Origin of the sequence: Halobellus marinus, from assembly GCF_032113415.1 — an archaeon.
Taxonomy (GTDB): domain Archaea; phylum Halobacteriota; class Halobacteria; order Halobacteriales; family Haloferacaceae; genus Haloquadratum; species Haloquadratum marinus.
In genome coordinates this window covers 1,016,278-1,127,044 of sequence record NZ_CP134946.1, presented here as the reverse complement: position 1 = coordinate 1,127,044, position 110,767 = coordinate 1,016,278, and the positions used below count along the sequence as shown (strand labels likewise).

Here is a 110,767-nt window from a genome sequence, read left to right as displayed (position 1 = left end):
GACGACGAGGGCGATGCGATCTTTTGGCTCGACGACCGTCCCCGGTAGCGGGATCGTCATCGACTCGCCACGGCGGCCGTGAGCGTAGATCCGGCCGAAGTCGCCGAGGTCGATCTCGTTGACCTTCTGTCCGACCACCGGAGCACCCTCCGGGATCGCGACCGTCGTGAGTCGGAGCCTTTCGGTCAGTTCGTCGATCGCGCTGAAACTCCCGCCGAGCAGCGCCGTCTTCGCGCCCGCGGCCCCGAGCCGCTCGGGGTAGATCACCTCGTCGACGTCCTCCTCGTACTGCTCGTAGATCTCCTCGCGGTAATCCTCGCTGATCCGCATCGCCACGCGGCAGCCGAACTGCTTGCCGATCATACAGGCGGCGAAGTTCGTGTTCGGATCGCCGGTGAGCCCGCCGACTGCGACCGCGTCCACGACGCCCGCCCGTTTCAGCACCGACTCGTTGCTGCCGTCGCCCTCGACGACCTCGAAACCCGCTTCGCGGGCTCGGTCGGCCTTCTCGGGATCGTTCTCGACGACGACGACCGGATGGCCCTCCTCGTGGAGGATCCGGGCGGTCCGCGCGCCGACCCGCCCGTATCCGACGATGATAAACGACATACGTCAACGTAACACACTCGGGGTACAAAAGCGTGCGCCGGCCCGGTCTCCGGGCGAAACTATTTGCTGCTCGTGCCGGTCTGGGTACATATGGAGCAAGACGGACCCGAATCGGTCCTGCACGAGTGGCACCGGCGGTTCATCGGCCCGGTGACCGACAGCAGCGCCGTCTACGCGGGGTTCGGCCTCTTTTTTGCCGGCGTCGGTCTGGTGGTCGTCTCGATCGCGACGTTCCTGTGGAGCACGACCTACCCGGCGGGCGAACCGTTCAAATACGTGCTGCGGGAGTGGGCGGTGACGACCGGCGCGGGCGGCGTGCCGACGGTCCTGCTCGGCGTCACGGTCCTGTTGCCGGTCTCGCGTCGCGTCGACGCCATCGGCGCGGCCGGGCTGGCCGCCTGCGTCGTCGCGACCGCGCGGTTCAGGCAGGTGTACCCGCAGGCGTGGTACACCTACAGCAGTGAGGTCGTCGGCCTCTACGCGCTCGGCGCGGTAATCGTCGTTGCGACCGCCGGCACAGCGCTGTCGAGCTATCACGCCGAGCGGACCGGACGACAGATCGCACAGCGGAAACTGGACGGGGAAGACGCAGACAGCGAATCGGACGCAGAGGCGGACGTAACCGACGCCCAGGTGCAGGCAGACATCGACGAGGCGATGTCGGGCGCCGAGATCAACTGGGGCGGCGTCGAACGGGACAACAACCGCTCGATCACGCTCACGACGCCCGACGAAGACGACTTCGACCGGCCCGAGGGGGCCGACGTCGGCGCGAAGGAGACCCGCGGGGGAAGCGTCGACGACGCCGTCGAGGGGCTCCGCGGGCTCCAGGGGGGGGATCGGAAGGTCGAAAGCGGCTCCGGCACCGACGAGCAGGCAAACGCCCTCGCCGAACTCCGGGCGGTGCAGGAAGAACGCGACGAGCGCGAGGAGGAGGGACTGGTCGACAGAGTCCGCTCTCTGTTCCGGTGAGGCCGGGGGTGACGGCCGGGCGAGGAAAAACCGGACAGGGTGTATCCGCACTGAAGATTTTTATCTATGCCTTCAGACGTACGGGTATGGCAAAGGGACTAGATGTCGGCACGATGAATATCATCTCCTCCAAGCCGGAGGGGAATGGAACGAAGTTCGTCCAGCAGCGCAACTCGTTCGTCGAGATCGAGTACAGCGATATGGCAGAACAGATGCTGTCCCGGAGTGAGGTCCTCCACATCCGAAAGGACGACAAGGTGTACGTCGTCGGTGACGACGCCCTCAACTTCGCGAACATCTTCAACAAGGAGACCCGGCGGCCGATGGAGCAGGGGATCCTCTCCAGCGACGAGGCCTCTGCGATCCCGATGATCAAACTGATCACCGAGCAGGTGATCGGCGAGCCCGAAGAGTCCGACGAGAAACTGTTCTTCTCCTCGCCGGCAGATCCGATCGACTCGGATCTCTCGACGCTGTATCATCAGAAAACCCTCGAATCGATGCTGGCGGAGACCGGGTTCGATCCGGAGCCGATCAACGAAGGGATGGCCGTGATCTACAGCGAACTGTCGGACAACAACTTCACCGGGCTTGGCGTCTCCTTCGGCGCAGGGATGACGAACGTCTGTCTGGCGTACTACGCCGTGCCGGTGATGAAGTTCTCGATCGCCCGCGGCGGCGACTGGATCGACCGGCAGGCCGCACAGGCGACTGGCACGCCGGTCGACAAGGTGACCTCGATCAAAGAAGACGACTTCACGCTCGATTTCACCACCGACGTCGGCGGCGTCGAGGGCGCTCTCTCGATCTACTACGAGAACCTGCTCGACTACGTGATCGAGCAGATCTCCGCGGAGGTCGACGAGGAGGACATCGAGGAGGACCTCGACGTCCCCGTGGTGGTGACCGGCGGCACCTCAAGCCCCGACGGCTTCGAGGACCTCTTCGCCCAGCACTTCGAGGACATCGACATCCCGTTCACTATCAGCGACGTGCGCAGCGTCGACGATCCGCTCTACAGCGTCGCGCGCGGCGCACTCGTCGCCGCACGCTCCGAAGAGGAGTCCGGCAGTCCGGCCCCAGGCCCCGCCGAGGAGTAACCCAGAGGCGGGACCGGTCGATCAGCCGGAACTTCCAGCCCCGTCGTCGCTGTCGGGGTCGCCAGCACCGCTCTCGGTGGCCGCAGCCGAATATGTCTCGCTTCCGCGGCCGGTTTCCTCCCCCTCGCCGGACTCGTCGGCCGTCGTCTCGTCGCTTTCAGGCTCAGCAGCCACCGCTCCGTCTCCGTCGGCAGATGCCGCTTGTCCGCCCCTATCGTCGGTCTCGCCGGTGTCTCCCCCGTCTTCGGGCTCGTTGGCATCCCCGTCGTCGGTCTCGCCGGCGTCTCCCCCGTCTTCGGTTTCCTCAGCATCCCCGTCTTCGGTCTCGTTGGCATCCCCGTCGTCGCTCCCGTCGCCCTCCCCGTCATCGATTTCCTCGCCCTCCCCGTCGTGGGCTACCGTGGCGTAGAACCGCGCGAGGGCGTCGTCCCACGTCTCCGTGTTCTCCTGCGGTCGTGTGTGGTCCGACTCGACGTTTGCGTACCGGCAGTGCTCACAGTAGACGGTCTCACGGCCCTCGTTCAGGGAGATCCTGGCGAGCGTTCTGCCACACCGAGGACAGTCCATACGTAGACCTTCGCACACAGCCGTATTGTCTTATCGCCGCACGGGTACCGAACCAGAACCCGCGATTGTCGTACGACAGACAGCAATAATCGACGCTGTAGCCCCGTAGAGACCGGAAAAGCGGCCAGTCCGGAATCAACGAAACGTGTCAACACGACACGCGGAACGGTCTTACGCTCGGTGCGCGTATTTGTGCGGTATGATGGCCACCACGCACGCCCTCGCAGGCGTGGCACTCGCGACGCTCCTCGGCGTGCTCTTTCCGGAGAGCGCGGCCGGAACGTCAGTGATCCCCATCGCTGCCGCAGCCCTCGGCGGCCTGTTCCCGGACTTCGACCTCTATGCGGGCCACCGCCGGACGCTGCACTTTCCGGTGTACTTCAGCGTCGCCGCCGCCGCGGCCGTCTTCGTCGCGGTCGCCGCGACCGCGTTCGTCCCCGCTGCTGCGCTGATCGTCATCTCCGTCGCGCTGTTTCTTTCGGCCGCAGCCGTCCACTCGGGGATGGACGCCCTCGGTGGCGGCCTCGAACTGAAGCCGTGGCTCGGCAACTCCGAACGAGCGGTGTACAGCCACTACCACCGGCGCTGGCTCCGCCCGCGACGCTGGGTCCGCTACGACGGCGCGCCCGAGGACCTCCTCGTCGCCGTCGCCTTCGCCCTGCCCGCGATCGCCGTCTACGACGGATCGGTCCAGACGGGAGTGCTCGCGGCGGTCGGGATTTCGGCGGTATACGTCCTGCTGCGGAAGCCGATGGTGATCGTCACCCAGGTGATCGTCGACGCGCTGCCCGCGTCCGTCGTCACTCGGCTGCCGGCCCGGTTCGTCGAGGACTTCCGATAGCACGGCGAGGGCGCGAAGTCACCAGCAGTGCGAAGCCGCAGGCGGACGGGATTTTTCACCCGCGCCCCCGTCGGGATTCGTATGGACACCCGACGCGTGTTGCTCGTCGACGCTTTCACCGCCGATCCGCTCGCCGGTAACGCGGCCGGCGTCGTGCCGACGGCGGACGATCTCTCGACCGACCAGATGCGGGCGATCGCCCGCGAACTCGCCGTCAGCGAGACGGCGTTCGTGCTTCCCTCCGAAACCGCCGACCGGCGGCTCCGGTTCTTTTCGCCGACCCAGGAGGTCGATCTCTGCGGGCACGCGACGATCGCAACGCACGCGCACCTCCACGAGACCGGGACGATCGAGTCCGGCGACCACACAGTCGAGACCGAGGTGGGCGTCCTCGACGTCGAAGTCGAACCGGACGGCGTCGTCTGGATGACGCAGAACAATCCCCGGGTCGAGCGGGTCACGGTCGACTACGACCGTCTCGGCGACGCACTGGGGATCGACCCCGCCGCGCTCGAAGACGTCGGCGCCGACATCCCGACGGCGGTGGCCTCGACGGGGCTGCCGTTCCTGTTCGTCCCGGTGAACTTCTTAGAGCACCTCGGCGGCGCCGATCCCGATCAGGAAGCCATCGCGGCGCTCGCCGAGGAGGTCGACGCGGCGGGGATCTACGCGTTCACCTTCGACGCACTCGACGCCGACTCGACGCTGCACGGCCGTGCGTTCGCGCCCGGCGTCGGGATCCCCGAAGATCCGGTCACAGGGACTGCAAGCGGCGCCTGCGGCGCGTACCTGCGCGAGGTGGGCGCGTTCGACGAGTTCCCCGACGAACTACAGCTGGAGCAGGGATACTTCCTCGATCGACCGGGGACTGTTCGCGTCCAGGTCGGTGCGAACGTTCGGGTCGGCGGCCGCGCGGTGACGTCGCTCGACGGCCGGCTGACGGTCCCGCCGGACGAGGACGACGACATCATCGAGGTGTAGGCTGTCGCCGCCGTTGATCGCGAGAAAACAGCGATCGAGGGGCCCCAGGCGACCCGCTCACCTAACTAGAGGCGGAGGCCCCTCCCTCAAGGAGCGCTGGGCTTCCGGCTCCGGCGGAAGCACAAGCGAGTAGGGTGGGGAGGAAGCCGACTCGCCACTGACCAGCCGCTAAACTATTGCTTGTCACTCCAAATTTTAAGTAACTTTGAATATATATGTGAAAGCACAGTGGGGTACCGTCGAACCGCCGTAATCAAGCTCGATACACCGGAAGGTGCGGATGTACACCTTCAAGAGACTATCGAGCAGTTCAAATACTGTTCCAACACCGCGAGCGAGTGGTGCTGGCACGGAGACGACGGGTACCACGTCACCTCGAAAGCCAAAGCCGAACGTGGTCTCTACGACCAGCTCCGCGAAGAGACAGGATTGACCGCAAACCTCGTCCAGAAGGGGATTCGCCAAGCCGTCGAAGCTGTCAAAAGCGGCGTCGAACGCCTCAAAAACGACCAAGACACGTCTCGTCCGACGTTTACAGCTGATACCGCGATCTACGACAAGCGAAGCGCCACGTTCCACCGTGATCACGTTTCGCTGTCAACCGTGGATGGGCGTATCGAATGCGACTACATCCTGCCCGATGACGCCGAGAAGCCGCCGACGAAGTATATCGCCAACGAGGACTACGAGTTTCGGCGGGCAACACTCCATCGACGTGACGGCGAGTGGTATCTCCACGCATCAATGCTCAAAGAGGACGACGACACCGACACCACGACCGAGCACAGAACAGTCCTCGGTGTCGACCTCGGTGTAAACAACCTCGCGGTCGCTTCGACCGGACGGTTCTGGTCGGCAGACGAGTTCAACCACTGGAAACGCGAGTACGAAAAGCGGCGCGGCGACCTCCAACAGTGCGGGACGCGGGCGGCACACGACGCGATAGCAGGCGTCGAGCGCAAGGAGGACGGCCGCTTCGAGATATTCCTGCATCGTGTCGCTACCGAGATCGTGTCCGAAGCTGTCGAACACGAGTGTTCGCAGATCGTGTTCGAGGACTTGACAGACATTCGTGAGAACATCCCACAGGCGTCGTGGCAGCATCTGTGGGCGTTCCGTCGCCTCTACGAGTACGTCGCGTACAAAGGGCCCGAACAGGGTATCGAAGCCGTCCAAGTAGGCCCACGGAACACGTCGAAACGATGTTCGACGTGTGGATTTACCCACGACGACAACCGTGACGGTGACGAGTTCGAGTGTCAGGACTGCGGCTATCAGAACCACGCGGACTACAACGCGGCGAAAAACATCGGTTTGCAGTATCTCCGTCGTCGGCAAAACGCAGACGACGGAGGCGCACCCGTAGACGTGCGCTTGAATCGCGGGACGCTGAACGTGAGTGGGGAGTACAACCCTCCCGCCTCATCCGAGGCATAGAACGGGAGTCCACGCGAAAGCCCTTCCCTCAACGAGCGAGCGGGTCCGTAGACCCCGAGCGAAGTAGGGGAGGGTAGTTTACCCGATGTACCGCAGGTCGTCGTCGGTCGGCATCCCGCTCTGTTGGTTCTGCATCTCCTGGATCTTCTCGGCGACCTCTTTCATCTCCTCGGCGCGCTCTTCGAGGGTGTCGTAGTCGACGGTGAAGCCGACGACGGTTTCGAGCACCTCCAGCACCGCCTGCGCGCTGGTCGGATCGACGAGGTACCCGCTCGTCTCGCCCATCAGACAGACCGACGAGAAGCCTCGTCGGCCGCCGAGGCCGAGCAACAGACCGCTCACGCCGACGATACCGCCCGCGGGTTCGCCCTCGCGGAACGAGACGCCGGCGTCCGCCAGTGCGTCGATGTCGTCGGCGTCGCTGACGGCGCCGAGCACGTCGGGTTCCTCGACGAGTTCGCCGGTCGGGACGCCGCCGAGCGCGTACACGTCCTCGACGTCGAAGGAGTCGGCGACGTCGAGGAACGCGTCCGTGATGTGGTAGTGTCCCGAGTGGGACTGTGCCTGGTGGTCGCCGGTCAAAACCACGAGGTCGCGGTCGCCCGCGTCGACGGCGTGGAACTCCGCGCACGCCAGCGAGGCGACGCCGTCGTCGTCGACGCCGACCTGCGGGGGGAACTCGTCGGCGTAGACCCGTGCGACGAGGTCGGAGTCGAACTCCTCTAAGAGATGCTCTGCAGCCAACTTGCCGACGTGTCCGACGCCGGGGAGCCCCTCGACGAGCGCCGGATCGCGGAGCGGCGGCTCCGCGAGCGTCTCGATCTCGATATGTTCCATACCCTCACTCGCGGACGCGGCGTTTAAGAGCGCGTCGGTACTCGCCGTAGGCGTCCTCGGGGTCGAACGGCGCGGGCGCGGAGTTTTCGGTGTCCGCGCCACACTCGGGGCACGTCGACCCGAGGGTGTAGACCGGCCGGTCGTGGGAGTCAGACCAATCCGAACAGACGCGGATGTCGGATTTCATCGGAACAGGTCGGGAGAAAGAACTACTCCTCGTCTTCGCGTCGCTCGCGGTGGTACTCGGCGGTGCCGCCGTCGGTTTCGATCCGCGTTTTCGCCCGCCCGGCAGCCGATTCGAGGGCGTCCTCGGCGGTCTTGTAGTCGGGCGCCTGGACGCGGATGCGGTACTCCGGAGCGCCGACGTAGGTGACCTCGAGGTCGATCTCCTCGGGAACCTCGTCGTCGTCGCCTTCGGCCGCCTGCAGCGCCTCCTTGATCCGGTCGACGCCGTCGCCGGTCGGACACCGGAGGTCGACGTAGCCCGTGACGTTCACGTACGGGACGGAGACGTTCTGCCGGGCCGTCTGGACGATGGCGTCGACCTCCTCGTCGTCGAGGTCGACGTCCTCGAGGGCGTCGGTGCCGTGGATCGCGGCCGTCTCGAAGCCGTCATAGAGCGTCTCGAAGTCCGCGAGGATCGCGTTGGCGATGGCGCTGTAGCGCTCGTCGTCGATATCCTCGCCGAAGGCGATCTCCATCCAGTTGTCGGCCTTCTGTTGGTTTTTCCACTCCTGAATCTTCTCTTTGCGCTGGTGCTCGTTGACGTCCTTGATCGAGAGGTCGATCTGCTGGGCGCTTTCGTCGACGTCGAGCACCTTCGCGACGACCGTCTGTCCCTCGCGGACGTGGTCGCGGACGTTCTTGATCCACCCGCTCGCGACCTCGCTGATGTGACAGAGGCCGCGTTTGTTCTCGTACTCGTCGAGATCGACGAAGACCCCGAAGTCGGTGATCTCGTCGACCTCGCCGACGACGAGTTCGCCCGACTCGGGCCATCCGCTGTACTTCATATATTGGAACCTCCGAAAGGGGAGTTACGCCTCGGCCGAGCGGCGTTCGACCGTCTCGAGAACCTCGCCGTGAATGTCGGCGTCGCCGCCGGTCGGCGTCGCGAGCGTCGTGCCACAGACCGCACAGTTGACCGTCGTCGACGCCTTGCCGAACAGCACCTGTTCGTTGTCGCAGTCCGCACACCGCACGCGGTAGAAGTTTCCTGCCATCGTTACTCCTGGAAGCGGAGGCGACCGGCGCGCCATCCCTCGCGCATGTGGGCTTTCCCGCAGTCCGAGCAGATGTACTTCAGGTGCGTCTTCTTCGTCGGCTTGTCGCCACCGGGGACCTTCGAGAACTTCCCGGCGTTCCCGATGACGGCCTTCCCGCGGCGGGTCTGGCGTGCGTTCCACTTCATTCCGGTCGACCGACCCGTTCGGACCTTCTCGACCTCGTGTTCGTGGTGCCCGTCGCAGTTCGGGCAGTACGTGTTGAATCGGCGTGGCATTTCCATAGATATCGACCTTGTGCGCCATTCGATATCGGCGGTTAAAACCCGTTTGGTTCGCACCGACCGCGAAACGGGGGTTCGGCGGGGTCCCGTCGCGACGCGTCTCCGAAGCGATTAAGCCCCGACTGGGCCAACGACGGGGTATGAAGAAGGTCATCATCCGCGGGGACCCGGGCATCGGTCGGGGCGCGACGATCGAAGTCGACGGCGAGGAACTCGTCTGTTTCGGGATCGACAGACAGAGCGACTACCACGGCGCCGACCGGCCGCAACTGTGGTGTACGGTCGGAACCGAGGACGAACGGGAGACCTTCGAGAAACGCGAGTTCGTCCCGCACTTCCTGGACGTCGTCGCCGTCGACGCGGAGGCGATCACGGTCATCTCCAAACGCGGCTCGTAGGTCGTTTCCGAACGCGGTTCAGAGGGTCGTTTCGGAACCCAATTCAGAGGGTCGTTTCCGAACGCGGACTGCAGAATCGGCTCCGGTCGTGGCAACCGAGGCCGGACACGACACCCTTCGGGTAGCCCGCCACTTCGACCCTCATCGCTCTGGGAAACCTACTGCTTCGGCATCCATCGCTCTGGGAAGCCTGCTTCTCCGACCTCATCGCTCAGCGGCCGATAGAAACGAGAATTATCGGGCGACCGTCTATCAGCACCGATATCGTGGGCTGAAGAGCTTGCTATCGGTCGATTTACGGCTGTTTCAGTTATCATTTGTTGTATTCGCGAGGATGGACTTATTTGGCCGGTCGATCGAACGAGTGTATGAAGCTGCTCGAAACGTACGAACGGCTCCTGTGGTGGTCGATGGACCTCCTCGGCGTCACCAAATCCGTCAGCCGAAAGGTCCTCGCCGCGATCGGGATCCAGTTCGGGGTGTCCGTCGCTCAGGTAGCCCTCCCGTGGGTCGTCAGCGGGCAGATCCAGACGGCGCTGTCGGCGTTTTTCCTCGTCGGCGCGTTCGTCGCGTTCCTCAACACGCTCTTGATCTTCCGTCGCGACATCGTCGAACCGATCGAGGACCTTTCGACGTCGGCGGCGGCAGTCGCAGCCGGCGATCTCTCGTCGTCGCCGCCGACGAGCGACAGGGAAGACGAAGTCGCACGGCTCGTCGCCGACTTCAACGAGATGCACGAGCACCTCGAACTCGTCGCCGCACAGGCGACGGCGATGGCCGACCGCGACTTCGACGATTCGGTCCTCGACGAGAGGATGCCGGGGGAGTTCGGGGATTCCCTGGATCGGATGGCGACGGATCTCACGGCGCACACCCGCGCGCTCCAGCGGCTCGTCGACGCCTTCGGCGAGGCCACCGAGCGTGCCCGGAGCGGAGATCTGACGGCACTCGTTCCCGCGGAGGAACTCGCCGCCGAAGACGACCGCTACGGGGAGGTAGCACGGTCGTACAACGAGTTCGTCCGCACTCTCTCTGCGACGATTGCGGACGTCAAGGAGTTCGCCGACGAGGTCGCGGCGATGAGCGAGGAGGCCCAGCGAAACGTCCAGCGGGCGACCGAGTCGAGCGAGGCGGTCGCGGCCGCGGTCGACGAGATCGAGGAGGGCGCCGAAGACCAGACCGAACACCTCCAGACGGTCGCCTCCGAACTGTCGACGCTTTCGGCCACCGTCGAGGAGATTGCCGCCTCCGCCGACGAGGTCGCCGGGACGGCCGAACGAGCCGCCGAGCGGGGGCGGGACGGCCGCGACGTCGCGACGACGGCGATGGACGAACTCGACGCCGTCGAGGAACAGATCGACGAGACGGCGACGGCGGTCGAGGAACTGGCCGCGTTGATCGAGGAGATCGACGAGATCGCGGAGTTCATCGACGAGATCGGCTCCCAGACCGACCTGCTCGCGATCAACGCCTCGATCGAGGCGGCCCACGCGGGCGACGCCGGGGACGGGTTCGGCGTCGTCGCCCGCGAAGTCAAGTCGCTGGCGGAGGACACCCGCGAGTCCGCCGACGAGGTCTCCGAACTGATCGAGGAGGTCACCGCACGCTCCGAGGAGACCCTCGAGACCGTCCGCGAGACCGACGAGCAGGTCGAATCCAGCGTCGACACCGTCGAGCGCGCCATCTCGGAGTTCGAGTCGATCGTCGACGACGTCGAGGACATCGACGCCAGCGTCCGGGAGGTCAGCGATGCGACCGACCAGCAGGCGCAGTCCTCCCAGGACGTCTCCGCGCGCGTCGACGAGGTCGCGAACATCTCCGAGGAGACCGCCGGGCAGACCAGCGCCGCCGCCGACGACGCCGCCGAGCAGTCCGAGTCCCTCCACGAACTCGAATCGCAGGCGGCCTCGCTCGCCGATCGCGCGACCGGCCTCGACGACCTGGTCGGCTCCTTCGAGGTTATCGACGGCGACGGGAGCGCGTCGGGAACGACACGAGAAGCGGCGGGCGGCGACGGCGACGCAGCCGGCGGCGACGACGCAGCCGATCCCGTCGCAGCGGACAGCGAGTTCGAGTTCGGCACCGACGCCGGGGCGGATCCGAAGCCCGCCTCCTCGGACGACTGATACTGATTACTCTCGTCTCCTAGCCCCGGTCAGGGGCGGATCTGCTAGACACGATCCGTACAGAACTCTCTCACCGGGTGACAGATCGCGTGAAACAGGTGTGTCCGACGGTATCAGCCGTCGGCAGTCTATATCCTTATCCGTCCGCCGGTCGAATCTCCGGGTATGCAACTAGTGCCGGACACGAGCGCGGTCATCGACGGCCGCGTGTCCGAGCGGGTGGCGTCGGACGACGAGGAGGTGTCGGTGCTGGTCCCCGAGGCCGTCGTCGGCGAACTCGAATCGCAGGCCAACGACGGGATCGACACGGGCTGGGAGGGGCTCGAAGAGCTCCAGAAGCTCGCCGAACTCGCCGATTCGGGGGCCGTCGACGTCCGGTACGTCGGCCGGCGGACGAAGCCCAGCGAGTCCACCGGCGCCCACGAGGGCGACATCGACGCGCTGATCCGCGAGATCGCCGAGGAGGAGGGCGGAACACTCCTGACTAGCGACGTCGTGCAGGCGGAGGTCGCGAAGGCGAAGGGGATCGACGTCGAGTACGTCGAACCGCGCGTCCGGGGCTCCGGCGAACTCGTCATCGAGGACTTCTTCGACGAGACGACGATGTCGGTCCACCTCAAGACCGGGACGAAGCCGAAGGCCAAACGCGGCGCCATCGGCGAGATGCGCTACGAGACGATCCGCGAGGAGGCGACCGACGAAGCCACGATGAAAGAGTGGGCCGACGACATCGAGAACACCGCTCGCTCCAGTCCCGACGGCTTCCTGGAACTCTCCGAACCGGGGATGAGTATCGTCCAGTTCCGCGACTACCGGATCGCGGTCGCCCGGCCACCCTTCGCCGACGGTATCGAGATCACCGCCGTGCGGCCGATCGTCAAGACCGATCTGGAAGAATACGAGTACGCCGACGAACTCAAAGACCGCCTGACCGAACGGCAGCGCGGCGTCCTTATCTCCGGGGCACCCGGGGCCGGAAAGTCGACGTTCGCGCAGGCGGTCGCGGAGTTCCTCACCGACAGCGACTTCGCGGTCAAGACGATGGAGAAGCCCCGCGACCTGCAGGTCGGCCCGGACATCACCCAGTACACCGCCCTCGGCGGCGAGATGGCGAAGACCGCCGACTCTTTGCTTTTGGTCCGGCCGGACTACACCATCTACGACGAGGTGCGGAAGACCGACGACTTCGGCGTCTTCGCGGATATGCGCTTAGCCGGCGTCGGGATGGTCGGCGTCGTCCACGCCACCCGGGCGATCGACGCGCTCCAGCGGCTCGTCGGCCGCGTCGAACTCGGGATGATCCCGCAGGTCGTCGACACCGTCGTCTACATCGAGGACGGCCGCGTCGACACCGTCTACGACGTCACGACCGAGGTGAAAGTCCCCGAGGGGCTCACCGCCGAGGACCTCGCGCGGCCGGTCATCCAGGTTGCGGACTTCGAGACCGGCCGGCCGGAATTCGAGATCTACACGTTCAACCGCCAGGTCGTCACCGTCCCCCTCGGCGACGGCGAGAGCGAGGAGACCGGCGTCGACCGCCTCGCCCGCCAGGAGATCGAACGCGAGATCCGCTCGATCGCCCGCGGCCACGTCGAGGTCGAACTCAAGAGCCAGAACACCGCGGTCGTCTACGTCGAGGAGGACGACATCTCCTACGTCATCGGCAAGGGCGGCGGGCGCATCTCCGACGTCGAGGACCGCCTCGGCATCGACATCGACGTCCGGACGCACGACGAAAAACCCGATCGTGGCGGGGCGTCGGCCGGCGGATCGACGGGCGGCGGGTCGGGCCCGTCCGGGAACCCCGGCAGCGACGCCGCCGAGGGCATCGCCGTCACGCCGGAGGTGACCTCCCGGCACGTCGTCATCCGGCTGGACGAACACGTCGGCGAGACCGTCGAGATCCGCGCCGGCGGGGAGTATCTGTTCACCGCGACGGTCGGCCGCGGCGGCGACATCCAGGTTTCACGCGGGAGCGCCATCGCCGACGAACTCGAAGCGGCGATCGACCGTAGCCAGCGGATCACGGTCCATCCGGCCTGATCGGCACAGTTGGGGGCGCCCGTACCGCGGAACCGGACGATTCTTTTCCCGACCCACATTGGGGACGGTATGGACACAGACACGCCCCCAGAGGAGGTCTTCGACGAGCTGTTCGCGACGATCGAAGAGCGCAAGGAGACGCTGCCGGCCGACTCGTATACGGCCTCGCTTTTCACCCACGAGAAGGGCAAAAACGCCGTCCTGGAGAAACTCGGCGAGGAGACGACCGAGGCGATCCTCGCGGCGAAAGACGACGACCGAGACGAACTGTTGGCCGAGAGCGCGGATCTCGTCTACCACCTGCTCGTGTTGCTGGCGATGGAAGAAGCCACGCTGGAGGACCTCCAAGTGGAACTGCGAAATCGGTTCTGAGCGCCCTCGATCTACCGGCGGGACAAGGTGAGTGCCTCGGGGCTTGACCCCGAGGGTGAAACAGACACGATTATGACATAAGCTACCGTATCTTATAGCACAGTTGCGACGTGGGTTAAAGACCTTAATCCGAAGCAACTGCGCGCAGTTGCAGAGAAATGCGACACCTCTCAAAACCCACGCCGAAGGCGTGGTGCGACGGGTGTTGTCGGGCGAGGTGGAGTCGCCGACCCTCACGGACGCACCGGGCGTTCGGGTGTTAATTTCAACCGACCCGTTTCGAGGAGGCCGAGGGGAATTAAATTCGCCTGCGTCTGTCCGTCCGTTTCTGGACGACACAGACAAAACGGTGAAGCCTCGGGGTTTGTCCCCGAGGTACTTCACGCAGGTTCACTCCCGGCGGCGGTGGTCAACGGGGACAATCCTTAGGTACTACGGCCCGTAGTACCGAGTATGAGTACCGGGAGCGACACCGAGAGCGAGACGACCCGTATCACGCGGAAAGGGCAGGTGACCATCCCGAAACAACTCCGCGAAGAGTTTGGTCTCGAGGAAGGTGATGAAGTCCGCTGGGAGAAGACTGAGGACGGCATCAGGGTACGGAAGGCGACCCAATCGGCTGGTCGCGGGATGCTCGTCGACGACGACATCTCCGAGGAGAAGCGAGAGGAAATGGCCGAGGAGATGGAAGTCGAGATCCGCGAGAAGCGACGCACGGAGTGGCAACCGTGACCCGGTACACCGTCGACGGCGTGGCGATGGCCCGGTATCTCGTCGATCGGCTCCCTCCAGCCGCAGACGAGATTTTCGAGCAGGCCGAGCAGGGCGTCGACGTGATCGAAGCGCCGACGGTTGCCGTGAGCGAAGCCATCTGGACGGCGGTCAACAAAAGGAAGATCGCCGGGATCGAGGTCGACACGACACCGAACGCGGTGCTTCGAGGACTCGTGAACGACGGTCCCGTACAGATTGCCTCTACGGACGAGCAGGACCTCGCCGTGTTCGGAAGTCTCATCGACCACTACACGCTGCACGACGCACTGCTCATCGCGACCCACCGGGTGCGCGGCACCGAGGCGATCCTCACGAACGACGAGGAATTCACTGGCGAGAAGACAGTGTGGCGGTGAGATAGCTTACGTTCCTTCGACCGCCGCGTACGACTCGCGCACCGACGGCGAAACCGCAAGCACGAGCATAGCCACCGACTGGACGAGATTGACGTACTGCAGTCGCTCGCCGAACCCGAGGACGAACCCCTCCACGATCGCCCACACTCCGAGCAGGAGTGCGACGCCGACGGCTCCGCGTCGGGCCCACGAGCGACCGTCGGACAGTCCGGTGGCGACGGCGAGCGGGAGGATGCCCAGCGCGACAAACAGGAACACGCCCGGGAGCAGGAAGTCGTCGACCGGCGTCGGCGCCAGCACCGCCGTCGACACGCCGATGATCGACCCCGACGGCGCGAGCAGGAACTGGCCGCCGCCGAGGAGCCCCCGCACGCCGAGAACAGTTAAAAGCGCGATCAGGAGCCACAGCGCGAGCGGTCGGTCGTTCGAGTCACTCGCCATCAGCGGGACGTTCGCGGTCCCGTCAGAAGAATGCGCCCGTCGATTCCCGACCTACCGGAACGACACCCCGAGATCCGACAGGCCGTCGTTGTGCTGTGCGACGTTGATCAGAAGCGGCGTCAGCGACTCCACCTCAGCGGCGTTCGCCAGCCCGCCGGCGTCGAGCGCGCGGAGGCCGTCGATGTCCTCGGCGAGGCCCGCGACGCGGTCCTTCGCGGCCGGGTCGTCGCCGACGAGCAGCGTGTCGATACCGAGCTCCCTGTCGAGGTCGGCGAGCCGACCGGCCGCGAGGTTGTGGAACGCGCCCACGACCGGGACGGGTTCGGGCGCCGCGTCGGCGACGAGTTCGGTCACGCTGCCGGCGCCCGGCAGGTGGGCGTGGAAGCCGTCTTCGTCCCGCTGCATCCCCGCGGCGGGCGTGACGAGCACGTCGTCGCCGTCGAGAGAGTCGGCGACCGACTCGACGGTGTCGGCGACGTGGTACGGGGGCACCGCGAGCACGACGATGTCGGCGCGGTCGGCCGCCATCCCGTTCCGGAAGCCGGTGAGCTTCCGCTCGCGACCGTGCGCCGAAAGCGTCGCCGCGTACTCGTCGGCCGCCGCGTGTGCGTCGTCCGGGTCCCGGGAACCGATCACGACGTCGTGGTCAGTGTGATATCCCCACCGGAGGGCCAGGCCCTCGCCGACCTCACCAGTTCCGCCAAGGAGTGCGATTCGCATAGGCGAGCGTGGGGAAGCGACGCGGTAAAGGGTTGCGTGAGCGGGGACGTCTTCCGGTGTCAGAAGTCTCCCGCCCGCGGCGACGACTGCCCTTCGGCGCGAGTGAGTGGGCCGAGACGGTTGCTCCCACCAGCGCCGGCGTCTCTCGCCCGCTACGGTTCGCTACGCCCCGTCGGCCGCAGCCGGAACGTACACTACCAGGAATCCGAGGAGCGGCGCGAGGACGAGCGTCCCCAAGAGGATAGCGGTCCGGATCGACGTTTCCGGCGGCAGCAACTGCCACAACCCCAGCCCGAGCGCGTCAACGACGAGCACGACGGCCACGAAGCGGAGGAAGTTCGACCGGACGTCGCTCCCGGCTGCGTCAACCATTGGATCTCCGTTCCTCACTCCGCTTCGAACACCAGCGACGGGAGGTCGTTCACGGACTCGACCACGGCGGTCGCGCCGACAGACTTGTACGCCTCACGGCCGGACTCGCCCGTCAGGCCGCCAGTCAGGACGCCGACGCCGTGGTACATCCGTCCGGGATCGGCTGCCGCAGCGTTGACCGCGGTCTTCACGTCGTCGAGGGTGTCGCCCGCGAAGACGACCGTCTCGGCGTCGAAGCGGTCGGCGAGCGTCGTCAGCGCCTCGGGGCTGGGCTTGCCTTCCGTCCAGTCGTCCATCGTGAAGCGGTGCTCGTCGGGAACCGAGAGCCCGACGCGATCGAGCGCAATGTCGGCCTCTGCGGCCGGCCGCCCCGTGAGTACCCCCACGGCGGCGTTCGACTGCAACCGGTCGAGCGTCTCGGAGTCGACCAACACTGGTTCGTCGTGGATGTATCCCGGCGCCTCGAACGGTGGCTCGCCGCCTTCCAGTTCCCGGTAGAGGTCGGTGCCGAGATACAGCGCCTGGAAGACCTCGCGGAGTCGCTCGCGGTCCCAGGCTTCGCGCACGGCCGCGAGATCATCGTCGTCGAGATGGTCGGCCGCGACCGACTCGGCGGCGTCGAGGCCACCGTTCGCCTCTGCTGCGATCCCGTCGGTGAACGTCGACAGCGCGATGGGCTCGCGCTCGTCGACGAGGACGTACAGTGCCGCCGCGTACGTGACGTCCCAGTCGTTGTTGAAGCCGCCCGCATCCTTGAAGCGCTGGACGTCGTCGCGGTCGATCGTCCGGTCGTACAGCCGCTCGACGGACTCCACGATCGCGCGCCGGTAGGAGTCGGCGACGTCGAGGAGCACCCCGTCGATGTCGAGCACGACCGCGTCTGCGTGCATACTCGTAGCGGGCCGGCGGCCGGCCTTAGCGTTGTCCTTTCGGCGCGCCGCGGTGCGGCGGGATGTCGACACACCGCGCGTGAGCGGCTGTCGGGCTGGACCGAGTTAGGAGATATTTTACCGTGGGATCGCCAGAGGGTAGATATGGACTACGACCCGCAGGAACTCGAACGCCGGTGGCGCGAGCGGTGGGCCGACGAGGGTCGCTACGAGGCCGATCCCGCCGACGCGGCGGGCGGCGGCGACGCCGAGGAGGACCCGACGTTCATCACCGTCCCCTACCCCTACCCCAGCGGCGGGATGCACATCGGTCACGCCCGGACGTACACCGTCCCCGACGTCTACGCCCGGTACCGCCGCCAGCGCGGCGACAACGTCCTGTTCCCGATCGCCTGGCACGTCACCGGCACGCCGATCATCGGCGCGGTCGAGCGGCTGAAAAAGCGCGAGGAAGGCCAGCTGTCAGTTCTCAGAGACACCTACAACGTCGCCGAGGACACTCTCGAAGACCTGGAGACGCCGATGGGTTACGCCCACCACTTCATCGAGGACCACTACAAAAAGGGGATGCAGGACCTCGGGCTCTCGATCGACTGGCGCCGGGAGTTCACCACGAACGACGACCGGTACTCGCAGTTCATCACCTGGCAGTACGAGACACTCAGAGACCGCGGCCTGCTGGAGAAGGGCCTGCACCCCGTCAAGTACTGCACCAACGAGGAACAGCCGGTCACCACTCACGATCTGCTGGAGGGCGAGGAGGCCGAGTTCCAGGAGTACACGCTGATCCGCTTCGGGCACGGCGACACGATCGTCCCGATGGCGACGCTCCGCCCCGAGACGGTCCGCGGCGTGACGAACGCCTACATCGACCCCGACGCCGACTACGTGATCGCCGACGTCGACGACGAGGAGTGGTTCGTCTCAGCTCCGGCGATCGAGAAACTCCAGCTTCAGGGCCGGGACGTGGTGCCGAAACGCACTGTCTCCGGCGAACACCTGGTCGGCGAGCGGGTCACCAACCCCATCACCGGTGACGACGTGCTCGTCCTGCCCGCCGAGTTCGTCGACGCCGAGAACGCGACCGGGGTCGTGATGTCCGTGCCAGCGCACTCCCCGGACGACTACATCGCGCTGCAGGAGGCGAAAGCCGACGACGAGCGGCTGGCCGAATACGGGATCGATCCCGCTGAGGTCGACGCGATCGAACCGGTGCCGATCCTCTCGGTCGAGGGCTATGGGGAGATTCCGGCGAAGACAGCGGTCGAGGACGCCGGGATCGACTCCAGCGTCGACCCCGAACTCGAGGAAGTCACCCGGGAACTGTACAACAGCGAGTTCCACAGCGGCCGACTCAACGAGGAGTACGGCGAGTTCGCCGGCGAGGTCGTCGAGGACGTCCGCGGAAAGTTCCGCGACGCCCACCGGGAGTCCGGCGCCTTCGGGACGATGCAGGAGTTCTCCGAGGAGGTCGTCTGCCGCTGCGGCGGCGACGTCGTCGTCGCCGAGCAGGACACCTGGTTCCTGCGTTACAACGACGAGGAATGGAAGCAGAAGGCCCACGACGCCGTCGCGCGGATGGAGGCGATCCCGGAGAACACCCGCGGGGAGTACGATCACACCATCGACTGGCTGAACGAGTGGCCCTGTATCCGGAACTACGGGCTGGGCACTCGGCTCCCGTGGGACGACGAGTTCGTCATCGAACCGCTGTCGGACTCGACGATCTATATGGCCTACTACACCATCGCCCACCGTCTGCAGGAGATCCCCGTCGAGGACCTCGATCGGGACTTCTTCGACGCGCTGTTCTACGGCACCGACGCCGTCGACGACCCAGACGAGCGGGCGCTCGAACTCCGCGAGGAGTGGCAGTACTGGTATCCGGTCACCTATCGCTTCTCCGCGAACGACCTCATCTCGAATCACCTCACCTTCTATCTGTTCCACCACGCGGAGCTGTTCGACCCCGACGAGTGGCCCGAGGGGATCGTGATTATGGGGATGGGCCTCCTGGAAGGCCAGAAGATGTCCTCCTCGAAGGGCCACGTCGTCCTCCCCGGCGCGGCGATCGAGGAGTACGGCGCCGACACGGTGCGCTTCTTCCTGCTCAACTCCGCGGAGCCGTGGCAGGACTACGACTGGCGCGCCGAGCAGGTCGGCGCCGTCCGGAACCAGCTCGAGCGCTTCTGGAACCGGGCCTCGGACGTCATCGAAAATCCCGGCCCGGACGAGCAGCCAGAACTCGCAACGGCGGACCGCTGGCTCCTCTCGCGTCTCCAGCACACCGTCGACGAAGTCACCGAGGCGATGGAGGGCTCCGAGACCCGGACGGCGAGTCAGGCCGCCTTCTACGACTTCGAGGAGGACCTGCGGTGGTACCGCCGCCGCACGGACCGCTCACGGCCGGCCGCCCGCTGGACGCTCCGGAAGACCCTCGAAACCCGGCTTCGGCTGCTCGCGCCGTTCGTGCCGTTCCTCACGAACGAACTCCACGAGGAGTTGACTGGGACGCCCGCCGAGGACGCGCCGTGGCCCGAAGTCGACGAGGATCTGCTCGATCCCGGAATCGAGGCCGCCGAAACGCAGGTCGAGCGTCTCGTCGACGACATCCAGGGGATCCAGCAGTCCCTGCGGAACGCCGAGGAGGACGTGCCCGAGGCCGACCCCGACCGGGTCCGGATCACCGTCGCCGCCGACTGGAAACACGAGGTGTTCGGCACGGTCGCCGAGGTCGGCACCGATCAGGGCCAGGTGATGAGCGAGGTGATGCAGGATCCCGACCTCCGCGAGCGCGGGGACGCCGTCAACGACCTCGTCTCCGAACTGATCGAGTTCGCCCGCGGCCGCGACGACGAACTCGCGGCGCTGGCAGATATCGACGAACGAGACGCATACGAGCGAGCTGCGGACTTTCTCAGCAGCGAGTTCGACGCCGAGATCGTCGTCGAACGCGAGGGCGACGACGCCGACGAGCAGGGCGCCGTGCCGTTCCGGCCGTCGATCGAACTCGAAGCGGCGTAGCCAACTCCATTCCCGGTCTGGATCCCGAGTCGATCCAGAAACAGCCGACTCAGAATCCGATGCCGACGGGGCGAATCAGCCCTTTCCGGCCGCAGTTCGAGCGTCGGTTGCCCCCGCCCGCGACCCGACTCACGAAGGTTTATCACCGTTCGACATCTCAAACGTGACAATGGCAGAGGCAAAACAGGAGAGTCTCGGCGACCTCCCACCGAGTGCGAAGTTGGTCTTCAAGGTGCTCGAATACAACGGTCCCCTGACCCAGAAGGGGATCGTCCAGGAGTCGATGCTTTCGGCTCGGACGGTCCGGTACGCGCTCGAACGGCTCGAAGGGATCGACGTCGTCGACGAGGACGTTTACTTCGCGGACGCACGACAGAACCTCTATCAGCTCACCGACGCCGCGCCGGACACCCACCCCGCAGAGAGCGAGGGCGACGAGGCGGAAGCCTGCTGCGCCGAGTGACGGCCTCGGCCGATCGGCCGGTAGGCCGGCGTTCCCGCAGTTTTCGGGCTGTCGAGTCGCGCTTCTAACCACTAGGACGCACTGAGGAGCGGGGTGCAGGGCCGTTCGCGGAATCTCTCATTTCTCACCCAACGGCGGTCGATCCGCACGAGTAATCAGTTGCGACCGTGAACACCGGGATATGACCGCAGAACGCTGGTGGGTCAGGCTGGCTGCCCGGTGGCTAGCCCGGATCGACGGTGTCTCCGGGATGGTCCGACTGGCGATGCTTGGGATGACTGGACTCTCGACGGCGACGCTGACGCTCCGACAGTACGGCCACGGCGAGTATGCGTGGCCGTTGATCGGCGTAACCCTCGCCGGGACGGTGGTCTTCACGTACCTCTACACGGAGGGCGGCGTCTGGAACCAGATGTCCCGCGACCGGCAGGATCTCTCGAACAACTTCGCGAACCCCTCGATGCGGATGAACAACGAACTCCTCGCGCGGGCGGTGTTGGCCGCCCAGGAGAAACGGCAACTCACTGACGCCGAGCGCGAGGCGATCAAATCGGAGTTGAACGCCGGGTTCGACGAGTATCGCGACGGGATTGAGCTGGAACGGTTCGAGTAGGTCCCCCGGAACAGTCCGGATATCGCTTCCGGGAAGGCTGCCGGCGCAGGAGAAGTTATCCCGGTCCGGACTAGAGAACGACTATGTCACTCTCACTCGACTCCACGCAGTTGGACCGTTACTCCAGACACATCATTATGGACGACGTCGGGCCCGAGGGACAGAAACGCCTGTTGGACTCGGCGGTCCTCGTCGTCGGTGCCGGCGGGTTGGGCTCGCCCGTCATCCAGTATCTCGCGGCCGCTGGCGTCGGCAGGCTCGGGATCGTCGACGACGACGTCGTCGAGCGGAGCAACCTCCAGCGGCAGATCATCCACGGCGACGGCGACATCGGGCGGCCGAAGGTCGAAAGCGCCGCGGAGTTCGTCGCAGATCTGAACCCCGACGTGACCGTCGAGACCTACGAGACGCGACTCTCGAAGGAGAACGTCGCAGATGTCGTCCCCGGACACGACGTCGTCGTCGATGCCTCCGACAACTTCCCGACCCGGTATCTGCTGAACGACTTCTGTCGGCTCCAGGGGATCCCGATCGCCCACGGGTCGATCTACAAGTTCGAGGGGCAGCTGACGACGCTCGTCCCCGGTGGCCCGTGTTACCGGTGTCTCTTCCCCGAAGCGCCTGAACCGGGGACGGTCCCGGACTGTGCCACGACGGGCGTTCTCGGCGTCCTCCCGGGGACGGTTGGCTGCATCCAGGCGACGGAGGCCGTGAAACTCGTTTTGGACGCGGGCGAGCGGCTGGAGGGCCGGCTGCTCTTCTACGACGCGATGGATCTGACCTTCGAGACGGTGCCGTATCAGCAGAATCCCGAGTGTCCGGTCTGCGGCGACGACCCGATCGACTCGATCGACGACGTCGAGTACAGCGCGGTGTGTGCGATCGGCGCCGACTGATACTGAGTACTCTCTCTTCTTAGGGCTGAGCGCCGTCGCCGGGGGTGATGCTCGGCGGGAAGAGACGAGCGTAATCAGTATGAAGCGACCTGTTCAGCCCGGACCGCCGGGGATGGCGTCGACGACGCGTCCGAGGACCGCCGCCTCGGCTTTCCGGAGGTGTTCGGCCGCGGTCCCGACCGCACAGCCGAGTTCGTCGGCGACCGCTTCGAGCGTCGCCGCGCGCGGATCGGCGTAGTAGCCTGCGTCGACCGCGATTCGGAGGGCCGCTCGCTGCCGCGAGGTCAGCGTCGCGGTCGGGTCGGTGAGTCGCCCGTCGTACGGCCGGATCCGCTGGACCGTCACGCCGATATCCCCCGGAAGCGAATCCAGGGCGGTTTCCAGTTCGTCGGCAATCCCGACGAGCGAGAGGTCGAGACGCCGGTCCGCACGGTAGACGACCGGGGGCACCACGACGACGTCGGTCCCGAGAAACGCCGACGTCAGCCTCGCGTCCGCGGCCCGCTGGTCCTCGGTGACGGCCAGATGGAATCCGCGTCGGTTCTCCTCGGTCGCGATTTCGTATTCGAGGATCGACGGCTGGTCGTCGAGCGCATCGGTGTATGCCGCCGGATCGTCGCCGTCGACGAAGAACACGAGCGTGTTCCGCTCGCCGACAGCGGGGTTCCAGTGCCGCAGGTGCGTCGCGCGGAATCCGGGCGTGTCGGCGACGAAGGCGTGCATCGGATGGACGTACGGCGCGGGCAGATCGAGCCGGAGTTGAATCGACCGCATCGACGTCACTGCTCGACGGACAAACAAAAAGTCACCTCACAACTGAGGCAAAGGATCCAGTCACCCAGTCGTCGAATGCGAACCTATGCAGCCCTCCCACGATCTGCCGACGGCGCCGGAGCGAGCCGAGAGGCACGAGCACTCGACCGTTGAGGCTGCGATCGGAGCCCTCGACGAGCAGTTCCACACGCGACGGGAAGTCCACCGCCACGCACCGGGCGTCGTCGTCCGCCCCGACGACGTCCAGGACGTGCTGGAGTACCTTCGTGCAGAGGCGGGCTTCGACCACCTCTCGTGTGTCACCGCACAGCAGTATCCCGACCGGTACGAGACGATCTACCACCTGAAGCAGTACGACGATCCGACGGCGGAACTCAGCGTGGTCGTTCCGACACCACTGGATGATCCGGCGAGCCAGTCGGGTGCGCCAGTGTTCCCGACTGCCGGCTGGCACGAACGCGAAGCCTACGATCTGGTCGGCATCGAGTACGAGGACCATCCGGATCTCCGGCGGCTGTTGCTGCCGGAGACGTGGCAGGGACATCCGCTCTCCCTCGGATACGACCAGACGCGACCGCAGATCGTGCCGTACACCGAACACGTCAACCCGATCGAAGACGACGAGCGAGCGGGCGAGACGCTCCTTTTGAATATCGGCCCGCATCATCCGGCCACGCACGGCGTTCTCCACCTGCAGGTCACGCTCGACGGCGAGCAGGTCGTCGACGTCGACCCCGACATCGGTTACATCCACCGCTGTGAGGAACAGATGTGCCAATCGAAGACGTATCGGCACCAGATTATGCCGTATCCCGACCGCTGGGACTGGGGTGGAGCCGGCCTGCTGAACGAGTGGGCGTACGCCCGGACGGCGGAGACGCTCGCGGACATCGACGTCCCGGAGTACGCACAGGTGATCCGGACGATGGCAGCGGAGCTCTCGCGGATGCTGTCGCACTTCCTCGCGGTCGGCGCCTACGCGCTCGACGTGATTGGGGACTTCACGGCGACGTTTATGTACGCGATCGGCGACCGCGAGCGGGTGCAGAACGTCCTCGAAGACCTCACCGGCCAGCGGCTGATGTTCAACTACTTCCGACTCGGTGGGGTCGCCTGGGACCTCCCGGAACCGCGCGAGGAGTTCCTGGATTCGGTGTACGAACTGGTCGAAGGACTCCCCGAGCGGCTGGCGGAGTACCACGACCTACTCACCGGCAACGAGGTCATCCAGCTTCGGACCGTCGACACCGGCGTACTGCCGACCGAGACGGCAAAGGCCTACGGCTGCACCGGGCCGGTCGCCCGCGGGTCCGCCATCGACTACGATCTGCGCCGCGACGACCCCTACGGCTACTACGACAACCTGGAGTGGGACGTCGTCACCGAACCCGACGGTGACAACTTCGCCCGCCTTCTGGTCCGCCTGCGGGAGATCGAACAGTCCGCCCGCATCGTCGAGCAGTGTGCGGACCTCCTCGCCGAGTGGCCGGCCGACGAGCGGACGGTCCAGTCGAACGTCCCGCGGACGATCAAGCCCGACCCGGACGCGGAGCTCTACCGGGCGGTCGAGGCCGCGAAGGGTGAACTCGGCATCTACATCCGGTCGGACGGGACCGACACGCCCGCCCGGTTCAAGATCCGCGGCCCATCCTTCTCGCACCTGCAGGCTCTCCCCGAGATGGTCCAGGGGGAGTACATCCCGGATCTGATCGCAACGCTCGGCAGCCTCGATACGATTATGGGCGAGGTCGACCGGTAAGCCGCTTCGAGGCACATCCTTCCGGCGTGGAATAAAGCGAACAGTCGGCACGACCGCAATGACCCACGCCGACGTGCCGAGCACCCGCTCCCCGGCGTGGGGCGACGCCTACGTCACACGCCGCCTGGCCGCGCGATCGAATATAAACCTCCGTCGGCGGAGTGGCCCACGAGTCCGCGGACCGTAGCGTTTTATCCGCCCGCTGCCGTGGGACGCGTATGGCCTCTCAGGGGATCGTCGAGGAGTTTCTCTCTCTGAAATCCGACACCGACGCGGACGTGCTGACGATGCAGTGCGGCGACTTCTACGAGTTCTTCGCCGACGACGCGGAACTGGTCGCCTCGGAACTCGATCTGAAGGTCTCGCAGAAGTCCTCCCACGGGTCGTCGTACCCGATGGCGGGCGTCCCCGTCGACGACCTCACGCCGTATCTGAAGGCGCTCGTCGAGCGCGGCTACCGCGTCGCCGTCGCCGACCAGTTCGAGGACGGGGGCGGCGACCACTACCGGGAGATAACGCGGGTCGTCACCCCCGGCACACTCTTAGAGACCGACGACGCCGACGCCCGATACATCGCCGCCGTGGTCGGCGACTCCGATGAGGGGAGCGACGGCTCGGGGCGCGGGACCGCGACCGACGGGATCGGGCTGGCATTCGCGGACGCAACGACCGGCCAGTTCCTCGTCACCGTCGCCGACACGGCCGACGACGCGCTGTCGGAACTCTATCGTTTCGATCCCGTCGAAATCCTCCCCGGGCCGGACACCCGCGGCGACGACGAACTAGTCCGTCGGCTCCGGGGGGAGACCGACGGCACGGTGTCGCTGTTCGAGGCCGACGCCTTCGCGCCCGGGCGGGCGAAACACGCCCTTCGGGAGCAGTTCGGCGACGAGACGCTCGACAGCGTCGGCCTCGATACCGAGCCGGCGATCCGGGCCGCCGGCGCCGTCCTCCGGTACGTCGAGGAGACGGGCGCGGGCGTGCTACCATCGATGACCCGGCTGCGGGCCTTCGAGACGAGTGATCACCTCGAACTCGACGCGACGACACAGCGCAACCTCGAACTCACGGAGACGATGCAGGGCGGCCGCGACGGGACGCTCGTCGACACGATCGATCACACGGTGACGAGTCCGGGCGGCCGACTGCTGCGGGAGTGGGTAACACGGCCGCGCCGCGATCGAGGGGAATTGACCCGCCGGCTCGACTGCGTCCAAGCGCTCGCCGCGGGCGCGCTCGCCCGCGAACGCGTCCGGGAGGCGCTCGACGGCGGCTACGATCTCGAACGCCTGGCTGCGCGGGCCGCCTCGGGGAGCGCCGACGCGACGGACCTGCTCGCGATCCGCGAGACACTGGCGATTCTTCCGGACGTCGCCGACGCGATCGAGGGATCGCCGCTCGCGGATTCGCCGCTTTCGGCCGTCGTCGATCGGCCCGACAGAGCGGCGGCAGCGGACCTCCGCGAGGAACTCGAAACCGCGCTGGCCGACGACCCGCCGAAGACGGTCACGCAGGGCGGGCTGTTCCGCCGCGGCTACGACGACGAACTCGACGACCTGCTGGAACGCCACGCGGAAGCCAGCGAGTGGATCGACACGCTCGCCGAGCGGGAGACGCGACAGCACGGCCTCAGCCACGTCACGGTCGATCGGAACAAAACCGACGGCTACTACATCCAGATCGGCAAGTCCGTCGCTGATGAGGTGCCCGCCCACTACCGGGAGATCAAGACGCTGAAGAACTCCAAGCGGTTCGTCACCGACGAACTGGAGGAGCGCGAACGGGAGATCCTCCGGCTCGAAGACGCCCGCGGCGACCTGGAGTACGACCTGTTCTGCGACCTCCGGGACCGGGTTGGGGTCCACGCGGGGCTCCTGCAGGACGTCGGCCGAGCGCTCGCCGAGGTGGACGCGCTGGCGTCGCTTGCGACCCACGCCGCCGGCAACGACTGGACGCGCCCCGAACTGACCGAACCGGGACCGCTCCGGATCGAGGCCGGTCGCCACCCCGTCGTCGAGGGGACCACCGAGTTCGTTCCGAACGACCTGCGGATGGGCGGTGCCGACGGCAGCGCAGGCGACGGGGCCGGAGCGGTTGCCAGTGCCGATCGCGACTTCCTGATCGTCACCGGGCCGAATATGAGCGGGAAATCGACGTATATGCGCCAGGCCGCGCTGATCACGCTGCTCGCACAGATCGGGAGCTTCGTCCCGGCGCGGGCGGCGACGGTCGGCATCGTCGACGGGATCTATACGCGCGTGGGCGCGCTCGACGAACTCGCGCAGGGCCGCTCGACGTTTATGGTCGAGATGCAGGAACTGTCGAATATCCTCCATTCGGCGACCTCGGAGTCTCTCGTCGTCCTCGACGAGGTCGGGCGCGGGACCGCGACGTACGACGGCATCTCCATCGCCTGGGCCGCCACCGAATATCTCTCGTCCGCGCAGGCGGCCACGCCGTCGCCGAAGGTCCTCTTTGCCACGCACTACCACGAACTCACGACGCTCGCCGAGCACATCGACGGCGTCGAGAACGTCCACGTCGCCGTCGACGAGTCCGGCGATGAGGTCACGTTCCTGCGGACGGTCCGGGACGGGCCCGCGGATCGCTCCTACGGCGTCCACGTCGCCGAACTGGCCGGCGTGCCGGATCCGGTGGTCTCCCGGGCGCGTGAGGTCCTCCGGAAACTCCGGGGCGACGAGGCGATCGACATCCGTGGCAGCGGAGACGCAAGCGACGGCGACGATACCCACCAGGTCGTCTTCGACGTCGACTCCGGGGAGTTCCGGACGGAGGCGAGCGCAGACGGGGGAGAAACCAGTCGAGGCGGGGCGACCGAGCAGTCACGAGGACCGGAGGAGTCAGGTGGCGAGCCGCAAACGGATCCGGCCATCGAGTCGGTTCTCGACGAGCTTCGCTCCGTCGACGTCGACGAGACGCCACCCGTAGAGCTGATGGGGAAAGTGCTGGAGTGGCAGGAGGAACTCGGCGAGGACGAGGGCTAGAACTCCGCGAAGTCCGCACCGCAATCGAGATTACCGTCCCCGAGGATCTCAGAGACGAACCGGCGACGATCCGGGTCAGCGTCGAAGCCGACGAGATCGAGACGTCACCCGAGCAGGTGGTGATCGAACGGTACGACGCCGAGGCGGACACCTGGACGGAACTGGAAACAACCCCCGTCGAGACCGGCGGCGACGTCGTGGAGCTCGAAGCCGAGACGCCCGGATTCTCGCTTTTCGCCGTGACCGAAGCGGACGAGGAAACGACGGCGACACAGACGGCCGCTGAGACGACGATGACAGATAGCGCGACGCCCGAAGACGACACCACTCCGACAGCAGATTCGGTCCAGACGTCGATATCGACCACTGAAACCGGAACACCCGGGTTCGGCCTCGGTGTCGCGATTGTCGCCGTTCTTGGCGCAGCACTCGTCGCCGTGCGGCGAAAGTAACGACCGCGCCGCCGTCGTCTTTCGGTCACCGGTCCGGTAGAAACGCTTCAGAGTCAGCGTTTTAATCACCTGACAACAAACCCGGTTGTATGATCCGGGTCAGCGGAACGAACGCCGACCACGATGTCGGCGTGTTGACGGAGGATCTCGTCGTCTCCGGCACGAACGCGGACGTCACGTGCATCGTCCCGGCCGGTCAGTCGGTGTCGATCGACGCCGGAGGGACGAACGTCGACATCGCCATCGACGGGCGCGGCTCGGTCGATCTCTCGCTGTCGGGGACGAACGGAACGGCAACGATTGCTCCCGAAATCGACGTGTCCGTCACGCGGACCGGCACCAACGCGGACGTCGTCCGGGAGCCGATTTCGGAGGCGGAGGCGACGGCCCGCGCAGAGTCGGAGGGAATGGACATCTCGGACGGAACGAACGTCTCGGTCGAGTCGACGGCGAACGTCGAGATCTCCACGGACGACATCGACATCTCCTCGAACGGCGGCGATATCTCCACGGACGACATCAATATCTCCACGGACGACATCGACATCTCCTCGAACGTCACAGCTGCGGGGGCTTCTGAATCCGACGACGACACCGGCTCCGAGACGGACGTGTATCCCGAAGGGGAGATGGCGAACTCGGGGAAGACGGACTCGGAGACGGACGTGTTCACGGACGCGGACGACGCCGGAGAGCCGACAAGAATCTACGAAGCTCCGGACGAAGGAGGGAGACCGACCGAGATATATCCCGAACCGTCGGACTGCCCGAACTGCGGCGCCGACCTCCCGGACGCCGAGACGGTGAACTTCTGTCACGAGTGCGGGACTCAGTTGTGATCGGCGGCAGTCGCCGTGGGGAAGAGCCGATCCGACCGGTAACGATTAAGGCGTGAGAAACGAGGGAGTAGATAGCAAATGAGGAGAGAGGAGCGACCGCGCCGCGTTCTCGCCCGAACGGTCACTCGGGGGCGACAGGTCGGCGTCCCCAACCGGAGGGCCCGAGCGTGACCGAGGAACACCTCGAAGCGACGGTCAGCCTCCGCGGGGTGCTGTTTTCGCCCTCGGCGGACGTGCTCGTTGTCAAGCGGACCAGCGACGGCGGGTGGGAACTGCCGGGCGGGCGTCTCTCCCCCCACGAGGACGCCCAAGAGGGCGTCCATCGGGAGATCCGCGAGGAGACCGGGCTCGAGGTCGACGTGGGGCGGCCGATCCACGCGGTGTCGTGGCGGAACGACGACGGCCGGGGGCGGTTCGCGGTCTACTACTGGTGTGAGACAACCGACGGCGCCGCAACCGAAGCGGACGGCGACGGCTGCCCGGTCAGTCTCAGCCACGAACACACCGACCACGCGTGGCTGTCGCCCGAGGACACCGTCGAGCGTCTGAGCGACGTCCAGGAGCGGGCGGTCTCGATCGCGACGGAGGTGTACGACCCGTGAGTGGAGAGGGCGAGGGCGGATCGGAAGCGACCGGATCGGCGGGCGCGGCCGACGACCCGCCGACAATCCGGGAACTCGACGACCGGACCGTCAGACAGATCGCCGCCGGAGAGGTCGTCGAACGGCCCGCCTCCGTCGTGAAGGAACTCGTCGAGAACAGCCTCGATGCCGGCGCGGACCGGATCTCCGTCGCTGTCGAGGCGGGCGGCACCGAGGGGATCCGGGTCCGCGACGACGGCCGCGGGATGGACCGCGAGTCGGTCGAACGCGCCGTCGAGGAGCACACCACGAGCAAGATCGACGACATCGACGACCTCGAGGCAGGCGTCGGAACGCTCGGCTTCCGCGGGGAGGCGCTGCACACCATCGGCGCGGTCTCGCGGCTGACCGTCCGCACGAAACCGCGCGGCGGCGACGGTGCCGGAACAGAACTCCGGGTCGAGGGCGGCGAAGTCACGGACGTCGGGCCCGCAGGCTGTCCCGAGGGGACCGTCGTCGAAGTGGCGGATCTCTTTTATAACACGCCCGCCCGCCGGAAGTTCCTGAAGACGACCGCCACGGAGTTCGACCACATCAACACGGTCGTCACCCACTACGCGCTCGCGAACCCCGACGTCGCGATCTCCTTAGAGCACGACGACCGGGAAGTGTTCGCAACCGAGGGCCGCGGGAGCCGTCAGTCGGCGGTGCTCGCGGTCTACGGCCGCGAGGTGGCGGAGTCGATGATCCGCGTGGATGCCGAGCCAGAGACGTCGGCGGAGTCGGATTCAGCGGGCGGATCGACGGCCGGCGACTCCGCAGCGAGGGCCGCAACGGCGGACGGCGACGGGCCGGTCGAATCGGTGAGCGGACTCGTCAGTCACCCCGAAACGACCCGGAGCACCCGCGAGTACCTCTCGACGTTCGTCAACGGGCGGTACGTCACGTCGAGCGTCCTCCGGGAGGCGGTTCTCGACGCCTACGGCGGCCAGTTGGCCGGCGATCGGTATCCTTTCGCCGTGCTTTTCGTCGACGTTCCCGCCGACTCCGTCGACGTGAACGTCCACCCCCGGAAGATGGAGGTGAGATACAACGAACCGGAGGCGGTAAAAGACGCAGTCCGTACCGCTATCGAAGACGCGCTCCGGGAGGAAGGCATCCTCCGGTCGTCGGCGCCCCGCGGCCGGAGCGCCCCCGAGGAAACGCAGATCGATCCGGTTACGCCCGATGACACAGTCGAATTAGCGCCCGACGATACGACTGCGTCGAAAACCCAGGATACCACCGATCGAGGGTCTGAAGATGCCCCCGAGTTGTCGGCCGACGAGACCACCGATCAGGCGCCGGAGGAAGTTCCCGAGTTGTCGACCGACGATTCGACGGGAAAAACGGTGACTGATCCGGATACGTGGTCGGTACGGACCTCCGACTCGGTTCGGTCGCCGTCGTCAACTTCCCGCTCTGCGTCGGCGGAACCGGAAACCGACTCCACATCCGCAGATCCAGCGTCGCAGTCGGAGACACGATCCGAACTTGCGTCCGGTGTATCGAACGCCGGAGACCCGAACGCGGACACACAAGATGCGGACGTCGCTGATATCTCGGATACGGACGTCGCTGGTTTCTCCGATACGGATACATCAGATGCGGACGTCGCTGATATCTCCGATACGGACACATCAGATGCGGAAGTCACCGATTTCTCGGATACGGACAGTCCGGATCGGGACGCGAAGGCCAGACCGTCGGGTCAGCACCGGTCGCAGTCGTCGACAGTCTCCGACCCGAACACGCAGACCACGCTCACAGGCGGCGATGCGACGCCGGAGACGCGATACGAGAATCTCCCCAATCTCCGTGTGCTGGGTCAACTGCACGACACCTACATCGTCGCTGAAGCCGACGACGGACTCCTCCTGGTCGATCAGCACGCCGCCGACGAACGGGTGAATTACGAGCGCCTCCGGAAGCGGTTCGACGGCGACACGACCGCCCAGGAGTTAGCGGAACCGGTCGAGGTCGAACTGACGGCCCGAGAAGCGGCGGCGTTCGATGATTTCAGAGAGGCCTTGGCCCGGTTGGGATTCCACGCCGACCGGATCGGTGACCGGACAATAGCGGTGTCGACCGTTCCCGCACTGCTGGCCGAAGCGGCGGGACCGGAAGTAGTCCGCGACGTGCTGGTGGATCTGGTCGCCGACGGGACGGATGCGGATCGAACCGTCGATTCGATCGCCGACGAACTGCTGTCCGATATGGCCTGTCACCCATCTATCACGGGGAACACGTCCCTGACTGAAGGGTCGGTCGTCGACCTGCTCTCGGCGCTCGACGACTGTGAGAATCCGTGGTCGTGTCCGCACGGTCGACCCGTACTGATCCACATCGATTCCGCGGAGATCGACGACCGCTTCGAGCGGGATTATCCCGGGCACTGATACTGTCGGCTGTCACTGTTTCAAGATAGTCGCGACCCCGGGGGCCCGAAAATCGTCACGGACCGACAGCCGACAGTGAGATCATCTGCGATCACGGGCGGTGAGCTGAGCATCTCGAACACGCCGCCCCGATATCGATCCTCGCAGTCTTCGTGGTGCGGATAGCGAGCTGGGTCGATAGCAGCAATACACCCTCCAAAGCCTCGACGGTCGGCACCCGATCCACCACTCTTTCCTGAATCACAACCTATACATACGTACATACTAAACTAATAATTAGACAAGTCTAATCTATTGTTTAGTGGCTAACTATGGAACGCGAGATATTCGACGGCCGAGCGGTGACGCGTCGGGACGCACTACGCGCTGGCGGTGCAGTGGCACTGGGAGGGTTGGCTGGGTGCACTGCACTCCCGAGCGCTCCGGGAGAGGCAGCGAGTGTCAGTGGCGACGGAAGCGACGGACCCGTCGCCGTGGCCTCGTTTTTCAGCTTCTTCGACTTCGGCCGGACGGTCGCCGAGGATACCCCGCTGACGGTGGAGAACCTCGTTCCGACGGGGCTGCACGGCCACGGGTGGGAGCCCAACGCCGAGATCACCCAGCGCATCATCGAAGCGGACGCGTTCGTCCACGTCGGGGAGAATTTCCAGCCCTGGGCCGACCGGGCCATCCAGACGATCAAAGGCGACAATATCGACACGGCGCTCATCAATGTGCGGAAAGACATCGACCTGGTGGACCTCGCCGCGTCCCTCGACCGCGAGGAGGAGGGCGTCGGGAACGAGCGCGGGAAGGACCCGCACTTCTGGTTGGATCCCCGGCGCGCGAAGCAGTCCGTCGACAACATCGCCGAGGGATTCGCCGAGATCGTCCCGGAGTACGCCGATACCGTCCGGGAGAACGCCGAGACGTACAAGGCCGACGTGCTCGACCGCATCGACACAGATTACCAGGCCATCTTCGAGCGGGCTGAGCGCGACATCGTCCAGCTGGCCGCCCACAACGCGTTCCAGTACATCGGGGTTCGCTACGGCGTGCGGATGCGGCCGCTCGTGACGAACCTGGCAGCGAGCAACGACGTCAAGCCCGCCGACATCCGGGAAGCGACGGAAATAATCCGCGAAAACGACATCAGATACATCGCCAACGGGATCTTCGAGTCCCAGCGTCCGGCCCAGCAGCTCGTCCGCGAGACGGCCGTAGAGGCGTACTTTCCCGTGACGCCGTACGCCGGCGTCCGAAAGGAGTGGGTCGAGGAGAACTGGGGGTACGAGGAGATCGCGTACAACATCAATATGCCCACGTTCGAGATCGTCCTCGGTAACGAGACACCCGAGGATGCAGCCCCGCGGGAGGGCTGGGTCGAGCAGTGGCGGAACTTCGAGGCGATATGAGCGGACAGGACGCCGACCCACCGACGGCAGCGAGCACAGACCGGGCGACGACCGAGACCGATCCGGGCGCCCCGGCAAGCGAGTCGGTCATCCATCTGGCGGACATCACCTTCGGTTACACGGCGACACCCGTGATCGAGGACATTTCGCTGGCCGTCCATCCCGGAGAGTACATCGCCATCGTGGGGCCGAACGGCTCCGGGAAGTCGACGCTGATGCAGGTGATGTTGGGCCTGCTTGAGCCCGATAGGGGAACGGCCTCCCTGTTCGGCGAGCGCGCCGACCGCTTCGACGACGGCGAACGGATCGGATACGTCGCTCAGGGAGCCAGTACCGCAAAGGAGATGCCCATCACCGTCCGCGAGGTCGTAAAGATGGGACGATACGCTCACGTCGGGTTCGGCCGACTGTCGAGTGAGGACTGGGCTATCGTCGAGGACGCGCTCGCGACTGTCGGGATGAGTGCGTTCGCCGACCGGCGCATCACCCAACTCTCGGGGGGGCAGCGCCAGCGCGCGTTCATCGCGCGAGCGCTGGCAAGCGAAGCCGACCTGCTCGTCTTGGACGAGCCGACGGTCGGCGTCGACGCCGAGTCGGTCGATGCCTTCTACGATCTGCTGGCGGCGCTCAACGCCGAGGGCATCACCGTCCTCCTCATCGAGCACGACCTCGGGGCGGTTGTCGAGCACGCCGACCGTGTCGTCTGCCTGAACCGCGAGGTCTACTTCGACGGACCGACCGAGGAGTTCGCCCAGAGCGACGCGCTGGCCCGGGCGTTCGGAGCCGAGGCGCAGTTTCTCACGGGGCAGGACAGATGATCGAGGGGATAGCGGCCACACTGGTGACGGCTGTTCTCGCGACCGTGGACCCGTCGGTCGCACTCCCGCTGCAGAGCGGGCTGGGCGCTTTCAGCGACCTCGTCTTCGGCGTCCTCCTGTGGTTCTTAGAGCAGTGGTACTGGCTGATGGACTGGGTGTACCATTTCACGGGCCTGGAGATGCTGAACCCGCGCTACCGGTTTATGCACCGCGCAATACTCGTCGGGCTCTGCGTCGGCGTGATGGCGCCGCTCATCGGCACCTTCCTCGTCCACCGGCAGCTCGCGCTCATCGGAGACGCGCTCGCTCACACCGCGTTCGCGGGGGTGGCCGTCGGCCTGTTCCTGAACGCCGTCATCGACTTGGGGGTGTCGCCGTACCTCACCGCCGTCGTCGTGGCGATGATCGCCGCACTGTTTATCGAGCTCATCTCGGAGGCCACGGACGCCTACAACGACGTCTCGATGGCCATCGTCCTGTCGACGGGGTTCGCCCTGGGAACGACGCTCATCAGCCTCAACGCGGGCGGGCTCGCCGTCGGCGTCAACCAGTTCCTCTTCGGCAATCTCTCGACGGTGTCGCCGCGGAGTGCGGCTATCCTCCTCGTGCTTTTCGCCGTCATCGTCGGGACGGTGGCTGTCACGCGCAACCAGCTCCTGTACGTGACGTTCGACGAGACGGCGGCTGCCGTCTCCGGCATCCCTGTCAACTGGTACAACCGGGTGATGGTGATGCTGACGGCGCTTGTCGTCGTCGGTGCGATGCAGATAATGGGTGTCATCCTCGTTGCGGCGATGCTCGTGGTTCCGGTCGCGGGCGCCACGCAGGTGTCCCGGAGTTTCTCCGAGTCGCTGGTGGTCTCGGTCGTCCTCGCGGAACTCGCGGTGCTGCTGGGCATCGGTGTCGCTTACTACGGGGGCGTTACGGCCGGTGGGGCCATCGTCCTCGTTGCCGTGGCGATCTATGTCTGCGCCGTCGTGTTAGGCAAAGTTCAATCCGTCCGCGGGGAGCAGCAAATGCCGACTATGGGGAGCATCGAGGCCGGAGACGCAGATGCTGGAAGCAGTCCGAAGGGGGACTGATGGTGGCGACTCGCCAGCCGACGGTCGCGTCTGAAGCGACAAGGGCGGTCAGCTGGCTCTGTCGAACGGTCTGTCACGTGCGGTCGTAGAAGAGTACCTCTCGGAAGCTGGCGTCCGCTTGACATCAAACTCGCAGTAACTGATTGCTCATCCGGCCCCACGCAATCGTGCGATCGTACGAGCGAAGACTGACAAACGCACTTTAGCTGTCAGCGACCTAGGGCTTCAGTCGTGGATTTCGGCCTCACATCTCCGTGAGTCGCTCGTCACGTCCGCCTCCCCCCACCCGATTGAGTTTAGAATACAGTCAATTATATATTCTCCATTCCCTTCAAATTGCGTATTTATCCCATATGAGTAGCACAGAGACGCAATACTTCCCGTTGCATCGGAACTATTAATTGAGCATCTATTCAATCTCCGGTCGATGAGTCAATCGACGGAACGACTTCGCCGGTATCTCGACGACGAACTCGGAGAGTGTCGCACCGAGGACGTCGAAAAACGCCTCGACGAACTCGGGACGCTCGAAGCGGCAATCGGGAAACCCCAGGTCGACGCCGAACTCGAGACACTGTCGGCGCTCGCAAACGAGACGCGCTACACGCTCGTCCGCGTACTCGTCGCGGCCGAGGAGGAACTCTGTGTCTGCGAACTGAACGCGGTCGTCGACGTGACCGAGAGCGGGCTCAGCCACGCGCTCTCGAAGCTCGTCGATGCGGGCCTCGTCGAGGGCTGGAAGGACGGCCGCTGGAAGAAGTACCGGGCGACCAACCGCGCGGTCGCACTCGTCACCGTCCTCGAAGGGAGTGTGACCGCCGGTGAGTAACGTCGAACACGACCACGGGCCGAACTGCGAGTGTCCGGACTGCGGGGACCCCCGATCGATGGACTTCCTCGACAAGTACCTCACCGTGTGGATCTTCGGCGCGATGGCCGTCGGCATCGGCCTCGGGTACGTCGCGCCGTCGGTGACTCAGCCGATCCAGGACCTCCGTCTCGTCGAGATCGGCCTGATTCTGATGATGTACCCGCCGCTGGCGAAGGTCAACTACGGACAGCTCCCCACCGTCTTCAAGAACGTGAAAGTGCTGGGGCTGAGCCTCGTCCAGAACTGGCTGATCGGCCCGACCGTGATGTTCGCGCTCGCGGTGATCTTCTTCAGCGGCCTCGTCCCGGGACTGCCGGCCCGGCCGGAGTTCTTCCTCGGGCTGGTGTTCATCGGGATGGCCCGGTGTATCGCGATGGTGCTGGTCTGGAACGAACTCGCGGAGGGCTCATCGGAGTACGCCGCGGGGCTGGTCGCGTTCAACAGCGTCTTCCAGATCGTCACCTACGGCGTCTACGTCTGGTTCTTCGCCTTATTCCTCCCGCCGCTTTTCGGGATGGAGACGCTCGTCGCCGGCATCTCGCAGTTCGGCATCACGCCGATGCAGGTGTTCGAGGCGATCGCGATCTTCCTCGGGATCCCGTTCGCCGCGGGGATCCTCTCCCGGTACCTCGGCACGCGAACCAAGGGCGTCGAGTGGTACGAGGAGACGTTCGAGCCGACGATCAGTCCGCTGACGCTTGTCGCGCTGCTTTTCACCGTGATCGTGATGTTCGCGATGCAGGGCGAGCGCATCGTCGGCAAGCCCAGCGACGTCCTCCTCATCGCCGTGCCGCTGACGATCTACTTCGTCGTGATGTTCTTCGTGAGCTTCGGGATGGGCCGGGAGATCGGCGCGGACTACTCGACGACCACGGCGATCGGCTTCACGGCGGCGTCGAACAACTTCGAGCTCGCGATCGCGGTCGCGGTCGCGGTCTTCGGCGTCGGCTCCGGCGTCGCGTTCGCGACCGTCGTCGGGCCGCTGATCGAAGTGCCCGTGTTGCTGGCGCTGGTCAACGTCGCGCTGTACTTCCAGCGCCGCTTCGACTGGCGCGGCTACACCACCGGGAGCCTCACTGAAACAGCCGGCGGGCCCGGCACGGACGACTGAGAGACGATGTCCGACCACCAACAAACGACCGTCGCGTTCGTCTGCGTCCAGAACGCCGGCCGCTCGCAGATGGCGTACGCGTTCGCACAAAAGGAAGTAGCAGAACGGGGATTGACGGACGAGATCGTCCTCGTCACCGGCGGAACCCGCCCCGCCGACCACGTTCACGACGAGGTCGTCCGGGCGATGCACGCGGTCGGAGTCGATATCTCCGACCGGACGCCCCGGGAGATCACGTTCGAGGAGACGCGGGAAAGCGACTACGTCATCACGATGGGATGTTCCGCCGCGGACGTGTGTCCGGCCGGCTGGGCGGGCGAGAACCGCGACTGGGATCTCGACGATCCCGACGGGAAATCGGCGGACGAGGTCGCCCGGATTCGAGACGAGATCGAAGATCGGGTCACCCGGTTGCTCGACGAAGTCGCGTCCCGAGGCTGATTCACCGGCCAGCCGTCCGCAATCGACCTCACTCCCCGTCGCGTTCGTCCAGGTACTTTTGCCCCTCTTCGGTTTCCGAGATGAGGTCGTCGAAGATGGCCGCGTCGGTCTTGAACTTGTGGAGATTGTGAACCGAGGTCGTCTCGAACTCGTCGATCACCGCACCGTGTCGCTCGAAGAAGTCGGTCACCCACTCGTCCATCTGGCCGGTGCTGCGGAACTGGGTGATGAGCTGCCAGCGGTACTTGTCGTCGGCGTTGAAGAACATCAGCACGTGCGGATCCTCGATCAGCGCCTCGTAACAGTCCTCCCAGTGGTCCTTGAAGTTGGGATAGTGGAACGCGATCCGGAAGACGTAGTGTTTGAAAAGCGTCCGCCGCGGCACGACGGTCTTCCGGAAGAGCCCCTCGGTCTCCATCTCCCGGAGGAGGGTGTTCACGTGGTTGTGCGAAAGCGAGATGTCGTACTCCTCGTCGAGAATCTCGCTGAGTTCCCGACTCGACGCCGTGGGGTTTGCGATCCGGGCCTGCAGAAGGATGAGATCGCGGGCGTCGATTTGGGTGAGCAGATCGTCAGACATAGTTTCCTCGCCACTACTCGGGCAGCCCTCAAAAGCACTGCGAGAATATCGGTAGACAGAGCCGACAGCCGGACGGTCGGGGCAGAGAAACGACGCCGGCTACGCGCCCTCGGCGAACTGAATCATACTTCGGATCCCGCGTCCGGCGTCGAGCGCGGCGAAGGCTTCGTCCAGCTCTGTAAGATCGTACCGGTGTGTGAGCACCGAATCGAGGGCCAGATCGCCGTTCAGATACATCGTCGCGTACCGCGGGATGTCCACTCGCGGCCGCGTGAAGCCGACGATGTTACCGACGACGGAGATGCCCTTCGTGAAGCGGCCGAGATCGATCTCGGCCGGCGGCGTGCTGCTCGTTCCGGTGATCGCCGCCGTTCCGCCCGGTCGCAACACGTCGATCGCCTGCCGGACCGTCGCCGGTTGTCCGATGCACTCGAAGGCGTAGTCGACACCGCCGGTGACCGCCCTGATCTCTTCTACGGGGTCGGCCTCGGCCGCGTTCACGGTGTGGGTGGCGCCAATCGTCTCCATCGTCGCGAGCGTGTCGGGATCGAGGTCGACTGCGACGATCGTCCCTGCGCTGACGGCACTCGCAGCGAGCACAGCGCCCGCGCCGACGCCCCCACAGCCGAAGACGGCGACTGTCTCGCCGCTGTCGACTTCGGTGATGTTCGTGACGGCGCCGAGCCCGGTCGTGACGCCGCACCCGAGCAGCGCGCCGATCTCGAAGGGCACCGCCTCGGGGATCGACACGACCTGCCGTTCGGGGACGACGGCCATACTCGCAAACGACGACTGCGCGTAGAAGTGGTTGATCGGCTCCCCGTCCTGACTGAGCCGTCGGGTGCCGTCCATCATCCGCCCGCGGACGTCGCGGCGCGCCTGACAGAGATACGGATCGCCGCGCCGGCAGAACTCGCAGTCGCCACACGACGGCAACACCCAGAGTACAACGCGGTCGCCGGGGGCGACCGTGGACACGCCGTCGCCGACGGCTTCGACGCCGCCGGCGCCCTCGTGGCCGAGGACGATCGGGAACTCGGTGCCCTCACTCTGGTAGGCGTGATAATCCGTGTGACAGACGCCGGTCGCGCGGACGTCGACGAGCACCTCGCCCGGTTCCGGATCCGCAAGCGAGACCGACTCGACGGTATACGCGTTCGGTTCCCGCGTGACCGCAGCCGTGATCTCACGCATCCCGACCACCACCAGGGCGGTCTGGGTTCCGTGAAACGGCGGTTCGACGCTGTGGAGCGCGTTCTGGAATCCGTGAAACGGCGGAGCGACGCTGTGGAGCGCGTTCTGGAATCCGTGAAACGGCGGTTCGACGCTGTGGGACTCGTCTTGGAGTCCGTGAAACGGCGGAGCGACGCTGTGGGACTCGTCTTGGAGTCCGTGAAACGGCGGAGCGACGCTGTGGGACTCGTCTCGGAGTCCGTGCGATAGCGGAGTGACACCGCGAAGAGAGGACGGTCCGGCGCCTGGCCTCTGGGATCATTCGGAATTGTATTCGACACCTTTCGTAATATAACTTTGGCACAATATGATACAATGACATCAAATATTCCGTCTGAAAATTACAATCACTCCTATATTCAGAATATTTAAGTATCTGCACACTGACCCTGGACTGTGAATATGGCAGCAGGTGACATACCACCACAGACGGCGCAAACGCTGCAGGAGGCCCGCGAGTCACTCGACGAGGGGCTGTTCCCGCTGGAGTTCTTCCACGACGAGAACCTCCACGACCTGGAGATGGAGCGGATCTTCGGCCAGTCGTGGGTGTTCATCGGCCACGAGTCGGAGATCCCCGAACCGGGCGATTACGCCCAGCGGTACATCGGCGACGACACGTTCATCTTCGTCCGCGACGAGAGCGGCGAGATCAACCTCCTGTTCGACAGTTGCCGCCACCGCGGCGCGGAGGTCTGTCGGGCGGAACAGGGCAACACCTCCCACTTCCGCTGTCCGTACCACGGCTGGACGTACAAGAACAACGGCGAGGCAGCGGGTATCCCACAGAAGTCGAAGGCGTTCAAGAACCTCGACCGCGAGGAGTACGGCCTCGCGCACGTGCCGCGGCTGGAGACCTACGAGGGACTCGTGTTCGCCTCGCTCGCCGAGGAGGGGCCGTCGCTCGAGGAGTGGCTCGGGGACTTCAAGTGGTACTTCGACGTGCATATGAAACTGCCCGAGGGCGGGATGGAGGTCATCGGCGAGCCTCACCGGTGGGTCATCGACGCGAACTGGAAGACCATCGCCGACAACTTCAACGGCGACAGCTACCACACCGCCTGGGCGCACGGCTCCGTCGTCGACCTCGAACTCGGCGGCGAGGAGACGGTCGGCCACGCCGGGACCGGCGAGAGCCTCGACCGCCACATCCACTGTGACGGGCACACGACGAGTATGCGGGGCTTCGAGGGCGAGGACGTGTTCCTCACGTACCCCGAGGAGATCGTCGAGGACCTTTTCACCAGAGACGATCTCTCGGAGGGACAGTGGGAACTGGCGAAACAGGCGCTGTCGTTTACCGGCGCGATCTTCCCGAACTTCGGGTTCCTCCACTTCGGCGACACCACCGACGACCCCGAGAAGGACGTCGCGCCCTTCTTCACGATCAGGAAGTGGCGGCCGATCGGCCCCGACCAGATGGAGCTGTGGAGCTGGGGGCTGGCCCCCAAGAACGCACCGGAGTCGTTCAAACAGCGGATGTACAAGATGTACACCTCGAACTTCGGGCCGACCGGGAACTTCGAGCAGGACGACGTCCCGATCTGGAAGAGCATCACCGAGGCCGCCGACGGTCAGTTCGCTCGCAGTCAGGACCTCCAGTTGAACTACCAGATGGGACTGGACTGGATGAGCGAGATGGACATCGACGACGAGTGGCTGGGCCCCGGGTTCGCGTACACAGAGAACCTCGAAGAGGGCGGGATGCGCCTGTTCCACGAACAGTGGTACGAGATGCTCGCCGGCAACGACCGGACCGATGCAACCGGCTCGCCGATCAACGTCCAGGAGGACCGATGATGCTGACCGAACAGCAGGACGAACTCGAGTCGCTGCTCGTCGAACGGGCCGTCGAACAGTTCCTCTACGACGAGGCCGAACTGCTGGACAACCGCGAACTCCACGAGTGGTTCGACCACATCGCCGCGGACATCAGCTACCGGATGCCCCGCCGGCTGATGCGCGAGAATCAGGCCAGCGCGTTCAGCGAGCAGGCCTATTACTTCAACGAAAACTACGGCTCCCTGAAGGCCCGCGTCGAACGGTTCGACTCGGAGTACGCGTGGGCCGAGCGGCCGCCGACGCGGACGCGCCGCTACGTCACGAACGTCTCAGTGAGCGAGGACGACGAGTCGCTCGGGGACGAGGAGTTGCACGTCGAGAGCAACCTGCTCGTGTATCTGAGTCGAGGTGACAGCGAGGCCCACACCTTCTACTCGGCACGGCGCATCGACACGCTCCGTCGGACCGACGACTCCTTCGAGATTGCCGACCGGGAGATCCGGCTGGATCAGACCGTCCTCGACACCGACAACATCTCCATTTTCCTATGACCGACCCCACGGAATCGGCCCACTACATCGAGATCGACGAGGAAACCGTGGTCCGCGGCGACGACGCGACGGTGACCGTCAGGCGGATCAGGACCCCGAAGGGCGAACGGCTGGAGTTGCGGACCGACGACGACGTGCTCCGCGCCGACGCCCTCGGTTTAGAGAGCCTCTCCTGGCAGGATCTGGACGTGTTCTCGGAGTTCCTCGGCGAAGACTACGCGCTCGCCGAGCGCTCGGAGTCGGACGCCGACGACACGGTCGACTGCGAGTTCACGCTCAGCAACGAGTACGCCGACATCGTCGTCCGGAGCGTCGAGTCGCCTGACGGGGACCGCCTGATCGTCGAGGCACCGAAGAAGCAGTTCAGCATCCGGGTCGACGCCGAGGGGCTTGCAGCCCTCGCGGCGCAGGACACGAGCATCTTCTCGGCGTTCCTCGAAACTCCCCACGGGCCGGGAGGGCACGCACACTGACCGCCCGTGCCAGGGGTCGGGCGGCGAAGTATCGACGCGGAAATCACCGAAGAAAATTGAGAGTATGACACAGACGTATTCGAGCGACCTTTCGATCGCGGCGGACTGGAACAGCCTGTACATCGACGGCGAGTGGCGGTCGGGGACGCGGGAGTCGATCCCCGTCGAGAACCCCGCTACCCGGGAAGTCGTCGCCGAGGTGCCGGCCGGGACGACCGACGACGTCGACGAGGCCTACGAGACGGCCGCCCGGGCTCAGGAAGCGTGGCAGGACGTCCTGCCGCAGGAGCGCGGAGAGATCATCCGGGAGGTCCAGCATCTCATCGACGGCCACCACGCGGAACTGACAGAGCTTCTGGCGATCGAGTCCGGCAGCGCCCGCCCGAAGGCGTCGCGGGAGTTCACCTCGACCGGCGAGATGATGCACGACGTCGCGACGTACCCGTTCCGGATGACGGGGAGTCACAGCCAATCGAAGGTGGCGGGCAAGGAAAACATCGTCAAGCGGGAGCCCGTCGGCGTCGTCGGCGTGATCTCGCCGTGGAACTTCCCGTTTCAGCTGTCCCTGCGGGCGGTTGCACCCGCGATCGCGCTCGGCAACAGCGTCGTCCTCAAGCCCGCGACGGAGACGCCGATCACCGGCGGTCTCCTCATCGCGAAACTGTTCGAAGAGGCCGGGCTCCCCGACGGCGTCCTGAACGTGGTGACGGGCCACGGATCCGAGATCGGCGACCGGGTCGCGTCCCATCCCGAACTATCGGCGGTGGCGTTCACCGGATCGACGTCGGTGGGGCGGCGTGTCGCCCGCAACGCGGCCGAGACGCTTTCGTTCCCCGCGATGGAACTCGGGGGCAACAACCCTCACGTCGTCCTCGACGACGCAGACGTCGAGCGGGCGGTCGACGCCGGGATCTTCGGCTCGTTCATGCACCAGGGCCAGATCTGTATCTCGATCAACCGCCACCTGGTCCACGAGTCGCTCTACGACGAGTACGTGACGCGGCTGGTCGACCGGGCCGCGGAACTGCGCGTCGGCGACCCGCTCGACGAGGAGACGGTCGTCGGGCCGATCATCAACGAGGAGGAGCGGGACTCGATGCTGTCGTACGTCGAGCAGTCGGTCGCGGACGGCGCGACGCTCGAACGCGGCGGCGACGCAGACGGGCTGTTCGTCGAACCGACGGTGCTCTCGGATATGTCGAACGATATGGCGGCCGCCTGCAACGAACACTTCGGGCCGGTCGCGCCGGTCGTGCCGTTCGGCAGCGACGAGGAGGCGGTCGAACTCGCAAACGACACCGAGTACGGGCTCGCAGCGTCAGTGCATTCCGAGCGGATCGAGCGCGCTCGCGACGTCGCCGACCGGATCGACGCCGGGATGGTCCACATCAACGACCAGCCGATCAACAACGAACCGCACGTGCCGTTCGGCGGGATGAAGGCCTCCGGGATGGGCCGGTACAACGGCCAGTGGATCATCGACGAACTCACCGAGACCAAGTGGACGTCGATCCAGCACCAGCCGCGGGACTACCCGTTCTGATCGGACAGGAACACAGCGGCACGGCCCGCTCGTGGAGGGAGACGGCAGCAAACAGTCTACTCGACCGAGTCGCTCACTGACCGTTTCGCGCGGCCGAAGACCAACTCCCCGTGTTCGAGCCCGTCGATCAGTACCTCGGGGAGGTCGTGGGCAGCGAGTGCGTCCTGGGTATCCTCACGGGGGTACTCGACCCGCCGCAGGTCGACCGTCCCGGCGTCGAGATCGACCACGGCGTAGGCCGCCCGCCAGTCGCCGTCCCGGGGAAGACCGACGCTTCCGGGGTTGACGACGACGCCCGCGTCGAAGCGGGCTTTCGCCTGGAGGTGCGTGTGCCCGACAGCCAACACCGACTCCTCGCCGAGCAGGTCTGCCGAGAAGTCCTCGGGGTAAGTGTAGGTGTTGGGCTTGTCGGGGGCGCCGTGGACCACCTTGAGACGGCCGTCGGCCAGTTCGCGTTCGACCGGGAGGTCGTCAAGATACGCGAGTTCCTCGTCGGTCAGTCGCTCGGTCGTCCACTGGGCGGCCGCCTTCGGGATCTCGTGGAAGTTGTCGTGGAAGTCACCCAGGACCGCGCGGTCGTGGTTGCCCTGGATCGAGACGATATCTTCGGCCCGGAAGCGCTCGATGACGTCGCCGGGAAACGGCCCGTAACCGACGACGTCGCCCGCGTGCACGAGGGCGTCGACGGCGGGCATCGCATCGAGGACGGCGTCGAGGGCGGGTCGGTTGGCGTGAACGTCGCTGATGAGTCCGACTAGCATAACACCCCATTGCAATTACGGTATAATCAAACTACCCCCTCAAACGTGATTTATCCCTTCAGTTCGCGATTAATAGAATACAATAGTTTCCTTAAGTCGGTTATTAGATTACAATATCAATCTAACCTTCGTTAGTTATAAATAGCTGTGTCGCGGTGACTATTCCCATGGGATCTGATCAGAGTGCGCAGACACCAGCGGCCGGAGAGACCGAGGAAGCGCGGACGCGCTTCCCCCACGCTGGGGAGCTGGACCTGCCCGCGGAACTGGACGGTTGGGAGGAGATGTACCCCGAGTACTTCCAGTTCGAACTCACCGACGACCGAACCGCATACGAGCGGGATCGGTTCTGGTTCTGGGACAAGAAAGACACCACGGAGCCGCTTTTGCCGTGGGATATGACGATCAGCGCGCAGGCGTGGCAGATCGCGATGGCGCAAAACACCAGCCGCGTGTTCGCGATCCCGCCGTCGATGTCGGTCGACATCCGCGTCGTCGCCGGGTACGCGTACTTCACAGGCATCAACGTCGAAGACGAAGAGCTGCTCGAAGAGCGCGGGAAGATCTTCAAAGAGCGGAGCGAGTACTACTACGAGAACTACGAGGCCCTGTACAACGGCGTCTGGCTGCCCGCAGTCAAAGAGATCGGCCGGGAGATCGACGACCTCGACGTCCCGGCGGAACTCCCCGATTACGTCCCCGACAACGTGATCACCGAAGGGAAGGGACAGAGCCAGTCGACTCTCGACGTCGTGCGGAACTACAACCGACTGACCGAACTCGCACTGGAGGGGTGGCAGCGACACTTCGAGTTCCTGTATCTCGCCTACCTGGCGTACATGCAGTTCACTGAGACCAGCCGCGAACTCTTCCCGGACATCTCCGACGACGCGATCGGGAAGATGGTCTCGGCCGTCGAGGCCGACGTGTTCCGGCCCGATCAGGAACTCAACGAACTGGCCGAGTTGGCAGTCGACCTCGGCGAAGACATCACCGGCGTCCTGACGTCCGACGGCTCCCCCGAGGAGAAGATCGAACGGCTCCGAGAGACCGAGGCGGGAACAGAGTTTATCGACCGGTTCGACGATGTCAAAGATCCCTGGTTCTATATGACGTACGGCGACGGGTTCCACAGCTACAAGGGCTCGTGGATCGAGGACCTCGAAGCCCCGTTCGACCATCTGGAGTCGAAGATCGACCGGCTGGAATCCGGCGAGGAACTCGGCCGCGACTTCGCGGGGCTGCAGGCCGAGCGCGACGAGATCGTCGACGAGTACCGGCAGTATCTGAGCCCCGAGGAGCGCGCGGAGTTCGATCACGCCTACGAGACCTGTATGAGCGTCTACGAGTACGCCGAGAACCACCAGTTCTGGATCGAAAACTGGCTCCACACGATCATCTTCCGCAAGATGCGGGAGTTCGGTGAACTCCTCGTCAACCACGGGCTGTTGGCCGACAGAGAGGACATCTTCCTGTTCAACCGGTTCGAGGTCGCGGAACTGCTCGAAGAGGCGTGTGAGACGTGGGCGCTCGGCGAGGACGCGTTCGTCTCCGAGCGCTGGCAGGACCGCGCCACGGAGCGCCGGCAGATCTTCGAGGCCGCCAAGGAGTGGGAACCCTCGCCCGCGCTGGGCGAACCGCCGGAGGAGGTCACCGATCCGCTGATGCAGATGCTGTGGGGGATCACCACCGAGAAGGTCGAAAACTGGCTCGACATCGAATCCGACGATGGCGACGAGACGAACCTCGATGGGTTCGGTTCCTCGTCCGGCCGGGTCGAGGGCCCCGCCCGCGTGATCGAAGATTCCAGCGACATCGACAAACTACAGGAGGGCGAGGTGCTCGTCGCACCGCTGACGAACCCCGCGTGGGCGCCGGTGTTCCCGCGCGCCAAGGGGGCGGTGACGGACGACGGCGGGATCACGAGTCACGCGGCGATCGTGTGCCGCGAGTACGGTCTCCCGGCCGTGACCGGCACCGGTCACGCGACGTCGATCATCGAAACCGGCGATCTGATCCGCCTCGACGGGGAGACCGGCGAGGTCGAGATCCTCGAACGGGCGGAGTAACCGCTAAATACGACATTCACGATCATTACTACACGATGACCGAGCCTACGTGCACGCTACATTTCGCGTCGCCGGACTGCACCAAAGAAAGCGTCGACCTCGTCGGCGGGAAGAACGCCTCGTTGGGCGAACTGATGGAAGCCGGCGAGGAGGTCGAGGTTCCGCCCGGGTTCGCCGTCACGACGGATTTCTACGAGGCGTTTCTCGAAACGCAGTCGCTGACCGAGTACATCCGGGAGCGACTCTCGACGGTCGATACCGACGACGACAGCGCTGTCGCCGCCGCAAGCGAGGACGTCCGCGAGCACATCGAGACCGCCGAGTTCCCCGAGTTTCTCTCGGCGGAACTGCGCTCGGCCTGGGAGCGCCTCCAGTCGGAGACGGAGACGGCGGACCTGCAGGTGGCGGTCCGGTCCTCGGCGACGGCCGAGGACCTGCCGGACGCCAGCTTCGCCGGCCAGCAGGACACCTACCTCAACGTCTCCGACTTCGAGTCGGTGAAACAGCGGACGAAGGAGTGTATGGCCAGCCTGTTCACCGCGCGGGCAATCACCTACCGCGAGGAACACGGGTTCGATCACGACGAGGTTCTCATCAGCGTCGGCATCCAGAAGATGGTCGACGCGCGGACCTCCGGCGTGATGTTCACGCTGAACCCCTCGAACGGCGACCAATCGAAGGTCCGCATCGAGTCCAACTGGGGGCTCGGCGAGGCCGTCGTCAGCGGGGAGGTAACCCCGGATAGCTTCCTCGTCGACAAGCCCGTCTACAAGATTGTCGACCGCAACGTTGGGAAGAAGGATATTATGACGGTGCCGACCGACGCGGGCACGGAGGAAGTCTCCGTCGACGACGACAAGCGTGATGTCCCCTCCTTGACCGCCGACGAGATCATCAAACTGACCGACCTCGCGAAGGCAATCGAGGGCCACTACGATCAGCCCCAGGACATCGAGTGGGCGATCGAAGCGGAGGGCGACGAAACGCGGTTCTACATCCTCCAGAGCCGTCCCGAGACCTCCTGGAACGACCAGGAGCGGCGGACCGAAACGAACACCGAAGCGAGTGCGGCCGACCGGATTCTCGATCGGCTGTAACCCGAATTGTTAGCACTCGGCGAAGCGATCGTCGATCGCCTCGGCGTCGAGGACGCCCCGCTCCCGCAGGTACGGAACGGTGCGGAAGAAGTCCTGCTCGTCGATGACGACGTCCGGAACGTCCCGAACCGCCGGCTTCGGATCGAGACCGATGGAAAAGCCCGCACGGGAGAACAGCGGCTCGTCGTGCGGGCCATCGCCGATGGCGATGACCTGCTCGTGGTCGATGCCGAGTTCGGCCACGAGATCGTCGAGCACGGGGCCTTTCCCGTGGTTGATGATCTCGCCGCGGAGTTCGCCCGTGAGGGCAGCGGCGGCGGCGACCGGGGTGTTCGCGCGTTCCCAGTCGAGATCGAGTTCGGCTGCGACGTGGCTAGCGAGCGGGGACAGCGCGGTGAAGATCGCCGTCTGACAGGTGACGTTGCGCGCGACGGCTTCGGCGCCGGGCGCGAAGGGGAGCGACCGCACGAGCCGATCGAGCGTCGCCATCGAGACGCCCTCGAACTGGGGGAAAATGCGTTCCGCGAGCACCGCCATCGGGTCGACATCGCTCTCCCAGACGTCCGCCTTCATCCCCTCAACCTCCGCGGCGATACCGACGTGCTCGGCGAGTGCGCTGATGATGTCGCCGGCGATGAGGGTCTCGTCCCCGTCGAAGACGACGAGTTCGTAGGTTGTCTCGGCCATCTTCGTCACGGTACGGTGCAGCGGGGTATATACGGTAGGTTTCGTTCTCGACCAGCGGTAGTCCCGCGGTCGAGTTTTCCTCGTGTCCCCGTAAGCTGACCTCCGGACTTATATGTCGGCTTGCAGAACGAGAGAGTATGACAGACATCGTAACCTTCGGCGAGACGATGCTCCGGTTCTCGCCGCCGCGGGGTGACCGCCTCGAACGGGCCCGGACGCTCGATGTGCACGCGGGCGGCGCCGAGAGCAACGTCGCCGTCGCGGCGTCACGGCTCGGCTGTGAGGCGGTGTGGCTCTCGAAACTCCCCGACTCCCCGCTCGGACGACGGATCACTGCCGAACTACGGAGCCACGGGGTCAGGACGGAAGTCACGTGGGACGACCGCGAGGACGCACGGGTCGGCACGTACTACCTCGAACACGGCAGCGAACCGCGCGCGACGGAGGCGATTTACGATCGCGCGGACGCGTCGGTGACGACCGCGAGGCCGTCGGAGTTGCCCGCGAGCGTGCTCCAGTCTACGTCGGTCTTCTACACCAGCGGGATCACGCCCGCGCTGTCGTCGACGCTCGCCGAAACGACGGAGGCGCTCCTGCGGGCGGCCGGGCAGGCGGGTGCGACCACCGCTTTCGATCTGAACTACCGCTCGAAGCTGTGGTCGCCGGCCGCGGCCGGCGAGGCGTACGAGTCGCTGTTTCCGCACGTCGACATCCTCGTCGCTGCCGAGCGCGACGCCGCGACCTGTCTCGGTCGAGAGGGCGACCCGATCGAGGTGGCCAACGGCCTCCTGCGCGACTTCGACTTCCGGACGGTCGTGCTCACCCGCGGGGAAAACGGGTCCGTGGCCGTCAACGACGGCGAGATATTCGAGCAGGCGACGTACGACGCCGACACGTGCGACGCCATCGGGACGGGCGACGCGTTCGTCGGCGGCTACCTGGCGAAGCGGTTGGACGGGGGCACCGTCCAGGACGGACTCGCTCACGGGGCCGCGGCGGCGGCGCTGAAGCGCACGATGGCCGGCGATATGGCGGTCATCACCCCCGCGGAGGTCGAGGCAGTCATCGAGAACAGCGGGGCCGAGATCTCCCGATGACGTCGACGACGCCCACGACGAGCGGTCGCTACCGCGTCCTTGGTCGGCCGCGCGATCCGGCAGAACTCCTGTTGGTGTCGGTGGAGGGCGGCGATACGGGAGTCGACGGTGACAGTCCCGGAGGCGCGGACAGCAGCGAAACCGACGCCGAAGAGGCGTTCGCACCCGTGTACGTCGACACGACCGGATACAGCGGCGGGTTGGCAGAGACGATCGACGACTTCCACGCCGGCGCGCTCGTCGATGTGACGCTGTCGTGGCCCGACGGCGAGCCGCGATTCGAGACAGCCGATATCGTCGCCGAGACGACCTTCGAGTTCTACGACGGCGTGACCGGCATCTTCGAGGCTGCAAAGGAGACGTGGATGCTCGCGGAGGCCGAAAACGAGGGGATGAACAGCCGCGTCACCAAGAGCACCGACGGGGACCCCAACGGCGCGCTGTACGTCTTCGCGAAGCAGGCCGGCGCCCGCGACCTCTTCGAGGAGTTTCGGACCGGCGTCACGCCGCTCGATCCGCTCGTCCGCCGGGTCGACGAGGCGGAGTCGCTCCCGCCGGAACGCGAGCAACCGCGCGCCGTGTTCGTGCTCCGTCCCGCAGACGAGCCGTTTCTGGTAGTCTACGTCGTGTTCCGGCGCGACGGGATGCTCGCCGAGACGATTCGATCGACGTACGGCAATTGAAAGCTGGTAGTGGAGCGTTCGGAAGCTTCTCACGCAGGCTCCAAGTCGAGAAAAGCGAAAAGACCGGCCGTCAGTCTTCGCTAGTCCTCAGTGCGCCGCCGGGCGGCCAGTAGTGCAGCAGCGAGTAGCGCGATGATCGCAACAACGATGCCGAAGCCGGGCGTTCCGGTATCGGTCGTCGTCTGCCTTGCCGTTGCCGTGTCGGTGTCCGGTTCGGGCGTATCCGTGGTTGGCTCAGGAGTAACGGTTTGCTGCTGGTAGGTCACCGCGAACGGTGAGAACCGGTCAGTCTGTGCTTCTACGACGATCTGGTCGCTACTTGTTGAATCGACAGTGGTTTCGAATTCCCGCCATTCCCCATCGATGTAGTGATTAATCGTAAGACCGGACGGGTCCACGTCGTCGGAAATCGAAGCCCGGCGGACATTTATTTGGACGGTTGCCGTTCCGTCGGTGGGATCGGGTGCGGAGATGTCGACTGTCGCGGCGCGAGTGCGTCCCGGCGGTTCCGGAGTACCTTCGGGTAGGTCGTTTATCTCCTCAACGGTCACATCACCGCTTCCACCTGGAACCGACACTTGCATTTGACTGACGCGAGCGGTCTCGGGGAGGTCGACCGTGGCACTCCCATCAGCCCCAAGAGAAGTAGTAACTCGGGCCGGTTCCGTGGGTTCTTCAGTGGTGACATCCTCTTCGTCATCGGTATCGTCCGTATCGTCGCCACCGCCGGTTCCGATTCCCACGGTTCCGGTTGCAGCGGTAATGCGCTTTTGTTGTTCTCGAGGGCATCCAGATAGACATAGCGGTAGGTGCCAGTTTCCCAGTCACTATTGGTCTCAATAGTGAGCTGTTTGTTGCCGTTGGTATCCACATCTGCGCGAACGGACGCATTCAGTACTGTTGTTGCACCGGAACGGTCTACGTCGGGAGCGGACGTAGTAAGATCTTCAGCGATGAAGTCGATCATCGCACCGGCGCCTACCGTCCGTGATACTTTCCCATCTGATAATTCAACGCCATTTACTGAAGCGCCATCGTCGATGTCTGCAACTCCGTCGACCTTTGCAATCGACGTCTCAAAGGTACTATTGTTTTGTAAGTCGAAATTCTGACCGAGTTCGTCCTCCTCGATTTTGATCGTGTGCTCCGAATTCCGATCCGTATCTTGCTTGTACTCGTCGTCATTCAAGCGGTCGAGGTCGTGAACAATTCGACGAGGGTGCTGACACAGCAGGAACTCCGGCGGTTCCAACCGGAGTTGGGACACAACGAGACGTGGCACCGCCAACATACGGTAGCACCGACGATGACCGGCGAACGGCTCCGGTTGACGTATCTCCTGTATCGCGGACCACCGCCAGCAGAGCCCTCAGCTGACACCGCCTATCGGGAGCTGCATCTGTGGGTGAACGTGACTGCATCGTGACTGTAGCTACGGAGCGGCAGCCTGAAGCGGACGGCCCGAATCGGAGTCAGTAATGTGGCCCTGGGGACACGCGGCTGTCGGGTATCTGCTGTACGCGTCGTTCACGCGTCTCTCCGATCGAGGCCTTCCGGGAGAGGCCGCCACAGTCGCACTCGCGATCGCGACGCAGTTGCCTGATCTGATCGACAAGCCGCTGGCGTACTCGTTTGTGCTGCCCGAGGGGCGGTCGCTCGCGCACTCGGTGTTGTTTGCCGTGCCGCTGTGTGCGCTCGTGTGGTATTTCGTCGATCAGGAGGATCAGTACGTCCGCGAGGCGTTCGTCGTCGGGTACGCCTCGCATCTGTTGGCCGATAGTTACGGCGCGCTGTTGGCTGGACGGTTCAGTCGGGCGTCGTTTCTGCTGTGGCCCATCCTGCCGTCGCCCGACTACCCGACGGAGAGTTTTGCGGGCCACTGGGAGAAACTGATCGGGACGCTGTCGTCCTTGTCGGTCGATGCGGTGCTGGTGGGAGAGTTGCCTGCCGTGGTCTGGCAGGCGCTGCTGGCTGTGGGAATCGCGCTGCTGTGGGTGGGAGACGGGATGCCGGGGGTGCGGTACCTGTTCGCGTGGGTTCGCAACCGTTCGTGAAGCCGTCAGTGTTCCGAGTGTGGCGCAGCACCGTTCACACCGGCACTGTGGCGACCATCTTGCTGTGGGGGTATTGTTGGGGATTGTTGATCTGCTTACCGTCGGAATCGCAGTCGCCAACCGGCGGTGAGCAACTGGGACTGTTTTTCAGGACGCCTCTCATACGTCAAGTCGAATGGCTCCCGCGATTGCGCACTTTCTTGTCGGCGCATCGCTGTTGTTAGCGGGCACTATCCCGTTCACACTCAGAGGCGATATCGATCGAGAGGACACTCTCTTGGTAGTTCCCCTCGGCGGCATCTGGGGGATTGTCCCGGATTTCCACCACATCGCACCCGTCGGTCGGGACACACTGTATGCGTTCCACAACTCGGCGTGGGTCGAAGTGTTCGCACTCCATTATACGCTCGACCGCACGACGATTCGTCTGTTGTACCACGAAAGTGTCTTCGCTGCGATTGCCCTGTTCACCATCTCGGTTGCTGTCGTCTGGCTGACGGGCCGAATACGAGATAGCGGGATCACCGTACAGGAGCCATACCACAGGGTGGTTGCGAGTGCGGGTGCGACGCTGCTCGCCGCAGGATTTGCCACCCTCGTACTGGGAGTCAGTCTCAGCATCCAGCAACTCCTGCCAGCGATTGCGGCGCTTCACGGAGAGACTGGCGTACTCGCCGGTGGGTTGTTTGTTTTGCTCTATGGGTTCGGCTTCGGAATCTGTGAGGCGCTCGGACTCGAATGGCTCCTCTCCGAGACAGCTCTCCGCGTTCCTCTTCGAGCCGGGACAGCTGCGGCTGGTGGCGGCGGTGTCGTCTGGCTCGGTGGTGTTGTGGTCGGGATTCCCATTCTCGGTGGGGGAACGATCCCGTTGTTACACTGGGGCGCTCTGGTCAGCCTCGTGTTGTATGGCGGCGTTTTCGGGAGCGTGTACGCGGCCGTCCGCGGAGCGTTCCTGTGACCGTACTGGTGGTCAGACTCACCGTGAGGACGTCAGGCTCGGATCGCGGACCGACGGCGTGAGCGACTTGAGACTGAATTCCGATTTCCCGCAGTAGCGTTCGGCGAGTGACGCTAGCGCCTTCGTTCGGAGAATGTCTGCGAGGTTGTGTGCGATCAACGGCTCGAAGGCGCCGGTCTCGAAGGCTGTTACGGCTTCGCGACTCTCCGCGAACGGATCTTCGTCGCCGAGATCGCCGCCGGTCAGGGCCTCGTAGGCGCTCACGAGGTCGTTCCGCTCGTCGCCGTCGACGGTCGTATTGAACCGGTTCCGGATGAGCGGTAGGATATCTGCGTACGGAAGCCCGTCGAAGGGCCACGCGAGATCCTGTTGTGAGTACCGCGTCCGGAGGAAGGGGAGATCGAATCCGCCGTTGAACCGATCCCCGTTGTACGCGACGAGCAAGTACTCCCGCGGGGCGACTGTCTCTTCGACGAAATCGGCGACTGCTGTGAGTACCGCGTGTTCGCTGTTGTGCGTGCTGAGTTTGACTTCGGTATCGAATCGGTCCCCGAGTGCAGTTTCGAGTGCCGCTTGCTCTGCGGTTCGATCACCCGTCTGCAGGAACACTCGAGCGCCGAGGGGCAGTGCGAACCCGACGACGGTCACGCGCGCCGTCGTCTCGAAGCCCGTTGTCTCGATATCGAACGGGACGTGTGTCAGTCGCGTTCCCATCGTGACTACCTCGGGACTGCGGGCTGTCTGCTGCGGGCTGTTGCTCGGCTGTGCATATCGCTGTCGACGCGTGGCGGACCGATAAGCCGTTGCGTGGCAGTTCCGGAGTTCCGTAATGAGCTGTGATCGGTGTTCTGAAGCTCAATACTAGGAGTCGACCCGGAAACGGCTCTTCCGGAGTGGTTTCCGATATCGGCGAAAAACCGGGATGCAAGAGGAGGTGCTGATGATTGCTCGTGGATGGTTGCTCCCAGATACCTGAATTGGCTTTTCGAAACCCGGTAGTACCCCTACGCAAGCGTTTGAACAGTCGACATAGGGGGAGTGGGTCACTACGGGCGACCAATCGTATTCGGGTTTCGGCTGAACTTCCTCCTCAAAAAAGCGCGTTTTACTTCCAGGTCGTCCGGTAGCCAGCGTCACCGATGACGTCATCGGTCGTTATAATCGCATCCGTGTCTCGCGCCCGATGGCTGGCGACAATCAGGCCGTCGTGGATACTGAATTGGTCTCCCACCTGTGCATACTCGATCAGTTCCTCGTCAGCAACCGATGCTATCGAGACGGGGCCATTCCCAACGAGGGCTTGTCGGGCATCTTCCGGTGTTCCTGTGAGGGTGACCCCTCGAACATCCTTGTCTCGGGAGACAGAATAGAGCACTTCGGCGAGTGCCGTACTCGGTGCCTGGAGGACTGTTTCGCCTGCCTCGGCTTCGGCGAACACTCGATCGGCTTCCCGTGGCAGTGCATCGACGAGATAGACCAAAAGCGAGACCGCATCGGTGGTGTACGTGGCCATCTCAGGCGTCCTCGTAGTTTCGGTCCCGACGACCACGAATTCGATCGGCCAACTCGTCGGCGATCGCTTCGCGCTTCTCCCGGGAGGTGTCATCGGGAACGAGCATTCCGCGGCCGCTGCTTCGAGTGCGTTTCTTCACGACGATCCCCTCGTCCGTGTCGATCCAGATAACCTCATCACCGGGCTCTAGACCGTATTTCTCGCGGAGACCCTTCGGAATCGTCGCCTGTCCCTTCTCTGTGACGCGCGTCGATTCACTCATAGTAGGTAATACCGTTCGTAATACCTTATCTATTTGGGGAAGTGCGCTGCCGTGACTGGAGAAGAGCAATCGAGAAACGTCGTCGTACGTGGGCGACATCGTGACCGAAATCCGCGAAACAGGCCGCGATGGTCGTCCCGACGTACCCGCTGCCGATGACGGACAGATACATCAGCGAGAGGGTTTCCGGGTGTCGTAATCAGCGGTTGATTCGGGTCCAAGAGACGGGAATCCGTGACGGATATTGCAGCAGCGGCCACGATCCCGACGAGATCACGCAACTGTATCCGGCTCTCAGTCACGGGGACATTTATCGAACTTTCACTTACCATTCGAGCACTTCGAGGATTTCAGGTCACTTCTCTCGTCGTCCGAACCAGCCTCAGTGTCGAATTCAGCTCCGCGGGGCGATCTGGTTGGGATAGTAATAAGACATAACGGGGAGTACTTGCATACGAATGAAAGCCGTCGTACTCGCGGCCGGCGAGGGGACGCGACTGCGTCCGCTCACGGAGGACAAACCCAAGGGGATGGTCGAGGTCGACGGGCAGCCGATCTTGACGCACTGCTTCGACCAGCTCGTCGAGCTCGGCGCGGACGAACTCGTCGTGGTCGTGGGGTATCTGAAGCAAAAGATCATCGAACACTACGGGGATGCATACGAGGGCGTGCCGATCACATACGCCCACCAGCGCGAGCAGAAAGGACTGGCACACGCGCTTTTGACTGTCGAGGAGCACATCGACGACGACTTTATGCTGATCCTGGGTGACAACATCTTCCGGGCGAATCTGTCGGACGTCGTTCGGCGGCAGCGCGAGGACCGGGCCGACGCCGCTTTCCTGGTCGAGGAGGTTCCCTGGGAGGAAGCGAGTCGGTACGGGGTGTGTGATACGAACAAGTACGGGGAGGTGACGGACGTGGTAGAGAAGCCCGAGGATCCGCCGTCTAATTTGGTGATGACTGGCTTCTATACGTTCACGCCGGCGATCTTCCACGCGTGTCACCTGGTGCAGCCGTCGAATCGCGGGGAGTACGAGATTTCGGAGGCGATCGATCTGTTGATTCAGAGCGGGCGGACGATTGACGCGATCCCCTTAGACGGGTGGCGGATCGACATCGGCTATCCCGAGGATCGCGAGGAAGCAGAGGCGCGGCTGAAGGATGAGTTCGAGGACGGTGAGGCGGCCGGGGAGTCGACGGACTGATACTGATTACTCTCACTTTTTACCGCCGAGGGCCGCCAACGGGGATGGCGCTCGGCGGGAAGCGACGAGAGTAATCAGTATGAGACCGCGCAATCGGCTAGTGGCCGATCAGAGTAGTTCTTTTCCGTGTCGGTGGTCCGTATTCGATGATGAGCGAGCGTTCGTCGCGCGTGTACTCCCTGTGGCTCGTTCCCGCAGCGGGAAGTTCGGGACGCCGCCGGCTCCAAGCGACGATCACGGAGCTCGCTGCGGGATACGAGGACGCACCGGTCTTCGAGCCACACGTGACGGTGATCGGCGGCATCGATGGCGAGCGTGCAGCGCTAGAGGAGACGACGCGAGCACTTGCAGCTCGGACGGACCCCCTGGAGCTGGCGTTCGAAAGCGTCCGCTGGTCGACGACACGGCATCAGTGCGTCTTCCTCCTCGTGGAACCGACACTGGAGTTGGTCGAGCTGCGTCAATCGGCACGGGAGGCGGTGGGGGGACCGAATTCAGCGTACCATCCGCATCTCAGTCTCGCCTACAGCGATATGGATCTCGCGGACCGACGCGACATTGCGCAGTCGGTCGATATGGCGGCACTTCCGAGCCACATCACGTGTCAGACGGTGGAACTCGTCGAGACGACAGGACCGGAATCGGAGTGGGAGGCAGTCGTCTCCGTTCCCTTGTCGAGCCAGTAACTGGCGATGCATTCAGGATCATCGCGGCTACAAGACCGCGTATGCAAGCGCTCATCCCCGCGGCCGGCCGTGGGACGCGGCTCGGCGAGCGCACCGAAACAAGACCGAAGGGGCTCGTCGAAGTCGCTGGGCGCTCGTTGTTGGCACACGTCTTCGAGACTGCTATCGACGCAGGAGCCGACGAACTCGTCGTCGTGATCGGGTACGAAGGGGCGCAGATCGTCGAGCGATTCGGCGACTCGTTTGCGGGGGTGCCGATTATGTACGTCCACCAACGCGAGCAACTCGGGTTGGGGCACGCCGTGCTTCAGGCCGAACCGCACCTCGATGGCCTGTTCTTGCTCCTGAACGGCGACAACGTGTTCGCCGGGAGTGTCGCGCCAGCGGTTGCCGCAGCCGAGAAAGCGGGTGTCGACGGCGTGCTCGCCGTCGAGGAAGTGTCGAAAGCGGAGGCGAAGACGACGGGCGTCCTCGAACACGACGGCGACCGCGTGACCGGCCTCGTCGAGAAGCCCGACGACCCGCCGTCGACGCTCGTGACGACCGGGTGTTACGTGTTGCCTGCGGATATCTTTCACGCCTGTGCGCTCGTCCAACCGTCTGCGGAGGGCGAGTACCAGTTGAGCGACGCTGTCGGGCTGTTGGTTCGAGCGGGGTACGATATCGAGACAGTGCGTCTCGGCGAGCGCGTGAACGTGAATACGCCCGCAGACGTCGAACGAGCGGCACGGCTTGTACAGAACTAGAGTACGTCGAGATAGCGTTCGACGTACGGATGGAACTCACGGTCAAACGGCGGGCGAAACAACTCCAGCGCGCTGTGTTGCTCATCCTCGGCTATAACTGGGTTGCCCTGCTCGAAGTGACAGCGATACCCGGTCGCGAGGTAGTGTTTCGAGTCGACACCCTCGATTTCCGACGTGTCGTAGAAGTGTTCATAGGTACCGAGGCACTCGTCGATACCCACTGATGCACCGAGTTCCTCGTCGGCGACGCGGTGAACGGCTTCGGTGCGCCGTTCGTTCTTCAGAACCGTCCCGCCGGGGACGAACCACTCGCCTTTCGCCGGTTCGTTTTCCCGTTTGCCGAGCAGTATGCCCCCGTCGTGTTCGATCACGAGATCGACAGAGACCAGCGGGACGTTCGCGACGATCGTTTCCCACTGCTCCTGTGGTATCGGCTTTTCTGATTCTGACATCTTTCAATCGAGGTAGTAATCGACAGTCCGTTCGAGGCCCTCTTCGAACGAATACTGCGGTTCCCAGCCGAGCGCTTCGATCTTCTCGGTTTCGAGCGCGTAGCGTTGGTCGTGGCCGGCACGGTCCTCGACGAATTCGATGAGATCATCGGACGCACCGACGGCGTCGAGGATCGCTTCCGTGACTTCGAGATTCGTCTTCTCTTCGTGACTCCCGATGTTGTAGACCTCGCCGATTTCTCCCTCCCGGAGCACGAGATCGAGGGCGCGGCAGTTGTCCTCAACGTAGATCCACTCGCGGACGTTCGACCCGTCACCGTACACCGGGAGCGATTTGCCGGCTGCGGCGTTCTGGATGAACTTCGGGATGAGTTTCTCCGGGTGTTGTCGCGGGCCGAAGTTGTTGGACGTGCGGGTGAGAAGAACGGGGAGGTCGTGTGTGGTCTGGAAGCTCCTCGCGAGCAGATCCGCGCCCGCCTTCGTCGCCGCGTAGGGGTTTCGTGGATTCAGTGGGTCGTCCTCGGCGAATTTCCCGTCGAGTACCTGCCCGTAGACTTCGTCGGTCGAAATCTGGAGGAACCGGTCGACGCCTGCGTCGTTGGCTGCATCGAGAAGCGTCTGGGTGCCCTGGACGTTCGTCTCGACGAACGGCTTCGCGCCCTCGATGGAGCGGTCGACGTGGGACTCCGCGGCGAAGTTGACGACTGCATCGACGTCCGCGACGAGCTCCGTGACGAGTTCCCGGTCGCGGATGTCGCCCTCGACGAACTCGTGTCGTGGGTGATCGAGGACGCCGTCGAGGTTGTCCTTCGAGCCCGCATACGTCAGCGCGTCGAGTGTGACGATCTCGTCTTCGTCGTGTTCGTCGAGAACGGAGTGAACGAAGTTCGAGCCGATAAATCCAGCACCCCCGGTAACGAGAATTCGCATACGAGGGCCTTGTCAGCAGCACCTATTTATGTTGCTGTTGGAACACTACGGTATGCGGCTTCTCGTGGTGGGTGCGAACGGACTGCTCGGCAGCAACGTCGTCGACGCAGGGCAGCAGCGCGGGTGGGACGTCTGCGGCACGTATCACTCGACGCGGCCGGCGTTCGACGTGCCGCTGGCGCAGTTCGACCTCGGCGATTACGAGGAATTCGGGAAGATTCTGGGGGAGTACGAGCCCGACGTCGTCGTCAACTGTGCGGCGATGACGGACGTCGACGGATGCGAACAAGATCCAGAGCGCGCCCAGTTGCTCAACGGCGATGCGCCGGGCGGACTGGCCGCTCAGTGTGACGACAGGGACGTCGAATTCGTGCATATCTCGACGGACTACGTCTTCGACGGGGCTGCACGGAATCCGTATACTGAAGAGGCGGCTCCCAATCCGGTGCAGGCGTATGGGGAGTCGAAGCTAGCAGGGGAACGGGCAGTTCGGAGTGAGTCGGAGACTGCGCTCATCGCCCGACTCTCGTTCGTGTGGGGCATCCATCGTAGTACCGACGATCTCACCGGATTCCCCGCGTGGGTACGCGGCAAGTTACGCTCCGGCGAGGCCGTCCCACTGTTCACCGACCAGTGGGTGACACCGACTCGGGCCGGACAGGCCGCGGACACGCTGCTCGATCTGATTGCTCGGGAGAAAGTCGAGCTCTATCACGTGGCGTGTGCCTCGTGTGTGACCCCCTACGAGTTCGGGACTGTAATCGCTGAGCAGATGGGGGCCGATTCGGCGCTGGTACGAGAGGGTACGATGGCCGACGTGGACCGCGCGGCGACGCGGCCGACGTACAGTTGTTTGGATGTCGGGAATGTAGAGGACGAACTCAATCGGGCGCAGCCGACGGTGCGCGAAGACGTGGCGTCGGTGTGGAACGCTGTCCAGTAAAACGCAAACGACGCCGTCAATCCACCTACAGAACTCGTGGAAGTCGTTTGCGCCCGCTTGATCGGCAATATCGTGTAGCGTCCCCGTCGGGATCGGGTCCGCCTGCGGGACCGTCACGGTTCGGACCTCGCCCGTATCGGCGTTTTCGTATCGGAGCGTCGTGTGGCTTCCCTTCCCGCCGACAGGGACGAATCCGTGTTTCGATAGCCCCTTGATGATCTCTGTGGACGAGAAGTTCGTCCGGACCACTATTCGTCGAGCCAGGGTGGGGGGCCTTCGCCCCCGATCTCCACGTCGATGCCAAGCTCTTCGAGATAGGATTCGGGATCCTCGATCGTCTCGCCGCGCCCCTGGTGGCTATCGAGCGCGTCGGCCAGCTCCCGCAGCGCCTCGGACTCGCTCTCACCGAACGACGCCACACCGGTTTGCGTGTGCCGCGCCGTCACCCGCCCGTCATCTTCGTGGATGAATTCAACGCCATCTGGCAGGTCTTCTGCGAGAGTAGACATACTAAAACGTTCGCTCTCCGAGAGATGTAAACTTTCGCCGTGTAGGATACTGTTTCGTTGCGTGTAAACGACGTCTTCGGTGACGTGGGATTCGATCCGCGGTTTCAGCGACTCTTTCGTCACGAGGTCGACCTCGACGCCCAGTTCGTCGGTCAGTTCGTTCTCCAGCCGAACGAGATCGAACAGTGTCACCGGCTCCTCGAACGCGACGAGGACGTCGAGATCGCTGTCGGAGCGCTGCTCGCCCCGCGCGTACGAGCCGAAGATCCCCAGCTCGCTGATCGGATACTCCCGTTCGAGTCGCGGCTTGAGCCGCGCGAGTCGCGTCGGGATGTCCTCGGCCGGAGCCATAGTGTCCGCTTCGGTTTCGTCCGATACCTGTGTTGTGGTCGTCCGGGGGCCGTACGTCAAAATATTGTCCGTGGCTCGATCGTCTATCTCTGGTACTGCTCCCGATTGTCGAGAAAGTGCTCCCGGGCGTCCTGCGGGAGATCCTCGAAGCGGAGGACTTCCTGACAGTCGAGTCAGGGGCACGGTATTCGGAACTTGTCAATATAGATGGATCCGTGAACACAGCGACTTCGGTGACGAGACGCAGTGTGTTTCGTCTGTCTCGACGGATGGTCCGTCAATCGGAGCCCCGTCAGATACCGATCCGTCGTTCGCTCTCTCACCGGCTGTTGCGGTACTGAGCCCGAGACGCGGCGTTTCGACGGGAAAACGAACTGACCGACGCCGAGGTCGGTGCGCCCGTCCGGGCCGGGAAAATTGGTGGTAACGAGATCGAGGAATTGGTCGGGTTGCCTCGGGGCTTCCGCGGTGTTTTTGCTGGACGCGGGCTCGGGGATACATAACGACTGTTGTAGTCTCTTCCCGGTGCTCATCGATACTGAGGATAGCGATCACCGGTAAACAGAGGGAGCACTCATCATTTCGACGGTCAGATCCGGAGAGAATGTCGAGGAGGGCACCAACACGCCGAGGACGTGCCAACACGCCCGCGCGGTCCGCCGGGGCGCGCTTTGCGGTACGGCAGGCCACACTTAAGAGGTGACCAGAACAGCGATTCGGAGGGATCTCGCCAAAGCGTTATACTGCTCGGTGGCGAATCCGTGCGTATGAGCGTGACGATACCCGTGGTGTCGACACCGGACGTCCTCGGTGGCAAGCCACGGATCGAAGGGACCCGCGTTGGCGTACAGCAACTCGGGGCGCTGGTCCGCGAACACGGCTGGTCGACGACGGCGGTGGCCGACGAGTTCGACCTGACCGCCGACGAGATCGACGCTGCACTCGAGTACTACGACGCCAATCCCGACGAGATGGCGGCGCTCGCCGCTGACGCCGCAACGACTCGTGAGCGGCTGCGTGAGACGAGTCGCGCTCCGAAGTGATGCAGTTGCTCTGCGACCAGAACGTCGCACAGCGGTACATCGACGCCTGTATCGGGGCACCAGATCTCCAAGCGATCGCCGTCCGCGACGCGCTCGACCCCGTGCGAACGATTCCGATATTGCCGTGTATGCCCGAGAAAACGGGTATGTCGTACTGACGACGGACGACGACTTCTTTCCACTCGCCGAGACGTGTGGCTGTATCTACTTCCATCAGCTCGATCGACCACCCGTCGGTGACGTTCTGACGGCGATTCGCCGGATCAGGGACGCGTACGGGTCTCACGAGTCGATCGTCGAGGTCGTTCCCGGCGACTGGGTGTGACACTGATTCCTCTCACTGTTTACCGCCGAGCGCCACCCCCGTTGACGGCGCTCGGCGGGAAGCGACGAGAGTAATCAGTATGAAGCGCCCGCGGTTCGGCGCTCGGCTTCCTCCACAGCCGCTCGATGGCGCTGTTCGTCCTCGCGCATCTCGGCCGGGGTGCTGTGATAGTACGCGAGAGCCTCATAGACGTCGACGATATTGACGTTGTACTTCTCGGCCACCCGCTCGGGATTCGCGTCTTCCTCTTCGACGAGTTCGTGGATGAACCGAACCGTCAGTCGGCCCCCTCGAATGTGTGGCTCGGTCCGTTCGTCTGCTCCGATCGGGGAGGCGGACTCGGAAGGTTCGCGTCGTGCCGAGCGATCGCACATACAGCAAACAGTGGTCCGTGGTCAGAACGCGGAGAACGAACTCGTCTGACTGAGCGGTGTTACCAAGTAGCACGACAACGAAACCGAGCGTATGAGCAATGCAGATGGTTTCCCGGACACAGACGACCAGGGTGAAGAGACGGAGTATGTATCGTCTGTCTCGACAGGTGACCCGCCAATCGGTCATTCGTCAGATACCAATCCTTCGCTCGCTCCCGAGAGAGAGTACGTTTCGTCTGTCTCTGTCCGGGCATCACCCTGGGTTGGCCCCCCTTCGATCTCACGCCTGACGTCAAGAACGATCTGGGGGTCGAGGTCGAGACTGTACTCGTAGTATCGGCCACCGCCCTCTCCGTGATTCTGTCCGGTTCGGCGCAGGAACCCGAGTATGGGAGTCGTCGCCGAGGACCGCTCCGCGGAGTTCGAAGACAGACGAAATCCACTCTCTCCGTGTGCCCCGGCGGAAGACAGACGAAACGTACTCTCTCACCGCCCGCTGCGGTACTGAGTGCGTTCGTCGCTTCCCGCCGAGCGCCGTCAATGGGGGACGTCCCCTCCCCAGCCCCGACCATCCCGAGCGTGACGTACGGCGTCGTGAGCCAATCAAAGCGCCACGACAGCACGCGACAGAGACTGTAGGCGATGAACGCGTGCGCCAGAAGGTCAGGCATCCGACTCCTCCCGATCCGTCCGGATCAGTTCAGTCACGGAAAGCGGCTCCTCCCGCGGCTGAAAGCCGAGCGTCGAGCGGTCGACCGTCCACTGACGGATCAGTCTGGCGAGTACCCACAACCCGGCCAGAAACGAGATTCCCCACGCGTACCAGCGACCGCGAGGTGGGACGACAAACGCATTGGTCGCCTGGATCGTGTTCGGCGCCGTTGGCGTGCCGTACACACGAATTTTGTCTCCCCGATCGGGATCGATCGACGTCCTGAGTATCGTCACCCGATGTGTTCCGCTTGTGGTCCGCGTGTGAATGACGATCGGTGCCGTCTCACGGACGATCCCCTGGGTCTCGACGCGGTCCCCGAGATACTCCTGCGGCGCCTCGAGGAACTCTTCTTCGTCAGGAAGCACCCACGCGTCCGGATTCACTGGTTGAACCGCAAAGACCGGGAACAGAGCCATCTGACAGAGTACCAGTACCACCACTGCCCCGATACGTCCTCGCTTCGTCTCCAGCATTCCCGAATACGTACCACTCCGTGACAGCAGAAGTAAAGGTTCGGGAGAGTACCCGGATTCCAGGGGCGGCCATCGCGACCCGACCGATGTGCGAACCCACTTGAGGGTGATCTATGGCGCAATCGGCGCCGTAGCGCCTCGATAGGAACGGACGGACTCCGGCCACCGGTCGTGTCGCAATCAGAGAGTCGATGCATAGAGGGGTATCACTTCGACGAGACGAATGTTCCGACGAGGGCTAATTCCGACACCGTGCGGGGAGCGTGCACAGGAACTCGACTTCTACCAAGGAGAGTGATGCAAGCACTGGATCGAACTGATTGGACGAGAAACACAGCGAGTGTATCGACGCGAGACTGCAGACCTTTCGGAGGTACAAGTCCCGTTATCGGACGCCGAGATATCCGGCGGCCTCCTCGGCGATCCGCTCCGTCGTCTCCTCAACGAGATGACCTTCTTTGTCCTCGATGTCTGCGTGGCGGATCACGACGACGGTCCAGGGGTTCACGTAACTCTCACGCGGGAGGCCACCGGACACGAAGTCCTCATCTCCGAGCGGGATGGCGACCGCGCGGCGTGTCGTCGTGACGGCCGCGTAGAGCGCTTCCTCGTCGTGGAACGGGTGTGAATCGTCACTCAGGCACACGTACGGCCGGTAGTCGTGATCACCGAGCAGATCGGGTCCTTTCACCACTGCCCCCCGTGTGTACGCCGCCGTCATTCCTCGCCGTAGTAGTCGTCCGTCGTCGACGCCGAGCTCGCCCCGAGCTGCGCCGCGTAGGAGGCCAAGCGATCGTCCGCCGCGATAGCCCAGTACCGGCCCCGATGCCGAACGAGGCTTCGATCCTCCAGGCGGGACAACGCGGCGCCGACACTCCCACGCTTGATGTCCGTCGCCTCGTGAATCTCGGTCTGTGTGAATGCCTGGTCGCTGTTCTCGGCGAGGAACTGAAGGATCCGATAGGGCTGGGTTCCCTCCTGGAGGTCAAGAACATCTGCGGGCTCCTCGTCGAAACGATCGATGCTGATAGGCATATGTAATAGAACGCAATAGATAGCAATAAGTCTGAGGGAGGGAAAGCTGACGCTTTTTATTGAGTCAACGATCCCAACATACCCCGCTCACCGTGAGGGGTTCGCTTGTCGAGAGGGTAGTCGATGTAGTGTCACATCGAAAAAGCATTGTCGTTGCCCCAAGCCACATCGGACAATGCACGTGGCGTTCGTGAGTAACGTGGTTTTTCCCTTTAACAAGGGCGGCGCCGAAAAGCGCATCCACGAGATCGGCACCCGCCTTACCGACCAAGGCCACGACGTCACCATCTACGGACGCCATTTCTGGGACGGCCCCGAAGAGACGACCCACGAGGGCATCACCCTCCGCGCGGTCGCCCCCGAAGCGGAACTCTACGCCGACGACCGCCGCTCGATCACCGAGGCCATCGACTTCGCAGCCAGAGCGCTCCCCCCGCTCCGACGACACCTCGCACGAAACGAACACGACGTCGTCGTCGCCAGCGTCTTTCCGTACTTCCCTGTGCTCGCCACCAAACTCGCGAGCCTCCGCACGGACACACCGCTCGTCACGACCTGGCACGAGGTCTGGGGCGACTACTGGGACGACTATCTCGGCTCCCTCGCCCCGTTCGGCAAAGTCACCGAACACCTCACCGCTCGCACCCCACAGCACCCGATCGCCATCTCAAGCAAAACCGCCGACCGACTCGCCGCAATCGGCCCCCACCGCGACTCCATCGAGATCGTCCCCAACGGCATCGACGTCGAGCAGATCCGGAACGCACCGCTCCCCGACCGGGGCTACGACGTCCTCTTCGCCGGCCGCCTCATCGAACACAAGAACGTCGACCTCCTCCTGAAAGCCTTCGACGACGTCGCCGCCGACCACGACGCCACGCTCGGCATCGTCGGCGACGGGCCCGAACGCGACCGACTCGAATCGCAGCGCGACACCCTCACACACGCCGACCGCGTCGAGTTCCTCGGCTTCCTCGACGATTACGAGGACGTCCTCGGGGGGATGCGCGCCGCCGACGTCTTCGCGTCTCCCAGCACACGGGAGGGCTTCGGCCTCACCTTCGCGGAGGCGATGGCCGCCGACTGTACGGTCATCGCCGCCGACCACCCTGACTCCGCGGCCGACGAGGTCATCGGTAACGCCGGGTTTCTCGCCGATCCGAACGTCGACAGTCTCACCGACGTTCTCGGACGGACGCTCGCGGGTGAACGACCCAGTCAGGATCCGGGTGAACGCGCAAAGAGTTACGACTGGGACGTTGTCGCCACCCAAGCCGAGCAGGCGTATCAGCGTGCTGTGGATGGGTCGTGGTAGTGATCTTCTTTCCCCGGCAGTCCATCACGAGGTGGTCGCCAAGCGGGAACGACGGGAACTCGATGGCGAAACGTTTTATGCTTATTGGACACTCTGAGGTTTTATGGACACCAAGAGTGAACAATGTATTGGCTTGCATATGCCCTTCCCGTTCGGGGAAGAGCAAGTATTCCGGTACAAAGCAATCGAAGACGTCCTCGAACTGCTGATCCGGAACCCGTTCAGGGAGTTTACCGTCCGCCAACTCCGTGAAATCACGGGGAACGGCTCGAAGACGACGACGCGCGCAATCGATCTACTCCAGCAGTTACAGCTCGTCCGTGTGGATGAAAGCGGGCGCAGTCGCAACGTCCGTTTGAACCGCGAGCGAGCGACTATCCCGGACGAGCCGCTGTTTGCGCTTCCGCAGGATGAGTTCCGCGAACCGGTGAAAGAATTCACCGAGCGGGCTCGTACAGCGGTGCCGTCGTTGTCAGCACTCGTCGTGTTTGGGAGTGTCGCACGTGGTGAGGCCGACCGGCAGTCCGATATCGACATCTGGATCCTGATCGACGACGCCGACGACCTCCTGCGGGCGCGACGCACGGCGACAGACATCGCTGTCGACCTGAGCGACACGCGATTCGGCGAAGCGGGCGACCGATACGAGTTCGAGGTGTTAGTCGAGTCCGTGGAATCAGCGCTCAACCACGGCAAAGCAGACAACGAAATCGACGAGATACTGGCTGAAGGCATCGTGATCGAGGACTCCGAATCATTAGAGCGGGTGAAGGACGTCGTATTAGCCGGTGCTGACGCTGCGGAGGTCGACGATGAGCAGTGAGGATCCGTGCAGCGACGAGTTGAGTGCTATCGTCGCGGCGTTCAACCAACGCGGTACTGTGGAGCCAGGGCTGAACGTCGAGGGAGACGCACTCCTGCAGTTGCGGAAGGCGTGTCGCATTTTGGATGGCATACGGGCGTTGCGAGATATCGATCGGTATCACACGTTGGTAGTCGAAGGGTCGTTTGCGGCACTGGAACGAACGGTGCAGTTCTACGTGGTCGAGCGAGGACTGGCGGAGTCCAACGAGCTGTTGTCTCACGAGGACACGTTCGACTACGGGGCGCAGGCTGGCATATTTTCTCGATCAACGAAGGGCGAACTGATCGAACTCTGGAAGAACCACCGGAATAGTACATACTATCAACAGGAGCGTGCAACTGCCGAGCAAGCGACGACGATGTTGGCGTACGCCGAATGTATGCACAAGCACATCCCGAAGCTCGCCGGACGAGCCCACGACTGCATCTGCTGACGAGAAACACGAGGATTTGCCAATGATTAATATCAATCGACACTTGATTTAATATATGACCGTCGTCAGCGTCTCGATGCCCGAAGGGTTGGTCGAACGGATCGACACGTTCGCCGAGGAACACGGCTACACCGGTCGCAGCGAAGTCGTCCGCGAAGCCTCGCGAAATCTACTCGGCGAGTTCGAGGACACCAGACTGGAGGACCGCGAGCTGATGGCCGTGGTGACCGTGGTCTTCGAGTACGAGACCACGAACGTCGAAGAACGGATGATGCACCTCCGTCACGAGTACGAATCGCTGGTCGCCTCGAACTTCCACAGCCACGTCGGCGAGCACCGCTGTATGGAGTTGTTCGTCCTGGAAGGCGGCCTCGAGGACATCTCCACGTTCGTCGGGAAGATCCGCGCAACCCAGGATACCCTCAGCGTCGATTACTCCGTGATGCCCGTCGACGACTTCAGCGGGTTCGGAGAGATCGAATAGCGGTTCCCGACGCCGGAAGGGAGACCGCTATCAGAACGGAGTGTCTGCCGTCTCCAAGCGCGAAATGTCTCCTACGCCATCAAAGCCATCGTCGAAAGAGTACAGGTATTCGATATCGGTTCGCCGCATATACGCTACGATCGCTGAGTCGACAAACGAAAGCTCGTTGTACTGACGGAAAATCGCCTGCGCGGCGTTGAAATCGGCTTTCGGTGCGTGGTCTACCTGGAAGTGTGCACCCCTCAGGAGTCGGTCCAGCAGTTCGTTTGCAGCGTCTGGACCCAGTTTCTCGCGAGTGAGGTTCAGTGTCTCGGCGACCACATAGTTCGTCACAACGACATCCGGGAGCGCTCCGTGATCGACCCCACGAATGATCTCCCGGCTACGGCTGTGAAATTCGTCGCGTTCGCTCGCACTCGCAAAGAGGACGTTCGTATCCAAGAGCGCGACCGCCATCACTCGGCTCCGAACTGACTCTCGACCTCGACAGCGTTCGTCTCACCCGCATCCACCGGCTCGAAGTCATCGAAGACACCCTCACGCTGTTTCACCACCTCGACAGAGAGATTGCCCTCGTCGTCCGTGGTCCAGCGAAGTTTGTCGCCTGGTTCGATATCGAGACGTCGGCGGAGGTTCGCCGGGATCGTGACCATCCCCCGGTCGCTCACTTTCGTCTCCTCTGGACCGTGCTCAGTTGCCATATGGCCCCATACTGACTCCAGTGCCATACAAGTTGCTCTGCTTGTGCTGTATAATAATCCCTATACAAAGATACGTAAAAGCGAATCAATCGCCGTTCCCGTCCCCATCCAACCGCTCCGTACACCACGGACAGAAGTCGAGTTCCGGATCCAACTCCTTCCCGCAGTTGGGACACGACGCCCCCTCCTCCGAGCCTCCCGACGGCGCGTCGACACCGGGGATCGGCGCCCCGTCGCCAGTCCCGAGCGAGACCGTCGAGTCCGAGGCGTCGGACTCCACCGAGTGCCGCCGCTGTCGATCCCGCGCGAGGACGTAGGCGTCTGCCACGCTCGCGACGCCGACAGCGATCACCGGGAGCAGCGCCGTGGGATCGCCCTCGCCGGCGAGAAACGCCTGTGCGGCGTCCGCCGGCACGAACAGAAACGAAACGACGACCGCGGCCAGAAACCAGCCGATGCCGCGCTTCCAGCGCCGGAGGTAGAAGTGCCCGAGGCCGGTGGCGAGCGTTCCGAGCAGCGCCGCGAGCCACGGTCGTTTCCCTCGCTGGTTGCCCATAGGTTCCCGTTCGGACGCCTCGGATTAGTTTTGTGGGTTTACTTCGCGCCGATTCGAAGCGAGCGCTCGCTATCCGGAGTACAGCCAATACTTATCCCACTCCGCGCTGAGTCGGGAGATATGCACGGCCGTGCCCCCGGCTTAGTCACCAATATTCCCGCAGCGACGCCGAGGCGACAGACAGGCGGCGGGGAGCACCGGCCCCGACACGCGGGGGTTCGACCGGGATGATCGCCGAGGTGTTCGTCGAGTGGTTCGGCGTGAACCCGGTCGTTCACGGCCTCGTGGGCGGGCTCGTCATCGCCGGGATGAATCTCTTCGGCGCGTCGCTCGTGCTCGTCTGGCGGAACCCCTCTGAGCGCTCGCTGGACGGCGCGCTCGGGTTCGCCGCGGGGATTATGCTCGCGGCCAGTTTCACGAGCCTCATTATCCCCGGAATCGAGCAGTACTCGAACGGCAATCCGATCCCGGTGCTGGTCGGCGTCGTGCTCGGTGCGCTCTTTCTGGACCGCTCGGACAGCCTCGTCCCCCACGCCCACTTCCTTTTGACCGGCCGGCGGCGGGCGGATGCCGCGAATCCGGGCGATTCGATCGGCGTCGACGCCGACAGGCTCGCGCCGGTCGTCCTCTTCGTGCTGGCGATCACGCTGCACAATATGCCGGAAGGGCTCGCGGTCGGTGTCGGTTTCGGCAGCGGCGACGTCGCGAACGCGATCCCGCTGATGCTCGCGATCGGCATCCAGAACATCCCCGAAGGCCTCGCCGTCTCCGTTGCCGCCGTCAACGCCGGCCTGGACCGCCGGGCGTACGCGGTCTTCACGGGGATCCGGTCGGGACTCGTCGAAATCCCGCTGGCCGTCCTCGGGGCCTACGCCGTCGGCGCCGTCTCGGCGCTGCTCCCGTACGCGATGGGATTTGCCGCGGGCGCGATGCTGTTTGTCATCAGCGACGAGATCGTTCCAGAGACCCACACCGGCGGCCACGAGCGCGTCGCGACCCTGGGGACGATTCTCGGAATCGTGGTGATGCTGTATCTGGATATCTCGCTCGGGTGACGGAGGGAGACGGTGTCGGCCACTCCCGGGAGGCGATCGCCGAATGGGTTCCGTCCTCGAAGCGAGACTCGCTCACGACAGGAGGCCCCTAGTTGTTTGCTGAATAGATCACGATGGCGTTAGCGGTGATGTAGGTCGGATGATCCCAGATCCTCGCAGAAACGTAGTGGACGTTTTCTGAAGCTAGGGTCCTGGAAAGACTATCAACATCTACCCACTCCTGAAGGGGTTGTTTCCGCTTGTGTGGGATGGTATCGGTTTTCTCAAAACTTTTCACGAGAGCCTGCGGGAGTGATTCTCGGTCTTTGATTTGATAATTGACAAGCAATTCTTGTTCCGTTTCGGGCGAGAAATCGAGCATTGGAACCCCCAACGAAAAGAGTGATAATAAATTGAATCGACTTTTTAAACACTTAACTGACAATTAATCGGTGCTAATCGTTCGTTCAGTCGAGTGACGCACTCGCTCGAACGGCTGGTGCAGTCCACCGGACCCGAAAAAATCCGCACGGGTGGGTCGACGATACCGGCGATAGACCAAAGTGGGCTCCCGGCGACCCCGCTCTCGAATCAGATCGGACTCAGCCCGACCAACCCGAGCGCCCACAGGCCGACGCTCACCGCGAGGGCGACGAGGACGACCCGCCACGCGAGCGCCAGCAGGACGCGCCCCACGACGAGCACCAAGAGCACCACGAGCAGCGTCCCGACGAGGCCCGGGAGCGAGGTGAACGGCCCGCCGAACAGCACCGCGAGGTTAGCTGCCATCCTCCGTCTCGTCGGAGTACTCGACGCTCGTTCCCTGCGCAACGGGCTGGAGGAGGTACCGTCCCGTCTGGCCGCGCTTGACGGGCGTGAAGTCGCCCGTGAACGTCGTCACCTGATCCTCGCGGATCTCGAACGGGTGTTTGAACTGCAGCGGCGCCCCGCCGGGCGTGTCGACATCGGCCTCCTCGCCGCCGTCGAGGACGCCAGAGACGTCCGTCACGTCGAGCTGGAGGAACTCGTAGCGTCCCGCTTCGAGTTCCCGCTCGTCGATCAGCTCGGTGTTGCCGTTCTGGAGTTCCACGAGGTCGGCCTCCTGGGCCTCGTCGAACTCGTGGTACTCCCGGTCGTCGCTCTCGTCGACGTCGCCTTCCTCCTGTTCGACGACATCGGTGCTCGTGCCGGCAGTCGATTCGGTGACGGTGTTTGTGGTCTCCGTGCCGTCCCCGCCCTCGCCCGGCTTGACCCAGATGCCCTGGATCGTGACGACGCAGGACTCGAAGTCCGCGATGTCCCCCGGCTGGTCGGTGACTTGCGTGGCCAGCGTTCCGGTCGCGGACGCGGTCTCACTACAGCCTGCCAGTCCGACCATTCCCGCCGCTGCGACGCCTGTCGCTTGCAGATAGCTCCGTCTGTTGAGTTCGGTCATTGCAGTCGTTCCTTCGGGGAGGACGGGCTTAAGCCGGGGACTCCGTGAACCCGAGTCTCAGTGTTTTGTTGTCGTTTAACGCCGATATCGACGGGATAATTCGGGTGAACGGTCGGACGCCCCCGTATATCGTGATACACCCCCTCGTACCGCGAGGCTCCCTAATACCGGTGCTCGTCGCTGATCGTCTCCGTGACTCGGCCGACACCGGAGAAGACGAATCGTGTCCCGTCGTCGACCTCGACGCGTGCATCCCAGCCGTGGCCGGACACGACCCGCTCGATAATCAAAAGCCCCAGGCCGATGTGATCCGGTTCGGCGTCGCTGTCGAAAAACGAGTCGGCGACCGACTGCGGCAGTCCCGGGCCGTCGTCGGCCACGACGAACCCGTCGTCGGTGCCGCGAACGCGTACCGTCACGTCGTCGCCGCAGTGTTCGCCGACGTTCCGGAACAGGTTCTCGAAGAGCTGTCGGAGCCGAGATTTGTCGGCGAGTAAGTCTCTGTCGGCGTCGAGTTCGAGGTGTGCCCCACTCGGATTGACCGTGTCCCACGCAGTCCGGGCGACCGCGTGCAGGTCGACGGGCTCCCGCTCGCCGACGTCGCCACCCTCCCGAGCGAGGGACAGCGTTTCGGAGATGAGCGTCTCCATCCGATCGAGAGAGTCGAGTACCGTCTCCAGGTACCCCTTCTCGGGGTCCGAGACCAGCTCCGAGACGAGTTCGGTGTAGCCACGGGCCGCGGTCAACGGATTGCGCAGGTCGTGCGTGAGCACCCCAGCGAACTCGTTGAGCCGTTCGTTCTGTCTGTCGAGGATCTCGTAGTGTTTCTCCCGCTCCAGTTCGTAGCCGATCCACTGGCTCAACAGCCGCACGAACTGCTTTTCGTCTTCGGTGAACTCGCTGCTGCGCGGCTCTTCCCCCGAGTAACAGAGCGTCCCGTAGGATTCGCCGTCGACGAGAATCGGGCCGCCGATATAACACTGGAGGTTCGTCGCGTTGCGAGCCACGTCGTCACTGTACGCCGAATGCGCCGCATCGGAGATCGCGAGGACCTGTTGATCGCCGACAACGTGCCGACACCACGTGGTGTCGAGGTCGTGTACCGACCCGGCGACGTAGTCGCCGTCGGTAAACGTCGAGTCGATGATCTCGTAGTCGCCGCCGCCGGTGTACGAGAGCACGCCGTAGGGCACGTCCAGTCGGTCCCGCCCGATGGTGATCGCCCGCTCGATCTTCTCTTCCAGTGAGAGCGAGCGATCGATCCCGATCTCGTAGAGATCGCGGAAGTACGTCGACGACGTAGAAGAACTCATACCGACCGGTTAGATCGATAACCCCATATGTCTAATCATCTGACGTTTTAAAGCCGGTCCGTTCCATCGCGCCCCAGGAATCGACCCCCTTGAGGTACTCCACGAGGCCCTGCCACGCGACCACGGTCTTCCACTGCCGGTAGCCGAAGTTCTCCAGGATACCGTACCACAGAAGCCTGAGGATCTGCCAGGGGCTGTCGTACCGGTTGAAACTCCACACCTCGCTGAAGGCGCCGAACCACGAGAGAAACACCCCGAGTCCCGTGGTCAGAAAGAAGAAGATGAGGAAGAACCCGCCGTTCAGGATGTCGAAGTACCACGCCAGCGGGAGGACGATGTACCCGAGGCCCTCGATCAGCGGGCCGAACATCTCGGCAGCGACGAAGAACGGAAAGACGACGGTCCCGACGCGGCCGTACTTCGGGTTGAACAGCATCTTTCGGTTGGTGACGACCGTCTCGACCATCCCGCGGTACCAGCGGCGGCGCTGCCGACCCAGGACGCGTCGTGTGGCGGGGACCTCGGTCCACGCGACCGGTTCCGGGACGAAATCCACCGTGTACTCCCGCCCTTCGTCGACGAGATATCGGTGGAGTCGCACGACGATGTCGAAATCTTCGGTGATCGTGTCGTGGCGGTACCCGCCGATCTCCCGGACTGCCTCCGTCTGAAACAGGCCGAACGCGCCGGAGATGAGGATCAGCCCCTTGATTCGGTTCAGGCCGAGCCGGCCGGAGTAGAAGGCGCGGAGGTACTCCATCACCTGCAGTCCCGGCAGCCCCGTCTTCGGGAGGGAGACGGATTTCACGATCCCGTCTTCGATCGTACAGGAGTTGGCGACGCGGATCACCCCGCCCGAGGCGACGGCGGTCTCGGGGCGTTCGAGGAACGGCTTCACGAGCTGGAGCAGGGCGTCGCGATCGATGATCGTGTCCGAGTCGACCGCACAGAACAGCGGCATCCCGGTCAGCCAGATGCCGGCGTTGAGGGCGTCGCTTTTGCCGCCGTTTGCCTTGTCGACGACGAGGAGTTCCTCGTAGGTCGTCGACCGATAGACGCCGTAGATCTCTTCGGCCGGAATGTCGACCGGGATGTCGGCCGAAACCGCCTCCAGAGCGAAGTTCTCCCGGAGGCGCTCGAGTGTCTCGTCCGTCGAGCCGTCGTTGACCACGACGATCTCCAGTTCTGGATAGTTGAGCGACAGCATCGACTGGATGCTCTCGACGATCGTGGCGGCCTCGTTGTAGGCGGGGACGACAACCCCGATGCCCGGATAAAAGGGGCTGGCGAAATCGCGGAACGGCGGGTTCCACTTCGACTCGTGGACCTCGTCGTCGAGTTCGAACAGCGCGAGGATGTGAATGCCCAGATAGTACGCGTTGATAACGAGGTAGTAGGCGATGACGACCGTTCCGAATCCGACGAGCGTCTGAACGAGCAGATGGGTCCACGTGTGCATTCTCAGGACACACTCCGGGTCCCGGGACGACGGGCTCTCTGATCAAATTCCAGGTGCTCGCGGCTCCAGACCCACGTGTTTTCCAGTTCCGGCGGCGCATCGGCCGGCGGCGAGTCGACCTGCGTGACTAGCGCGTTCGTCCCGACGAGTCGGGCCCGGGGATTATCCTCGTCGACGAGTGCGGCTGATAAGGTCTCTAACGCTTGCTGGTCGGCCCACCGAGCGAGCATCTCGTACACTGCACCGCGGACCTTGGGAGAGGGATCCCGAAGTAACCGTTCGAGAAGCGGGTCGGTTCGGATGTCGGATCGCCAGCCGACGTTGCCGAGCCCCCGGGCGGCCGCCGCGCGGACGGCCTCGTTTTCGTGTTCCAGGGTGCCGATCAGCCAGGAGAGATCCTCCGTCGTGATGCTCGTCCCGAGATGCTGGCAGACGGTCAGGACCTGGGTCAGAAGCGACGGCGACCAGTTCCGATAGGTTTCCTGTGCCACCTCAAACAGCGCACCGGGATCGTCGATGGCGATCCGATAGAGGGTGTCCTGTCCGAACACGGAGAACTGCGAGGTTGCGTCGGCCAGCATAATCGAGACCCCCTCTGCGGCCGAGTCGAGATCATCGGATTCGTAGCGAAGCCGCGCGACCGCGGCCCGCTCTCGCGGTGTTCCGGGGGTGAAATCAGCTGCGTGGAGTTTGTCCGGTCGGCCCAACAGGGTGAGCCACGTCAACGCGTAAAGACGCGTGTACTCGCCGCGGGTCTCGAGGTGGCGTTTCGACCGATCGGGAATCCCCAGTTCCGCGCCGAGTTCTCGAAGGCGCTTCACGTTCTCGCCATCGAGTTCGCGCAGATACTCGTCTAAGAGGTCTTCGACGACATCGCGTTCGACACTGGACAGACCCGCCACCCAGGGCCCCCAGTCCGGATCCGGGCTGAATACGCCGTCGAGAAGACGACTCTGCAGTTCGTCTCGGACGCGTTGCCGCCGGGTGTCCTGCACCGAACGGTACACCGACAAGCCCGTCGTGAGCCAGAACATCACGGCGAGCGCGATGCCGATCACCAACGCGAGGACCGCAACGACGACGGTAAGCGGGACACTGTAGCCGAACGCAGACACGACATCAGCCATACTGTTGGTGTACTGCGACCCCTGTCACCGAGTAATAATCAATCATCGATACACTTCCGGACGCGAGCTAACAACTCCGCAGCCCGAAACGGCTTCGTGACGTAGTCGTCCGCCCCGCTTTCGAGGCCTTCCAGCACGTGCTCTTCACGCCCGCGGGAGGTCAGCATAATGATCGGAAGCTCCGGATCTACCGGAAATTCGTCGTTCCGAACCATCCGAAGCAGCCGGGTTCCGTCCAACCGCGGCATCATCACGTCGAAGATCGCCATATCGGGCTCGAACCCCCCTTCAAGCAGATCGGCGGCTTCGCGGCCGTCCTCACAGGTCCGAACAGAGTACCCCGCGCTTTCGAGGCGGTGGCGGACTAAAAGCCGGATCGGTTCATCGTCGTCTGCTGTGAGTATCTCCTGTGACATCGTACGCACGAACTGAGAGAGTATCCACCGCTAACCGGGGACCCCACCAGGATAGTTTAGTTATCACTTGCAAGCCAAAATGTTTTGTCAATTCGGGCTGCCGCTGGGAGAGAATCCGGCAGATCCTGGCCGTTTTTGTGCCGCGAATCCAAACCGGGCGAGATAGGTGTGGATCGACGCCAGTTCCTTTCGACGCTGGGCGCCGTGGGGGTCGTCGGCGCCGCCGGTTGTACTGCAGAGCAGGGTGTTCGTCCGTCGTTTCGCGTCGGCGCCGCGGGCTTCGAACGCCGAACCGACGGAGGCTATCGTCCGCTGTCCGTCCGCGGCGTCAACCTCGGGATGGCGAAACCGGGACGGTTTCCGGGCGAGGCTGCGATCACTCGGTCGGAGTACGACCGGTGGCTGGCGTCGATCGGCGAGATCGCCAACGTCGTCCGTACGTACACCATCCATCCGCCGAGTTTCTATCGCGCACTGGCAGCGTACAACGACGAGGCAGCCGAGCCGCTTTTGCTGCTACAGGGGACGTGGGTCCCGACAGCCGAACTCCTCTCGGCGGGCGATGCGACGGCGATCTCCGAAACGGTCGATGCCGAACTCGACAGGACTGTCGATGTCGTTCACGGCGATGCGATGCTCTCCGACCGGCCTGGCCACGCCGCCGGTCGTTACGACGCCGACGTGAGCGACGCCACGCTCGGATTCCTCTTCGGCATCGAATGGCCGCCGGAGGTGGTGGCCGAGACGAACGAGCGCGGGGACAGCAGTCCGTACGCCGGCACGTACTTCGAGACGACCGACGGGACGCCGTTCGAAGGCTGGCTGGCCGGACGGATGGATCGACTCGCAACCCGGGAGATGGACGGCTACGGCGTCCAGCGCCCGGTCGCGTTCGTCAACTGGGTCACGGCGGACCCGCTCGACCATCCGTACGAACCGTTCGCAAACGAGGACCGCGTCAGCCTCGATCCGGATCGAATCGATCCCACAGCCGAATTCGAGGCCGGCACGCTGGCGTCGTATCACGTCTACCCGTACTATCCGGATCTGTTGAACGAGACGCCGGAGTACGTCCAGTATACCGACCATCGCGGCGAGCGGAACAACTTCGCCGGCTATCTGAACGATCTCGTCGACGAAACGGACCTGCCCGTGTTGGTATCGGAGTTTGGCGTCCCGAGTTCTCGCGGCCTCGCACACCGGAACGTCCACGGGCGAGATCAGGGCGGTCACACGGAGCAGGAACAGGGGGAGATCGTCGCTGCGATGTTTGCGGACATCTCGCACGCGGACACCGCGGGCGGGATTATGTTCGCGTGGCAAAACGAGTGGTTCAAACGCACGTGGAATCTCGACGCGCGGTCCGTCCCGGGCCGCCGGCCCTTCTGGTCCAACGTCGAGACGCCGGAACAGCGGTTCGGCCTCCTGGCGTTCGATCCGCCCGAGCAGGTGGTACTCGACGGCTCCGAGGCAGGCTGGGACGGAGCGGAGTCGGTGACAGCCGCCGAGTCCACGGATGCGGAGCCACAGCGAACGCTCCGGGAGTTGCGTGTCACACACGACGTCGAAGGGCTCAATTGCCGGCTCCGGTTCGAGGAACTGCCCGACCCGGTGGACTGGACACGACTGAACGCAATCATCACCATCGGATTGACCGACCGGACGACGGCGCTGCCGTTCGGCGTGGATGCAGAGGCGAGGGCGGACTTCGTCGTCCGGTTGGCGGGGCCGACCGACTCGCGGTTGCTCGTCGAATCGAGCTACGACGCGTTCGCCAGCGAGTTCGGCGGCGAAGCCGGGCTTCCACTGGAGGAGTACCGCGACGGGAGGGCCGGATTCGTTCCCGTTCGTGAAGTCATCAACCGTGGTTACACGGTGCCGGCGACCGGAGAAGAGGTGCCGTTCGAGGCGGTCGAGACCGGCAGGCTCCGGTATGGAAACGGCAATCCCGACGCCGAATCGTACGATTCGCTCACCGACGTGCACGTCGATCCCGCGAGCAACAGTATCGAGCTGCGGCTGCCCTGGATCCTGCTCAACGTCGCGGACCCCTCGAGTAAACAGCGGATCGCCACCGACTGGGAGGAGAGCCTCGGTCCAGTCCCGTTCGATGGCGTCACACTCAGTGCGGGAACGTTCCTGCCGGACGGAGACCGCGACGGAGACGCCGTGGCCGTCGATGGCCCGACAAACCTGACTGACCAGCTGCCGGGAAGCGACGGAACCGTCCTCGACTCCGTCGAGTACACGTGGGAGCCGTGGGACCAGCCGGCATACCGGGAGCGGCTCAAGGAGTCGTATCACGTTCTCCGAGACCAGCTCCCCTGATTCGGTCTCCGTTACTCGACGGTCACGCTCTTCGCTAAGTTCCGCGGCCGATCGATGGAACGCCCCCTGTTGTTTGCGACGTGGTAGGCAAACAGCTGCCAGTACACGTTCCCGACGAGCGGTTCCAGCGGCCCCATCTCCGGGACCGGAAACTCCGTGTGGAGATTCAGCGACTCGGCGGCGTTCTGCGTGCTGGCGGAGGTAATCCCGACGACCGGCGCGCCCCTCGCCTGCACCTCTTTGACGTTGTTTGCCGTTTCGATCGGGCGAGCGCCGTTTGTCAGTATCGCGAGTACGGGCGTCTCCGCAGTCACGAGTGCCAGCGGCCCGTGTTTCAGTTCGCCGGCAGCGAACCCCTCGGCGTGGTCGTAGGAGATCTCTTTGAGTTTCAGTGCGCCCTCCAGCGCGACTGGCCGCCCGAGGTGGCGACCGACGAAAAAGAAGGCGTCCTTCTCGGTGAACTCGGTTGCGACCGCCCGCACCTCTTTTTCCCGATCGAGTGCAGTCTGGACGGCACTCGGCAGTTGCTGCAGCGAGCTGACCAGCTCGACGGCCGTATCGTACTGAATCGTGCCGCGTGTCTGTCCGATATACACCGCCAGGATGGTCAACGTCGCCACCTGTGAGGCGAACGTTTTCGTCGCCGCGACACCGATCTCCGGGCCGGCACGGATAAAGACGCTCTCGTCGGTCTCCCGAACGATGGTACTCCCCAGCGTGTTAGTCACAGCGAGCGTTCTGGCACCTGCACGGCTCGCTTTCCGGATCGCAGACAGTGTGTCGGCCGTCTCGCCGCTCTGGGTGACGGCGATAACGAGCGTTCGCCACGGATCACGGCCGCCGACGAATTCATACTCGCTTGCGACTTCGACGGTCGTCCGAACGTCGACAGCTGATTCCAGAAGGGCGGCGGCGTACCGGCCGGCGTAGTTCGACGTTCCGCAGGCGACGATCTGGATCTCCTCGACGGAACGGAGATACTCCTGCGGCAGGTCGATCTCGAGGTCGACACGGCCGTTCTCGGGGTCGAGACGTCCGGAGATCGTCTGCCTGAGCGCGCGGGGCTGCTCGTGAATCTCCTTGCGCATATAGTGCTCGTACCCGCTTTTTTCCGCCGCGTCGGCCTCGTAGCTGAGCTGTTCGATCGACGGCTCGACCAGCTCGTCATCACGATAGATCGAGACACCCGCATCGTCGATCACGGCGAAGTCACCGTCGTCGAGATACGTGACGTCGCGCGTGTGTTCGAGAAACGCCGTGACGTCGCTCCCGATGAACGTCTCGTCGTCACCGTGCCCGATGGCCAGCGGACTGTCCTGCCGGGTCGCGTACAGCTCGTCGACGCCGGCGATCGTCACCACCAGCCCGTACGTGCCCTCCAGCCGGCCGAGCGCCGCCTCGACGGCCGCTCTCGGTTCCGCGCCACTGTCGAGTTCCGCTTCGATCAGGTGCGGGATCACCTCCGTGTCGGTATCGCTCCCAAAGCTGTGCTCCGAGAGCTCCTCACGTAACGCGTCGTAGTTTTCGATGATGCCGTTGTGCACCACGGCCACGCGGCCGCTGCAGTCGGTGTGGGGGTGCGCGTTCTCGTCCGTCGGCGGACCGTGTGTCGACCACCGCGTGTGCCCGATTCCCTGCTGGTGTTCGGTCGTGTCCGGCAGGATCCCCTGCAGTTGGCTCACTTCGCCCGACTTCTTGAACACCGAGAATTCCGCGCCGGTGAGCGCAACTCCCGCCGAGTCGTACCCGCGATACTCCAGATTAGCAAGCCCTGTCGAGAGAATCGGGAGCGCGGGCCGATCACCGATGTAGCCGATAATCCCACACATACTACCCTCTCCGGACCGTTTCCCCGTCGCCGATTCGACCGCTTACCAGACACCCTTCCCCGACCGTCGCCTCGTTTCCGATGATGGTTCCCCGTGACAGCACCGCGCCGCCGCCGATCTGTGTGTTGTCGCCGACGACCGCCCCAAGTCGGACCTTCTCGTAGAGCTCTCCACGCACAGCAATCGTGGATCTTCCCCCGCGAACGGTGGTGTTCGCGCCGATGGTGGCGCCCTCCCCGACGATCGAGTCTTTGAGTACCGCGCCGGCCTCGATCGACACGTCCGAGAACACAACGGAGTTTTTCACGGTCGCGTTCGATTCGATGTGGACGTTCTCGCCAACGGTGGTGTTGGCGCCGATGACGGCGTTCCCACCGACGAACGCTGTGTCAGCGAGGACGCTTCGCTCGTCGATTTGCGCTCCGGCGGCGACTGTTCCCGTATCCTGATTGTCGATCCGGTCGAGCACGAGGTCGGTAATCGGGAGGAGATCCCAGGGGAAAGAGACGTCGTGCCACGGGCCGCCGTACGGAACCGCCTGCACGCCGTCGGTCGCGATCAGTCGCGTGAGGGTATCAGGGAGTTCGTATTCGCCGTTGCTCGACGGGTTAGTCTCCCGAATCGCATCAAAGACCGCGGGCGTGAATCCGTACACTCCGGCGTTGATCAACTCCGACTCGATATCTCGCTGTGGTTTCTCGACGATCGTCTGTATCCGTTCGTTGTCGGTCGTGACCACGGCGTACGACTGCGGGTTGTCGACCCGCGTGACGGCCATCGCGTGTTCTCCGGGGCCGCTTTCCACTGCGTTTCCGACGGCGGCCACGACTGACGAGTCGATGATTCGGTCGCCGTTCAGGACGACGAAAGACGAGTCGATGTGTGGTTCTGCCTGCGCCACGGCGTGTGCCGTTCCCAGCTGGTTTTCCTGGACGACATACCGGATAGAAACGCCCCAGTCGTCGCCGTCGCCGAAGTACGTCTGCACGCGATTCCGCTCGTAACCGACGACGAAGACGATCTCTTCGATCCCGGCGTCGGCCACCGATTCGACGATATACTCCAGTATCGGCCGGTTCGCGACCGGAATCATTGGCTTGGGTCGCCGTCTGGTCAACGGGTGGAGTCGCCTCCCCGCACCAGCCGCCAAAATTACCGCCGCTGTCGGATCACTGCCCATACTCCCGGGTAGGAACGGAGGCATATCAATGCCTTCACAGTTCCTGTCGGCCGCACTGCCGCGAGTTGCAGATTCGTACCGGCCGAGAGGGTAACTTCGGAAAAATAAAAAGACGGGGTTCCGGCCACACCTGGTCGAAAGGTCTGCGAGCACGAGGCGACGACTGGCGGCCTCCGGGCCGGCACCAGTTCGGCCGCAATCGCGCAGGTCCCGATGGGCCCTGTGGGGGCAAATCCAGAATCTGCCGCACTCTCAGCCATCCGTTATATCCGCAGACAGGCACTCTAACGCTTGCTCAGAATCATCGTCGCCCCCGGCTTCTAGGTCTCAGACGATGTCAGACGAACTCGAACCCCTTGATCCACGCACAGCGAAACAAATGTACCTTGATAATCGTCGTCACGAAGTTGCCGCAGCAACACTTCAATCACACAATTATCGACTAAAACAATTCGTCGAATGGTGTGAGCGAGAAGGTATTGAAAACCTGAACGAATTTTCCGGACGTGATATCCATCGTTTCCGCACAAAACGGCGAGATGAGGATGATCTCGCAACGGCTACGATGAAAGGTCAGCTCGCCACGCTACGGACGTTCTTTCGCTTTTGTGCTAGCATCGACGGTGTGGAACAAGGTCTTGATGAGCAGATTATCCTGCCGACGACAACCGAAGATGACGCACGGGAAGAGATGCTTGACCCTGACCGTGCTCAGAAGATGCTTGCTCATCTTGATCAATACCGATATGCAACTCTTGAGCACGCCCTATTGTCGGTCCTCTGGCATACTGGCCTGCGTATCGGTGCAGCAGTGGGACTAGATATCGAAGACTATGACTCAACCGAACAGTATCTCGACTTAGTTCACCGTCCTGATGAAGGAACGTCACTGAAGAACCGATCTCAAGGTGAACGGTTAGTTGCTCTTAGTGATCCGGTATGTACTATTCTGGACGATTGGCTTAATGTCAATCACCCGAGAACCGTTGACGACCACGATCGAAATCCTCTATTCGCAACGAAGCAAGATCGGCTGAGTCGAAATCACGCACGAACTATAGCGTACCAGTATACGCGGCCCTGCGTGTATGGAGATACGTGTCCACATAATCGGGATACAGAGATCTGTGAAGCGTTGCCAACATCACAGGCATACGCTTGCCCCTCTGCGTTGAGTCCTCATCCTATCCGTCGTGGATCTATCACCTACCACCTACAGGAAGACACCCCAGAACAGGTGGTCGGATCCAGAATGAATGTGGGATTGGATGTGCTCGACCGTCACTATGACCAACGATCAAAGGTAGAGAAACTTCAACAACGGAGGCAATACCTCCCAGACGAGTAATAATCAGTCATAGAGCCGCTAGAACGGGATAACGATGAAGAAGGACCTCCACCCTCTAAGGCAAAATCATTCATTACTATCTGCTCACACAGAGGATGTCATAGAAAGGATGGCACATCTATATTCCAGTCTACAGGCCCGTCTCAGTACGGGACTATGGTCAACCGAGTAGGAGAGACAAATGATGGACGGTGTTTTACGAAGAAGTCACCCTGCAAATATCAAGCCATTAACCTTAGAACTATTAGTAAATTTCTTCCAACGATATACCAGATACGTACCGGACTTCCGTCGAAATAGCGTGATCGAGACAAAAAGATGTATAAAAAGGTTACTATCTGTTTCAAACCTTTGATAGAGCCGCATTAATTTTGACGTGAGTTCTGGCGGACTACGAGCGCTTGGAGCCACGATTCTGATGTCCGTAGTTCGACCTGCCTAAATTATTTGAATACAAATATTTTTGATATAACATACATAAAACTACATAATTTACTGGATTTTAATTCTTGCGTGACACAATCTGGAATAAGTATTTATCTTCTCAAAGGCGTTTACCAGGTAATCGGCACCACCACGCGAAATTCGACTTTTGTTGAGTAGGTGTCACCGATGACGTTCGGTCAAAATCCATCGTATTTTTTGTTTCACCAAAAAAGCTCGAAATACGATGTCTTAATGGCTTAAGAATGGCAGGAACATTAATTTGGTAGTCGTCGGCGTTGATGCAGATCACTTTCTCGTTAACTGCGAGTTTATCCGCTGTTATCATCGTTACGGGCTGTAGAGTCACTTCATACATCCAGTTATGAATAGCAATAAGACTATAAGCACTTCCTCATTTATCAGAAAATTTATTTGTATTATAAGAAAACATTAAGGAATTTTATAAACAGTGCCCACTTGAATCACCCAACTTGCGCTCCACAAACTGCAGTTCAGGTGATCGTTACACATACTAAAACTTTTGAATTCGGGCATAGACACTCTGAACTCGAACGCCCTACCCTCTGACATAACGCGATTTGGATAACCGGAAAGGCCCTTACGTGGGTTTCCAAAATCACACTCGGACTATACCATACTTCGATTAATACCGAGATCATCGCCAAAACTGTTGTATACTATGTATAAAACGCCGTTTGAACCGTATTTTGGCCTGATTACACCAGCAATCTCAGGCGTGCAGAATATGCCATCCTGTAGTCTATAGCGAAACAGATTACCACTGATTACATCGAAAGTTTCTGGATCATCGCTGAATCTGTGTATCCAAATACAGCTACATGGCCAAACGCTAGCAACGGAGGATATAATCCCGATCAGTTACTGTCGGCAGCGTTTTGCCGTCAGCGTACGGGCATTAGTATAAATAATTGTCACTATAATTTGTCAGACTAATATCCGAAGAACCGGTCGCAAAATCGTTAGTTCGCTAGAAAGTCTTGGGGACAGCAGAGCTGTCTAAGCCATACACATTGGCGGTGGTGCAGAATACGTCTCAAAGCCTAGCTCGACGGATTTCAGTTGGGGTGAGTTCATCAGTGACTGGTTGATTAGAAAAGATTTGTTCCTAATTCCTGAAAAGGAGTCGAGTGACGTTACAAATCGAAATCTGGTCGTAGAGGTTTATGAATACTTCTGCATTATGGCGCATAAACGGTAATATCCCACAGAATTCCGTGAATGATCCAACAAAACGGTGTTTACCGCGTTGGGATGCTGCCAATTTACACACCTAGTCCAAGCAGAGACTTCGTCTAAACCAACGTGATTGCCTCACGGTTGATGTTCAAAATATATCGCCAATATACAGTCTCAGTTAAGGCTCGCTACCTTTCTACTTCCAATTTCAGATTCGCTATTCCCGAAGCTCTTGGACATATATAAAATGTTATATTATGTTATCAATAGCTTGAGGATTTTTACCTGATCGATTTTCCATCTTGCATATTCCGCTGCTTGTATTCTGATCAATAACAGATGTACATATGTTATTTTATGGTTTATACCGATTTGATGAGCATCTGCGCAACATTATGTGGTGTGTATGACTACTCTGTAAATACCGAATTTTGTCTTTCACCAATACTCAAGGTTGAGTTCAATAGTATCAACAGCTTCTAAGATTTTGCTTGGAATCGAATCATGGAATTTTTTCCCGGTCAGACGGTGTTTAGGTCCTGCAATACCAACGGCACCGCATACTTCTCCCTCAAAAAGTACCGCACTAGCGACCGCTCTGACTTTCTCGGTGGTTTCGCCATCGTTGGTCGCATAACCTTGATCTCGGATTTTTTTGAGTTCCTGATATAGCGCTTCCCTTTCAGTAATCGTCTTCTCAGTTCTTTCAGGTAGACCAAACGACTCGATAATATCGTCCACGGTAGAATCTGGGAGGTGAGCAAGTATAGCTTTGCCAGCGGCGATATCGTGCATAGTCGTTCGCCTACCGACCCTTCCCCTGGTTTGAACGGCGTTTTCACCACTGCTTTTCAATAGATACAGTGCCTGGCCGTGTTCCTCAACCACTACCCAGACTACTTCTCCAGTATCGTCAGAGAGTTCTTCAATTATCCTCTGACTCGCACGTGTTAGACGAAGACGTTCTCTAATTTCCATTCCGTGATCAAGGAATTTGAGACTCAGCCGATAGGTCGTTCCCTCTTTTACTACGTATTCATGGTCCAGTAAAGTCGCCAAGTGGCTATGAACGGTACTCTGGGCTAAATCCTGACTTTCGGCAATCTCTTTCACTCCTGATCCACCGCTTTCCAAGAGAAATTCGACAATTCCGAATATAGTGTCTGCCGTCTTCACGGGCCGATTTGGCGGTTTATCAAGCCCCATAGTTTGGGATAAACATCTATCCCACATAATTGTTCGTAAGGCTACCCCAGATTGACCTCTCTATTTGGGTGCTTCAACTGGCGGCTGATTTCCGGGCGTTTGATGGCTGCGATGATAGTCGTAGTAGGCTGTATAGGCAGTCAGCTAGCGCTCGGTGCTGACTGACTGCCGTTCCAAGTTTCGTGGAAGCGTTCGATCCGCATAGTATACATTTTAAAGAGTTTCTCAACGATGTTGCGGTCAGTATAATTGATTTCACCGCCCAGATCCGTCCGTGCAAGGATAGTGAGATTGCAAAAACTCCAACTCGGAGGAACTCGTTACATCAACCTGGAGTTTTTGGAGTAGCATCCTGCTTCCATCGAAGAACTCCAACAGTTCAACTTCAATCTGGCAGTGCCTTCGTGGAAGTTCAGATTCGATATTAGAATAATTATAATAACTTTGTTATTTCTACTGCTTAATTACTAAAAGCTGTTGGCTCAATGCAGAACATTAATTCGGTATTTTGTGAAGGGTTTGAATATCAGAGGATTGGATTATGGAGAAGTGCATCACAGAAAGCCGCTTAAAAGAATTACAAGGCTTGAAAGCTGCGTCAAACAACTTCGACGCTCTTCAAGAAGTGGATTCAGTCGGTTTCTTCAATGGAGCTGCAACCGAGACAGTACCATCAGTCGAGTATCCTGAGTTCGAGTTTTTGCTGAAGTACGATATGTTCGCCTCCGGTGCAAGGGGTAAACACAAGTTTATCACCCGTTGAATCTCTTTTGCGCCTTTCTGCACTGCTATTACGAGGACATCCAGGGTACGCGTCCGATTAAACGAGAACTTCAGTATACGCTTCTGTGGTACTACTGCAGACACGCGAAGTCGCCTTCTGTAAGCCCCATAAGACGCTTTCTTACCAACCTAAAACGGCGATAACGACGATGTATTCAATAGGCTTGTCGAGCAGGTGCGGGGCGACCTACTCGATTCAACATACTCTATCGATTCAACTATGTTAAAACGTTTTATTACAATGACGCTGGACCGTGGAACTACAATCCATCACCCGAGGAGTACTACCACGGCTTCGGCAGTACAATCGTCTCAACCGGTTCAGAGATCTCAATTGCGGTGGAATTCACCCAAACCAAGCAAGCATCTCGGATGACGACGATGCGCGTCACGTGTTATGCACTCGCCGTCAAAACGCCATCTGGATACTTGCAGACAGCACCTACGGTAGGCTCGACTGGCACGACCACCTGCTGGCCGCGGGGGACGCTCAACTGAAACAGTCTATTTTGAATAAGACGTACAGTAACTGGACAGGGGGCAAAAGACCCGACGACGCAATCAAAGGCTGCGGCCTGGGGCGCGGACGTGCCCCGAGCCGCGTCCACACAGTAACAGAGGTCTATGACGCCGTGTCTCCGACTTCTCGTTGCCAGCACCAAGTACGAGCGAGGAAACGGTTCAGGTTGTGGGATATTATGAGATGTAACAATAAAAATTCTACAACGAGAAATGGCGGGTGATTAAGCATAATTATTAGAGTTGGGTACAGCTCACCCGAATGTGGAACGTCGAATCACCAGACAGGAATGATCTCGATGGAGTTCATCACCCGGTAAGCTGAGATACGTGATTGCGGTAGCGGTCGCTGTGCGGACAAAAATCGAAACCGTGGCTGAGCGGTCTGACGGATCGCTTATGCACTCACCTCCGGCGGATCGTATGCTTCCTTCCGCGTGAGCATATGATAGATTGAGTCTAGAATCTTCCGAGCCGTTGCGACGATTGCGATTTGGTGGTTCTTCCGCTTTTTCAACCGTGTGTAGAAATTCTCAAGGTACTCGTCACACCGGACAGCTATGCTGGCACACGGGACGAGGACCCAGCGCAACGGCGCTGAGCCCTCTTTGCTGAAGCTCCCACGCACTTCTTTGTCACAGGTCCGGTGGACAACTGGATCAAGCCCAGCGTAACTCAGGGGCCTTATCAAACTGGTCAATCTTACCAACCTCTGCGACGATTACAGCAGCAGTGTACTGCCCAACACCAGGAATCGTCAGCACCCCAACGGCTGCTGGCGATTCCAGTACCTTCCGTTCAGCCTTCTTCTCTATCTTCTCGATCTGCTCGTCGTAAGCGTGAATCACCGAGAATTGAGCCTCCAGGATCGCTCAATCAGCATCACAGAGAGGGAATTCCACCAGGAACTCTCGACCAGCCGGTCCGAACAACTCGCTATCGCAAGGTCTGATTCACCTGCCAGAGGCTTAATTGCAGGTTTTCATAGAGTCATTTTATGACACACAATGCTATTATCTCAGTCTTCACGATATTCCGCTATTCACGTGATATTACTAATTCCACCCCAAATGAACCCTCTACCCAAAACTTTAAATAAGGGCATTGTGTTGATGGTTATCGTGACCCGAGATCCTGCTGAAGAAGATGCAGAAGAAAAGCTTGACCCATTTCTGCCAGACAATATAGACAGAAGGAAATTTTTCCAGGGAGCTGTCGGTGTTTTCGCTGGAGGACTTTTAGCTGGGTGCTCCGGGACTAATGAGGGACAAGAAGAAACACAAACGTCTACAGAAACCTCTCAAGAAGGAGGAGAGCAAACGCAGAGTTCATCAGACGACCGAATTGTAAAAAACGTTACCTTCCGAACAGCTTGGAAAGCAAACGTCAATTATAGTATATGTCGTATAGCTGAAGGTGACGGTCATTGGATCGAAAGTGGAATAACGCCTCCGACAGTCCGTGACGGTAACGGTTCCGGTGATACAATGAGAAGGGTCGGGACTGGTCAGGAAGTCTTTGGGATGGCTTCAATAACGCCCCAAATAACCGGTTTCTCTGAAGATCTTGATTTCAAAATTGTAGGAACCGCAAAAGCTCGTACCCAATTCGGTCTTTTGTACCGAAAAGACCGAATTGATAGTCCGACAGGAGACGGTCTCCAAGGAAAAAGAATCATTCTAGGATCAGCTCTTGCAGAACAACAATGGCCACTTTATACGACGCTAGCAGATGTCCCAGATGATCACGAAGCAACGTTCGTATCTATTGAGACTGCTCCATCCAACCTTGCTAAGGGTGATTCAGACGCGATTTTCACGTCCCTAAACATCCACCCGACTATCATTGAGTCCCTTCCTGACGGTATCGAGTTTGGTATCAAACCAATGTATCATCTACTGCCATTATATGGGTATACTCTCTTTGTCAACGAACCTTGGCTAAATGAATCAGACGAAAACTTAGAGTATGCTACTCGACTACTGGAGGGTTACTCAAGTGCGATGAAATGGGTAATGCTCCATCCTGAGGAGACGGTTGAGGTAATGCGCCAAGATGTTAATCCGGCTCTCCAGACGGGGAATAAGGCTACTCAAGTGGAGGCACTCAAAGCAGGAATTGCAGGAACTAATTTAACTGAACAGACGCGGGAAAATGGTCTCTGTTCTCTAGATAGAGATGTACTAGCTAATAGTCTTGAGAAACAGGCGAATCTGCTTGGTGTTGATCAGGCATCAGTAGAAACAGCAGCAGATTTCCGATTGCAGGAAAATGCTGAACTTGCCACATTTACTGATGAAGAGTTCAATGAAGTAACGGAAAAAACACAACCGTGGTACGATGTATTTGAAAACAACAATCCAGACTTTGATCAACTAAACCTCTAAGCAGCGAAACTTATGAAATATTCTTGTATGTGTCGTCACAAATCAAAATAAGAAGATAGCCTACTGATATGAGTGAACAAATAGTTTCGTTTGAAAGTGTTAGTAAGGTGTATGGCGAAGCACCCACCGCTGTTCATGCCGTTGACAATATCGACGCGGAAATTAATAAAGGAGAGTTTGTTTCCGTTGTTGGTCCATCTGGATGTGGGAAATCGACATTACTGCATATGACAGCAGGATTAATTCCCCCTACAGAAGGAAGCGTTTCGTTCAACGGTATTGACGTTCAGAGTGAATCCCACGAGAAACATAATGTTGGACTGGTGTTTCAAGAACCAGTACTTTTAGAATGGCGTGACGTTAGAGATAATATTCTCTTCCCCATTGAAATCCTCAATGCAAATGGAAAACTAGAGCAGAGTGTAGAGGCCTACAAAGACAGAGCTGACGAACTAGTTGAGCTAGTGGGACTAGAAGGCTTTAGCGATAACTTACCAGGTGAACTCTCTGGAGGTATGCAACAGCGGGTGTCTGTGTGTCGGGGTCTCATTCACAATCCAGAATTGCTCCTTATGGACGAACCTTTTGGCGCTCTTGATGCGTTGACAAGGGATACTATGAATCAAGAGGTATTAGATATTTGGCGCAAGACTAATAAAACAATCATTTTTATCACTCACAACTTAGATGAAGCTATATTTCTTTCAGATAGAGTAATAGTTCTAAGTGATCGGCCTACTTCAATTGAGGAAATTATTGAAATCGATCTTGACCGTCCACGTGATATAGAGTACACACGCCAACAGGACCGCTATCAAGAACTGCATAGTGAAATATACTCTTACTTCCGGGAGGAATAATGTCTGAAGAAGCAACCCAAAATAAGATTAAGTCGATATCAAGATTCCTTAGAGGAACTAGCAACTGGATGTATCCAATCGCAGGTACAACCGGATTTCTACTACTGTGGCATTTACTCACTACAGTAACCGGAGTTTTTCCCGCTCTATTAGTACCTTCGCCAACCAGAGTGGTATCTGAATTTTTAAGACTGAGAGAGCTTATTATCAGCAATTTAATGACGACGTTATGGGTGAGCATAGTGGGGTTCACTTTAGCTGCGGTAACAGGAATCGGGTTTGGGCTTATCATTTCAATGGATGAATCTGTTAAAGAGGGGCTCATCCCGCTTCTTATTGGCGGGAATTCAGTTCCGCGGATCGCATTTGCGCCAGTTATAATATTCTATGTTGCTGTTGTTAACCCAAAATATCTTATCGCTGCGTGGATTGGGTTTTTCCCTATCTTAATCAACTCTATTGAAGGATTTGAAAGCATTGACGAGGATTTAGAACGATTGATGCGTTCTCTGGATATTACAACATTGCAGGAATACAAAGCTGTCAGGATACCACACGCACTCCCATATATTTTTGACGGGTTGAAAGTAGGCGGTATAACTGCAGCAGTTGGTGCAATTGCAGCGGAATTTGTTATGGCTGATGAAGGACTTGGCGTACTGACTCTCTTCGCACTTCGGAATAGCAACCCTGCTTTAGCACTCGCTGTGGTTGGAATAATGGCATTCGCCGGAGTAATCCTTTTATTTACGCTATTCATCTTGCAGGATCGATTAGTATATTGGCAAGATTCTGACTTAATAACAGGGTGATCAAGGAGTGAAATTAATGCAAATCAACACCACGGATGGCCGCACGAAGCAGATGTTAAATACATATGTTTCATTATTTAAACGCTACTGGACTAGCATTTTTGTTGTAGCTCTATTGATCGCTGTTTGGGTTGCGTATTCCTCTTTCATCAACGTTCGAGGGGATGTTTATTTCCCATCGATTCAATATATGGTGACAAGGTCCTTCGAAAACAGAGATGTCCTTCTGCCAGGACTTTTCACCACTCTTTCAGAGGCAATTATGGGATTCTCTATTGCAGTCGTAATTGGGGTTGCACTTGGAATAATTTGCTCTCAAATTCCTCGAATTCTTAAAACTATACTACCATCTATAGTATTCTTATATGCAATTCCTCAAGCGATTGTTGCGCCAATTTTCATCCTTTGGTTCGGTAATAATATTATCAGTATTGGGCTCTTCGTGGCCTGGTTTGGTTTCTTTACTGTGTTTATTAATACTCTCACCGGATTTGATAGTGTTCGTGAAGAGTACGACCATCTCGGCGCTGCATTAGGTGCGTCAAACTGGCAGATGATACGGAAAGTGTATTTCTGGAAAGCTTTCCCACATATTTCCACAGGTATGAAAGTTGCAATTCAGCAGTCAACTGTTGGTGCGATTATTGCAGAATTCATCGCTACTGGTAGTGGTATGGGATTCATCCTTATATCGGCAAAGAACACCGCTAAAATTGGTCTCTTATTTGGATCACTCGTACTATTAATGTTAGCAGGAACAGTACTCTTCCTCTCTACTGCTGCTATTATAAACAAAATAAATGAGTGGAAATCACTTCCTGGACACGGATAGAAGGTTCTGTTAAATGGCGATTTAATTAGGCAATAGCAGTGGTTTAGAAAGGGTAGAGCGCGCTGGTCGGAGGACGCTTGCCTCTCCCTCAACGATGCGATTACCGAGAAACACGAGAAATTCGTCCCCGTTGTCAGCTACTTTTACGATCACACTGAAGGTGACACCGCCCAAGACATAGTCTACGTCTCCTACGCTGAGGTTAAGACTGCCTGCCCGCTCACCTTCCGTCTCTACGAGCAGCAAGGAGAAGATGACCAGACCACCGTACCAAGTTCAATATGGCCAGAAAGGTAGTTGCGGAACTCGAAGAAGTGGTAGTTATCCCCAAGCATATGTACACTTCTTCGATTCGTGGTTTCCTCACAACTCAGACCTTCCCAAACAGACCGGGTCTTACGGCAAGGACTGGACCGTCCCGCTCCGTTGCAACCGACAAGCGACCTACGCCAATGAAGAGATTCTCGTCGACGCGCTGTACAGGGCATTGACACCACTGAACGTGAAATCAAAAGGAGGACACCCACCACATCTGGAAAAAGGAGCTTCACATCTCCCGACTGGGAGACTTGAAACTGGTTGTCGCAAAAAAAAGTGATCGACGAAGACGATGAGAACTCAGTCAAGTACCTCGCTACGAACAAAATCGGCGGCCCGATCAAGTACATAATTCGCTCCTTCGGGGTGTGATGGCGCATCAAGACGTTATTCTATGACACGAAGCAGGATCCCAATTTACGAAACTGCAAGATGCAGACTAGCGGGGGTGCCAGGACTGGCACCTTCTGATCGCACCCCGATTTATCTTGATCCTGTGTCAAGAGCCTCTGGGACGACTCGGTGAAAATATCGCTTCGAGCGGGCTTCGAACACCCCTTGAAATAGGCCGTTTACAACCCTCTCATATGAGTTCGAGACAACGATGAGTAGGGTGTTGATGATAGTATAACCAACATCGATCAACTCATCGTCCACTCAACTGCCAAAAGTAACGTGCAACGCTGAGTTATGAGTCTGAGTTCTCGATCAGTTCAATAGTATATCCTTCTGGGTCGGTGATGCAACCGACCCTGACACCGCTATTCTTGCCTTGAGTAGGCTCCCGCTCGATGGAACTGTTCCATGTTGATACTGCCTCTTCAACAACTGAATCAAGATTACTAGTTGAGACTGCTATATGCTCGATTCCAGCAGGCTTTCTTTTTTCCCCAACTTCACGTAACTGGAGTTCCGGGGAACCATCACTGCCAAGTAGACGATTGTAGTGTCCATTAACATTGAACTCCCTGACTTGCTGAAGTCCGAGAAGATCTTCATAGAACTTCGTTTCAGTCTCAATATCCGTCACATTAATTGCTGTATGGAGTACACCCATACTCCGTAGTTGAATTCCGCATATATTAATATTACTATATTTGGGTGACACTGTTCCGATTAGCTGGTTTTGACAGAAAGCTTGTGCGAGCAACCAGGTTTCGGCGGTTGCTGGCTTGACGCCCCCGAAATGGGTAGCGAACTGGTCGGTTCGGCGTTTGAGTTCTTTATATAGGCGTTCGCTGGTCTTGCGACTCCCGTGTGTTTCGTGTTGGAATCGGAGTCCGTGGCGGTGACAGGCTTCTTGGAGCTAACTGTGCACTATCAACGAGAAACACGACGTCTCCGACGCTGTATTTCGCACGTAGTTCACCTGGGAAGATTTCGGAGAGACCGATATTTTGTGCTATTCCGAACTTGACTTGGAAAATTCGTTCGTATCGGGATTGACTGCAGCGTAGACCCACTATCTTTGATCACCGATCTGGATCACAGTCTCATCAACTGCAATACCATCCAGACTGTTGCCCTCGGTAGGCTGTAGGCCACTTCTACAGCCAGTTATGACCGGTGGAACGACAATGATTGACACCGAACCGTGCAACTCTGGATTGGTATTCGACAGCGAGAGTTCCAATAAATGGAGTCGAATACCGAGCTACATCGGCCACTCCGGTGTCACCTCTCGCTCCACAAAATCTAATTCGAAGCAGCCGGTACTTCGCTTGAGGCGGTCGATTTCTGGTATGGATCATCAAAGAATCTCACCGCCTCATCCTTATCTGCACACTACCTCATAGGGGTGACCCTATGTTTTATAATCTATGAAGAAAACATACAAACGAATTATGGTTGGAAGCGGCGGTGAACTCCAATTCCAAGAGGGACTGTTACGTGATCCTTCCGAGTTGATGAAACCGGAGCGTTTGGGTTCTTTTAAACAAAATCGATTAAGCTTCGCTCGTATATTAATAAATAAAATGATCGAAGAAAAATGGCGAATAGAATTAAAAAAAATAGACGTTGATGGACGAGGAAATGGTATGGCAATTTACACCATTAATACACGTTCACATACATTTTCTTTCGTAGTCCAATCTAGAGAAAGTAGTGACGATGAGGACACGGATCGAATTATTGCAAGCACATGGGATATGGAGGCATTTCTTTGTGAGGGGGAGGCTACGCCTGAACTCATCAATTCACAATTTGAAGAAATCCGAAATTTGAGAAAGGGCCGGGCAGACCCTGAAGTTCTAATCTGGACCAGAGCAAACCGTAGTTCAAGATTCTTTGATCATATTGTAGACTCTTTATTATCCGGCCATCAACCCGATATTGACTTCCTGGCTAAAGGCGGGTATCTGGTCCGTTCGTCTGGATACTATGGCAATGGGTTAAATGGGACAAAAGTATTCAGAGCAATGGATGAGGACCACCCGTTAAAAAAGCCATATATGTCACAAATGCTCGCAGTTTATATGCTGCGCACTTTCAGCTTTGATCTTGCTGATAATATGGCAAAAAATAGAAATCGTGAATCAGCCACGCTAAATTATAGCATTAAACGATATCTAGGAACTGGTAACTCCTCTGGGATAGGTATAATTTTCTTTATAATGAACCATCCTAAATTAATCCATAAGTGGGTACTCGTAAGGGAGATAGCGCTAGCGCGTGCCAAGAAAACCAAGATTTCAGAAGAAAATATTGAAAAGTTCAAGAAGCGCTCTAAGAGAGCTGAAAGATGGTTCTCGGAAGACGAGAGCAGTACAGAAGGAGAATTTATTGATAAGAATAAAATTGCAGATGGTCTTCGAGATATCAGGAAAAAAGTAGGCGACCTTCAAAAATCGAAGGAAGAAAATGATTTTTGGATGCGATTATGTGAATGGACAGAAAACAGGTATGGTCCTGAAGTTCAAGAGGTTCTCCATTCTTTATTGATAGATATCCATCCAAGTGTGTGTGATGGTTTGGATAAACACTTGATTAGTTCAGAAGAAACAGATGTCATTCCAAATATGTCTATTTCAGACTTGAAATCATTAATCAATTCCAGTTATCAATGGGCTCTAGATATCGATATGTCAGCCCCAAATTCGCAGCATTATTTCTGGTATCGAGGTGGTGAAATCGGAGAACCACGTATAGGTGTAAGGGATGAAACTCCCTTAGATAATTATGAGAATTATGAGCTACCTGTGGATATTGCTTATCAAGTCCACGAACTGTACAGTGATCTATCAGAGTCTTGTGCTTCAGACTCTGTAGCGGAGTTCCTTTTTTATCATCCAGAACACGAAGATATCATACAACGTATTCAGTCTTTGCATAATCTATCATATGCTGAAGTTAGAGGGAACCCACTAGATGCCAACTTTAATCCGTTAGATATGATTTCATTTAAGAAATCTCTCTGGGGTGTTCAAAAAATGCATCCAAAATCAAAAGGTTGGGTGAGGGGGACTTTTTTCCAAGGCGCGCCGTTAGCGGAGGATATAATTGATGGGAGAGGGTCTAACTGGGTATATCCTTCAAAGCCTGTAATAGAAGAAGGAGGTGTCGAGTGATTATGAGGTTTAGTTCAAGAGAAGTCCGTCAATTCTCCGAACAGTGCTTTAGAGCTGCGGGATTCTCAAAGGGCACTTCACAGACATACGCGGAATCAATCTGGTGGTCAGAAGTTCACAATGGTTCAGGTTTAACCACGCTATATAGCCTCTTAGATGACTTACCTAGTTTGAAAGTTGGAAAAATGGAACTATGCAATCCAACCTCTACTATCTCTATTATAAACAACAGAAACCAGCCCAGTATAGTATCGGGCAAGCCGGCTTTGGATCTCAGCAGTGGAAAGGCAAGAAAGAACAGTATTGGAATAGCCTATTCTACCATAAGTGATAGTAATAAATGTAAAAATATCATTGGTTTTCTCAGTTATAAAGCTGCGAAGCGTGGGCTAGTATCCCTTCTACTATACACTAGTTCAAATGGGAAGACAACAACGTTCATAGGAAAACCTTCTGAGCCTCGCCCTGAGATTATGAAATTTGAATTAGATTCTTTGGCAGAGGGCTACAGGAGGTTAGAAAATACTATACATAATAAGTCGAAAGCGGAATTTATTTCTCCATATTTAGAAATTGATGTCGGAGAACAGGAAGAAAATACATTTTCTTATGACGATTCCAAATTGTTGAACATACTGCTTTCCAAATCGATTGAAGAAAATAACGAAATCAAATTTAACAGGACATCAGGGTTCATTATGATCTGTCTTGATCTACAGCATCCAATTTACTCCAACGAATCCAGACAGGTTGTTGACGAATTCATAAACTGTCACAAAACAAAAGCTGATGAAATATTCGATCCGAAATCTATTAAAAAAGAGGAAGAGAGGCTAATTGCGGAAGGACTAGACATAAGTGAAAATGTTTGGGAAGAGATATTCGATTTTTCTCGTGGTATTTATGCCCCCTCGTTTGAAGGATCGACACAGGACGCTGGAGACGACCTCACAAACTAAAGGGTGTTATAGTTGCTTGGCTCCGACTTGTAGATGAACTTGCATTATTCTGGGACATTGGATCATTGATACCGAGGCTGGGAGTCTGCTTATGTTGTTAGCCATATCTCATTTTTTGGATAATTACATTATTGCTATATATAACTCAATTGAATATTTTGGCGTCTATAGAGCCCGGTAAACAACCCTGCGGAAAATTTGCAATCTGCCATTTCAGGCATCTTAGATAGTACTCTGGTGGAGAGAGTCAAATACAATAGGGGTTATACATTCGCGTATATCCTGGTTTTTTTCCACTGTTCTAGTTCATTTTGTAATTCTTCGATTTTCTCTTTGGACTGATCTACTTTTGCTCTGGCACGCTCAACGTGTTTTGATACTGTGGCCTGTTCAATTTCGTATTCCGCGGCAATATCTTGTAGGTCCATATCATACTTGACAAAAAGTTCCCACATCTCTATCTGTCTTTTCGTCAATGCAGTTTCTTCAGCCAGTTCTTGCCACTTCTGTTCTTTTTTTGTCGGACCACTTTGATAGCACACATATCTGTTCGATAAGAATCTTTAGGCGATAGCTTCATAAAGAGTTTAGGTGGCGAAAATTTGTATAAGTTAATATAATATTTCTTATAATTGGGTTTAACTCAGAGATTGTAACAATGATTTAACCGAAAAGATACTCTAAATTTTTGAGACATTAGCATACCGCAAATACTATGAAGAAATATTCTATCGCCAACTGTCCAGTCGATCATCAAGTTACGCCATCACGTCTTCTCCTTCTTAGCGATCAAGAGGGGGGTCAGCGCCCGAATCCAGTTCAGATCTTAAAGGAGGTCTATATTTTGGAGTGGATCGACTTCGTCGATAATAACGACGTACGGGCCGTCGGTGTAGTGTCAGAACCGGTCTAAGACATATTTCAGACAAATATCTCGGCGTAAATCCAATATTTCCTCGCCCACGTTCGTCTTGAATCTCCAACTAATACGATCGGGAATAAGACCCCGTCTTAGTAACGACTGCGTATCTGAAAGGCAGTCACCAGCCCCCGCCACTCAACCGCCTGAAGCTCCGCCCGGAGAGACTCCTTGGGGGATCAACAAGCATAAATAACCGGACAGCTCCCTACCAACAACATTCTACACAACAGCAAGTCATTATATCGTTGAGGCTCTCAGCTACTCTTACTGCTTGTCTGAGAGCGGTTACTCAAAGACGTAGAGGGCACATCCTAGCGGTCTCTTAGAAAACTCGTTACAGCTACCCACCGATGTATGCGTCTTAGCAAGGGACGAACGATCAGCAAGTGTGTGCCTCGGATGATCGTCAGATATCTGGCCACGCTTGCCGGACTTCTTCCGCGCGGTCTTCTTTCCGTTCTGGCTTCGAACGGGGGTCGTAGTGTTTCTCGATAACGGGGATAGAAACGTTGAACCGTTCCTTTGCTTTGCCCCGAGACAGCCCGTTACTGAGTTGGCTCACAATTGCGCCGCGGCGGATTGCGTGAGGATAGTAACTGTGAGGGCAGATGTTTGATCGGGCGTCACACGATCCATCGCACGTGTCCCCGTCCGGATTCTCTCTCCATCGGCAGCTTGTTGCTTCGTAGACCCATCGACGCAGCGTAGAACGAGAGGGACGCCCCCGGCGAGTCGTGAACAACGGTTCACGTCCATACTCGTCAGTTACATCGTGTCTCTGGTGGCGAATGTAGTGGTTGAGTGCTTTGACAACACTGGGTTTCAGTTCTGTGAGGCGTTCACCATCACCGGGGTGATTGTCTTCGGCACTACCGTTCTTGATCCGAGTTCCAGTTTCTGGCCGGTGTTGAATACTGACATCAGCCACTTCAGGACGGTAATCGGACACGTCTAGCGCTCTGACTTCCCCGATTCGAAGTCCTGTATTCCACAGGAGTTCCAGAATTGCGTGTAACTCTGATCCGCGGCGTTGTGTACGGAGTTTGGAGAGTATCTGCCTGGCTTCCGATTCCGGAAGCGCCTCGTCCCGTGCTCTCGGTGATAACCCTAGTTCTTGCTTGTCTAACAGGGTGTATGTAGATTCATCGCAGAGATTTCGCTTGTGTAGCCACTTCAACCAGGCTCGAACATTCTTCGTATACGTGGCGATCGTCGCATCCGTGTCATAGGCATCAAATAATTCATCAGCGAATTCGTCGATCAGGGTTGTCGTGATCCCGTGAGGATGCGTTATGCCGTGATCTGCAGCGAAGTCTACGAATGTTGGGATGGTACGCTTGTACTGTGCGCGAGTTGCCGGGCTCCTGTCAGTCCGCCGATTTAGGTATCGCTGGTATAAGTCAGAGAGCGTTGACTGAGGGTCGTTTGTTGATTCCGCCGACTCGTCAGAGGTGATCTCCGCCGCCAGCAGTTGCTGGATGACCTCTGGGTCGTCGGCTTGCGCTAGTGCCTCAGCCAACGCACTCGACATCTACAATTGATCCAGTGCGTACCGCCGCAGTTGATGCGGTGTTACGTACTCTACCTGCCTTGTTGAACGCAAGACAGCGACGGGGTAGGGTCGATTGTTTGTAGTCTCACGCTGTCAGAGGTGCGTTCTTACAGTCAGAAGATACAGCGGCTGTTACTGACAGCGGTTGCCGAAGGGTCAAAACTATGGTATCTTGCTTCGTTGTTTCGGTGACGACGGCGATGCCTCTCCCGGATACGTCCGGAGAAGGGGAGCAGGCGGCGAGCCCTAACTCGCCGCCTGCGTTAGGTTATGGACGATGCACTTCCGAGTCAGCTCCCGGAACTGGCCGTGCCAGCTCCGGGAGCGGAGCTTCTCGCCGTCGTCTTCTTTCAACTGCGAGAAGCCCGTCTCACTCATCCAGCGTTGGTTGTAATCCTCGGTCATTCGGGCGTTGTGGGCCTTCTGCAACGGTGTTTGTTCCCTGTGCTTGATCAGTGGTCGCGTTGAGTTCGAGCGACACTCCTCACGGAGTTCGCCCCACGAGTAGTTCGCGTCAGCAGACAATACACGCAGGTCTTCCGCGTTCCGGCGGAAGACCTGCATCCCGATGTGGCCGTCCCACGCCTTCTGTGTCGTGAAATGAACGTCTTTGATCGCTAGCGAGTTCACGTCGATCAAGATGGTTGTCTTCATCGACTGGAACGAGTAGTTCGCACGGTCACGGTAGTGATAGCTGGTCTGATCACGCTGGAAGCCACTTGCATCGATTGCGGCTTCACCACTCCAGCCCGCCTGCTCCGCCGAAGCGCGGAGCAGGCGGCGGAGTTCACGCATCCGATACTCGTCTTCCCACCGGCAGAACGAACTGTAGTGTGGTGCCTCGTTGAGATCAAATACGGCGAGGATACCGGGCATCTCGTTGAGGTAGTCTTCAGTCTCACGAAGACTCTTCTCCAACTCAACGCGGAACAAAATCAACGCAATCTGTGTCCACTTGGCGTACCCGTCCGCGCCGTTCGGCGCGGCGGGTACGTCAGGGTCATCTACGTGCTGTTTGGCAAGATCTCGACACATCCGAGCGAGCCGTCTGAGCGATCCCATATCGCCAGACGGCGTCCAATTCCCGGTTAGCTTGACGGTATTTTCCTGTGAGAGCGTCTGAAACTACAGTCAGCTAGCGGCAAAACAAGGCAAGGAGAGACCTTGTTTAGTGAATCCGACGTTGGTTAGCGCGCAGTCTTCTCACTCGATACACTCGGTTTCACGGGACAGAATCGTGCAGCACGACAAGACGCGCCATCCATTCAGTTTGTTTCGCCCCTAGCACCCTGAATCAGCAACGCACTCGGCTGACCACTGCGGACTCTCTCAGTAGCAGTCACTGTGCTCACAGCGAGTCGAGCGAGCCGATTCAGACGCCAAACCAGCGCAGGAGGATGCCGAAGAGGGTGACTGCCCCTCCAAGAATGAACGTTCCCGGGAAGGGGATCGCAAACAGTACGATCCCGAGGATTATGACGCCGGTGGAAGTTCGCATCGTGGCAGTTTCGAGAGTGAACCGTTTGTATCTGGTGCTCCGGGGAAGCATACCTTAGGTGAACGACCTGCCACGAGCGAGCGGACCAAGGGACCCTCGAGGCGGGTGTTCGACCCGCTGAGGGGGTGACCAGTGGTTTTGGTCCAGCTTTTGCCGAGGGCCGGCTCTGCCGGCCCGCAGCGTAAAAGCTGGGTACGCAAACTGGAGATCGCGGCTGATTCGGCTGTGAGATCGTGAAATGACTTCCTCACGAGAGATCAGTTCTACCTCGCCCGTACGAAGGTCGTGCTTACCCGCCGCGATCTGTTTCCATCCCTCGCGCGAGAATGCCGGATGTTGCACGGCATCTCGGGCCGCGTATCGAGGGAACTCACTCCGGGAGTTGAACCCTCTTCTTGCCACGTTGCGTCGATGTCTTCGAGGAACGCTTTGCTGAGACGGAGATCGATCTGGACCATCTCGGGACCATCGTCGCTATCTGCTGCATCCGTACCTGAATATACAGATGCTTTGCGTACGTATATAGAAGATCCTGGCGCTGTGAAACGCCGCTGACGCGGCTGCGACCGTTTCGGGGAGACGAAAATACTGGAACCTCTCGGGCAATTTCACAGTGCGGAGAACGACCGAAGCGAGGGATTCTTCACGCCTGCGAGCCGAATTCGACTCGGTGGCGATGACGAGGGTTACCCCCACTCAGCCCCTTGTGATGACGCCTTCTCACCGAGCCACCGTTTGTTACTGACCACGGACACGAAAAGAGCGGTTGCGTCGCCGCGCTCAACTCACGAACTTCAGCAGATCGTCGCGCTTCTGCTCGTGGAACTTCGCCTGGAGCGCCTCGTTCAGCGCCTCGATATCTCCCTTCTTCGCGCTGATCGGCGCGATCGTCTCGCGCCACTGTTGCCACGGCGGGTGGAGACCCAGCCGATCACACAGCGCGTCCAGCCGCTCGTCGCGGTCGTCGACTTTGTCCATCTTGTTGACGGCCACGATAGTCGGGACGTCAAGTTCCCACAGGAAGTGAAACAGTTCGACGTCGTGGGGGATCTCCTCGGGCCCGGAGTGTCGGTCGATGATGTCGATGACGCTCTTGCCGTCGACGACGAGCACTCCCGCGAGGATCTCCGGCGCGTTCGACTCGATGTACCGCACCACGTCGGTTTTGATCTGCTCGCGCCGGCCCTCCTCGACGCCGGACATAAAGCCGAATCCGGGGAGATCTGTGAACATAAAGCTCTCCGGGGCCCAATCGAAGTGGTTCGGCGACTGGGTCACGCCGGGCTTCCCGCCGGTCGTGAACTTCGAGTGGCCGGTCAGCTCCCGCATCACGGTCGATTTTCCCACGTTCGACCGGCCGACGAGGACCACCTCCTCGCGGTCCGGGCGATCTTCGAACATACCAAATAAAGGCCGTTGCCGCGGTTAACGCTGACGTTCGTGGGAGGGGGATACGATGTGCAATCGGATGGGCGATCAGTCGCAGACGTTACGGTATTTTGACCGCAGCGCGCCCATCGGTTGGGACGTACCGGATGCTCGAAACTCACCGTCAGGCACGTCAGTTGTCTTTCCAACGGAGGGCTGGCCGAGTCAGGTCCGGGACAACCTGTAGTCCACTACCGACGGTGACGTACCAGACGACGAGGAGTCCAGTTGCGAGGACTGCACCGACAAGCCGGACGATGACCGCCTCAAGCGGGAGTGCAAGTGACCCTTGGACGGTCGTACTGCTCGTTATCCGGAGGACGCTTGCCGGCTGGGCATTCGTCCCGGCGAGTACCCCGAGGAAGTTGAAACCGAAGTGGATACCGATCGGAACCGAGAGATCACCACTCAGCACGTATCCGAGGCCGAGCAGGATGGACAGCGCACCCATCATGGCCCCGACGATCTCGCCTTTGCCAGCAGTATGCGTCGCGTAAAACACGCCCGAGGCTGCGAGTACGCCGATGCCGGCAGCCAGCCACCGTGGAACTCGTCGAACGCTCTCGAAGCCCTCGACGACATTGGTAATGAGGTATCCCCGGACGAACAGCTCCTCCGGGACGACGAAGATCAATTGGAATATCGCACCGCCGATCGCGAGTAGTATCCAGACGAGTATATGCGAAGGCCTCACGAAGCCGATGAACTCGTAATAGCCCGTTGTGAGTCCGACACCGACTGCAAAGAGGGTGATCCCGGCACCGAGTGCAGTCCCACCAACGAGCCCGCGCCACCAGTTCTGATCGAGTTGCAACCCCAAATCGGTGAGTCGTCTCCGGTCGATCAGGAGCGCAGCGACCACGACTGCGAGGGTGAGCCCGACTGCGTTCGGTAGCTGTCGACCGATCATATTCACGGTCCGGACGAGCGGACCGCCGCCCGACAGGAGCGTCGGCCGGAACTGATTTCCCGCCCCCGCCAGCGCGAGGAACAAGACGAACCCAGCGAGGAGGCGGATAGGGAACCGCAGCCGTCGGTCGACTTCGGTCCAGACGAGGCGGAAGGGGCGCCGCAACCGCCGATTTTCGTCACGAAGGACTGTTTGGATGGAGGGCATCTGCACGGAGAGAGACACGAGGCCAGGTCAATAAATTCCTGTCCTGTCGGGCTGCTCTCCGTTTCTCTCCTGGTGGCTGCACCTCCGTAGATATCCTCTCGGTACTGTGTTGAGCACTCTCCAGTCCGAAATCGGAGGTGTGCCAGCCGTGCTAGGACACGCTCCTCAAATGAGTCCCTCTTCCCGCGCCAGCAACACGCCTTCGAGCGTCGCGTCGTTCATCTGCTCCGCGCGGGCGACGTCGAGTGCCTCCTCGGTCGGCACGGAGTGGACCGAGAGGAACTCGTTGTCGTCGAGGTCGGGGTCAACCGGCGTGAGATCGGTCACGAAGACGATCCCCCGGCGATGTCTGAGGACCCCGGTCGCGACCCAGAAATCTTCGAGCAACGCGGTACTCTCGGCCGCGAAACCGGTCTCCTCGCGGAGTTCGCGCTCGCCGGCCGCCGTGAACGACTCCCCCTCCTCGACGATTCCCGCCGGGAGTTCCAGTTGCGTCTCGCGGATCGTCGGGCGGTACTGCTCGACGAACACGAGCGAGTCGTCCGCGCGGGCGACGACCACGACTGCGCTTGCGAGTTTCGCCCAGTAGTAGCGCTTCGTCGTCCCGTTAGGCTGTTCGACGAGGTCGTAGCCGCCCGTGAACCAGCCCGTCTCGTACTCGATTTCGGTCTCCCGGACCGGCCATTCCGGGTCCGGCAGGGGATGATAGCTGCGTCCGTCGTCAGTCATCGAGCGGTACTCCGTGACGGCAGGGTTTAAGATGGGTGGCCGACGCCGACTGTCGCCAAATCGGCCTACGCCCCGGACAGGTCGTCCGTCTCGTCGTCGCTCCTGTCGCCGAACCTGTCCTGCTCGTCGTCCCCACTGCCGAACTCGCCCTGCTCGATTGCGCCGGAAGAGTCGTCGGCTCCGTCCGTCCCAGACTCGAACCGGGGCCGGTAGAGGCGACCGAACGCCTGCCTGCGGAGCGTGCCGACGGCGGCTTTGCGTTCGTTCTGAAAGCTCGCGGCGACGGCCGCCTCGGCGAACGGCGCGGCGTGCCAGGCGATGCGGTCGACGTCGGGGCTGCCGAGCGTCGTGACGTCGTAATCGGGATGCTCGTCGGCCCACGCTTCGAACTCCGCGCGAGAGCCGACCGTGACGGCCAGCCGATCGGCGAACACGACGTTGCGGGCGCGTTCGACGACCTCGCTCGTCACGCGCTCGCGGTACTCCTCGCGGTCGAACTCCATCGCCTTCGCCGCCTCGCGGACGACCTGCTGGGCGGTCGGACCGGCGGCCTCGAACACCTCGCGGGCCTCGTCGAGCGATTCGGGCGACAGCGTTCCCTCCGTTTCCATACTGAGGCCTCGTCGACGCGCGCACAAACGCTTTCGGTCTCCTCATTATGAGTACTCTCGTCTCTTCCCGCCGGGCGCCGCTCACGGGGATGGCGCTCGGCGGTACACAGTGAGAGTAATCAGTATCACATAGGGTCGGCGTCGTCGCCCTCGTCGCTTCCGGTGTCGGAACCACCAGTATCGCCCTCGTCGTCATCGGAACCGTCCGCATCCCCGTCGTTGAGCATTTCGGCGGTCAGCTCCCGCGCCTCCGCGAGCACCTCGCGCGTCTCGTCGTCGAGCGAGCCCGCACCCGCGGCATCGGCTGCCGCGGGATCGATCCCGCCCGCCGGCCCGTGATCGTGGTCGTGTCCGTGTCCCCCAGCAGTATCCTCGAACACCTGTTCGTAATCCGCCTCCGGGGCGAGGCGTGCCACCTCCGGGGCGAGTTCGCTCTCGCCGAACTCGGACCACCCCGGAACGTGCTCGTCGAGCCACGCCTCGTGGTCGTCGTTGTGGACCATCGCGGTGAACGCGAGGTGATTCGCGAGGTGGTTTGCGTCCTGCTGCGGAGTCTCACAGACGGGACAGGCGTAGCCCATACCCGCGCGTACGTCGGCGGCGTACAAGGGCGTGGTGTTGTCTTCCAGGACTACTCCGTTGTCGACGCGTCAGCCTGCCACGTTCCGAGGTCGACGACGAGTAGCAGCGCGTCCTCGCCGTCGGTGTAGTACCGGGGAATACGGCGGGTGGGCTCGAACCCCTCGTCGCGATAGAGGGAGCGTGCGGCCTCGTTGCCCTCGCGGACTTCGAGTTTCACGACCGCCGCGCCCACGACCACGAGGCGGGACAACGCCGTCCTGAGTAGCCGCCGACCGAGACCCGAACCGCGCGCGTCCGGGCGGACGGCGAGATCCTTGATGTGGCCGATGTCGTGGCCGTGGTTCGGCATCACGTCCCCGACGACGTAGCCGAGAACCGCTCCGTCGTCTGCGACCGCAACGAAAAACGCCGGGGCGTCCAGGAGCGACTCGAAGGCGGCGTACGGCCACGGATCCGAGAAGGAAGCCCGCTCGATGCGGAGGATGTCGAGGAGGTCAGCGCGGTCGGCCGGACGAACCGTGATATCCGCTGGAACGGGGGTCGCCGTCGCCGCGTCGGCGTCGTCCCCGAGTGTCCGCGCTCCCTTGTCGCCGTCCGGATCGTTCACAATGTGGGATTCGGCGGAGAGCGGCAAAAATCCGCTGGCTCGTGGCGCCCCAGATCACGGTGGAGGTGCGCGACGAAAACGGCGACACCGTCCGCCAGTTCATCCGGCGTGCGGATCTGATTCCGGGCAGAGGGGGCATCCCGACTGTCCGAAGTCCGGGGTGATTGGGCACTACGGCCGCGGTGCAGATGATCACTTCTCGCAGACCGGGACCGACGCGCTGCCGGAACGGTTGGACCCGGAGCAGCGCCACGGTCCATCCGGGCGCTCGTCCCGGAGCAGCGCCACGGTCCACCCGGGCGCTCGTCAGCCCGATCGGTACCGATCGAGCGTCGTTTCCGCCCGTTCGGCGCAGTCGAGCGCTTCCCGAAGCTCGCTGTCCCGCAGTTCCGCTTTCACCCGCTCGTAGCGCTCCCAGGAACTCGCAAGTAGCGGGTCGAGATCGAAGCCGCCGAGGACGACGAGGGCGTCGAGCCCCGTCGCGTCGGGGTCTGCCAGCAGTTTCGTCGTGCCGGCGGTGTTCCGGAGGCCACGCTCGGCTTCCCACGTGGCGAAGGCCTCCTGCACACGCCCGCTGGTCACGTCGCCGGCTTCGACCCGCGCCCTCGGGGCCCGAACGACCGCAAAGGCGGCGCCGGCCGTAGTCGGATCCAGCGGCACGAACGCGTTCTCGACGGCGCGGTCGATGACGTGCGACACGTCCAAGCCCACCGGTTTCCCGAGGGCGGTGCCGACAGTGGCGTGAGCGATGCCGCGCTGCTGTGGCACGTCCGCGAACTCGCTGCCGGTGACGACGTGACCGCCCCCCTGTCCCGCGCCGACGAACAGTTCCAGCGCCGCGACGAGCAGGTCGTTGATCCGCGCCAGCTCGTCCGCGGAGTGGTCAGAATCGTCCGCTTTCCCGTCGTTCGCGGAGTGGCCGGCGTCGCCCTCCTCGCCCGCCGCAGCGAGTTCTTGCAGCCGCGAGTTAGATGCCAGAAGCGTCATATCGGCGTTCGGCGCGCCATCGTCACGAGCCAGGAGTCGGGAGAGCCCGCAGATCGCGTTGAAATGCCGCGCTGAAGATTCGTGTTCGAACGGCCAGACACCGAGAGCGAAGTGGGTCAGCCCAGCGATCCAGGCGGGGGGAGAGTCCGTCACCGACACCCGAGATAACCGGTCGATAAGATACGGAACGGTCCCGTTGCCGGTCCCGCCGCCGAGTCCGAGCGGATACACGACAGAGTCGGCGCCGTCGAGCGCGATCGTGATCCCCTCCCGAAGCGTCTCGAAGTCGGAATCGGCCGCCCGCTTTCCGGCGGCGAAATCGGTACCGACGTCCGACCGCTGGCCGAACGTGACGAGGTGGTCCGCAGCAATCCGCGCTGCGTCGGCCGGAAGTTCCGACGCGACGCGATCCAGCACCCGCCGGAGACCCGCCTGATTCGTCGTGGCGAAGAGAAACCGGTCGTCGACGGCGACGCCGCCCGTCCGTTCGAGATACGTCGAGACGATCCTGGTGCCGGCCTCTCCGACACCGACGAACCCCCACTGCGGGTGTGCGCTCGGGTTCATCGGTCCGCTACTCCGCGCTCGGTACTTCGTGGCACACCAGCGACTGGGAGGGGGAATCATTTAGCTGTTCGTGGCCTGGGAAGAGCGGCCACCAACCCAGGTGGGCCGACCCATACCCTACTTCACAGTCACGTATGTGAGAAATGCGAGCGCGACGGTCTGAAGCGCCCGGAGCGCGGCTACCGCCTGCTGGACCGTTGGGTCGCCGACGTACAGCATCCCGGTGCTGAAGAAGAAGTAGATCGCGAGCGCGTTTTCGAGCAGCATCGCGGCGGCGAAGGCGGCCAGTCCCGCTGTCATCTCGGATCCGAACGTGCGGTAGTTCCGCACCCACACGCCCGTCAGCACTGCCAGGAGGACGACGTTCACCCCCGAGAGGACGGTCGCGACCAGAAGCCAGGGGCCCATCAGTCCCGCCATTCACATCGCCTCCAGGACGCGCTCGAACTCCTCGCGGTGGCTCTCGAACCGGTCGGTCAGAAAGTACAACTGCCCGTACGCGTCGCCGCTGGATTCGACGATGTCGTGTTCCTGTAACATATCGAGATGGTGCCTGACCGTGTTGTAGTCGACCTCTAACTGCTCTGCGAGCTGGTTGGCGTTGCGCGGCTGCTCGTCGATGGCCGCGATGATCCGTGCGCGGTTCTCGCCGCCGCGCGTGCCGACGAGCAGGTACCAGAGCGCCTTCTCCATCCGTGGGACCTCTCGTAGGCGAAACGTATCAGTGCGGGGGTCACCGTTCGACGGTTTTGCGTACCCATCCCGTCGCACCGCTCGGGTAGGGGTCGGACGCCTCTTCGGCCTGCATCGTGCCCTCCCCGTCGACCGCTCTGACGACGACATCGTGAGCACCGCTCGGCTCGAAGACGTAGCGCCACTGCCGCCAGACGTCGTCGCCGGGCAACGGCTCGGAGAGTTCAGCGTCGTTCCACGTGTTGCCGCCGTCCGTCGACACCTCGACGCGATCGATCCCGCGCGTCCCGGCGTAGGCGTGACCGCCGAGTTCGAGGCGGCCGTCCTCCAGTGCCGTCGTATCCCAGAGTTTGGCGACGGTGTTCACCGGCCCGGTGCCGTGCCAGCCGCGCTGTTCCCAGTACCCGTCCATCTCCTCGTCGAGCAACTCGATCCCGCTGAGCCACTTGACGTTCGTCTCGCCCCAGTGACCGGGGACGAGCACGCGCACGGGATGGCCGTGAGATTTCGGGAGCGGCTGGCCGTTCATCCCCCAGGCGAGGAACGCATCTTCCAACGCGTCGACCGGGAACTGGACGAAGTAGTCGTCCTCGGCTCTGAGCATCGCACAGCCGCACTCGCCGTTCGGGTCGGCCGCCTCCAGCAGCGGCTTCAGCGGCGTGCCGGTCCAGACCGCGTTGTCCAGCAGTTTGCCGTTCAGCGGCTCGCCGACGCACCGTAGCGTCACGTAGCGGTGTTCGGTCGGGCGGTCGGTGAGTTCGGCGAACGTGACTGTCACGTCGCTTTCGACTTCGCCGGTGAGCGTCATCGACCAGTCGTCGGACGGCACCTCTGGATCGAACTCGTTGATGTCGACGCCGTAGAAATCCTTGATGGGGCTGACAAGTCCCGGCAGGTCGTCACTGGCGAAATCGAGCGACTGCGATTCGGCCTGCTGGAGCCGCTGGGTGACTTCGGCGCTCGCGGTGGCACCGTCGATGCCGGCATCGGCTCCGTCGGTATCGCCGCCGTCTGTTCCGCCACCGAATCGGTCGACGCCGACCGAGAGGCCGACGAAGCCGAGCACGCCCAGCCCGGATCGGAGGACTCGCCGCCGGGTGGGACTGTGGTCAGGTGCCGACGAAACCGTGGTTCCGAGCCCGGTGACGACCGCAACGGGAACGGCTGCGCCGACCGCAAGCAGCGGCTCTCCCGTGATCAGTACAGTGACTCCCCAGCCGAGCACGCCAGCGAGTCCGGCGCCCAGGAAGGGACGGTCCAGCCGTGTTGCGATCTGTTGGCCGAGGAGCGACCCCCCGGCGAGCAAACCAGCGGCGATCACAACGGAGAGCCCGATGTGGAGGAGATGTGCCTCCTCGCCGACGTTCTGGATCATCCAGGCGACGATCACGCCCGGTGAGAGGCGAACGACCAGGGCGTCGATCGGCGCGACGACGAACTGACGGGTGTATCCGGCGACCGCGAACGAACCCGCGACGCCCGCGATTCCGGCCAGAACCGCGAAGGCGGCGTCGGGACGTGATGGCCAGCGCATACTGACGTAGAGGGGAGAGCCCTAAAACGCCTTTTTCAAGGTCCGACCAAACTCCGTTCAAATTTCCCCGGTGGGGGTCGCATCCCCCAGTGGAGCGGGGGGATCTCAGAGAATAGCCGCGAATATGACGGCGCCGTTCCAGACGGTGACGACGAATCCAAGCGCACACAGTCCGAGCGGGACACCGATGCGATGGGGATGCGGGACGGTCCGGTACGCGCCGTAGAACCCCCCGACGAGAGCGATCTTCGCCGCGGGCAGCAGCGCCAGCCCGAACGTGTTGACGAGACGAGCGGCGACCGGACCCGCCTCGACGATGGCGTGCATCCGGAGACCGACAAGCGTCGTCGCCGTATCACCGATCAGGAAAAACAGGATCGACCCTTGCCACCACAGCGGCGTCAGGTCGTCGAGCAGGTCGATCGAGGTGTCCGAATCTGTTTCTATCATTTATCGTTTTCCCGTCGAGTCGCATCCCCTGCCAACCGCCTCAGCCACCGTGTTTGGAGCACCGCAACGTCCCGAGAACCGGACTGGAACTGCTACACGTGGCGAATACGTGTCGTCAGAATGTGTTTTGCAGACTACGTGTTATGAATATTATGTCAGATTGTGAGTATATCTGGGCGTCACAGCTACACGAGCAGGTAAACACCCACATACGCGATGGCCCCGACGGTGAGCGTCGTCAGACCCGCCACGAACCCTGCATAGGCGGCGTCGACGGCGGACCCATCGGAATCGGCCGCACCGCTCCCTGTGGACCTCGGTCGACTCCGGACCGAATGACCGACCCAGAGGCCGACGGCGACTGCAAGCGGGACGATTGTGAATCCGAGGATGTGCGCATCGACGATCGTCGGCTGGGGGAAGACGAACACGGCCGCGGCGTACGCGACCCCCAGCGTGGCGCGACGGTCGATGGTCTCTCGAAGCCGGCCGAATCGGGAAGCCGACAGTCGCGAGAGGACGACGACGCCGAACCAGACACTCGCGAGTTCCACGAAGAGGACAGCCAGGATTTCGAGTACGGGATCGGCCGCGAGCGCGACGCGCTCGACGAGGATCGGCGGGCCGAGCGGGGACAGAAGCGGCGGTGGCGGCGCCAGGAAGACATCCCCGAAGGGATGCGTCAGAAAGCCGACGGCTGCGGCGACGGTCAGTGCGGTCGACGAAGCCGACGTTCGACGA

115 protein-coding genes and 10 pseudogenes (2 of these 125 running past the window's edge) are annotated in these 110,767 nt (G+C 61.1%); 60 read left to right on the top strand and 65 right to left on the bottom strand.

From position 1 onward, the window contains the following. A protein-coding gene (locus tag RJT37_RS05750; protein WP_313688549.1) for a potassium channel family protein crosses the window boundary here: on the bottom strand, positions 1 to 609 show its 5' portion. It extends 48 nt beyond the left edge of the window; 609 of the gene's 657 nt are visible here — the first part of the coding sequence; the start codon lies at positions 607 to 609; the stop codon falls past the left edge of the window. A gap of 90 nt (positions 610 to 699) precedes the next feature. Between RJT37_RS05750 and RJT37_RS05745 the strand changes: the two genes are divergently transcribed. Together RJT37_RS05745 and RJT37_RS05740 are read left to right on the top strand one after the other, a co-directional pair. Beyond that, a complete protein-coding gene (locus RJT37_RS05745) occupies positions 700 to 1,581 on the top strand; it encodes a cell division protein CdpA domain-containing protein (protein ID WP_313688547.1) in 882 nt (293 codons plus the stop codon). Positions 1,582 to 1,667: 86 nt separating this feature from the next. Continuing rightward, positions 1,668 to 2,681 (top strand): disk-shape morphogenesis protein volactin, encoded by a 1,014-nt coding sequence (locus RJT37_RS05740; protein WP_313688546.1) that lies wholly within the window; start codon positions 1,668 to 1,670, stop codon positions 2,679 to 2,681. A 21-nt stretch (positions 2,682 to 2,702) separates the two neighbouring features. On the opposite strand, the gene RJT37_RS05735 is transcribed toward RJT37_RS05740, so the two are convergent. After that, positions 2,703 to 3,248, bottom strand: coding sequence for a zinc finger domain-containing protein (locus RJT37_RS05735; RefSeq protein WP_313688544.1), 546 nt, complete (start codon positions 3,246 to 3,248; stop codon positions 2,703 to 2,705). 199 nt (positions 3,249 to 3,447) lie between these two features. Here RJT37_RS05735 and RJT37_RS05730 point away from each other — a divergent pair, with 199 nt between their 5' ends. The 3 genes from RJT37_RS05730 (at position 3,448) to RJT37_RS05720 (ending at position 6,507) form a co-directional block, all read left to right on the top strand. Continuing rightward, positions 3,448 to 4,089, top strand: a complete 642-nt coding sequence (locus tag RJT37_RS05730) for a metal-dependent hydrolase (RefSeq protein ID WP_313688542.1) — start codon at positions 3,448 to 3,450, stop codon at positions 4,087 to 4,089. Between the two features lie 81 nt (positions 4,090 to 4,170). Continuing rightward, the gene (locus RJT37_RS05725) at positions 4,171 to 5,070 is read left to right on the top strand and encodes a PhzF family phenazine biosynthesis protein (protein WP_313688541.1); all 900 of its coding nucleotides are present in this window, start codon (positions 4,171 to 4,173) and stop codon (positions 5,068 to 5,070) included. A gap of 228 nt (positions 5,071 to 5,298) precedes the next feature. Continuing rightward, positions 5,299 to 6,507 (top strand): RNA-guided endonuclease InsQ/TnpB family protein, encoded by a 1,209-nt coding sequence (locus RJT37_RS05720; RefSeq protein WP_313688539.1) that lies wholly within the window; start codon positions 5,299 to 5,301, stop codon positions 6,505 to 6,507. Positions 6,508 to 6,585: 78 nt separating this feature from the next. Here the strand turns inward: RJT37_RS05720 and RJT37_RS05715 are convergent, their stop codons facing one another. Genes RJT37_RS05715 through RJT37_RS05695 form a run of 5 tightly spaced genes read right to left on the bottom strand, consistent with a single transcriptional unit; the run spans position 6,586 to position 8,851 of the window. Further along, the gene (locus RJT37_RS05715) at positions 6,586 to 7,344 is read right to left on the bottom strand and encodes a proteasome assembly chaperone family protein (protein ID WP_313688537.1); all 759 of its coding nucleotides are present in this window, start codon (positions 7,342 to 7,344) and stop codon (positions 6,586 to 6,588) included. Positions 7,345 to 7,348: 4 nt separating this feature from the next. Continuing rightward, a complete protein-coding gene (locus RJT37_RS05710) occupies positions 7,349 to 7,531 on the bottom strand; it encodes an RNA-protein complex protein Nop10 (protein WP_313688535.1) in 183 nt (60 codons plus the stop codon). 22 nt (positions 7,532 to 7,553) lie between these two features. After that, complete coding sequence (locus RJT37_RS05705; RefSeq protein ID WP_313688534.1) at positions 7,554 to 8,357, bottom strand: translation initiation factor IF-2 subunit alpha; 804 nt, start codon at positions 8,355 to 8,357, stop codon at positions 7,554 to 7,556. 24 nt (positions 8,358 to 8,381) lie between these two features. Beyond that, positions 8,382 to 8,567, bottom strand: coding sequence for a 30S ribosomal protein S27e (locus RJT37_RS05700; protein WP_313688532.1), 186 nt, complete (start codon positions 8,565 to 8,567; stop codon positions 8,382 to 8,384). 2 nt (positions 8,568 to 8,569) lie between these two features. Further along, positions 8,570 to 8,851, bottom strand: a complete 282-nt coding sequence (locus tag RJT37_RS05695) for a 50S ribosomal protein L44e (RefSeq protein WP_188786109.1) — start codon at positions 8,849 to 8,851, stop codon at positions 8,570 to 8,572. Positions 8,852 to 8,991: 140 nt separating this feature from the next. Between RJT37_RS05695 and RJT37_RS05690 the strand changes: the two genes are divergently transcribed. From RJT37_RS05690 to RJT37_RS05665, 6 genes are all read left to right on the top strand, one after another. Further along, a complete protein-coding gene (locus tag RJT37_RS05690) occupies positions 8,992 to 9,249 on the top strand; it encodes an HAH_0734 family protein (protein WP_311173147.1) in 258 nt (85 codons plus the stop codon). Between the two features lie 368 nt (positions 9,250 to 9,617). Further along, positions 9,618 to 11,375 carry a methyl-accepting chemotaxis protein gene (locus RJT37_RS05685; RefSeq protein WP_313688528.1) on the top strand — a complete coding sequence of 586 codons (1,758 nt, stop codon included), beginning with the start codon at positions 9,618 to 9,620 and terminating at the stop codon, positions 11,373 to 11,375. A 165-nt stretch (positions 11,376 to 11,540) separates the two neighbouring features. Next, entirely contained in the window at positions 11,541 to 13,418 is a 1,878-nt protein-coding gene (locus tag RJT37_RS05680) for a PINc/VapC family ATPase (protein WP_313688526.1), read from the top strand. Between the two features lie 69 nt (positions 13,419 to 13,487). Beyond that, on the top strand, positions 13,488 to 13,790 hold the full coding sequence (gene hisE, locus RJT37_RS05675) for a phosphoribosyl-ATP diphosphatase (protein WP_313688524.1): 303 nt from the start codon (positions 13,488 to 13,490) through the stop codon (positions 13,788 to 13,790). 453 nt (positions 13,791 to 14,243) lie between these two features. Next, on the top strand, positions 14,244 to 14,522 hold the full coding sequence (locus tag RJT37_RS05670; protein WP_313688522.1) for an AbrB/MazE/SpoVT family DNA-binding domain-containing protein: 279 nt from the start codon (positions 14,244 to 14,246) through the stop codon (positions 14,520 to 14,522). Continuing rightward, the gene (locus tag RJT37_RS05665; RefSeq protein ID WP_313688520.1) at positions 14,519 to 14,920 is read left to right on the top strand and encodes a hypothetical protein; all 402 of its coding nucleotides are present in this window, start codon (positions 14,519 to 14,521) and stop codon (positions 14,918 to 14,920) included. Before RJT37_RS05670 ends, RJT37_RS05665 begins: the two co-directional genes overlap by 4 nt. A gap of 6 nt (positions 14,921 to 14,926) precedes the next feature. Here the strand turns inward: RJT37_RS05665 and RJT37_RS05660 are convergent, their stop codons facing one another. The 4 genes from RJT37_RS05660 to RJT37_RS05645 all read right to left on the bottom strand — a co-directional run bounded on the left by RJT37_RS05660 (position 14,927) and on the right by RJT37_RS05645 (position 17,343). Beyond that, on the bottom strand, positions 14,927 to 15,361 hold the full coding sequence (locus tag RJT37_RS05660; RefSeq protein ID WP_313688518.1) for a hypothetical protein: 435 nt from the start codon (positions 15,359 to 15,361) through the stop codon (positions 14,927 to 14,929). 51 nt (positions 15,362 to 15,412) lie between these two features. After that, the gene (npdG, locus tag RJT37_RS05655; protein WP_313688516.1) at positions 15,413 to 16,081 is read right to left on the bottom strand and encodes an NADPH-dependent F420 reductase; all 669 of its coding nucleotides are present in this window, start codon (positions 16,079 to 16,081) and stop codon (positions 15,413 to 15,415) included. Between the two features lie 162 nt (positions 16,082 to 16,243). Next, positions 16,244 to 16,453: a hypothetical protein gene (locus RJT37_RS05650; RefSeq protein ID WP_313688514.1), complete on the bottom strand. Its 210-nt coding sequence runs from the start codon at positions 16,451 to 16,453 to the stop codon at positions 16,244 to 16,246. Between the two features lie 14 nt (positions 16,454 to 16,467). Next, entirely contained in the window at positions 16,468 to 17,343 is an 876-nt protein-coding gene (locus RJT37_RS05645) for a TIGR01548 family HAD-type hydrolase (protein ID WP_313688512.1), read from the bottom strand. 144 nt (positions 17,344 to 17,487) lie between these two features. Here RJT37_RS05645 and leuS point away from each other — a divergent pair, with 144 nt between their 5' ends. From leuS to ubaA, 4 genes are all read left to right on the top strand, one after another. Continuing rightward, entirely contained in the window at positions 17,488 to 20,367 is a 2,880-nt protein-coding gene (gene leuS / locus RJT37_RS05640) for a leucine--tRNA ligase (protein ID WP_313688510.1), read from the top strand. 169 nt (positions 20,368 to 20,536) lie between these two features. Continuing rightward, complete coding sequence (locus RJT37_RS05635; RefSeq protein ID WP_313688508.1) at positions 20,537 to 20,830, top strand: MarR family transcriptional regulator; 294 nt, start codon at positions 20,537 to 20,539, stop codon at positions 20,828 to 20,830. Positions 20,831 to 21,011: 181 nt separating this feature from the next. Then, positions 21,012 to 21,443 carry a hypothetical protein gene (locus RJT37_RS05630; RefSeq protein ID WP_313688506.1) on the top strand — a complete coding sequence of 144 codons (432 nt, stop codon included), beginning with the start codon at positions 21,012 to 21,014 and terminating at the stop codon, positions 21,441 to 21,443. Positions 21,444 to 21,526: 83 nt separating this feature from the next. Further along, positions 21,527 to 22,339 (top strand): SAMP-activating enzyme E1, encoded by an 813-nt coding sequence (gene ubaA, locus RJT37_RS05625; protein WP_313688504.1) that lies wholly within the window; start codon positions 21,527 to 21,529, stop codon positions 22,337 to 22,339. A gap of 93 nt (positions 22,340 to 22,432) precedes the next feature. Here ubaA and RJT37_RS05620 read toward each other — a convergent pair whose 3' ends face one another. Then, positions 22,433 to 23,113 (bottom strand): helix-turn-helix domain-containing protein, encoded by a 681-nt coding sequence (locus tag RJT37_RS05620; protein ID WP_313688503.1) that lies wholly within the window; start codon positions 23,111 to 23,113, stop codon positions 22,433 to 22,435. 85 nt (positions 23,114 to 23,198) lie between these two features. On the opposite strand from RJT37_RS05620, the gene RJT37_RS05615 reads away from it, so the two are divergent. The 12 genes from RJT37_RS05615 to RJT37_RS05560 all read left to right on the top strand — a co-directional run bounded on the left by RJT37_RS05615 (position 23,199) and on the right by RJT37_RS05560 (position 37,904). Further along, a complete protein-coding gene (locus tag RJT37_RS05615) occupies positions 23,199 to 24,872 on the top strand; it encodes an NADH-quinone oxidoreductase subunit D (protein WP_313688501.1) in 1,674 nt (557 codons plus the stop codon). 218 nt (positions 24,873 to 25,090) lie between these two features. Further along, the gene (gene mutS, locus RJT37_RS05610; RefSeq protein WP_313688499.1) at positions 25,091 to 27,877 is read left to right on the top strand and encodes a DNA mismatch repair protein MutS; all 2,787 of its coding nucleotides are present in this window, start codon (positions 25,091 to 25,093) and stop codon (positions 27,875 to 27,877) included. Then, entirely contained in the window at positions 27,844 to 28,329 is a 486-nt protein-coding gene (locus tag RJT37_RS05605; RefSeq protein ID WP_313688498.1) for a PGF-CTERM sorting domain-containing protein, read from the top strand. Before mutS ends, RJT37_RS05605 begins: the two co-directional genes overlap by 34 nt. 89 nt (positions 28,330 to 28,418) lie before the next feature. Then, positions 28,419 to 29,168 (top strand): zinc ribbon domain-containing protein, encoded by a 750-nt coding sequence (locus RJT37_RS05600; protein WP_313688497.1) that lies wholly within the window; start codon positions 28,419 to 28,421, stop codon positions 29,166 to 29,168. Positions 29,169 to 29,335: 167 nt separating this feature from the next. Then, a complete protein-coding gene (locus tag RJT37_RS05595; RefSeq protein WP_313688495.1) occupies positions 29,336 to 29,770 on the top strand; it encodes an NUDIX hydrolase in 435 nt (144 codons plus the stop codon). After that, the gene (mutL, locus tag RJT37_RS05590) at positions 29,767 to 32,187 is read left to right on the top strand and encodes a DNA mismatch repair endonuclease MutL (protein WP_390209105.1); all 2,421 of its coding nucleotides are present in this window, start codon (positions 29,767 to 29,769) and stop codon (positions 32,185 to 32,187) included. The genes RJT37_RS05595 and mutL overlap by 4 nt, the downstream gene beginning before the upstream one ends. Before the next feature lie 341 nt (positions 32,188 to 32,528). Then, a complete protein-coding gene (locus RJT37_RS05585) occupies positions 32,529 to 33,581 on the top strand; it encodes a metal ABC transporter substrate-binding protein (protein WP_345785389.1) in 1,053 nt (350 codons plus the stop codon). Next, positions 33,578 to 34,399: a metal ABC transporter ATP-binding protein gene (locus tag RJT37_RS05580; RefSeq protein ID WP_313688491.1), complete on the top strand. Its 822-nt coding sequence runs from the start codon at positions 33,578 to 33,580 to the stop codon at positions 34,397 to 34,399. The genes RJT37_RS05585 and RJT37_RS05580 overlap by 4 nt, the downstream gene beginning before the upstream one ends. Then, a complete protein-coding gene (locus tag RJT37_RS05575; protein WP_313688489.1) occupies positions 34,396 to 35,481 on the top strand; it encodes a metal ABC transporter permease in 1,086 nt (361 codons plus the stop codon). The genes RJT37_RS05580 and RJT37_RS05575 overlap by 4 nt, the downstream gene beginning before the upstream one ends. 427 nt (positions 35,482 to 35,908) lie before the next feature. After that, positions 35,909 to 36,310 (top strand): ArsR/SmtB family transcription factor, encoded by a 402-nt coding sequence (locus RJT37_RS05570; protein WP_313688487.1) that lies wholly within the window; start codon positions 35,909 to 35,911, stop codon positions 36,308 to 36,310. After that, the gene (gene arsB, locus RJT37_RS05565; RefSeq protein WP_313688486.1) at positions 36,303 to 37,463 is read left to right on the top strand and encodes an ACR3 family arsenite efflux transporter; all 1,161 of its coding nucleotides are present in this window, start codon (positions 36,303 to 36,305) and stop codon (positions 37,461 to 37,463) included. Before RJT37_RS05570 ends, arsB begins: the two co-directional genes overlap by 8 nt. A gap of 6 nt (positions 37,464 to 37,469) precedes the next feature. Beyond that, entirely contained in the window at positions 37,470 to 37,904 is a 435-nt protein-coding gene (locus RJT37_RS05560) for an arsenate-mycothiol transferase ArsC (RefSeq protein WP_313688484.1), read from the top strand. A 28-nt stretch (positions 37,905 to 37,932) separates the two neighbouring features. Here the strand turns inward: RJT37_RS05560 and RJT37_RS05555 are convergent, their stop codons facing one another. Beyond that, positions 37,933 to 38,484, bottom strand: coding sequence for a helix-turn-helix domain-containing protein (locus RJT37_RS05555; protein WP_313688482.1), 552 nt, complete (start codon positions 38,482 to 38,484; stop codon positions 37,933 to 37,935). A gap of 99 nt (positions 38,485 to 38,583) precedes the next feature. Next, on the bottom strand, positions 38,584 to 39,678 hold the full coding sequence (locus RJT37_RS05550) for an alcohol dehydrogenase catalytic domain-containing protein (RefSeq protein WP_313688480.1): 1,095 nt from the start codon (positions 39,676 to 39,678) through the stop codon (positions 38,584 to 38,586). Positions 39,679 to 40,119: 441 nt separating this feature from the next. Here RJT37_RS05550 and RJT37_RS05545 point away from each other — a divergent pair, with 441 nt between their 5' ends. The 4 genes from RJT37_RS05545 (at position 40,120) to RJT37_RS05530 (ending at position 44,066) form a co-directional block, all read left to right on the top strand. Then, positions 40,120 to 41,517 (top strand): aromatic ring-hydroxylating oxygenase subunit alpha, encoded by a 1,398-nt coding sequence (locus RJT37_RS05545; protein ID WP_313688478.1) that lies wholly within the window; start codon positions 40,120 to 40,122, stop codon positions 41,515 to 41,517. Then, positions 41,517 to 42,050 (top strand): aromatic-ring-hydroxylating dioxygenase subunit beta, encoded by a 534-nt coding sequence (locus RJT37_RS05540; protein WP_313688476.1) that lies wholly within the window; start codon positions 41,517 to 41,519, stop codon positions 42,048 to 42,050. Before RJT37_RS05545 ends, RJT37_RS05540 begins: the two co-directional genes overlap by 1 nt. Beyond that, the gene (locus tag RJT37_RS05535) at positions 42,047 to 42,523 is read left to right on the top strand and encodes a hypothetical protein (protein ID WP_313688474.1); all 477 of its coding nucleotides are present in this window, start codon (positions 42,047 to 42,049) and stop codon (positions 42,521 to 42,523) included. The genes RJT37_RS05540 and RJT37_RS05535 overlap by 4 nt, the downstream gene beginning before the upstream one ends. A gap of 64 nt (positions 42,524 to 42,587) precedes the next feature. After that, the gene (locus RJT37_RS05530; RefSeq protein ID WP_313688472.1) at positions 42,588 to 44,066 is read left to right on the top strand and encodes an aldehyde dehydrogenase family protein; all 1,479 of its coding nucleotides are present in this window, start codon (positions 42,588 to 42,590) and stop codon (positions 44,064 to 44,066) included. Between the two features lie 56 nt (positions 44,067 to 44,122). Here the strand turns inward: RJT37_RS05530 and RJT37_RS05525 are convergent, their stop codons facing one another. After that, positions 44,123 to 44,827 (bottom strand): metallophosphoesterase family protein, encoded by a 705-nt coding sequence (locus RJT37_RS05525; protein WP_313688470.1) that lies wholly within the window; start codon positions 44,825 to 44,827, stop codon positions 44,123 to 44,125. A gap of 167 nt (positions 44,828 to 44,994) precedes the next feature. Here RJT37_RS05525 and RJT37_RS05520 point away from each other — a divergent pair, with 167 nt between their 5' ends. Both RJT37_RS05520 and RJT37_RS05515 read left to right on the top strand, forming a co-directional pair. Next, entirely contained in the window at positions 44,995 to 46,896 is a 1,902-nt protein-coding gene (locus tag RJT37_RS05520; RefSeq protein WP_313688469.1) for a PEP-utilizing enzyme, read from the top strand. A 35-nt stretch (positions 46,897 to 46,931) separates the two neighbouring features. Beyond that, a complete protein-coding gene (locus RJT37_RS05515; protein WP_313688467.1) occupies positions 46,932 to 47,993 on the top strand; it encodes a PEP/pyruvate-binding domain-containing protein in 1,062 nt (353 codons plus the stop codon). 9 nt (positions 47,994 to 48,002) lie between these two features. Here the strand turns inward: RJT37_RS05515 and RJT37_RS05510 are convergent, their stop codons facing one another. Continuing rightward, positions 48,003 to 48,680: a haloacid dehalogenase-like hydrolase gene (locus RJT37_RS05510; protein ID WP_313688465.1), complete on the bottom strand. Its 678-nt coding sequence runs from the start codon at positions 48,678 to 48,680 to the stop codon at positions 48,003 to 48,005. 137 nt (positions 48,681 to 48,817) lie between these two features. Between RJT37_RS05510 and kdgK1 the strand changes: the two genes are divergently transcribed. Both kdgK1 and RJT37_RS05500 read left to right on the top strand, forming a co-directional pair. Next, positions 48,818 to 49,777 carry a bifunctional 2-dehydro-3-deoxygluconokinase/2-dehydro-3-deoxygalactonokinase gene (gene kdgK1, locus RJT37_RS05505; RefSeq protein WP_313688463.1) on the top strand — a complete coding sequence of 320 codons (960 nt, stop codon included), beginning with the start codon at positions 48,818 to 48,820 and terminating at the stop codon, positions 49,775 to 49,777. Then, the gene (locus RJT37_RS05500) at positions 49,774 to 50,460 is read left to right on the top strand and encodes a DUF6663 family protein (RefSeq protein ID WP_313688461.1); all 687 of its coding nucleotides are present in this window, start codon (positions 49,774 to 49,776) and stop codon (positions 50,458 to 50,460) included. Before kdgK1 ends, RJT37_RS05500 begins: the two co-directional genes overlap by 4 nt. 80 nt (positions 50,461 to 50,540) lie before the next feature. Here RJT37_RS05500 and RJT37_RS05495 read toward each other — a convergent pair whose 3' ends face one another. Continuing rightward, on the bottom strand, positions 50,541 to 51,011 hold the full coding sequence (locus RJT37_RS05495; RefSeq protein WP_313688460.1) for a PGF-CTERM sorting domain-containing protein: 471 nt from the start codon (positions 51,009 to 51,011) through the stop codon (positions 50,541 to 50,543). Continuing rightward, positions 51,008 to 51,649, bottom strand: a complete 642-nt coding sequence (locus tag RJT37_RS05490; protein ID WP_313688458.1) for a hypothetical protein — start codon at positions 51,647 to 51,649, stop codon at positions 51,008 to 51,010. The genes RJT37_RS05495 and RJT37_RS05490 overlap by 4 nt, the downstream gene beginning before the upstream one ends. Between RJT37_RS05490 and RJT37_RS05485 the strand changes: the two are divergent. The 3 genes and pseudogenes from RJT37_RS05485 to RJT37_RS05475 all read left to right on the top strand — a co-directional run. Continuing rightward, positions 51,635 to 51,886, top strand: a pseudogene (locus RJT37_RS05485) (DUF1616 domain-containing protein); the annotation flags it as partial. The gene RJT37_RS05490 and the pseudogene RJT37_RS05485 overlap by 15 nt on opposite strands. 52 nt (positions 51,887 to 51,938) lie before the next feature. Beyond that, on the top strand, positions 51,939 to 52,514 hold the full coding sequence (locus tag RJT37_RS05480; RefSeq protein WP_313688456.1) for a metal-dependent hydrolase: 576 nt from the start codon (positions 51,939 to 51,941) through the stop codon (positions 52,512 to 52,514). Between the two features lie 175 nt (positions 52,515 to 52,689). Then, positions 52,690 to 53,472, top strand: coding sequence for a hypothetical protein (locus RJT37_RS05475; protein WP_313688454.1), 783 nt, complete (start codon positions 52,690 to 52,692; stop codon positions 53,470 to 53,472). Positions 53,473 to 53,490: 18 nt separating this feature from the next. On the opposite strand, the gene RJT37_RS05470 is transcribed toward RJT37_RS05475, so the two are convergent. The 4 genes and pseudogenes from RJT37_RS05470 to RJT37_RS20510 all read right to left on the bottom strand — a co-directional run. Further along, positions 53,491 to 54,186, bottom strand: a complete 696-nt coding sequence (locus RJT37_RS05470) for a hypothetical protein (protein ID WP_313688452.1) — start codon at positions 54,184 to 54,186, stop codon at positions 53,491 to 53,493. Positions 54,187 to 54,577: 391 nt separating this feature from the next. Then, on the bottom strand, positions 54,578 to 54,985 hold the full coding sequence (locus RJT37_RS05465) for a hypothetical protein (RefSeq protein ID WP_313688450.1): 408 nt from the start codon (positions 54,983 to 54,985) through the stop codon (positions 54,578 to 54,580). A gap of 1 nt (position 54,986) precedes the next feature. Next, positions 54,987 to 55,247: an AbrB/MazE/SpoVT family DNA-binding domain-containing protein gene (locus RJT37_RS05460; protein WP_313688448.1), complete on the bottom strand. Its 261-nt coding sequence runs from the start codon at positions 55,245 to 55,247 to the stop codon at positions 54,987 to 54,989. 85 nt (positions 55,248 to 55,332) lie between these two features. Further along, positions 55,333 to 55,419 (bottom strand): annotated as a pseudogene (locus RJT37_RS20510) (hypothetical protein); the annotation flags it as partial. A 286-nt stretch (positions 55,420 to 55,705) separates the two neighbouring features. Here RJT37_RS20510 and aglF point away from each other — a divergent pair. From aglF to RJT37_RS05440, 3 genes are all read left to right on the top strand, one after another. Continuing rightward, a complete protein-coding gene (gene aglF / locus RJT37_RS05450) occupies positions 55,706 to 56,455 on the top strand; it encodes a UTP--glucose-1-phosphate uridylyltransferase AglF (RefSeq protein ID WP_313688445.1) in 750 nt (249 codons plus the stop codon). Between the two features lie 149 nt (positions 56,456 to 56,604). Continuing rightward, positions 56,605 to 57,141 carry a 2'-5' RNA ligase family protein gene (locus RJT37_RS05445; protein WP_313688443.1) on the top strand — a complete coding sequence of 179 codons (537 nt, stop codon included), beginning with the start codon at positions 56,605 to 56,607 and terminating at the stop codon, positions 57,139 to 57,141. A gap of 41 nt (positions 57,142 to 57,182) precedes the next feature. Then, the gene (locus tag RJT37_RS05440; RefSeq protein ID WP_313688441.1) at positions 57,183 to 57,887 is read left to right on the top strand and encodes a sugar phosphate nucleotidyltransferase; all 705 of its coding nucleotides are present in this window, start codon (positions 57,183 to 57,185) and stop codon (positions 57,885 to 57,887) included. Here RJT37_RS05440 and RJT37_RS05435 read toward each other — a convergent pair. Beyond that, positions 57,884 to 58,339 (bottom strand): GDP-mannose mannosyl hydrolase, encoded by a 456-nt coding sequence (locus tag RJT37_RS05435; RefSeq protein ID WP_313688439.1) that lies wholly within the window; start codon positions 58,337 to 58,339, stop codon positions 57,884 to 57,886. The genes RJT37_RS05440 and RJT37_RS05435 overlap by 4 nt on opposite strands. Positions 58,340 to 58,342: 3 nt before the next feature. Beyond that, entirely contained in the window at positions 58,343 to 59,269 is a 927-nt protein-coding gene (gene rfbB / locus RJT37_RS05430) for a dTDP-glucose 4,6-dehydratase (RefSeq protein ID WP_313688437.1), read from the bottom strand. Between the two features lie 52 nt (positions 59,270 to 59,321). Here rfbB and rfbD point away from each other — a divergent pair, with 52 nt between their 5' ends. Beyond that, positions 59,322 to 60,212, top strand: coding sequence for a dTDP-4-dehydrorhamnose reductase (gene rfbD, locus RJT37_RS05425; protein WP_313688435.1), 891 nt, complete (start codon positions 59,322 to 59,324; stop codon positions 60,210 to 60,212). A 111-nt stretch (positions 60,213 to 60,323) separates the two neighbouring features. Here rfbD and RJT37_RS20635 read toward each other — a convergent pair. The 3 genes and pseudogenes from RJT37_RS20635 to RJT37_RS05410 all read right to left on the bottom strand — a co-directional run. Further along, positions 60,324 to 60,461: pseudogene (locus tag RJT37_RS20635) on the bottom strand (type II toxin-antitoxin system HicA family toxin); the annotation flags it as partial. Continuing rightward, a complete protein-coding gene (locus RJT37_RS05415) occupies positions 60,461 to 60,721 on the bottom strand; it encodes a type II toxin-antitoxin system HicB family antitoxin (protein WP_313689872.1) in 261 nt (86 codons plus the stop codon). The gene RJT37_RS05415 and the pseudogene RJT37_RS20635, both read right to left, overlap by 1 nt. A gap of 126 nt (positions 60,722 to 60,847) precedes the next feature. Beyond that, positions 60,848 to 61,072: pseudogene (locus RJT37_RS05410) on the bottom strand (nucleotidyltransferase family protein); the annotation flags it as partial. A gap of 767 nt (positions 61,073 to 61,839) precedes the next feature. On the opposite strand from RJT37_RS05410, the gene RJT37_RS05405 reads away from it, so the two are divergent. The 3 genes from RJT37_RS05405 to RJT37_RS20630 are packed head-to-tail and all read left to right on the top strand — an operon-like array spanning position 61,840 to position 62,440. Then, positions 61,840 to 62,115, top strand: coding sequence for a DUF433 domain-containing protein (locus tag RJT37_RS05405; RefSeq protein ID WP_313688433.1), 276 nt, complete (start codon positions 61,840 to 61,842; stop codon positions 62,113 to 62,115). Further along, the gene (locus RJT37_RS05400; RefSeq protein ID WP_313688432.1) at positions 62,115 to 62,273 is read left to right on the top strand and encodes a hypothetical protein; all 159 of its coding nucleotides are present in this window, start codon (positions 62,115 to 62,117) and stop codon (positions 62,271 to 62,273) included. Before RJT37_RS05405 ends, RJT37_RS05400 begins: the two co-directional genes overlap by 1 nt. Then, positions 62,240 to 62,440 (top strand): hypothetical protein, encoded by a 201-nt coding sequence (locus RJT37_RS20630; RefSeq protein WP_390209106.1) that lies wholly within the window; start codon positions 62,240 to 62,242, stop codon positions 62,438 to 62,440. The genes RJT37_RS05400 and RJT37_RS20630 overlap by 34 nt, the downstream gene beginning before the upstream one ends. Before the next feature lie 74 nt (positions 62,441 to 62,514). On the opposite strand, the gene RJT37_RS05395 is transcribed toward RJT37_RS20630, so the two are convergent. The 5 genes and pseudogenes from RJT37_RS05395 to RJT37_RS05375 form a co-directional block, all read right to left on the bottom strand. Continuing rightward, a complete protein-coding gene (locus RJT37_RS05395; protein WP_313688430.1) occupies positions 62,515 to 62,814 on the bottom strand; it encodes a DUF433 domain-containing protein in 300 nt (99 codons plus the stop codon). A 560-nt stretch (positions 62,815 to 63,374) separates the two neighbouring features. Then, positions 63,375 to 63,485 (bottom strand): annotated as a pseudogene (locus RJT37_RS05390) (metal-dependent hydrolase); the annotation flags it as partial. Continuing rightward, on the bottom strand, positions 63,478 to 63,966 hold the full coding sequence (locus RJT37_RS05385; protein WP_313688428.1) for an OB-like fold-containing membrane protein: 489 nt from the start codon (positions 63,964 to 63,966) through the stop codon (positions 63,478 to 63,480). The pseudogene RJT37_RS05390 and the gene RJT37_RS05385, both read right to left, overlap by 8 nt. A gap of 421 nt (positions 63,967 to 64,387) precedes the next feature. Beyond that, positions 64,388 to 64,723, bottom strand: coding sequence for a hypothetical protein (locus RJT37_RS05380; protein ID WP_313688426.1), 336 nt, complete (start codon positions 64,721 to 64,723; stop codon positions 64,388 to 64,390). Continuing rightward, positions 64,720 to 65,037 (bottom strand): helix-turn-helix domain-containing protein, encoded by a 318-nt coding sequence (locus RJT37_RS05375; RefSeq protein ID WP_313688425.1) that lies wholly within the window; start codon positions 65,035 to 65,037, stop codon positions 64,720 to 64,722. Before RJT37_RS05375 ends, RJT37_RS05380 begins: the two co-directional genes overlap by 4 nt. Positions 65,038 to 65,212: 175 nt before the next feature. Between RJT37_RS05375 and RJT37_RS05370 the strand changes: the two genes are divergently transcribed. The 4 genes from RJT37_RS05370 to RJT37_RS05355 all read left to right on the top strand — a co-directional run bounded on the left by RJT37_RS05370 (position 65,213) and on the right by RJT37_RS05355 (position 68,134). Then, on the top strand, positions 65,213 to 66,352 hold the full coding sequence (locus RJT37_RS05370; RefSeq protein ID WP_313688423.1) for a glycosyltransferase family 4 protein: 1,140 nt from the start codon (positions 65,213 to 65,215) through the stop codon (positions 66,350 to 66,352). Between the two features lie 103 nt (positions 66,353 to 66,455). Further along, the gene (locus RJT37_RS05365; RefSeq protein WP_313688421.1) at positions 66,456 to 67,175 is read left to right on the top strand and encodes a nucleotidyltransferase domain-containing protein; all 720 of its coding nucleotides are present in this window, start codon (positions 66,456 to 66,458) and stop codon (positions 67,173 to 67,175) included. Further along, complete coding sequence (locus tag RJT37_RS05360) at positions 67,165 to 67,650, top strand: DUF8154 family protein (RefSeq protein ID WP_313688419.1); 486 nt, start codon at positions 67,165 to 67,167, stop codon at positions 67,648 to 67,650. The genes RJT37_RS05365 and RJT37_RS05360 overlap by 11 nt, the downstream gene beginning before the upstream one ends. 55 nt (positions 67,651 to 67,705) lie before the next feature. Beyond that, positions 67,706 to 68,134: a CopG family ribbon-helix-helix protein gene (locus RJT37_RS05355; RefSeq protein ID WP_313688417.1), complete on the top strand. Its 429-nt coding sequence runs from the start codon at positions 67,706 to 67,708 to the stop codon at positions 68,132 to 68,134. A gap of 30 nt (positions 68,135 to 68,164) precedes the next feature. Here the strand turns inward: RJT37_RS05355 and RJT37_RS05350 are convergent, their stop codons facing one another. The 3 genes from RJT37_RS05350 to RJT37_RS05340 all read right to left on the bottom strand — a co-directional run bounded on the left by RJT37_RS05350 (position 68,165) and on the right by RJT37_RS05340 (position 69,391). Then, the gene (locus tag RJT37_RS05350) at positions 68,165 to 68,590 is read right to left on the bottom strand and encodes a type II toxin-antitoxin system VapC family toxin (RefSeq protein ID WP_313688415.1); all 426 of its coding nucleotides are present in this window, start codon (positions 68,588 to 68,590) and stop codon (positions 68,165 to 68,167) included. After that, positions 68,590 to 68,835, bottom strand: coding sequence for an AbrB/MazE/SpoVT family DNA-binding domain-containing protein (locus RJT37_RS05345; RefSeq protein ID WP_313688414.1), 246 nt, complete (start codon positions 68,833 to 68,835; stop codon positions 68,590 to 68,592). The genes RJT37_RS05350 and RJT37_RS05345 overlap by 1 nt, the downstream gene beginning before the upstream one ends. Before the next feature lie 85 nt (positions 68,836 to 68,920). Next, positions 68,921 to 69,391, bottom strand: coding sequence for a DUF7575 domain-containing protein (locus tag RJT37_RS05340; RefSeq protein ID WP_313688413.1), 471 nt, complete (start codon positions 69,389 to 69,391; stop codon positions 68,921 to 68,923). Positions 69,392 to 69,618: 227 nt separating this feature from the next. On the opposite strand from RJT37_RS05340, the gene RJT37_RS05335 reads away from it, so the two are divergent. Next, positions 69,619 to 70,446: a ZIP family metal transporter gene (locus RJT37_RS05335; protein WP_313688411.1), complete on the top strand. Its 828-nt coding sequence runs from the start codon at positions 69,619 to 69,621 to the stop codon at positions 70,444 to 70,446. 88 nt (positions 70,447 to 70,534) lie between these two features. Here the strand turns inward: RJT37_RS05335 and RJT37_RS05330 are convergent, their stop codons facing one another. From RJT37_RS05330 to RJT37_RS05300, 7 genes are all read right to left on the bottom strand, one after another. Beyond that, complete coding sequence (locus RJT37_RS05330) at positions 70,535 to 70,807, bottom strand: hypothetical protein (RefSeq protein ID WP_313688409.1); 273 nt, start codon at positions 70,805 to 70,807, stop codon at positions 70,535 to 70,537. Between the two features lie 209 nt (positions 70,808 to 71,016). Further along, the gene (locus tag RJT37_RS05325; protein ID WP_313688407.1) at positions 71,017 to 71,214 is read right to left on the bottom strand and encodes a DUF8029 family protein; all 198 of its coding nucleotides are present in this window, start codon (positions 71,212 to 71,214) and stop codon (positions 71,017 to 71,019) included. After that, on the bottom strand, positions 71,204 to 71,860 hold the full coding sequence (locus tag RJT37_RS05320) for a DUF4382 domain-containing protein (RefSeq protein ID WP_313688405.1): 657 nt from the start codon (positions 71,858 to 71,860) through the stop codon (positions 71,204 to 71,206). The genes RJT37_RS05325 and RJT37_RS05320 overlap by 11 nt, the downstream gene beginning before the upstream one ends. 161 nt (positions 71,861 to 72,021) lie before the next feature. Next, positions 72,022 to 73,173, bottom strand: coding sequence for a sensor histidine kinase (locus tag RJT37_RS05315; protein WP_313688403.1), 1,152 nt, complete (start codon positions 73,171 to 73,173; stop codon positions 72,022 to 72,024). 31 nt (positions 73,174 to 73,204) lie between these two features. Further along, complete coding sequence (locus tag RJT37_RS05310) at positions 73,205 to 74,632, bottom strand: glycosyltransferase family 2 protein (RefSeq protein WP_345785386.1); 1,428 nt, start codon at positions 74,630 to 74,632, stop codon at positions 73,205 to 73,207. A 2-nt stretch (positions 74,633 to 74,634) separates the two neighbouring features. Then, on the bottom strand, positions 74,635 to 75,759 hold the full coding sequence (locus tag RJT37_RS05305; protein WP_313688402.1) for a HEAT repeat domain-containing protein: 1,125 nt from the start codon (positions 75,757 to 75,759) through the stop codon (positions 74,635 to 74,637). Between the two features lie 38 nt (positions 75,760 to 75,797). Next, positions 75,798 to 76,175, bottom strand: coding sequence for a response regulator transcription factor (locus RJT37_RS05300; RefSeq protein ID WP_313688401.1), 378 nt, complete (start codon positions 76,173 to 76,175; stop codon positions 75,798 to 75,800). Positions 76,176 to 76,343: 168 nt separating this feature from the next. Between RJT37_RS05300 and RJT37_RS05295 the strand changes: the two genes are divergently transcribed. Then, entirely contained in the window at positions 76,344 to 78,503 is a 2,160-nt protein-coding gene (locus tag RJT37_RS05295; RefSeq protein WP_313688400.1) for a hypothetical protein, read from the top strand. Between the two features lie 11 nt (positions 78,504 to 78,514). Here the strand turns inward: RJT37_RS05295 and glmS are convergent, their stop codons facing one another. Beyond that, positions 78,515 to 80,332, bottom strand: coding sequence for a glutamine--fructose-6-phosphate transaminase (isomerizing) (gene glmS, locus RJT37_RS05290; RefSeq protein ID WP_313688398.1), 1,818 nt, complete (start codon positions 80,330 to 80,332; stop codon positions 78,515 to 78,517). 1 nt (position 80,333) lies between these two features. After that, complete coding sequence (glmU, locus tag RJT37_RS05285; RefSeq protein WP_313688396.1) at positions 80,334 to 81,512, bottom strand: bifunctional sugar-1-phosphate nucleotidylyltransferase/acetyltransferase; 1,179 nt, start codon at positions 81,510 to 81,512, stop codon at positions 80,334 to 80,336. Between the two features lie 334 nt (positions 81,513 to 81,846). Here glmU and RJT37_RS05280 point away from each other — a divergent pair, with 334 nt between their 5' ends. Next, complete coding sequence (locus RJT37_RS05280; protein WP_313688394.1) at positions 81,847 to 82,860, top strand: tyrosine-type recombinase/integrase; 1,014 nt, start codon at positions 81,847 to 81,849, stop codon at positions 82,858 to 82,860. Positions 82,861 to 84,942: 2,082 nt separating this feature from the next. Here the strand turns inward: RJT37_RS05280 and RJT37_RS05275 are convergent. Further along, positions 84,943 to 85,710, bottom strand: coding sequence for an IclR family transcriptional regulator (locus tag RJT37_RS05275; protein WP_313688392.1), 768 nt, complete (start codon positions 85,708 to 85,710; stop codon positions 84,943 to 84,945). Between the two features lie 541 nt (positions 85,711 to 86,251). On the opposite strand from RJT37_RS05275, the pseudogene RJT37_RS05270 reads away from it, so the two are divergent. Continuing rightward, positions 86,252 to 87,195 (top strand): annotated as a pseudogene (locus tag RJT37_RS05270) (transposase). A 214-nt stretch (positions 87,196 to 87,409) separates the two neighbouring features. Here RJT37_RS05270 and RJT37_RS20505 read toward each other — a convergent pair. Next, a pseudogene (locus tag RJT37_RS20505) lies at positions 87,410 to 87,776 on the bottom strand (transposase). A 357-nt stretch (positions 87,777 to 88,133) separates the two neighbouring features. On the opposite strand from RJT37_RS20505, the gene RJT37_RS05260 reads away from it, so the two are divergent. The 5 genes and pseudogenes from RJT37_RS05260 to RJT37_RS20625 form a co-directional block, all read left to right on the top strand. Then, on the top strand, positions 88,134 to 89,399 hold the full coding sequence (locus RJT37_RS05260) for an ABC transporter substrate-binding protein (RefSeq protein WP_313688388.1): 1,266 nt from the start codon (positions 88,134 to 88,136) through the stop codon (positions 89,397 to 89,399). A 68-nt stretch (positions 89,400 to 89,467) separates the two neighbouring features. After that, entirely contained in the window at positions 89,468 to 90,259 is a 792-nt protein-coding gene (locus RJT37_RS05255; RefSeq protein WP_313688386.1) for an ABC transporter ATP-binding protein, read from the top strand. Continuing rightward, on the top strand, positions 90,259 to 91,071 hold the full coding sequence (locus RJT37_RS05250) for an ABC transporter permease (RefSeq protein WP_313688384.1): 813 nt from the start codon (positions 90,259 to 90,261) through the stop codon (positions 91,069 to 91,071). The genes RJT37_RS05255 and RJT37_RS05250 overlap by 1 nt, the downstream gene beginning before the upstream one ends. Positions 91,072 to 91,087: 16 nt before the next feature. Further along, on the top strand, positions 91,088 to 91,903 hold the full coding sequence (locus tag RJT37_RS05245) for an ABC transporter permease (RefSeq protein ID WP_313688383.1): 816 nt from the start codon (positions 91,088 to 91,090) through the stop codon (positions 91,901 to 91,903). A 204-nt stretch (positions 91,904 to 92,107) separates the two neighbouring features. Further along, positions 92,108 to 92,908 (top strand): annotated as a pseudogene (locus RJT37_RS20625) (IS701 family transposase); the annotation flags it as partial. Between the two features lies 1 nt (position 92,909). Here RJT37_RS20625 and RJT37_RS05240 read toward each other — a convergent pair. Together RJT37_RS05240 and RJT37_RS05235 are read right to left on the bottom strand one after the other, a co-directional pair. Next, on the bottom strand, positions 92,910 to 93,278 hold the full coding sequence (locus RJT37_RS05240) for a VOC family protein (RefSeq protein WP_313688382.1): 369 nt from the start codon (positions 93,276 to 93,278) through the stop codon (positions 92,910 to 92,912). A 57-nt stretch (positions 93,279 to 93,335) separates the two neighbouring features. Next, positions 93,336 to 93,965 (bottom strand): annotated as a pseudogene (locus RJT37_RS05235) (transposase domain-containing protein); the annotation flags it as partial. 76 nt (positions 93,966 to 94,041) lie between these two features. Here RJT37_RS05235 and RJT37_RS05230 point away from each other — a divergent pair. Together RJT37_RS05230 and RJT37_RS05225 are read left to right on the top strand one after the other, a co-directional pair. After that, positions 94,042 to 95,790 (top strand): hypothetical protein, encoded by a 1,749-nt coding sequence (locus RJT37_RS05230; protein ID WP_313688381.1) that lies wholly within the window; start codon positions 94,042 to 94,044, stop codon positions 95,788 to 95,790. Between the two features lie 2 nt (positions 95,791 to 95,792). Beyond that, on the top strand, positions 95,793 to 96,749 hold the full coding sequence (locus RJT37_RS05225) for a hypothetical protein (protein ID WP_313688379.1): 957 nt from the start codon (positions 95,793 to 95,795) through the stop codon (positions 96,747 to 96,749). A 263-nt stretch (positions 96,750 to 97,012) separates the two neighbouring features. Here the strand turns inward: RJT37_RS05225 and RJT37_RS05220 are convergent, their stop codons facing one another. From RJT37_RS05220 to RJT37_RS05150, 17 genes and pseudogenes are all read right to left on the bottom strand, one after another. After that, on the bottom strand, positions 97,013 to 97,291 hold the full coding sequence (locus tag RJT37_RS05220; RefSeq protein WP_313688377.1) for a helix-turn-helix transcriptional regulator: 279 nt from the start codon (positions 97,289 to 97,291) through the stop codon (positions 97,013 to 97,015). A 786-nt stretch (positions 97,292 to 98,077) separates the two neighbouring features. Continuing rightward, a complete protein-coding gene (locus tag RJT37_RS20500; RefSeq protein WP_345785385.1) occupies positions 98,078 to 99,202 on the bottom strand; it encodes a tyrosine-type recombinase/integrase in 1,125 nt (374 codons plus the stop codon). Positions 99,203 to 99,469: 267 nt separating this feature from the next. Then, positions 99,470 to 100,285 (bottom strand): IS5 family transposase, encoded by an 816-nt coding sequence (locus RJT37_RS05215; protein ID WP_313684617.1) that lies wholly within the window; start codon positions 100,283 to 100,285, stop codon positions 99,470 to 99,472. A gap of 310 nt (positions 100,286 to 100,595) precedes the next feature. Continuing rightward, entirely contained in the window at positions 100,596 to 100,721 is a 126-nt protein-coding gene (locus RJT37_RS05210; protein WP_313688375.1) for a hypothetical protein, read from the bottom strand. Positions 100,722 to 100,961: 240 nt separating this feature from the next. After that, positions 100,962 to 101,179 (bottom strand): annotated as a pseudogene (locus RJT37_RS20495) (ribbon-helix-helix domain-containing protein); the annotation flags it as partial. 322 nt (positions 101,180 to 101,501) lie between these two features. Next, positions 101,502 to 102,122, bottom strand: a complete 621-nt coding sequence (gene engB / locus RJT37_RS05205) for a GTP-binding protein EngB (RefSeq protein WP_313688373.1) — start codon at positions 102,120 to 102,122, stop codon at positions 101,502 to 101,504. A gap of 160 nt (positions 102,123 to 102,282) precedes the next feature. After that, positions 102,283 to 103,266 (bottom strand): CPBP family intramembrane glutamic endopeptidase, encoded by a 984-nt coding sequence (locus tag RJT37_RS05200; protein WP_313688371.1) that lies wholly within the window; start codon positions 103,264 to 103,266, stop codon positions 102,283 to 102,285. A gap of 165 nt (positions 103,267 to 103,431) precedes the next feature. Continuing rightward, entirely contained in the window at positions 103,432 to 103,995 is a 564-nt protein-coding gene (locus RJT37_RS05195) for an NUDIX hydrolase (protein ID WP_313688369.1), read from the bottom strand. Between the two features lie 65 nt (positions 103,996 to 104,060). Further along, positions 104,061 to 104,606 (bottom strand): DUF5809 family protein, encoded by a 546-nt coding sequence (locus tag RJT37_RS05190; RefSeq protein WP_313688367.1) that lies wholly within the window; start codon positions 104,604 to 104,606, stop codon positions 104,061 to 104,063. Positions 104,607 to 104,731: 125 nt separating this feature from the next. Further along, positions 104,732 to 105,187: a DUF5810 domain-containing protein gene (locus RJT37_RS05185; RefSeq protein WP_313688365.1), complete on the bottom strand. Its 456-nt coding sequence runs from the start codon at positions 105,185 to 105,187 to the stop codon at positions 104,732 to 104,734. 50 nt (positions 105,188 to 105,237) lie between these two features. After that, the gene (gene rimI, locus RJT37_RS05180; RefSeq protein WP_313689869.1) at positions 105,238 to 105,711 is read right to left on the bottom strand and encodes a ribosomal protein S18-alanine N-acetyltransferase; all 474 of its coding nucleotides are present in this window, start codon (positions 105,709 to 105,711) and stop codon (positions 105,238 to 105,240) included. Between the two features lie 390 nt (positions 105,712 to 106,101). Next, the gene (locus tag RJT37_RS05175) at positions 106,102 to 107,349 is read right to left on the bottom strand and encodes an FtsZ/tubulin family protein (RefSeq protein WP_313688363.1); all 1,248 of its coding nucleotides are present in this window, start codon (positions 107,347 to 107,349) and stop codon (positions 106,102 to 106,104) included. 117 nt (positions 107,350 to 107,466) lie between these two features. After that, positions 107,467 to 107,769 carry a DUF8036 family membrane protein gene (locus RJT37_RS05170; protein WP_313688361.1) on the bottom strand — a complete coding sequence of 101 codons (303 nt, stop codon included), beginning with the start codon at positions 107,767 to 107,769 and terminating at the stop codon, positions 107,467 to 107,469. Next, positions 107,770 to 108,042, bottom strand: a complete 273-nt coding sequence (locus tag RJT37_RS05165; protein ID WP_313688360.1) for an ArsR/SmtB family transcription factor — start codon at positions 108,040 to 108,042, stop codon at positions 107,770 to 107,772. Between the two features lie 40 nt (positions 108,043 to 108,082). After that, on the bottom strand, positions 108,083 to 109,576 hold the full coding sequence (locus RJT37_RS05160; RefSeq protein WP_313688358.1) for a molybdopterin-dependent oxidoreductase: 1,494 nt from the start codon (positions 109,574 to 109,576) through the stop codon (positions 108,083 to 108,085). 105 nt (positions 109,577 to 109,681) lie between these two features. Continuing rightward, positions 109,682 to 110,026, bottom strand: a complete 345-nt coding sequence (locus tag RJT37_RS05155) for a DUF5658 family protein (RefSeq protein WP_313688356.1) — start codon at positions 110,024 to 110,026, stop codon at positions 109,682 to 109,684. A gap of 185 nt (positions 110,027 to 110,211) precedes the next feature. Beyond that, a protein-coding gene (locus tag RJT37_RS05150) for a metal-dependent hydrolase (protein ID WP_313688354.1) crosses the window boundary here: on the bottom strand, positions 110,212 to 110,767 show its 3' portion. It continues 491 nt past the right edge of the window; the window shows 556 of its 1,047 coding nt (coding positions 492-1,047); the start codon falls outside the window, past its right edge; its stop codon occupies positions 110,212 to 110,214.

What these genes read in the sequence shown, in the direction of transcription:
- RJT37_RS05685 (WP_313688528.1), top strand. Translation starts at nt 9,618, where the DNA reads ATGAAGCTGCTCGAAACGTACGAACGGCTCCTGTGGTGGTCGATGGAC.
- RJT37_RS05330 (WP_313688409.1), bottom strand. Translation starts at nt 70,807, where the DNA reads ATGCTCGATTTCTCGCCCGAAACGGAACAAGAATTGCTTGTCAATTAT.
- RJT37_RS05705 (WP_313688534.1), bottom strand. Translation starts at nt 8,357, where the DNA reads ATGAAGTACAGCGGATGGCCCGAGTCGGGCGAACTCGTCGTCGGCGAG.
- RJT37_RS05530 (WP_313688472.1), top strand. Translation starts at nt 42,588, where the DNA reads ATGACACAGACGTATTCGAGCGACCTTTCGATCGCGGCGGACTGGAAC.
- rfbB (WP_313688437.1), bottom strand. Translation starts at nt 59,269, where the DNA reads ATGCGAATTCTCGTTACCGGGGGTGCTGGATTTATCGGCTCGAACTTC.
- RJT37_RS05400 (WP_313688432.1), top strand. Translation starts at nt 62,115, where the DNA reads ATGCAGTTGCTCTGCGACCAGAACGTCGCACAGCGGTACATCGACGCC.
- RJT37_RS05645 (WP_313688512.1), bottom strand. Translation starts at nt 17,343, where the DNA reads ATGCACGCAGACGCGGTCGTGCTCGACATCGACGGGGTGCTCCTCGAC.
- RJT37_RS05600 (WP_313688497.1), top strand. Translation starts at nt 28,419, where the DNA reads ATGATCCGGGTCAGCGGAACGAACGCCGACCACGATGTCGGCGTGTTG.
- RJT37_RS05310 (WP_345785386.1), bottom strand. Translation starts at nt 74,632, where the DNA reads ATGCACACGTGGACCCATCTGCTCGTTCAGACGCTCGTCGGATTCGGA.
- RJT37_RS05465 (WP_313688450.1), bottom strand. Translation starts at nt 54,985, where the DNA reads ATGGCCACGTACACCACCGATGCGGTCTCGCTTTTGGTCTATCTCGTC.
- RJT37_RS05255 (WP_313688386.1), top strand. Translation starts at nt 89,468, where the DNA reads ATGAGTGAACAAATAGTTTCGTTTGAAAGTGTTAGTAAGGTGTATGGC.
- RJT37_RS05700 (WP_313688532.1), bottom strand. Translation starts at nt 8,567, where the DNA reads ATGGCAGGAAACTTCTACCGCGTGCGGTGTGCGGACTGCGACAACGAA.
- npdG (WP_313688516.1), bottom strand. Translation starts at nt 16,081, where the DNA reads ATGCGAATCGCACTCCTTGGCGGAACTGGTGAGGTCGGCGAGGGCCTG.
- RJT37_RS05340 (WP_313688413.1), bottom strand. Translation starts at nt 69,391, where the DNA reads ATGGGCAACCAGCGAGGGAAACGACCGTGGCTCGCGGCGCTGCTCGGA.
- RJT37_RS05690 (WP_311173147.1), top strand. Translation starts at nt 8,992, where the DNA reads ATGAAGAAGGTCATCATCCGCGGGGACCCGGGCATCGGTCGGGGCGCG.
- RJT37_RS05630 (WP_313688506.1), top strand. Translation starts at nt 21,012, where the DNA reads ATGACCGCAGAACGCTGGTGGGTCAGGCTGGCTGCCCGGTGGCTAGCC.
- RJT37_RS05350 (WP_313688415.1), bottom strand. Translation starts at nt 68,590, where the DNA reads ATGGCGGTCGCGCTCTTGGATACGAACGTCCTCTTTGCGAGTGCGAGC.
- RJT37_RS05620 (WP_313688503.1), bottom strand. Translation starts at nt 23,113, where the DNA reads ATGCGGTCGATTCAACTCCGGCTCGATCTGCCCGCGCCGTACGTCCAT.
- RJT37_RS05615 (WP_313688501.1), top strand. Translation starts at nt 23,199, where the DNA reads ATGCAGCCCTCCCACGATCTGCCGACGGCGCCGGAGCGAGCCGAGAGG.
- RJT37_RS05165 (WP_313688360.1), bottom strand. Translation starts at nt 108,042, where the DNA reads ATGGAGAAGGCGCTCTGGTACCTGCTCGTCGGCACGCGCGGCGGCGAG.
- RJT37_RS05510 (WP_313688465.1), bottom strand. Translation starts at nt 48,680, where the DNA reads ATGGCCGAGACAACCTACGAACTCGTCGTCTTCGACGGGGACGAGACC.
- RJT37_RS05315 (WP_313688403.1), bottom strand. Translation starts at nt 73,173, where the DNA reads ATGAGTTCTTCTACGTCGTCGACGTACTTCCGCGATCTCTACGAGATC.
- RJT37_RS05360 (WP_313688419.1), top strand. Translation starts at nt 67,165, where the DNA reads ATGAGCAGTGAGGATCCGTGCAGCGACGAGTTGAGTGCTATCGTCGCG.
- RJT37_RS05695 (WP_188786109.1), bottom strand. Translation starts at nt 8,851, where the DNA reads ATGGAAATGCCACGCCGATTCAACACGTACTGCCCGAACTGCGACGGG.
- RJT37_RS05550 (WP_313688480.1), bottom strand. Translation starts at nt 39,678, where the DNA reads ATGCGTGAGATCACGGCTGCGGTCACGCGGGAACCGAACGCGTATACC.
- RJT37_RS05545 (WP_313688478.1), top strand. Translation starts at nt 40,120, where the DNA reads ATGGCAGCAGGTGACATACCACCACAGACGGCGCAAACGCTGCAGGAG.
- RJT37_RS05540 (WP_313688476.1), top strand. Translation starts at nt 41,517, where the DNA reads ATGCTGACCGAACAGCAGGACGAACTCGAGTCGCTGCTCGTCGAACGG.
- RJT37_RS05395 (WP_313688430.1), bottom strand. Translation starts at nt 62,814, where the DNA reads ATGTGCGATCGCTCGGCACGACGCGAACCTTCCGAGTCCGCCTCCCCG.
- RJT37_RS05745 (WP_313688547.1), top strand. Translation starts at nt 700, where the DNA reads ATGGAGCAAGACGGACCCGAATCGGTCCTGCACGAGTGGCACCGGCGG.
- RJT37_RS05500 (WP_313688461.1), top strand. Translation starts at nt 49,774, where the DNA reads ATGACGTCGACGACGCCCACGACGAGCGGTCGCTACCGCGTCCTTGGT.
- RJT37_RS05335 (WP_313688411.1), top strand. Translation starts at nt 69,619, where the DNA reads ATGATCGCCGAGGTGTTCGTCGAGTGGTTCGGCGTGAACCCGGTCGTT.
- RJT37_RS05415 (WP_313689872.1), bottom strand. Translation starts at nt 60,721, where the DNA reads ATGTCTACTCTCGCAGAAGACCTGCCAGATGGCGTTGAATTCATCCAC.
- ubaA (WP_313688504.1), top strand. Translation starts at nt 21,527, where the DNA reads ATGTCACTCTCACTCGACTCCACGCAGTTGGACCGTTACTCCAGACAC.
- RJT37_RS05580 (WP_313688491.1), top strand. Translation starts at nt 33,578, where the DNA reads ATGAGCGGACAGGACGCCGACCCACCGACGGCAGCGAGCACAGACCGG.
- RJT37_RS05460 (WP_313688448.1), bottom strand. Translation starts at nt 55,247, where the DNA reads ATGAGTGAATCGACGCGCGTCACAGAGAAGGGACAGGCGACGATTCCG.
- RJT37_RS05475 (WP_313688454.1), top strand. Translation starts at nt 52,690, where the DNA reads ATGGCTCCCGCGATTGCGCACTTTCTTGTCGGCGCATCGCTGTTGTTA.
- glmU (WP_313688396.1), bottom strand. Translation starts at nt 81,512, where the DNA reads ATGGGCAGTGATCCGACAGCGGCGGTAATTTTGGCGGCTGGTGCGGGG.
- rfbD (WP_313688435.1), top strand. Translation starts at nt 59,322, where the DNA reads ATGCGGCTTCTCGTGGTGGGTGCGAACGGACTGCTCGGCAGCAACGTC.
- RJT37_RS05435 (WP_313688439.1), bottom strand. Translation starts at nt 58,339, where the DNA reads ATGTCAGAATCAGAAAAGCCGATACCACAGGAGCAGTGGGAAACGATC.
- RJT37_RS05670 (WP_313688522.1), top strand. Translation starts at nt 14,244, where the DNA reads ATGAGTACCGGGAGCGACACCGAGAGCGAGACGACCCGTATCACGCGG.
- RJT37_RS05650 (WP_313688514.1), bottom strand. Translation starts at nt 16,453, where the DNA reads ATGGTTGACGCAGCCGGGAGCGACGTCCGGTCGAACTTCCTCCGCTTC.
- RJT37_RS05200 (WP_313688371.1), bottom strand. Translation starts at nt 103,266, where the DNA reads ATGCCCTCCATCCAAACAGTCCTTCGTGACGAAAATCGGCGGTTGCGG.
- RJT37_RS05225 (WP_313688379.1), top strand. Translation starts at nt 95,793, where the DNA reads ATGAGGTTTAGTTCAAGAGAAGTCCGTCAATTCTCCGAACAGTGCTTT.
- RJT37_RS05320 (WP_313688405.1), bottom strand. Translation starts at nt 71,860, where the DNA reads ATGACCGAACTCAACAGACGGAGCTATCTGCAAGCGACAGGCGTCGCA.
- RJT37_RS05710 (WP_313688535.1), bottom strand. Translation starts at nt 7,531, where the DNA reads ATGAAATCCGACATCCGCGTCTGTTCGGATTGGTCTGACTCCCACGAC.
- glmS (WP_313688398.1), bottom strand. Translation starts at nt 80,332, where the DNA reads ATGTGTGGGATTATCGGCTACATCGGTGATCGGCCCGCGCTCCCGATT.
- RJT37_RS05740 (WP_313688546.1), top strand. Translation starts at nt 1,668, where the DNA reads ATGGCAAAGGGACTAGATGTCGGCACGATGAATATCATCTCCTCCAAG.
- RJT37_RS05570 (WP_313688487.1), top strand. Translation starts at nt 35,909, where the DNA reads ATGAGTCAATCGACGGAACGACTTCGCCGGTATCTCGACGACGAACTC.
- RJT37_RS05730 (WP_313688542.1), top strand. Translation starts at nt 3,448, where the DNA reads ATGATGGCCACCACGCACGCCCTCGCAGGCGTGGCACTCGCGACGCTC.
- RJT37_RS05365 (WP_313688421.1), top strand. Translation starts at nt 66,456, where the DNA reads ATGGACACCAAGAGTGAACAATGTATTGGCTTGCATATGCCCTTCCCG.
- RJT37_RS05195 (WP_313688369.1), bottom strand. Translation starts at nt 103,995, where the DNA reads ATGACTGACGACGGACGCAGCTATCATCCCCTGCCGGACCCGGAATGG.
- RJT37_RS05405 (WP_313688433.1), top strand. Translation starts at nt 61,840, where the DNA reads ATGAGCGTGACGATACCCGTGGTGTCGACACCGGACGTCCTCGGTGGC.
- RJT37_RS05715 (WP_313688537.1), bottom strand. Translation starts at nt 7,344, where the DNA reads ATGGAACATATCGAGATCGAGACGCTCGCGGAGCCGCCGCTCCGCGAT.
- RJT37_RS05215 (WP_313684617.1), bottom strand. Translation starts at nt 100,285, where the DNA reads ATGGGATCGCTCAGACGGCTCGCTCGGATGTGTCGAGATCTTGCCAAA.
- RJT37_RS05190 (WP_313688367.1), bottom strand. Translation starts at nt 104,606, where the DNA reads ATGGAAACGGAGGGAACGCTGTCGCCCGAATCGCTCGACGAGGCCCGC.
- RJT37_RS05470 (WP_313688452.1), bottom strand. Translation starts at nt 54,186, where the DNA reads ATGGGAACGCGACTGACACACGTCCCGTTCGATATCGAGACAACGGGC.
- RJT37_RS05355 (WP_313688417.1), top strand. Translation starts at nt 67,706, where the DNA reads ATGACCGTCGTCAGCGTCTCGATGCCCGAAGGGTTGGTCGAACGGATC.
- RJT37_RS05175 (WP_313688363.1), bottom strand. Translation starts at nt 107,349, where the DNA reads ATGAACCCGAGCGCACACCCGCAGTGGGGGTTCGTCGGTGTCGGAGAG.
- RJT37_RS05555 (WP_313688482.1), bottom strand. Translation starts at nt 38,484, where the DNA reads ATGTCTGACGATCTGCTCACCCAAATCGACGCCCGCGATCTCATCCTT.
- leuS (WP_313688510.1), top strand. Translation starts at nt 17,488, where the DNA reads ATGGACTACGACCCGCAGGAACTCGAACGCCGGTGGCGCGAGCGGTGG.
- RJT37_RS05185 (WP_313688365.1), bottom strand. Translation starts at nt 105,187, where the DNA reads ATGGGCTACGCCTGTCCCGTCTGTGAGACTCCGCAGCAGGACGCAAAC.
- RJT37_RS05300 (WP_313688401.1), bottom strand. Translation starts at nt 76,175, where the DNA reads ATGTCACAGGAGATACTCACAGCAGACGACGATGAACCGATCCGGCTT.
- RJT37_RS05245 (WP_313688383.1), top strand. Translation starts at nt 91,088, where the DNA reads ATGCAAATCAACACCACGGATGGCCGCACGAAGCAGATGTTAAATACA.
- RJT37_RS05305 (WP_313688402.1), bottom strand. Translation starts at nt 75,759, where the DNA reads ATGGCTGATGTCGTGTCTGCGTTCGGCTACAGTGTCCCGCTTACCGTC.
- RJT37_RS05240 (WP_313688382.1), bottom strand. Translation starts at nt 93,278, where the DNA reads ATGGGTGTACTCCATACAGCAATTAATGTGACGGATATTGAGACTGAA.
- RJT37_RS05660 (WP_313688518.1), bottom strand. Translation starts at nt 15,361, where the DNA reads ATGGCGAGTGACTCGAACGACCGACCGCTCGCGCTGTGGCTCCTGATC.
- engB (WP_313688373.1), bottom strand. Translation starts at nt 102,122, where the DNA reads ATGTTCGAAGATCGCCCGGACCGCGAGGAGGTGGTCCTCGTCGGCCGG.
- RJT37_RS05210 (WP_313688375.1), bottom strand. Translation starts at nt 100,721, where the DNA reads ATGCGAACTTCCACCGGCGTCATAATCCTCGGGATCGTACTGTTTGCG.
- RJT37_RS05525 (WP_313688470.1), bottom strand. Translation starts at nt 44,827, where the DNA reads ATGCTAGTCGGACTCATCAGCGACGTTCACGCCAACCGACCCGCCCTC.
- mutS (WP_313688499.1), top strand. Translation starts at nt 25,091, where the DNA reads ATGGCCTCTCAGGGGATCGTCGAGGAGTTTCTCTCTCTGAAATCCGAC.
- RJT37_RS05725 (WP_313688541.1), top strand. Translation starts at nt 4,171, where the DNA reads ATGGACACCCGACGCGTGTTGCTCGTCGACGCTTTCACCGCCGATCCG.
- RJT37_RS05380 (WP_313688426.1), bottom strand. Translation starts at nt 64,723, where the DNA reads ATGACGGCGGCGTACACACGGGGGGCAGTGGTGAAAGGACCCGATCTG.
- RJT37_RS05480 (WP_313688456.1), top strand. Translation starts at nt 51,939, where the DNA reads ATGTGGCCCTGGGGACACGCGGCTGTCGGGTATCTGCTGTACGCGTCG.
- RJT37_RS05325 (WP_313688407.1), bottom strand. Translation starts at nt 71,214, where the DNA reads ATGGCAGCTAACCTCGCGGTGCTGTTCGGCGGGCCGTTCACCTCGCTC.
- kdgK1 (WP_313688463.1), top strand. Translation starts at nt 48,818, where the DNA reads ATGACAGACATCGTAACCTTCGGCGAGACGATGCTCCGGTTCTCGCCG.
- RJT37_RS05520 (WP_313688469.1), top strand. Translation starts at nt 44,995, where the DNA reads ATGGGATCTGATCAGAGTGCGCAGACACCAGCGGCCGGAGAGACCGAG.
- aglF (WP_313688445.1), top strand. Translation starts at nt 55,706, where the DNA reads ATGAAAGCCGTCGTACTCGCGGCCGGCGAGGGGACGCGACTGCGTCCG.
- RJT37_RS05230 (WP_313688381.1), top strand. Translation starts at nt 94,042, where the DNA reads ATGAAGAAAACATACAAACGAATTATGGTTGGAAGCGGCGGTGAACTC.
- RJT37_RS05275 (WP_313688392.1), bottom strand. Translation starts at nt 85,710, where the DNA reads ATGGGGCTTGATAAACCGCCAAATCGGCCCGTGAAGACGGCAGACACT.
- hisE (WP_313688524.1), top strand. Translation starts at nt 13,488, where the DNA reads ATGGACACAGACACGCCCCCAGAGGAGGTCTTCGACGAGCTGTTCGCG.
- RJT37_RS05170 (WP_313688361.1), bottom strand. Translation starts at nt 107,769, where the DNA reads ATGGCGGGACTGATGGGCCCCTGGCTTCTGGTCGCGACCGTCCTCTCG.
- RJT37_RS05375 (WP_313688425.1), bottom strand. Translation starts at nt 65,037, where the DNA reads ATGCCTATCAGCATCGATCGTTTCGACGAGGAGCCCGCAGATGTTCTT.
- RJT37_RS05250 (WP_313688384.1), top strand. Translation starts at nt 90,259, where the DNA reads ATGTCTGAAGAAGCAACCCAAAATAAGATTAAGTCGATATCAAGATTC.
- RJT37_RS05280 (WP_313688394.1), top strand. Translation starts at nt 81,847, where the DNA reads ATGTCAGACGAACTCGAACCCCTTGATCCACGCACAGCGAAACAAATG.
- RJT37_RS05370 (WP_313688423.1), top strand. Translation starts at nt 65,213, where the DNA reads ATGCACGTGGCGTTCGTGAGTAACGTGGTTTTTCCCTTTAACAAGGGC.
- RJT37_RS05575 (WP_313688489.1), top strand. Translation starts at nt 34,396, where the DNA reads ATGATCGAGGGGATAGCGGCCACACTGGTGACGGCTGTTCTCGCGACC.
- RJT37_RS20500 (WP_345785385.1), bottom strand. Translation starts at nt 99,202, where the DNA reads ATGTCGAGTGCGTTGGCTGAGGCACTAGCGCAAGCCGACGACCCAGAG.
- RJT37_RS05560 (WP_313688484.1), top strand. Translation starts at nt 37,470, where the DNA reads ATGTCCGACCACCAACAAACGACCGTCGCGTTCGTCTGCGTCCAGAAC.
- RJT37_RS05160 (WP_313688358.1), bottom strand. Translation starts at nt 109,576, where the DNA reads ATGCGCTGGCCATCACGTCCCGACGCCGCCTTCGCGGTTCTGGCCGGA.
- RJT37_RS05515 (WP_313688467.1), top strand. Translation starts at nt 46,932, where the DNA reads ATGACCGAGCCTACGTGCACGCTACATTTCGCGTCGCCGGACTGCACC.
- RJT37_RS05445 (WP_313688443.1), top strand. Translation starts at nt 56,605, where the DNA reads ATGAGCGAGCGTTCGTCGCGCGTGTACTCCCTGTGGCTCGTTCCCGCA.
- RJT37_RS05680 (WP_313688526.1), top strand. Translation starts at nt 11,541, where the DNA reads ATGCAACTAGTGCCGGACACGAGCGCGGTCATCGACGGCCGCGTGTCC.
- RJT37_RS05735 (WP_313688544.1), bottom strand. Translation starts at nt 3,248, where the DNA reads ATGGACTGTCCTCGGTGTGGCAGAACGCTCGCCAGGATCTCCCTGAAC.
- RJT37_RS05535 (WP_313688474.1), top strand. Translation starts at nt 42,047, where the DNA reads ATGACCGACCCCACGGAATCGGCCCACTACATCGAGATCGACGAGGAA.
- RJT37_RS05635 (WP_313688508.1), top strand. Translation starts at nt 20,537, where the DNA reads ATGGCAGAGGCAAAACAGGAGAGTCTCGGCGACCTCCCACCGAGTGCG.
- RJT37_RS05155 (WP_313688356.1), bottom strand. Translation starts at nt 110,026, where the DNA reads ATGATAGAAACAGATTCGGACACCTCGATCGACCTGCTCGACGACCTG.
- RJT37_RS05440 (WP_313688441.1), top strand. Translation starts at nt 57,183, where the DNA reads ATGCAAGCGCTCATCCCCGCGGCCGGCCGTGGGACGCGGCTCGGCGAG.
- RJT37_RS05345 (WP_313688414.1), bottom strand. Translation starts at nt 68,835, where the DNA reads ATGGCAACTGAGCACGGTCCAGAGGAGACGAAAGTGAGCGACCGGGGG.